The 115,343-nt window shown below is 37.7% G+C and carries 101 protein-coding genes and 1 CRISPR repeat array (1 of these 102 only partly in view); of the genes, 68 read left to right on the top strand and 33 right to left on the bottom strand.

Translation table 11 applies throughout. The annotated features are described in order from the left end of the window. The 11 genes from wbaP to E7A03_RS06055 form a co-directional block, all read right to left on the bottom strand. Positions 1 to 1,091, bottom strand: partial view of an undecaprenyl-phosphate galactose phosphotransferase WbaP gene (gene wbaP, locus E7A03_RS06105; protein WP_316073854.1) — the 5' portion only. Its footprint begins 349 nt before the window's first position; the window shows 1,091 of its 1,440 coding nt (coding positions 1–1,091); its start codon is at positions 1,089 to 1,091; its stop codon lies off the left edge, out of view. A 245-nt stretch (positions 1,092 to 1,336) separates the two neighbouring features. Continuing rightward, the gene (locus tag E7A03_RS06100; protein ID WP_058948361.1) at positions 1,337 to 2,530 is read right to left on the bottom strand and encodes an O-antigen ligase family protein; all 1,194 of its coding nucleotides are present in this window, start codon (positions 2,528 to 2,530) and stop codon (positions 1,337 to 1,339) included. A gap of 64 nt (positions 2,531 to 2,594) precedes the next feature. Further along, positions 2,595 to 3,536 (bottom strand): VirK/YbjX family protein, encoded by a 942-nt coding sequence (locus tag E7A03_RS06095; RefSeq protein ID WP_058948360.1) that lies wholly within the window; start codon positions 3,534 to 3,536, stop codon positions 2,595 to 2,597. A gap of 4 nt (positions 3,537 to 3,540) precedes the next feature. Next, positions 3,541 to 4,605 (bottom strand): glycosyltransferase family 4 protein, encoded by a 1,065-nt coding sequence (locus E7A03_RS06090; RefSeq protein ID WP_004692926.1) that lies wholly within the window; start codon positions 4,603 to 4,605, stop codon positions 3,541 to 3,543. Between the two features lie 70 nt (positions 4,606 to 4,675). Continuing rightward, positions 4,676 to 6,700: an LTA synthase family protein gene (locus E7A03_RS06085; protein ID WP_058948358.1), complete on the bottom strand. Its 2,025-nt coding sequence runs from the start codon at positions 6,698 to 6,700 to the stop codon at positions 4,676 to 4,678. A gap of 66 nt (positions 6,701 to 6,766) precedes the next feature. Continuing rightward, positions 6,767 to 7,522 carry a glycosyltransferase family 2 protein gene (locus E7A03_RS06080; RefSeq protein ID WP_058948357.1) on the bottom strand — a complete coding sequence of 252 codons (756 nt, stop codon included), beginning with the start codon at positions 7,520 to 7,522 and terminating at the stop codon, positions 6,767 to 6,769. A 58-nt stretch (positions 7,523 to 7,580) separates the two neighbouring features. Next, positions 7,581 to 8,576, bottom strand: a complete 996-nt coding sequence (locus E7A03_RS06075; protein ID WP_058948356.1) for a glycosyltransferase family 2 protein — start codon at positions 8,574 to 8,576, stop codon at positions 7,581 to 7,583. Positions 8,577 to 8,589: 13 nt separating this feature from the next. Then, complete coding sequence (locus E7A03_RS06070; RefSeq protein ID WP_227037178.1) at positions 8,590 to 10,251, bottom strand: PIG-L family deacetylase; 1,662 nt, start codon at positions 10,249 to 10,251, stop codon at positions 8,590 to 8,592. A 44-nt stretch (positions 10,252 to 10,295) separates the two neighbouring features. Continuing rightward, a complete protein-coding gene (locus tag E7A03_RS06065; RefSeq protein WP_316073853.1) occupies positions 10,296 to 12,329 on the bottom strand; it encodes an LTA synthase family protein in 2,034 nt (677 codons plus the stop codon). A 336-nt stretch (positions 12,330 to 12,665) separates the two neighbouring features. Next, entirely contained in the window at positions 12,666 to 13,844 is a 1,179-nt protein-coding gene (locus E7A03_RS06060; RefSeq protein WP_287510050.1) for a transcriptional regulator, read from the bottom strand. 304 nt (positions 13,845 to 14,148) lie between these two features. Next, the gene (locus E7A03_RS06055) at positions 14,149 to 14,748 is read right to left on the bottom strand and encodes a class I SAM-dependent methyltransferase (RefSeq protein ID WP_187002416.1); all 600 of its coding nucleotides are present in this window, start codon (positions 14,746 to 14,748) and stop codon (positions 14,149 to 14,151) included. Between the two features lie 254 nt (positions 14,749 to 15,002). Between E7A03_RS06055 and E7A03_RS06050 the strand changes: the two genes are divergently transcribed. From E7A03_RS06050 to E7A03_RS06040, 3 genes are all read left to right on the top strand, one after another. Continuing rightward, positions 15,003 to 16,358 (top strand): hemolysin family protein, encoded by a 1,356-nt coding sequence (locus E7A03_RS06050; protein WP_287510096.1) that lies wholly within the window; start codon positions 15,003 to 15,005, stop codon positions 16,356 to 16,358. Between the two features lie 420 nt (positions 16,359 to 16,778). Further along, positions 16,779 to 17,843, top strand: coding sequence for an efflux RND transporter periplasmic adaptor subunit (locus E7A03_RS06045; protein WP_287510094.1), 1,065 nt, complete (start codon positions 16,779 to 16,781; stop codon positions 17,841 to 17,843). Then, positions 17,840 to 20,902 carry an efflux RND transporter permease subunit gene (locus E7A03_RS06040; protein WP_287510092.1) on the top strand — a complete coding sequence of 1,021 codons (3,063 nt, stop codon included), beginning with the start codon at positions 17,840 to 17,842 and terminating at the stop codon, positions 20,900 to 20,902. Before E7A03_RS06045 ends, E7A03_RS06040 begins: the two co-directional genes overlap by 4 nt. A 237-nt stretch (positions 20,903 to 21,139) precedes the next feature. On the opposite strand, the gene E7A03_RS06035 is transcribed toward E7A03_RS06040, so the two are convergent. The 9 genes from E7A03_RS06035 to dnaA form a co-directional block, all read right to left on the bottom strand. After that, positions 21,140 to 21,457 carry a YbjQ family protein gene (locus E7A03_RS06035; protein ID WP_004692937.1) on the bottom strand — a complete coding sequence of 106 codons (318 nt, stop codon included), beginning with the start codon at positions 21,455 to 21,457 and terminating at the stop codon, positions 21,140 to 21,142. A gap of 206 nt (positions 21,458 to 21,663) precedes the next feature. Further along, the gene (locus E7A03_RS06030) at positions 21,664 to 23,145 is read right to left on the bottom strand and encodes an amino acid permease (RefSeq protein WP_287510091.1); all 1,482 of its coding nucleotides are present in this window, start codon (positions 23,143 to 23,145) and stop codon (positions 21,664 to 21,666) included. 10 nt (positions 23,146 to 23,155) lie between these two features. Beyond that, positions 23,156 to 25,057: a DNA topoisomerase (ATP-hydrolyzing) subunit B gene (gyrB, locus tag E7A03_RS06025; protein WP_004698069.1), complete on the bottom strand. Its 1,902-nt coding sequence runs from the start codon at positions 25,055 to 25,057 to the stop codon at positions 23,156 to 23,158. 77 nt (positions 25,058 to 25,134) lie between these two features. Further along, positions 25,135 to 25,383 carry a DUF370 domain-containing protein gene (locus E7A03_RS06020; RefSeq protein ID WP_287510089.1) on the bottom strand — a complete coding sequence of 83 codons (249 nt, stop codon included), beginning with the start codon at positions 25,381 to 25,383 and terminating at the stop codon, positions 25,135 to 25,137. Positions 25,384 to 25,396: 13 nt separating this feature from the next. Beyond that, positions 25,397 to 26,299 (bottom strand): DciA family protein, encoded by a 903-nt coding sequence (locus tag E7A03_RS06015; protein ID WP_120055221.1) that lies wholly within the window; start codon positions 26,297 to 26,299, stop codon positions 25,397 to 25,399. Further along, on the bottom strand, positions 26,286 to 27,386 hold the full coding sequence (gene recF, locus E7A03_RS06010) for a DNA replication/repair protein RecF (protein WP_156697386.1): 1,101 nt from the start codon (positions 27,384 to 27,386) through the stop codon (positions 26,286 to 26,288). The genes E7A03_RS06015 and recF overlap by 14 nt, the downstream gene beginning before the upstream one ends. A 3-nt stretch (positions 27,387 to 27,389) precedes the next feature. Next, on the bottom strand, positions 27,390 to 27,623 hold the full coding sequence (locus E7A03_RS06005; RefSeq protein ID WP_004692943.1) for an RNA-binding S4 domain-containing protein: 234 nt from the start codon (positions 27,621 to 27,623) through the stop codon (positions 27,390 to 27,392). A 24-nt stretch (positions 27,624 to 27,647) separates the two neighbouring features. Further along, entirely contained in the window at positions 27,648 to 28,760 is a 1,113-nt protein-coding gene (gene dnaN / locus E7A03_RS06000) for a DNA polymerase III subunit beta (RefSeq protein WP_004698016.1), read from the bottom strand. Positions 28,761 to 29,168: 408 nt separating this feature from the next. After that, positions 29,169 to 30,743, bottom strand: coding sequence for a chromosomal replication initiator protein DnaA (gene dnaA / locus E7A03_RS05995; protein WP_316073852.1), 1,575 nt, complete (start codon positions 30,741 to 30,743; stop codon positions 29,169 to 29,171). Between the two features lie 1,655 nt (positions 30,744 to 32,398). On the opposite strand from dnaA, the gene rpmH reads away from it, so the two are divergent. The 8 genes from rpmH (at position 32,399) to rsmG (ending at position 39,396) form a co-directional block, all read left to right on the top strand. Next, a complete protein-coding gene (gene rpmH / locus E7A03_RS05990) occupies positions 32,399 to 32,533 on the top strand; it encodes a 50S ribosomal protein L34 (protein ID WP_004692946.1) in 135 nt (44 codons plus the stop codon). A gap of 79 nt (positions 32,534 to 32,612) precedes the next feature. Beyond that, on the top strand, positions 32,613 to 32,972 hold the full coding sequence (gene rnpA / locus E7A03_RS05985; protein WP_004692947.1) for a ribonuclease P protein component: 360 nt from the start codon (positions 32,613 to 32,615) through the stop codon (positions 32,970 to 32,972). 48 nt (positions 32,973 to 33,020) lie between these two features. Further along, positions 33,021 to 33,242 carry a membrane protein insertion efficiency factor YidD gene (yidD, locus tag E7A03_RS05980; protein WP_012865047.1) on the top strand — a complete coding sequence of 74 codons (222 nt, stop codon included), beginning with the start codon at positions 33,021 to 33,023 and terminating at the stop codon, positions 33,240 to 33,242. Between the two features lie 168 nt (positions 33,243 to 33,410). Beyond that, complete coding sequence (locus E7A03_RS05975; RefSeq protein WP_004692948.1) at positions 33,411 to 34,076, top strand: YidC/Oxa1 family membrane protein insertase; 666 nt, start codon at positions 33,411 to 33,413, stop codon at positions 34,074 to 34,076. A gap of 9 nt (positions 34,077 to 34,085) precedes the next feature. Continuing rightward, the gene (gene jag / locus E7A03_RS05970) at positions 34,086 to 34,883 is read left to right on the top strand and encodes an RNA-binding cell elongation regulator Jag/EloR (RefSeq protein WP_120055213.1); all 798 of its coding nucleotides are present in this window, start codon (positions 34,086 to 34,088) and stop codon (positions 34,881 to 34,883) included. A 189-nt stretch (positions 34,884 to 35,072) separates the two neighbouring features. Then, positions 35,073 to 36,458, top strand: a complete 1,386-nt coding sequence (gene mnmE / locus E7A03_RS05965; RefSeq protein WP_316073850.1) for a tRNA uridine-5-carboxymethylaminomethyl(34) synthesis GTPase MnmE — start codon at positions 35,073 to 35,075, stop codon at positions 36,456 to 36,458. A gap of 189 nt (positions 36,459 to 36,647) precedes the next feature. Then, entirely contained in the window at positions 36,648 to 38,519 is a 1,872-nt protein-coding gene (gene mnmG, locus E7A03_RS05960) for a tRNA uridine-5-carboxymethylaminomethyl(34) synthesis enzyme MnmG (RefSeq protein WP_316073849.1), read from the top strand. 124 nt (positions 38,520 to 38,643) lie between these two features. Continuing rightward, positions 38,644 to 39,396, top strand: a complete 753-nt coding sequence (rsmG, locus tag E7A03_RS05955; RefSeq protein WP_316073848.1) for a 16S rRNA (guanine(527)-N(7))-methyltransferase RsmG — start codon at positions 38,644 to 38,646, stop codon at positions 39,394 to 39,396. Between the two features lie 298 nt (positions 39,397 to 39,694). On the opposite strand, the gene E7A03_RS05950 is transcribed toward rsmG, so the two are convergent. Genes E7A03_RS05950 through E7A03_RS05940 form a run of 3 tightly spaced genes read right to left on the bottom strand, consistent with a single transcriptional unit; the run spans position 39,695 to position 43,824 of the window. Next, the gene (locus E7A03_RS05950) at positions 39,695 to 40,552 is read right to left on the bottom strand and encodes a methylenetetrahydrofolate reductase (RefSeq protein WP_287529252.1); all 858 of its coding nucleotides are present in this window, start codon (positions 40,550 to 40,552) and stop codon (positions 39,695 to 39,697) included. A 21-nt stretch (positions 40,553 to 40,573) separates the two neighbouring features. Then, positions 40,574 to 43,009 carry a homocysteine S-methyltransferase family protein gene (locus E7A03_RS05945; RefSeq protein WP_316073846.1) on the bottom strand — a complete coding sequence of 812 codons (2,436 nt, stop codon included), beginning with the start codon at positions 43,007 to 43,009 and terminating at the stop codon, positions 40,574 to 40,576. 47 nt (positions 43,010 to 43,056) lie between these two features. Further along, positions 43,057 to 43,824, bottom strand: a complete 768-nt coding sequence (locus E7A03_RS05940; RefSeq protein WP_004698043.1) for a hypothetical protein — start codon at positions 43,822 to 43,824, stop codon at positions 43,057 to 43,059. Between the two features lie 922 nt (positions 43,825 to 44,746). On the opposite strand from E7A03_RS05940, the gene E7A03_RS05935 reads away from it, so the two are divergent. The 10 genes from E7A03_RS05935 to E7A03_RS05890 all read left to right on the top strand — a co-directional run bounded on the left by E7A03_RS05935 (position 44,747) and on the right by E7A03_RS05890 (position 53,691). After that, the gene (locus E7A03_RS05935; protein WP_004698040.1) at positions 44,747 to 45,517 is read left to right on the top strand and encodes a ParA family protein; all 771 of its coding nucleotides are present in this window, start codon (positions 44,747 to 44,749) and stop codon (positions 45,515 to 45,517) included. A gap of 179 nt (positions 45,518 to 45,696) precedes the next feature. Beyond that, on the top strand, positions 45,697 to 46,626 hold the full coding sequence (locus E7A03_RS05930; RefSeq protein WP_287529214.1) for a ParB/RepB/Spo0J family partition protein: 930 nt from the start codon (positions 45,697 to 45,699) through the stop codon (positions 46,624 to 46,626). Positions 46,627 to 46,950: 324 nt separating this feature from the next. After that, positions 46,951 to 48,216 (top strand): [FeFe] hydrogenase H-cluster maturation GTPase HydF, encoded by a 1,266-nt coding sequence (gene hydF, locus E7A03_RS05925; RefSeq protein WP_316073845.1) that lies wholly within the window; start codon positions 46,951 to 46,953, stop codon positions 48,214 to 48,216. A 178-nt stretch (positions 48,217 to 48,394) separates the two neighbouring features. After that, positions 48,395 to 48,916: a DUF4446 family protein gene (locus E7A03_RS05920; RefSeq protein WP_316073844.1), complete on the top strand. Its 522-nt coding sequence runs from the start codon at positions 48,395 to 48,397 to the stop codon at positions 48,914 to 48,916. 9 nt (positions 48,917 to 48,925) lie between these two features. Beyond that, complete coding sequence (locus E7A03_RS05915; RefSeq protein ID WP_287510008.1) at positions 48,926 to 49,882, top strand: M23 family metallopeptidase; 957 nt, start codon at positions 48,926 to 48,928, stop codon at positions 49,880 to 49,882. Between the two features lie 172 nt (positions 49,883 to 50,054). After that, complete coding sequence (locus E7A03_RS05910; protein ID WP_004694402.1) at positions 50,055 to 50,633, top strand: cob(I)yrinic acid a,c-diamide adenosyltransferase; 579 nt, start codon at positions 50,055 to 50,057, stop codon at positions 50,631 to 50,633. Between the two features lie 29 nt (positions 50,634 to 50,662). Next, a complete protein-coding gene (locus E7A03_RS05905) occupies positions 50,663 to 51,796 on the top strand; it encodes a hypothetical protein (protein ID WP_118091172.1) in 1,134 nt (377 codons plus the stop codon). 148 nt (positions 51,797 to 51,944) lie between these two features. Then, on the top strand, positions 51,945 to 52,322 hold the full coding sequence (locus E7A03_RS05900; RefSeq protein WP_004694406.1) for a GerW family sporulation protein: 378 nt from the start codon (positions 51,945 to 51,947) through the stop codon (positions 52,320 to 52,322). A 280-nt stretch (positions 52,323 to 52,602) separates the two neighbouring features. Continuing rightward, positions 52,603 to 53,061 carry an OmpH family outer membrane protein gene (locus E7A03_RS05895; protein WP_101928901.1) on the top strand — a complete coding sequence of 153 codons (459 nt, stop codon included), beginning with the start codon at positions 52,603 to 52,605 and terminating at the stop codon, positions 53,059 to 53,061. A gap of 108 nt (positions 53,062 to 53,169) precedes the next feature. Next, positions 53,170 to 53,691, top strand: coding sequence for a nitroreductase family protein (locus E7A03_RS05890; protein ID WP_101928900.1), 522 nt, complete (start codon positions 53,170 to 53,172; stop codon positions 53,689 to 53,691). Positions 53,692 to 53,854: 163 nt separating this feature from the next. Here the strand turns inward: E7A03_RS05890 and E7A03_RS05885 are convergent, their stop codons facing one another. The 3 genes from E7A03_RS05885 to E7A03_RS05875 all read right to left on the bottom strand — a co-directional run bounded on the left by E7A03_RS05885 (position 53,855) and on the right by E7A03_RS05875 (position 55,827). Continuing rightward, complete coding sequence (locus E7A03_RS05885; RefSeq protein WP_004694414.1) at positions 53,855 to 54,142, bottom strand: cupin domain-containing protein; 288 nt, start codon at positions 54,140 to 54,142, stop codon at positions 53,855 to 53,857. 61 nt (positions 54,143 to 54,203) lie between these two features. Further along, complete coding sequence (locus tag E7A03_RS05880) at positions 54,204 to 54,869, bottom strand: hypothetical protein (protein WP_101928899.1); 666 nt, start codon at positions 54,867 to 54,869, stop codon at positions 54,204 to 54,206. Between the two features lies 1 nt (position 54,870). Next, on the bottom strand, positions 54,871 to 55,827 hold the full coding sequence (locus E7A03_RS05875; protein ID WP_004694418.1) for a DUF1858 domain-containing protein: 957 nt from the start codon (positions 55,825 to 55,827) through the stop codon (positions 54,871 to 54,873). 394 nt (positions 55,828 to 56,221) lie between these two features. On the opposite strand from E7A03_RS05875, the gene sfsA reads away from it, so the two are divergent. From sfsA to E7A03_RS05855, 4 genes are all read left to right on the top strand, one after another. Then, entirely contained in the window at positions 56,222 to 57,481 is a 1,260-nt protein-coding gene (sfsA, locus tag E7A03_RS05870) for a DNA/RNA nuclease SfsA (protein WP_316073843.1), read from the top strand. 370 nt (positions 57,482 to 57,851) lie between these two features. Then, positions 57,852 to 58,658: a hypothetical protein gene (locus tag E7A03_RS05865; RefSeq protein WP_316073841.1), complete on the top strand. Its 807-nt coding sequence runs from the start codon at positions 57,852 to 57,854 to the stop codon at positions 58,656 to 58,658. Between the two features lie 153 nt (positions 58,659 to 58,811). Then, positions 58,812 to 61,280 carry a DNA gyrase subunit A gene (gene gyrA, locus E7A03_RS05860; RefSeq protein ID WP_316073840.1) on the top strand — a complete coding sequence of 823 codons (2,469 nt, stop codon included), beginning with the start codon at positions 58,812 to 58,814 and terminating at the stop codon, positions 61,278 to 61,280. Between the two features lie 78 nt (positions 61,281 to 61,358). Then, entirely contained in the window at positions 61,359 to 61,730 is a 372-nt protein-coding gene (locus tag E7A03_RS05855) for a hypothetical protein (protein WP_316073839.1), read from the top strand. A gap of 448 nt (positions 61,731 to 62,178) precedes the next feature. Here the strand turns inward: E7A03_RS05855 and E7A03_RS05850 are convergent, their stop codons facing one another. After that, positions 62,179 to 63,534 carry an MFS transporter gene (locus E7A03_RS05850; protein WP_024060921.1) on the bottom strand — a complete coding sequence of 452 codons (1,356 nt, stop codon included), beginning with the start codon at positions 63,532 to 63,534 and terminating at the stop codon, positions 62,179 to 62,181. Between the two features lie 102 nt (positions 63,535 to 63,636). Between E7A03_RS05850 and E7A03_RS05845 the strand changes: the two genes are divergently transcribed. From E7A03_RS05845 to E7A03_RS05765, 17 genes are all read left to right on the top strand, one after another. Beyond that, complete coding sequence (locus tag E7A03_RS05845) at positions 63,637 to 64,734, top strand: ArsR/SmtB family transcription factor (RefSeq protein ID WP_004694435.1); 1,098 nt, start codon at positions 63,637 to 63,639, stop codon at positions 64,732 to 64,734. Positions 64,735 to 64,846: 112 nt separating this feature from the next. Further along, the gene (locus E7A03_RS05840; protein ID WP_004694437.1) at positions 64,847 to 65,221 is read left to right on the top strand and encodes a hypothetical protein; all 375 of its coding nucleotides are present in this window, start codon (positions 64,847 to 64,849) and stop codon (positions 65,219 to 65,221) included. 450 nt (positions 65,222 to 65,671) lie between these two features. Next, positions 65,672 to 67,102, top strand: a complete 1,431-nt coding sequence (locus tag E7A03_RS05835) for a [FeFe] hydrogenase, group A (protein WP_316073838.1) — start codon at positions 65,672 to 65,674, stop codon at positions 67,100 to 67,102. 488 nt (positions 67,103 to 67,590) lie between these two features. After that, complete coding sequence (locus E7A03_RS05830; RefSeq protein WP_105087290.1) at positions 67,591 to 68,739, top strand: glycoside hydrolase family 3 N-terminal domain-containing protein; 1,149 nt, start codon at positions 67,591 to 67,593, stop codon at positions 68,737 to 68,739. Positions 68,740 to 69,210: 471 nt separating this feature from the next. Further along, the gene (locus E7A03_RS05825) at positions 69,211 to 70,275 is read left to right on the top strand and encodes an AAA family ATPase (RefSeq protein WP_221741136.1); all 1,065 of its coding nucleotides are present in this window, start codon (positions 69,211 to 69,213) and stop codon (positions 70,273 to 70,275) included. A 290-nt stretch (positions 70,276 to 70,565) separates the two neighbouring features. Continuing rightward, complete coding sequence (locus E7A03_RS05820) at positions 70,566 to 71,432, top strand: sigma-70 family RNA polymerase sigma factor (protein WP_287506676.1); 867 nt, start codon at positions 70,566 to 70,568, stop codon at positions 71,430 to 71,432. A gap of 319 nt (positions 71,433 to 71,751) precedes the next feature. Then, on the top strand, positions 71,752 to 72,360 hold the full coding sequence (locus tag E7A03_RS05815; protein WP_287506674.1) for a hypothetical protein: 609 nt from the start codon (positions 71,752 to 71,754) through the stop codon (positions 72,358 to 72,360). A 369-nt stretch (positions 72,361 to 72,729) separates the two neighbouring features. Next, complete coding sequence (locus tag E7A03_RS05810) at positions 72,730 to 74,694, top strand: hypothetical protein (RefSeq protein WP_287506672.1); 1,965 nt, start codon at positions 72,730 to 72,732, stop codon at positions 74,692 to 74,694. Beyond that, complete coding sequence (locus E7A03_RS05805) at positions 74,681 to 75,610, top strand: hypothetical protein (protein ID WP_287506670.1); 930 nt, start codon at positions 74,681 to 74,683, stop codon at positions 75,608 to 75,610. The genes E7A03_RS05810 and E7A03_RS05805 overlap by 14 nt, the downstream gene beginning before the upstream one ends. Before the next feature lie 10 nt (positions 75,611 to 75,620). After that, on the top strand, positions 75,621 to 76,334 hold the full coding sequence (locus E7A03_RS05800) for a DUF6339 family protein (RefSeq protein WP_287506668.1): 714 nt from the start codon (positions 75,621 to 75,623) through the stop codon (positions 76,332 to 76,334). A 40-nt stretch (positions 76,335 to 76,374) separates the two neighbouring features. Beyond that, a complete protein-coding gene (locus tag E7A03_RS05795) occupies positions 76,375 to 76,737 on the top strand; it encodes a hypothetical protein (RefSeq protein ID WP_287506666.1) in 363 nt (120 codons plus the stop codon). 97 nt (positions 76,738 to 76,834) lie between these two features. Continuing rightward, entirely contained in the window at positions 76,835 to 77,671 is an 837-nt protein-coding gene (locus tag E7A03_RS05790) for a DNA adenine methylase (RefSeq protein ID WP_287506664.1), read from the top strand. Next, positions 77,664 to 78,986, top strand: coding sequence for a type II restriction enzyme (locus E7A03_RS05785; RefSeq protein ID WP_287506662.1), 1,323 nt, complete (start codon positions 77,664 to 77,666; stop codon positions 78,984 to 78,986). Before E7A03_RS05790 ends, E7A03_RS05785 begins: the two co-directional genes overlap by 8 nt. Positions 78,987 to 79,025: 39 nt before the next feature. Then, on the top strand, positions 79,026 to 79,211 hold the full coding sequence (locus E7A03_RS05780) for a hypothetical protein (RefSeq protein WP_156697358.1): 186 nt from the start codon (positions 79,026 to 79,028) through the stop codon (positions 79,209 to 79,211). A 409-nt stretch (positions 79,212 to 79,620) separates the two neighbouring features. Beyond that, positions 79,621 to 80,253 (top strand): amidophosphoribosyltransferase, encoded by a 633-nt coding sequence (locus tag E7A03_RS05775; protein ID WP_156697357.1) that lies wholly within the window; start codon positions 79,621 to 79,623, stop codon positions 80,251 to 80,253. A gap of 27 nt (positions 80,254 to 80,280) precedes the next feature. Continuing rightward, positions 80,281 to 81,234 (top strand): DNA-processing protein DprA, encoded by a 954-nt coding sequence (locus E7A03_RS05770; RefSeq protein WP_287506659.1) that lies wholly within the window; start codon positions 80,281 to 80,283, stop codon positions 81,232 to 81,234. A gap of 20 nt (positions 81,235 to 81,254) precedes the next feature. After that, on the top strand, positions 81,255 to 81,773 hold the full coding sequence (locus tag E7A03_RS05765) for a hydrolase (protein ID WP_287506657.1): 519 nt from the start codon (positions 81,255 to 81,257) through the stop codon (positions 81,771 to 81,773). 57 nt (positions 81,774 to 81,830) lie between these two features. Here the strand turns inward: E7A03_RS05765 and E7A03_RS05760 are convergent, their stop codons facing one another. The 3 genes from E7A03_RS05760 to E7A03_RS05750 all read right to left on the bottom strand — a co-directional run bounded on the left by E7A03_RS05760 (position 81,831) and on the right by E7A03_RS05750 (position 85,465). Further along, positions 81,831 to 81,995: a hypothetical protein gene (locus tag E7A03_RS05760; protein ID WP_287506655.1), complete on the bottom strand. Its 165-nt coding sequence runs from the start codon at positions 81,993 to 81,995 to the stop codon at positions 81,831 to 81,833. 5 nt (positions 81,996 to 82,000) lie between these two features. After that, positions 82,001 to 83,305, bottom strand: coding sequence for a cytosine permease (locus E7A03_RS05755; RefSeq protein ID WP_287506653.1), 1,305 nt, complete (start codon positions 83,303 to 83,305; stop codon positions 82,001 to 82,003). A gap of 741 nt (positions 83,306 to 84,046) precedes the next feature. Next, a complete protein-coding gene (locus E7A03_RS05750; protein ID WP_058948314.1) occupies positions 84,047 to 85,465 on the bottom strand; it encodes a sodium:solute symporter family protein in 1,419 nt (472 codons plus the stop codon). Between the two features lie 273 nt (positions 85,466 to 85,738). Between E7A03_RS05750 and E7A03_RS05745 the strand changes: the two genes are divergently transcribed. The 11 genes from E7A03_RS05745 to E7A03_RS05695 all read left to right on the top strand — a co-directional run bounded on the left by E7A03_RS05745 (position 85,739) and on the right by E7A03_RS05695 (position 100,562). Continuing rightward, complete coding sequence (locus tag E7A03_RS05745; protein WP_287506651.1) at positions 85,739 to 86,311, top strand: hypothetical protein; 573 nt, start codon at positions 85,739 to 85,741, stop codon at positions 86,309 to 86,311. An 8-nt stretch (positions 86,312 to 86,319) separates the two neighbouring features. After that, the gene (locus tag E7A03_RS05740) at positions 86,320 to 86,889 is read left to right on the top strand and encodes a hypothetical protein (protein ID WP_004698206.1); all 570 of its coding nucleotides are present in this window, start codon (positions 86,320 to 86,322) and stop codon (positions 86,887 to 86,889) included. 32 nt (positions 86,890 to 86,921) lie between these two features. Continuing rightward, positions 86,922 to 87,335 (top strand): hypothetical protein, encoded by a 414-nt coding sequence (locus E7A03_RS05735; RefSeq protein ID WP_278604542.1) that lies wholly within the window; start codon positions 86,922 to 86,924, stop codon positions 87,333 to 87,335. A gap of 650 nt (positions 87,336 to 87,985) precedes the next feature. Then, complete coding sequence (locus E7A03_RS05730) at positions 87,986 to 89,206, top strand: hypothetical protein (RefSeq protein WP_038125637.1); 1,221 nt, start codon at positions 87,986 to 87,988, stop codon at positions 89,204 to 89,206. 35 nt (positions 89,207 to 89,241) lie between these two features. After that, positions 89,242 to 89,817: a hypothetical protein gene (locus E7A03_RS05725; RefSeq protein WP_004694483.1), complete on the top strand. Its 576-nt coding sequence runs from the start codon at positions 89,242 to 89,244 to the stop codon at positions 89,815 to 89,817. A 419-nt stretch (positions 89,818 to 90,236) separates the two neighbouring features. Next, positions 90,237 to 94,433, top strand: a complete 4,197-nt coding sequence (gene cas9, locus E7A03_RS05720) for a type II CRISPR RNA-guided endonuclease Cas9 (RefSeq protein WP_316073833.1) — start codon at positions 90,237 to 90,239, stop codon at positions 94,431 to 94,433. A 28-nt stretch (positions 94,434 to 94,461) separates the two neighbouring features. Continuing rightward, the gene (cas1, locus tag E7A03_RS05715) at positions 94,462 to 95,337 is read left to right on the top strand and encodes a type II CRISPR-associated endonuclease Cas1 (RefSeq protein ID WP_195213381.1); all 876 of its coding nucleotides are present in this window, start codon (positions 94,462 to 94,464) and stop codon (positions 95,335 to 95,337) included. Next, positions 95,327 to 95,647 (top strand): CRISPR-associated endonuclease Cas2, encoded by a 321-nt coding sequence (cas2, locus tag E7A03_RS05710; RefSeq protein WP_071587105.1) that lies wholly within the window; start codon positions 95,327 to 95,329, stop codon positions 95,645 to 95,647. Before cas1 ends, cas2 begins: the two co-directional genes overlap by 11 nt. Then, complete coding sequence (gene csn2 / locus E7A03_RS05705; protein ID WP_128114205.1) at positions 95,644 to 96,318, top strand: type II-A CRISPR-associated protein Csn2; 675 nt, start codon at positions 95,644 to 95,646, stop codon at positions 96,316 to 96,318. The genes cas2 and csn2 overlap by 4 nt, the downstream gene beginning before the upstream one ends. 64 nt (positions 96,319 to 96,382) lie before the next feature. Continuing rightward, positions 96,383 to 97,673: a CRISPR direct-repeat array (repeat unit 36 nt; unit sequence GTTTGAGAGTAGTGTAATTCTGTAAACCTCTAAAAC). A gap of 632 nt (positions 97,674 to 98,305) precedes the next feature. Beyond that, positions 98,306 to 99,565 (top strand): hypothetical protein, encoded by a 1,260-nt coding sequence (locus E7A03_RS05700; RefSeq protein WP_316073831.1) that lies wholly within the window; start codon positions 98,306 to 98,308, stop codon positions 99,563 to 99,565. A 460-nt stretch (positions 99,566 to 100,025) separates the two neighbouring features. After that, positions 100,026 to 100,562, top strand: coding sequence for a flavin reductase (locus E7A03_RS05695; protein ID WP_316073830.1), 537 nt, complete (start codon positions 100,026 to 100,028; stop codon positions 100,560 to 100,562). Between the two features lie 206 nt (positions 100,563 to 100,768). On the opposite strand, the gene E7A03_RS05690 is transcribed toward E7A03_RS05695, so the two are convergent. Continuing rightward, positions 100,769 to 102,100, bottom strand: coding sequence for a hypothetical protein (locus E7A03_RS05690; RefSeq protein WP_316073829.1), 1,332 nt, complete (start codon positions 102,098 to 102,100; stop codon positions 100,769 to 100,771). A 243-nt stretch (positions 102,101 to 102,343) separates the two neighbouring features. On the opposite strand from E7A03_RS05690, the gene E7A03_RS05685 reads away from it, so the two are divergent. The 8 genes from E7A03_RS05685 to E7A03_RS05650 all read left to right on the top strand — a co-directional run bounded on the left by E7A03_RS05685 (position 102,344) and on the right by E7A03_RS05650 (position 108,212). Further along, on the top strand, positions 102,344 to 102,922 hold the full coding sequence (locus E7A03_RS05685; protein WP_316073828.1) for a TonB-dependent receptor: 579 nt from the start codon (positions 102,344 to 102,346) through the stop codon (positions 102,920 to 102,922). A gap of 377 nt (positions 102,923 to 103,299) precedes the next feature. Then, positions 103,300 to 103,743 (top strand): hypothetical protein, encoded by a 444-nt coding sequence (locus E7A03_RS05680; RefSeq protein ID WP_316073867.1) that lies wholly within the window; start codon positions 103,300 to 103,302, stop codon positions 103,741 to 103,743. Then, positions 103,743 to 104,342, top strand: a complete 600-nt coding sequence (locus E7A03_RS05675) for a DNA-3-methyladenine glycosylase I (protein ID WP_316073826.1) — start codon at positions 103,743 to 103,745, stop codon at positions 104,340 to 104,342. Before E7A03_RS05680 ends, E7A03_RS05675 begins: the two co-directional genes overlap by 1 nt. 451 nt (positions 104,343 to 104,793) lie before the next feature. Continuing rightward, positions 104,794 to 105,510: a DUF554 domain-containing protein gene (locus tag E7A03_RS05670; protein WP_008602003.1), complete on the top strand. Its 717-nt coding sequence runs from the start codon at positions 104,794 to 104,796 to the stop codon at positions 105,508 to 105,510. Positions 105,511 to 105,866: 356 nt separating this feature from the next. Further along, positions 105,867 to 106,151: a type II toxin-antitoxin system RelE/ParE family toxin gene (locus E7A03_RS05665; protein ID WP_004694505.1), complete on the top strand. Its 285-nt coding sequence runs from the start codon at positions 105,867 to 105,869 to the stop codon at positions 106,149 to 106,151. Between the two features lie 16 nt (positions 106,152 to 106,167). After that, complete coding sequence (locus tag E7A03_RS05660; RefSeq protein WP_004694508.1) at positions 106,168 to 106,488, top strand: HigA family addiction module antitoxin; 321 nt, start codon at positions 106,168 to 106,170, stop codon at positions 106,486 to 106,488. Positions 106,489 to 106,574: 86 nt separating this feature from the next. Further along, positions 106,575 to 106,928: a Spx/MgsR family RNA polymerase-binding regulatory protein gene (locus tag E7A03_RS05655; RefSeq protein WP_004698187.1), complete on the top strand. Its 354-nt coding sequence runs from the start codon at positions 106,575 to 106,577 to the stop codon at positions 106,926 to 106,928. A gap of 510 nt (positions 106,929 to 107,438) precedes the next feature. Further along, positions 107,439 to 108,212 carry a hypothetical protein gene (locus tag E7A03_RS05650; protein ID WP_278457848.1) on the top strand — a complete coding sequence of 258 codons (774 nt, stop codon included), beginning with the start codon at positions 107,439 to 107,441 and terminating at the stop codon, positions 108,210 to 108,212. A 108-nt stretch (positions 108,213 to 108,320) separates the two neighbouring features. On the opposite strand, the gene pgtP is transcribed toward E7A03_RS05650, so the two are convergent. Then, on the bottom strand, positions 108,321 to 109,643 hold the full coding sequence (gene pgtP, locus E7A03_RS05645) for a phosphoglycerate transporter protein PgtP (RefSeq protein ID WP_012864979.1): 1,323 nt from the start codon (positions 109,641 to 109,643) through the stop codon (positions 108,321 to 108,323). A 315-nt stretch (positions 109,644 to 109,958) separates the two neighbouring features. Here pgtP and E7A03_RS05640 point away from each other — a divergent pair, with 315 nt between their 5' ends. Together E7A03_RS05640 and E7A03_RS05635 are read left to right on the top strand one after the other, a co-directional pair. Further along, entirely contained in the window at positions 109,959 to 110,216 is a 258-nt protein-coding gene (locus tag E7A03_RS05640; RefSeq protein ID WP_038125646.1) for a P-type ATPase actuator domain-containing protein, read from the top strand. Next, a complete protein-coding gene (locus E7A03_RS05635; RefSeq protein ID WP_287520750.1) occupies positions 110,161 to 110,772 on the top strand; it encodes an HAD-IC family P-type ATPase in 612 nt (203 codons plus the stop codon). The genes E7A03_RS05640 and E7A03_RS05635 overlap by 56 nt, the downstream gene beginning before the upstream one ends. 184 nt (positions 110,773 to 110,956) lie before the next feature. Here the strand turns inward: E7A03_RS05635 and E7A03_RS05630 are convergent, their stop codons facing one another. Then, positions 110,957 to 111,547: a nitroreductase gene (locus E7A03_RS05630; RefSeq protein WP_155085781.1), complete on the bottom strand. Its 591-nt coding sequence runs from the start codon at positions 111,545 to 111,547 to the stop codon at positions 110,957 to 110,959. Between the two features lie 376 nt (positions 111,548 to 111,923). On the opposite strand from E7A03_RS05630, the gene E7A03_RS05625 reads away from it, so the two are divergent. The 5 genes from E7A03_RS05625 (at position 111,924) to E7A03_RS05605 (ending at position 115,068) form a co-directional block, all read left to right on the top strand. Continuing rightward, positions 111,924 to 112,442 carry a MarR family winged helix-turn-helix transcriptional regulator gene (locus tag E7A03_RS05625; protein ID WP_058948301.1) on the top strand — a complete coding sequence of 173 codons (519 nt, stop codon included), beginning with the start codon at positions 111,924 to 111,926 and terminating at the stop codon, positions 112,440 to 112,442. Between the two features lie 154 nt (positions 112,443 to 112,596). Continuing rightward, complete coding sequence (locus tag E7A03_RS05620) at positions 112,597 to 112,995, top strand: hypothetical protein (RefSeq protein ID WP_012864976.1); 399 nt, start codon at positions 112,597 to 112,599, stop codon at positions 112,993 to 112,995. A gap of 89 nt (positions 112,996 to 113,084) precedes the next feature. Next, positions 113,085 to 113,855: a carboxymuconolactone decarboxylase family protein gene (locus E7A03_RS05615; RefSeq protein ID WP_123138210.1), complete on the top strand. Its 771-nt coding sequence runs from the start codon at positions 113,085 to 113,087 to the stop codon at positions 113,853 to 113,855. A gap of 9 nt (positions 113,856 to 113,864) precedes the next feature. Further along, entirely contained in the window at positions 113,865 to 114,491 is a 627-nt protein-coding gene (locus E7A03_RS05610; protein ID WP_004698228.1) for a site-2 protease family protein, read from the top strand. Positions 114,492 to 114,834: 343 nt separating this feature from the next. Beyond that, complete coding sequence (locus E7A03_RS05605; protein ID WP_024061575.1) at positions 114,835 to 115,068, top strand: (2Fe-2S)-binding protein; 234 nt, start codon at positions 114,835 to 114,837, stop codon at positions 115,066 to 115,068. Positions 115,069 to 115,343: the final 275 nt, after the last annotated feature.

The raw sequence follows: 115,343 nt of genomic DNA, 5'->3' as shown, positions 1-115,343 counted from the left end.
AAATCTCGTTCCCATTCTTCACGAGCAGCAGGATTATCCTTTAAATATTGCTCCAAAGCCTCTTGCGCATTTGGTACCATAGATCGGAATTTGTAACAAGAAAATGATTTCCCACCCTGTCCAACACGTTTATGACCAAATACGATAGGTCCTGGAGAATCTAAGTAAATCAATATAGCAATGATACCGAGAATTGGTAAAATCAAAATACCACCACATACGGTAGCTACAATGTCAAAAATACGTTTGAAAACACGGTTAGACTTGCGTGCTAGGTTATTTTGTACACGCAATATGACGGCTTGTTCTTCCATCATGCCACGTGCTGTAATATTACTGGCTGGTAAACCGAATAATTCAGGTACAAAGGCCACACGTTTTACTAATACTTGTAATTGATTAATCAAGGATACTAATCTTTTAGACTCAAGTCCGGGCGCACAAATCAGTACTGTTTGAACCCCTGTATCTTTAATAACGCTTTCTACATCTTTAAAGGCCCCAAGACATGGGTATTCTTTGGCGATGGATGATGATTTAGGATTATCATCTACATAACCAATAATCTTATAGGTAGTAATCGGCATGCGATCTAAAGACCTCTTTACAAGTTCCGCAGTCTTCCCCGCCCCAACGAGAAGGATTGGAATTGTTAAATATCCTGCTTTTGAAAGTATTTTTCCTACAATAAAACGCTCACTAAAGATAAATACGAGCATACATATGTAAGCAAAGGCAACAAATAAACGAGACACATCATTAATTACATGTCCCGTGTACATTAGAACAATCGATACGACAACTCCTATGGTAATGCTGCGAAATAAATTTTTCATCGTATCCCAATAAGGTGTTACCACAGAATAAGCATTATTAAGCAACAATATAGTTAAAAATACAATAGGCACAATACCATATACGTAAATTTCTTCTACCTTAAAATTTGAACTTACCGGTAAAATTGATAAGTTTAAACGCAAATAATAGGCTGCTAATGTCCCCAAAACAATAGCAATATAATCTGCTATAAGCACTATAAGCTTACTAATAAATAACTTTTTATTATTGTTATTACAGATAGAACTATTCATACTAATACCCCAAATTATAAAAAAAGATTGTTTTCTCAATATATTTTCAAGAAAACAACCTCTCTATCATACGAATACAATGTACCAATATTTACATATATTGTATCATATTTAAATATGTAAAACTATAAAAACATAGATTTCACCTATCTTTTATATAGTTCTTTGTTTTTTATGCCTATTTAAATTATACTTTATTGTCTATTAAATAGTAGTCAATTACGTTCTAAAAGACTATATCATTCTCAATTATCTCGCAATTGAAGCATTATCCCCATAACAATCCAAAACATTCGAATACCAGATGAGTTACCCCAAGTATAATCAACAGATCCAAATAAAAATAAATAACTAATAAAACCAACAATAATTGATAAATCATAAGGATTTGCAGACATAATATAATTTTTTACTGATTTATAGATTGTAAAAATTGAGAATCCTAAGAAACCAATAAGTCCTAATATGCCAGATTCAGAAGCTATTTGTAACATATTATTATGAGAATGTCCTAAATTTTGCATTTCCTGCTTTAATTGATATTGTTCTGCATACTTTTTTCCCCATAAGCCAGGACCAACACCTATAATGGGATGATCCAAAATCATTTGCTTATCGGCTTTCCATACATAGATACGGCCTAAATTTGAACCATCACTAGTTATATTAAAAGTACTTTCTAAACGCTCCATATAAGATTGATTACTAGTAAATGCATATCCTATGCCTACAACAGTCACAAATAATACTAATATATAGCGAATATTAACAAAGCAATAGCGCAATGTAATCAGTACGCCGTTAATTCCATTAAATAACCAGGAACCTCGGCTTTGGTTTCCCCACATTCCCAATAACATACCAAACAAAGAAAATACAGCTGATATTCTTACATACGAAGGAAATCTTTTATCATAGGCAACAATTAAAGCTAATGGAAAAGCTAATGTTAACAACATAGCTAGTCCCATCATAGAGCCATGAATAACGCCACCTGCGCGACCTCCTGGACCTACATTATATCCTAGTAAATATTGTACAAAGGCAGATAAAGCATCAATGCCCATATATACAAAAAATACTGATAATATGGTGTATAATTTGCGAGAACTTTTAATACATAACAGGATTGGTACGATGATTAATACCTTCCAAACCCAAATATTAAAGAAATATTTGGTCGTCACTAGTATATCATCGCTTATAAATGCTGATGGCAATACACACAGCAACATCACTAAATAAGCCCATCCATATTGGCGTATCGATTGTGGTACAGAGATTTCATGTCGTCTATACCAACAAGTTATTAAGGTCATCAAAATAATGAGACCATACATCAAATTCCCAAAAGCCATAGATGACCGTGTCATACATATCATAATCGAAATGAGTATCGTTAGTACCATTTCCGCATTGTTAAGTATCCAAGATTTCATACTAACTCCCTTATCCCTTATTCATATTATTTAATAATCAAGCATTGTTACTGTTTACATATACTTATTTTATTAAATGTTTCATATGGTCTTGAATTTCTTGCTCATATTGATCGAGTAAATCATAGCGTTTACGATATTGACTACGTTTTTGTGACTTAATTTCCTCGATTGGTTTTCGGTATTCCTCCAATGGAATTTTGAAAAACCGTTCATCGCTGCATACTACACCACCAGATTCCTCCCATAATGAATCTAGCTCTGCAACTTTAGCACGATGACCGCGAACTAAATGTGTATTAGCATAGAAACCTTCATCAGATACAGCATAGATAGATTCTACCTTACAAATGACTGCTATATGACGCAAGAGGAACATAATAAAGTTTTTTGGTCGATAACCAAACATTTTCTTAGTAACTGTTTTAGCATTATCAAGACCATCTTTATAACCTTGAACAGTGCCTATCCACATGGCAGGCTCCCCATTAAAGCCTTTCCCAAAACGGAAGTTAGCATGATATACACCTTGTTTGCCCAATGTTAGTAACAATGTCAAAAAACCTTCTTTTCGTTGCCCAGGTCCATAATATAAACGGGCCACCATATCAAGCTCTTCCGATTCCCATATGATAAAACCACGCTTCATACGACTTACGTCATCATAAATATTATCTGGATCTACAGAGTACATTTCACGAATTGCTTCATCTGTAAATACAGCTTTCAAATAATCAAAATGATTAATAATAGCCTCTAATCGTTCCTGTGGTGTCGAATTTTTAAACAAAAAATATCTTGTCATTAACTCATATAAACCAACTTGACGGTCTAATAGTACTGAATCAGGTGTGTAGCTTGCAAAATAATTCTCTAAGTCCTCTATTTCTCGTTTATTGCGGATAGAGCGCATTGTATGAAGGAAAGTACGTCGTGTCTCCCTCCAACTACGTTTGCCATATATTTTTCGGCCTTTCCTCCATTGATTTTGTATATACTGTAACACCTTATCACCTCAAATTACAAACTATCTTATCTATGGAATCCACCATCTTGTCGATGGTAAAAGTAGACTTCACACGTGTATATCCATGTTCAATTATAGATTTTCGAACTCCATCATTCTCCATTAAGCCTTGAATAGCCTCTATAATAGATTCACTATTAACCGTATCTATGAGAATACCAGATTTTCCATTCTCAATAATCTCTGCTTGCGCCCCTGATGTACTTGTTATAACGGGCACCTTGCAATACATAGCTTCACATAATACGAGACCAAAAGCTTCCTGCACCTTAGAGGGTGCTACTAAACAATGAATAGATCGATACCATCGATTCATATCCTTTTGAAAGCCCATGTACTGCACATATTCTTCCATCTGATGCTGCTTGATATACTGATTCATTTGTTCGATATCAGCAGACTTACCGTCTCCACATATAACTAAACGAACCTCATCAATTTTATTATGAATCACTCTAACCGCATCTAAAAGATCAAAGATTCCTTTATTTTCAATGATTCGACCTGCATAACCAACGATAAATGGCTTATTTGGAATATTATCATCAGAAACATCAGAAAAACGACGTGTATTAACGCCATTGTAAACAAGATGGTATTTATCAATTATGTTTGGAATGACTTGTGCATCGTAAACCTTTTTAGACACACATATAAAAGCATCTACCTGTGATTGAATCCACTGATGGTACATATCTGTTTTAGCTTTTATTACATTATGCTTATAAAAAATGAGTTTAGCACCCGTTAAACGCTTTAAAGCCAAGCATAATAAAATATATTTTCCTGAGTGACATTGAATAACTGTGATTCCCTTCTCTTTTATATGTTTTACAATAGATAAAAGAGAAGTAAATCCTTTATAGGAATAAAGATTAGCTGTTAAAACCTCTGCTACTTGCTCAAATCTTTCTTGCAATTCATGATTTGAAACATCAATCAAAACAAAAGAAGGTATCTGCCGTCTATGTAGTTCATCGCACATATCATATACGTATTGCTCTCCGCCGCCCCAAACTTTGGCGCCTACTACGTTCAGTATCGACATAGATACCCTCCTTCAAATATATACTGTAGTTAACTATATATAGTTAATCATATATGAAATTATTTTTCATCTATTTTTTAGAAAACAATATCTTTTCATGATTAATGAACCACATAGTCAATAATGTCCAATCACGAGCATCATTCCCATGATTATTAATAGGACGAATTGGCTCAACCGGTTTATAGGATGGTATATTGCTTTCACCATAATCCATACGAACATCGCCCATCATATGAGGCGTAATCCATTGATACGGTGTAACTAATGTATCTGGCTGTTCATCAAACAAGGACGGTACGATGGAGTAATATTCAAAACCCTTTGGTGCAATAGCTTCAATAATGGTAGGCATGAGACTCATATGCGTGCCAATTGGCGCTGTAATCGTGTCTTTAGTGAAAGCAGGATGTTGCAACAATCCTACGGTACAGAATGTGTCGCGCAAGGTATAGTCTCGTTGAATTAAGGATGTATTATTCAAAAAGCCAAATAGATTAGAGTGGTCACCAGTGACAACGAATAAACTATCTGGAAAGGCCTTTTTCATAGCATTAATAAAGTTAAAAATAGCCTTATCACTATAGCGATAAGTAGCCAATTCCTTATTGCGTTTCTTATTGGATTTTAAATCATCTCCAAGGTTTGGCATGACCTGTTTAGGATCATAATCTAATAAGGAATCCTCCATTTTATAAGGACCATGATTGGATGTAGTATAAATAAAATGGAATGTAGGATGTTCTAAGGATTTGATTTCCTCTTCGATATGTTCTAAAAATACATGGTCATAAACGCCTACCCAAGTCTTAGGTGCATCGGGGCCGCAAAAAACAGAAGCGCTTTCCACTTGATCAAAGCCTTGCGCCTTACCAAAGTGATTAAAGTTGCCGTACGATGCATTGCCACCATACCAGTAAATCGTATCATAGCCTAAATTCTTCATTTGAGATGCCAAAGAAGTCGGCAATGGTTCATGCCAGAAGGCTTCCCGTTCATTGATTTCCATACCCGCATCATAAACACCGGATAACAGACTCACAATGGATGGGCGAGACACATTACCAGCAGGCAAGAAATTAGGTACTTGCGCCGTATGAGGATTATCTTTAAAATCCCATAAGCCAGGGCATATATTGAGATCCTTGTAAGGTTCATCAAGAGACCACTGAGGGATACTTTCACCAACAATAAAGAAAATATGCTGTGGTTTATCAATACGAGGACCTGATGCAACGCGCTTGAATGCATGAAGTGGTGTATTCAAATCCTGCCAAGAATCTTTATATTCCTTAGGAACAATACGGTGAATCGCGTCATCAATGTCCTCAGCAGATGCCGTATATTCATCACGAAGTGGATGTTTTAGCACTGTTTCTATGGCACATAGATCTGGCACCGTTGCACGAGCAAAGAATATATCCTCTTTTATCACTGTAGGAATCGTATCCCACTCAGGTTTATCATCATGAGATAATGTTCCACCATAGCGGAACCAATAAAATCCCAAAACAGAGATAGCCACAAGCCCTATATTCCAAACTATAGTAGGCCAAGTTCCTTCAATAGTTGGATATGGTATAGATGGCAATGATAAAAAGAAATTTCCTATGTACCAGGATATAAATGTAATAGGAATTAATCCTAAGATGACAAGCATTCCTCGATCTTGATTAAAGAATACATCAATTAAATTATGTTTTTCTGCATGATTTCCATAATGAACCATATAGTTGTACGTATCATGGAAATGCTTGTAGAAAATCATTTTTCCTGCAAAGGCTGCATATAATACGCAGGAATAAATGGTTAATCCTACCAATCGTACAGCATCTTCTATTTGATGATACCTATCAAATAATAATGCAGGGAGCGTCACCAATACTAAGGGTAGTAAGAATACATAAGCATCAAAATCCATGCCCCACCAGAAGCCGTAACGCAATGAACCCAATACAGATTTCCAGCGTCCCTTCCATGTGGGGTAAGGATTATACACAATCATGAATATGATTCGAAAGATGGTACTCAATATAGGGGCCCAAAGCATTAGTTTTATATTTTGTTGTAGGGATAGAAAAAATTGTTCACTCATTTATGCTTCCATATCTACATCAAGAACAATACTTCCCCATAGCAATTTACTATACTAAATCACTTATTATAATTGCCCATTAGATTTATTTAAATAATATAATTTCACATATTTCGTCATGGTGTACATCATATGGTAAATAGATAATAGAAAGCCTATTTTTCCATCTAATATGCCACCTTGCAAAATATATATCTTAAAAAATGCCCATGTTGGACGCAATAAAATATCCCCTAAAAAACTACAAGACTTCCCTTGTGCCTTGTATTTGTTAGCTGCTGCTGTCGTATACTTATTAAACTTCTCAAAGAATTGATGCCAGTTATCATACGTATAGTGATATAATTTTCCCTCTAATGTAGCTTGTGGATAGGGACTGATAAAAACTTCATGAACAGCACCTTCTACAGTTGCTCCCTCTCGAGGCATCAATCGTAACACCTTATCAGGTCTTACCACACCATGAGTTGCCTGATTATGATGGAATAGATTATATCTATGTAACCAATAAGCCTTCGGTTCACCTTGGATAGCTCGTTGAATAGACTTTGCTAACTCTTGTGATACGCGCTCATCAGAGTCGACAAATAGAATCCATTCACTCTGGGCTTGTGAAATACCAAAGCGTCGTTGTTGTGACCAATCTCCATTTAAAGGATGCGGTATAACCTTTGCACCCAGTTCAGTAGCAAGTGATACGGTTTGATCTGTACTACCATCATCGATAACTAAAATTTCATCAGCAAATTGAATACTCTTAATACAATCTACAATATGTTGTTCTTCATTGCGGGCTAAGATAATAGCCGTAATTGTTGACATAAGTTGCCTCAATATTCATATAATTTCAATCCGGATATAAAATTAATTACTTATCCAATTATAAAGATTTCTTGATTCGTTCTAATCCAAACATCATATGACCATACAGTTTTGAGATAAATGGAGCATGGAGTGCACCGTATAATAACACTTGATATTTGGAACCAATGGAAGGCATATCAGAAGACCGTTCCTCTTGTTTTAAATACTCTAGCATATGCTCTATCTGTTTTTCTTGTAATTCTGGTTTTGCTAAGTTAAAACCAATTCCCCCAACAGCACTGCGAATAGCTCTATGACGACAGTATCGCACAAAGTCTGTCATACCTAGTTCCTCAGCTAATGGTTGACGATATAAATATGAACAAAATAACCCATATTTGCTCTTTGCACTCCAATTACTTGTAATCGAATTTTCATTATCACAATTATAAAAGTAAAGGGATTTTTGTAAATAATATACAGATGAAAGATTTTTAAAGACCAACGGCATAATCATAAGGTCCTCAAAATCTGTATTTTCTTTTAATCGAATTTCTTTCCACGCATTTGCTTTAAAAAATTTATTACATAAATAATTTGGAATTTTATCCTCAATCAATGCTGTGTATGCACTTTTAATATCTATGAAATAACGTTCATCCATATGTCGTGGACTTATCTTGCCATTTTCTACAACAGCGATATCAAAAACAACTACATCTACTTGTTTCTCATTAATTGTTGATAAGCAATCTTCTATCATAGTCGGTGCTACGTAATCATCACCATCTACAAAGGCAATGTATTCCCCTTTTACGATAGCAAGTCCATCATTTCGCGTCTTACTAACACCCATATTACGCTCATGATGAATAACAGTAATTCTATCATCTTTTGCTGCATAGTCATCACAAATTTGTCCACTATTATCTGGTGAACTATCTTCAATCAATATGATTTGTAAATTACTATATGTTTGATTTTGTAAACTTTCGATACACTTACCAATATATTCTTCTGCTTTGTACACAGGAATAACTATAGATACTAAAGGTCTATATTGATTTTCCATAATTAACTCCCTCTTATTTATAAGCTTTTTCCGCTTTATATCCCTTTTTATATTTTGATTTTACTTGTAAATAATCTAATTTATCTTGTAATTGATTACACTTCAAAGCAAACCAATCTTTAAAGGTACCTTTACGAATAGTGCCTTCACAAAATACAGAACCATCAATAGACTCTAGCCGCAATTGTAATGGCTTAGTTGTTAACTCCCGTTCAATCAAAATCTGTAATACAGATTCATCGATATATTTATCATTGATAAGCCATCTATATGTATTTTTTTGTTCTGATTCTCTATATGTAAGCATATCTTTTCTAATGCCTTCAATATAAGACGTAATCATAGGGATTTTTTCACCTGGATACACCACCCAATTATACATAAAATGATTATCTGCTAATATATGACAATAATCATACTTATCATTAATAGCACTATACAATTCTATTTCAGATAACCCCAAACATTGTTTATCAATATATATATCAATCCACTCTAAGAATAATGGTTTATCAAAAATATAAGATATACCCTGCCCTATATGAATAATTTCATCTAGTTGCACATGTTTACCAGCACTAGTTTCAATACGAATAGAGCATAATTCATGAGACTTATGTACACTACCAAATAACTGAATTACCTGTATCTGAGTAATTTTTGTAAAAGAAATATGAACCTTACGTTCTGTATCATCTACTGATGGCATCCACATATAGTTATTTGCATCATATACATTAGATTTGACATCTACAGTGTTAAAACGTAAAAAGTCATTGAGATAGTTAGCATTCCCAGATGAAACTGTTATATCTGCATGTAAAGCTATATTATCGGTTCTTCTTTTCCAAAATACTTGATCGCCATTAATAAGTCGAGAACCACGTTTATACCCTTGTTGACTCACATGAGACGCCATAGCCTTAAAAATAGGATTTTGTATTAATTTCTTTTCTCGACATGCTTGAGGAACCGAAATTCTTAGACGATGTATCCAAGATAAAGTTGGATTCCCTGTACTAAATTCATCAGTTGGTAATGCTTTTTTATTTATTACAGTAGATAATAGGTGATTATTATAGTAATCATCTATCGTTTCATAGCCTGTAGCATAAGCAAAGCCTTTTAAAAGTTGAGGTCTAAACTCAGTATATTTTATAATCCATTCCATTGCACTTTCAACTGTAAATGTACATAATCTATGGTCTACATGAGTATCATAATCCGTTGCTATAATTGTATCTGGTTTAAAATGTAAAATTGCATCAATCACAGATTCTACAATACCATTCCAAGAATATGGTTTGGGCTTAGACATTACTAAACTAGCAAAATCAGCTCCATATGTTTGATTATGATTAGCATGACTCGTAATAATTGCCGATTTATTATAAATGATTTCATGACCAATAAAATCGCCAAATCCTAAGAAAATAATATTCTCTTGAGGTAATCCAATTTCTTTAGCCATTTGATATGTCTCATTACATCGCACATCAAAAGTATATTCATAATCACCATTTGTAAGAAAAACTACATATACCTCTAGCCCTTCTTGTATCGCCCCATATATAGTGGCACCAGCCATATTAATCTCATCATCTTCGTGAGGAACAATAAACATAACTGAATGACCATGAAAGAATTTTTCATAAGAAAAACTAGATGTATTCATAAATAGAAAAACTCCCAATTACTAATTCTATATATTATTTACAATTACTGTATAACATCCCCATGTTTAATACGCCATGCCGCAAGTTCGCGCATGTTTTTAATCATATCTCCATAGGATTGAGGCATACTCGCACTTTGTTCTAACACTTTGCCATTTTTATCGAGATATAGTCTATGATTAAATACAAATTCCTCTTGTGTAAACAAGCTTGGTACCATCGCTTCATAGGTTTGACCAGGTCGGCCTACCAATTCCGCTAAGGTTGGAATGATTTGAATGCTCATGCCGAACGCATTAGGTGCAAGCCAATCTTTATAAATTCCACGACCATAAAAAATAATAGGAATAGTAGATGCCACATTAGGGCCTACTTCACGAGCAAAGTTAAAGCGTTCGCTATGGTCACCTGTAATGACGAAGAGTGCAGAAGGATCTGCTATTTCTTCGCGAGCGATAAAATCACCCATTACGTGGTCTGCGTACCAAATATGGCCCATTTCGTTCAATTGCTTATCGTTTTCTTCGATAGAATCTGGCAAATGCCCTTTTACCTTATTCACATCGTAGCCTTCCTTAGCCACATTGATGCTATACGGCGGATGATTAGAGGTGGTCATAATCACATTGAAGATTTTTTCTCCTCTATGCTGATCCATGTAGGCAGAAATAGCTTTAAACAAGTCTTTATCGCCTACGCCCCAAGCGTTGCCGTCTTCGCTTGGCATTTCGGAGGCATCGTGGAATTCATCAAAACCTTGAGATAAAACAAAGTTTTTAACATTTTGCCATGTGCTAAAGCCACCATACCAGAATACAGTCTTATAGCCTAGCTTTTTCATAACAGGACCAATGCCTAAACCATAAGGCTCTTTAAAACTTTCACCTTCATAGTTAGGATATAACCCTGTATCAGGCATACCCGTCAACAAACCATTGATGGCCGGCATGGTGCCCGTGCCTTGGGCGAGGGCTAGCTGCGTGCTCATCGCTTGAGGACTAGAAGCGTATTTACGACCTTGCTCAACGAGGTACGCCCCAGGCTCGTTATATTCAGCGAGGAACGGCCACAAGCCATAGGATTCTCCAAGAACGAGGTTTATGGACTGCGGTTGATCCGCTAATCGTTGTGTCGTAATGGTTCTCGTGAAAGAACCGTCAAAATTTGTACCGTTAAACTTACCACCAACGGCAGTGATTTTTTCATTTAACTCTTGAGGCGTTAAGTTAATAACCTCAAGCTCAGCCGTCCGTTTCGCAATGCTTTTAACACGATAGAGAGCCTGCACATCATCGAGGATATTTTCGTTTAACAGATTGGAACTAAGACGAGCCGCACTTTCCCAGTTGATGGAGTTCGTATAGCTGAAAGCACCGCCAAATCTAAAGAATAGACCTAGTACGCCGATAACAATAGTCAGCCCAATGCCCGTCATCCATTGTGTTTTCTTTGTCTTAGGATACCAAGTAGTACAAAGTCGTTGATTATCTGCAGAATCAATATTTTTTAAATCATCAGCATCATCACCATTCCTTAGATTATCAGCGTAGTCACTATATTTCTTCGTGTTCCACGCTAAAAAACGAACTAGGAACCAGCAAAGAGCTGCGCTCAATACAACGGCCCCAATGATGTACATGAGGGCATTATATTCGTTGATTGCTGTATTTACAATGGCGCCGATATCATCGTTTTTACCATTGATGAGCATCGCATTGTAAGAGGAGTTAAAGATTTTATAAAACGGAATACGTCCCAAAAATAGGAATGTCAACAATACAGTCGCAATGGAGTAGAGGACCTGTTTAATGCGCAAAGACGGCCATTTTGGTGCAAAGGTATGCACCAACGTACCCCCTAAAAAGCCCAGTAAACACAAAGAACCGACGGTCTTGAGACTCAATCTAAAGCCTAGCCATAAGGACGTGAGGATATTCTCCATCGTCACAGAAGCTAGTTGTGATTGAAATACTGCAAGAAACACGATTCTAAATGCAGTCAACAAAGCAGAGAAAAAGATAAATACCTTAATCTCTGTTCGTATGCCTTCAAATAATCGCTGCCATCGGTTCATCATTAACCCCTAACTGTTGTATCCTATAACTCTAATTATTAACCTAACTAGTATGTTAGAAAAATAACTATATTGTTACATGCATAACAAAACTACATAACTATACTGCCTAAATGATTAATAAAATATCATAAACTACATATATATGGTACACATATTCTACGTAATATTCTAGTAATTACATAACTATCAATTATCTTGGATATTTCTTACATTTAGGGCCTTTACATCGTTTGCATTTACCGCATCCACGGTCGATAGTCTCAGCACCTGCTGATTTTTTCGCACTAGCACTCTCCTTGACCATCTTTTCAGAGGTCTTACTATTCCATACGGAAACTATCGATTCTGCTTTTTTGCGGATTCATCTTTTTTGGATTTTTGATCCTTTTTCTTGTCTTTCTTCTTATCTTTTTTCTTGAAAGTATCCGCTAAGAAGACTGTTTTTAACTTATCGTTTAAGATTTTAAGCTTCTTTTCAGCCTTGTCTTTCTTTTTCTTTAACTTTTCTTCGGCTTTATAAAGCTTATCTTCTTTATGCTTCTTGTGTTTTTTATCTTTCTTATCTTCTTTAGACTTCTTATCTTTCTTAGATTTCTTATCTTCCTTGGATTTTTTGTCTTCTTTGAATTTCTTATCCTCTTTAGCTTTTTTGTCTTCCTTGGATTTTTTATCGTCCTTAGATTTCTTGTCCTCAGAACCGTTAATACGCGCCCATTCATCGTCAACGCGTTTTAATTTCTTTTTAAGAAGCTTTTCCATCTTCTTATTTGTTTTATCGGACTCTAAACCGGCTTTACCAAATAACAAAGCATTCACCGCCGTGTATGGATCGATAGACGACATATCCTCATCATCCACTTTAGCTTCCTCTGATTTCTTATCTTTCGAAAATTCATCAAGACCATCTACATTTAACTCTTCATTTTCATCTAAATGATGAATTGCTAAGCTTTCAACGCCTTCTAATGGTTTTACATCAAGGTGCTCAATCGCAGTATCTTCAAAATCTGTTATTTCCTTATTGGAACTTTCACCAAAACCAGTAAAGAGGCCGCCTATAGATTTTAATTCATTCAATTTAATATGATTCATGCCCACCGTAGAATCATGATGCACAGGAACATCAGATAATTGTACCTGTTCCATAGCATATGCATCATCATTGTGACTCGCACCCTTGCCAAGTCCAGATGTATTAGAAATAACGATATCTTCCTTATCATCACCTAGCACATCGCCAAATAAATCTTCTTCTAAAGATTCGTAAGAATGCAATAAGGTCATACGTTTTTGAACATCTTCAATTTGATTCCACAAATCAACGAGAGAAGATGTATAGTACACCCGTTCCTTTACCTCTAAATACGCTTGGTAAACGATAGATAATTCGGTCTCATTAAGGCCTTCCTCTGCACCAATTTCTTCAATCATTTGTTGAATCTGTTGATCTCGGTCATATCGTTTAATTAAAGCTTTACGAATGCGTTCAATCAACATTGTATCGATGAGTTCCATATGCACCTCCTGTATTCAATACACTCAGTCCTATCCGCTACATTAGCGTATACGAATCAATGTATAGAACCATAAAAATGAATTGATTTTATAATCTCTAATATATTATTATAGCAGAATTTATCTGCTTTTTCCTTAATAATATGTGTAAAAGTTCCTTAAAAATAGAATAAAACCTCAATTTGAATACGTTCCAAATAGTATGCATTTCATACTACTAAAACACTATTCAAACTGAGGTTATTTAATTAACTGTTACATCAAAATATATCAAATTGTTACATAAAGGTCTTAAATTACTGCACTAAAACAAGTTAACTGAATAGACGAGAATTCGTTCTTTTGCATCGCTTGCTTCAAAGAGATCACTACAATCAATAGGTTCCTCTTGTTCCAAGCGCACATGGTTATTTAAAAAGTTCTCCACCTCTTCATTAACATAGTAGAAAAATAACTTAATCTCCCGAGGATTATGATATAGCGAATCAAAGATATTTCCTAGTACCCGCTTAATCGTATGGAGTGCAAAGGGATTAAAGAAAAAACATCGATCAGCCTGCTCAGGTAACTCGTAGAGAGCCGCATCACCGTGTACAAAAGACACGCGATGGCGCGCTGCTGGACTTTCACCATTAATCAAAGCCTTTTCATATAGCCGTTCATCATATTCGATGCCTATAGAATGACAGCCCGTTTGGTAAGCCATGAAAATACTCACTCGGCCCTTGCCACTACCATAATCGATGAGCGTATTTTTCTTGCGAATATGACCACTATTTGCTAAACGCTCCAACACGCAATAATCCGTCGGCTCGTACGGATGATGCTCCGTATCGGAACGACTATCATCGCGACCAGAGGTTTTAATTTGTAATACACTTTCCCACTCTTGCTCTGTTGCCATCTATATAATCCTATTATGAAGCCTAAATTATATGACCTAATACTGATATTAATCTTAATTTCTATACATACTATACCCTTATTAGGGTACTATTTACTAGTCCAGTAACACCTATAGTATATAACAAAAGCATCCACATCGGGTGCTTTTGTTATATGAAACACTTATTAATGTCGATATGGTATACTAGGAGTAATATTTCTATTATTCTCATGTGCAGAATTATATGTCATTAAAAAGGAGTATCTACTTACATGGACAGTGATCTGACCTTAGATTTTATAATTATCATCGTATTAATCATCGCGAATGGTTTATTCTCTATGACGGAGTTAGCCATCGTGAATGCGAAAAAACGTAAGCTTGAAGAATTAGCTGAAGCAGGCAATGAACGCGCGAAAAAGGCCTTTGAATTGGCAGAGAACCCAAATGATATGTTCTCCACGATTCAAATTGGCATTACCCTCGTTGGTATTTTAACTGGTTTATATTCTGGTGCCACCTTTTCTGGTCCTTTAGAAGAAATATTAACTGCTAATATTCCAAGCATTGAACCGTACGCAGCCTCAGTGAGCTCCTTCCTCATCGTTGCGATCATCACTTATTTATCCCTCGTTATAGGGGAGCTCGTGCCAAAACGATTAGCCTTAAATAGCCCTGAGGGCATCGCTGTGGTGGTAGCAAAACCGATTTATTGGCTTTCTGTAGCCCTAAAACCAATCGTTAGCTTCCTCGGCATTTCCACAGAATTCCTCTTAAAAATATTAGGCGTTACTGTAAAAGAAGAAGCCCCTGTTACAGAATCTGAAATTAATAAAATGCTTACCGAAGGCGTTGCCATGGGTGCTTACGAAGAGGAAGAACCTATCCTCGTAGAAAATATCTTCCATCTTGCAGATATGAACGCAGGTGATATAATGACGCCTCGTACACAGCTCAAATGGATTGATCTTAACGGTACGGAAGATGAAATCATGGAGGTTCTCAAGAATGCCAACCATTACCGCATTCCTGTAGGTACCGATTCCTTGGATGAATTAAAGGGTCTCATTACCGTATCCGACGTATTAGTTCAAATTATGCAACGTCCTAGTGAAAGTTCTATTCACGATATCATCAAAGCTTGTTTGAAAGAACCTGTTCTCGTTCCTGAATCCATTTCACTCATGAAATTATTGAACGTTCTACGTACAGAAGGCGTTCATGAAGCAATTATCCTCGACGAATATGGTGGTTTTACTGGTCTTGTCACCTTGCATGATATCATGGAGGAAATTGTAGGCCTTATGCCTTCCGGTGAGGAAGAACTCAAGGAAGAAGAAAACAAAATCATCGAACGCGATGGTGCATGGCTCGTAGATGGCCTTCTCAACGTAGACGAATTTAAAGAATTCTTTCACATCGATCAAGAATTACCAGGCGAAGAAGACGATTTGTACAAAACTATGGGCGGTCTCTTAAACGTCCTCTTCGGCCGCATTCCAAAAGAATTAGACAAGGCAAAATGGGATGGCTATACCTTTGAAGTCATCGATATGGATCATACTCGTATTGATAAAATTCTTGTAACCTATGAAGAACCAATTATAGAACAAGAAGAAGAAAAATAAAGTTCAAACTATACATAAACAAAAGCTGACAAAAGCTAAAGAAGTGAGTTCTCTTCCTATGAACTGTACCCCAAAAAGTGGACATATTTTTGGATACAGCTCAATCAATAGAGGACTCACTTTTTTGATACATTTTTGTATCCATAAAATAAGTAATACATATACTATCAAAATATATAGATTACTTTAAAAAATTATCACCAATTATATGCATTAATTATATAATTCTTTTATTTTCTGCATAAAGGCTAGAACTTTCAACATAAATATAGTATTATTAAATTGTATAAAATATATAATAAAATCTAATATAGAAATAATAGCTATCCTAAAATAGGTTCAATAAAATATAAAGTCCTATGATCACTTTATATAGTGTATTTCATAGGACTTATATATGGTAATAAAAGGAGAGATTCTATGAATCAACGAATCATAGCAACCATAGGCGCCCTATTAATAGGGACCGCCGTCATAAGTGGTTGTGGATCAGAAAAGCCCCCTGAAGATACAAGTCTCAAGGTGCGCACCATCACTATAGGTGAAGAGTCTGGAACTACTGATGCTGGCTATGCAGGCACCATTCATAATAAAATAGAAACAAATTTAGCCTTTCAAATTGGAGGGCGTGTCATCAACAAATTTGTAAATGTTGGTGATGTAGTACAAGCAGGCCAAGTCATTGCTCAAATCAATGGTTCAGACACATCAGCTCAGGTGCAAAATGCTGAAGGTGCTGTAAAAGCTGCTCAATCGGCCTACGAATTGGCAGAAACCAACGCTAAACGATACCGCGAGCTCTATGCACAACAAGCAATTAGTAAATTGCAATTAGACCAAGCTGAAAACCAATTGAATGCCACATCTGCTCAATTACAACAAGCACAAGCAAGTCTTAATTTGAGCAGCAATCAAAATAGCTATACTAATTTAACGGCCCCTGATACAGGTATTATTACAGCTTTCAATATTGAAGCAGGACAAGTCGTAGCAGCCGGTCAAAGCATTGGTACCTTAGCGGCCGGTCACGACCCAGAAGCAGTCATTGCCCTTCCTGAACAAGAATTGAGTAAAATTCATGTAGGAAGCCCTGCTACTATTACCTTCTGGGCTCTACCTAATGTAACCGTGCAAGGTGTAGTACGTGAAATTTCACCAGTTCCTGACCCTGTAGCCAGAACGTATACCGTAAAAATTACCTTACAAAATGCGCCTAAAGAGGTACAACTAGGTATGACGGTCAATGCTAATCTATCTACTACAGATAGTACCAATATTTCTATTCCATTGACGGCTCTTGTGAAAGACTCTAACGGTAATAATGCGGTCTATATCATCCGCGATAAGAAGGCTCATCTCGTACCTATCAAGACTGGTGAATTCGGTAAGAACTCCGTCATCGTCACATCTGGTTTAGCTAAGGGTGACATTATCATCACCGCAGGCACCCAACAGTTACAAGAAGGGACGGCGGTTAGTCAATGAAACAATTTAACTTAGCCGAATGGGCTCTTAAACACAAGTCCATTATCTACTACTTCATGGCTGTGCTCCTCACCTTCGGTATCTTTTCATTCACCCATATGGGACGCATGGAAGATCCTGATTTTACGATGCGCACCATGGTGGTCGGTGTTGCTTGGCCGGGGGCTTCTCCACAAGAAATGTCGGATCAGGTAACGGACAAACTAGAAGAAAAACTACGCGACCTTCCTGGTGTAGATTATACAAAATCTTTCACGGATGGCAGCAAATCCGTTATTTATATCAATCTAAGAGAGGATTTGCCATCCGATAAGATTCGTCCCGCTTGGGAAGAAGCGCGGAATATGATCAACGACGAATGGAAATCATTGCCTGCAGGCGTTCAAGGACCGACCATCAACGACAGGTTTGACGATGTATATGGCATTATCTATGCCATTAGTGGTGATGAATTTTCTTATGAAGAAAAGCGTCAACAAGCAGAAGACTTAAAACGTCAGCTTTTATCTGTTCCTAATGTTAAAAAAATCAGCCTCATTGGGGTTCAACAACAAACCCTCAATGTAACCATAAACAAGGATAAACTCGCATCCTATAAAGTCAGTACACAACAGCTGTTAACAGCGCTTAAACAACAAAGTATGATGGTTCCAGCTGGTGTGATTACAACGGATACAAACAATGTATATCTTCGTGTCAACGGTCTATTCGATAGCCCTCAAGCGGTGCGAGATATGCCAATCCGCATCAATAACCAAACGTTGCGACTCGGTGACATGGCCGATGTAACCATGACCTACCAAGACCCTAGTAGTCCTCAGTTCTACTACGAAGGCAAGCCGGCTATAGGTATTGCTATCTCCATGGATGCAGGTGGAAATAATATAGAATTTGGTGAAGCCATCGATAAAAAGCTAGCAGAATTGAATAAAACGATTCCTGCCGGCCTCGAACTCAAGCAAGTATCGAATCAGCCCCATATCGTTAAGGAATCTATTGGCGATTTCTCTCAATCCTTATTTGAAGCCATCGCCATCGTATTGCTCGTAAGCTTTGCATCCCTTGGTTTACGAACAGGTGTTGTGGTAGCCCTTACCATTCCAGTCGTTGTGTCTACGACGTTCATCTTGATGTATGAAAGCGGCATTTATCTACATAAGGTTAGCTTAGGTGCCTTAATTCTAGCTTTAGGCCTCCTCGTAGACGATGCCATCATCGTTGTAGAAATGATGAGTGTTAAGCTCGAAGAAGGGTGGGGCCACTTTAAATCGGCTACCTTTGCTTATCAATCTACAGCATTCCCTATGCTATCTGGTACGCTCATTACCTGTGCAGGCTTCTTGCCATTAGCATTGGCACAAGGTATGGTAGCAGAGTTTACAAAATCTTTATCCATTGTTGTCTTTATGGCACTCATCCTATCTTGGTTCGCCTCTGTTCTCGTCAGCCCTGTATTGGGTTATAAAATCATTGAAAACAAGGCTCCAAAGCCGGAATCGGAATGGACTAAACGAGACCGTATCATGCACAAGCTCAATGTGACCTTCTATGATAAGTTTGAAAAACTATTACATTGGGCACTAGGACATCACAAGGTAGTCTTATTAGCTACTCTAGGTGCCTTCGTTTTATCCTTGCTTTCACTACCGTTGATTAAACAGGAATTTTTCCCATCATCAACGCGTAATGAAATTATTGTATCCATGCAATTCCCTCAAAGTTCGTCCATCGAGTATACTGCTAACCAAGCAAAAATCATTGATGAACATTTGCAAGGTGACGAACGTATTTCAACCTTTACCTCGTACATTGGACAAGGTTCTCCGCGTTTCGTTCTCACCTTAGAGCCAGAATTGCAACGAGATAATTTCTTACAATATGTGATCGTCACAAAATCCTTAGAGGATCGGGATAAACTATATGGTGAATTAACATCTTATTTAAATGAAGAATTTCCTTCAGCTCTCGTAAATGCTCAATTTATACAAATTGGCCCACCATCTAAATATCCAGTTATGCTTCGCATTGCTGGCCCTGATCAAAAAGTGGTAAAAGAAATTGCCAACCAAGTAAAAGCAAAAATGCAAGACGATAAAGACTTACAAAATATCGCCTTTGACTGGCCAGATACAGAACCTGTAGCCAATATTCACATCGATCCAAACAAGGCACGTTTACTCGGCATCGATAGCTATGCTGTATCCTTGCACTTGCAAAGTCTATTGTCTGGTACTAAATCTGGTGAATACTATGAAGGGAACCAAACCATTCCTGTTACCTTCCGTTTAGGTGACAACGAGCAACATAACTTAAGTGCTCTTTCATCCTTGCCAATTCAAACAGGAAATGGATCCTATGTACCACTAAGCCAAATTGCAACCATTACCATGACACAAGAGGATGGTATTATTTGGCATCGCAATATGATGCCAACCATTAGTGTGCATGCCAATGTAAAAGCAGGTATATTGGGTAATGCGAAAACGAAAGAGATTTACAAATCCTTACAAGACATTCGCGATTCCTTGCCTACAGGCTATTCTATTGACCTAGACGGCGCCGCTGAAAAGAGCGAAACAGCCGTTCAAAAGCTATTAACACCAATGCCAATTATGCTCTTTGTAATCATGACAATCCTCATGTTCCAATTAAAGCGTATCGCCCTCATGATAATGGCTCTACTCACGGCTCCATTGGGACTAATCGGTGTTGTATTAGCACTCAATATTACGAGAACGCCGTTAGGCTTTATGGCTATTCTAGGGATCATCGCCCTCTCAGGTATGATCATCCGTAACTCCATTATCTTGTTAGACCAAATCGAAATTCACAAGGCAGAAGGACAAGAACCTCGTGAAGCGATTATCAACTCCGCTACACTTCGTTTCCGCCCTATCATGCTCACCGCTATCGCAGCGATTTTAGGCATGATTCCTCTCATGGGATCTGTATTCTGGAGTCCATTAGCCATCGCCTTCAGCGGCGGCTTACTAGTGGCGACGGTTCTAACACTCATCGTATTACCAGTCATGTATGCAAGCTGGTATAAGGTAAAATAAAAAAGCAGTAATTATTTCTGCTTTTTTATTATCTATAAGATATATAGATAAACCACAATACAAAAAACCTCCTATAAAAGTTTCTAATACTTTTTATAGGGGGTTTTTTAATAAATATCATATAAAAAAACAGCAGGGCTTTCCCCTGCTGCTTTTTTAGTCACAATAATACATTACGACTTACTTATTTCCCTTAGGATTATATTAATAATTATATCTGACTTAGTCTATTATTTATTAAACTACAACGGCTGTACCATTGCATGTAATCATAAGCATGCCATTTTGTGCACCTACTGTGCTGTATTGGAAGGATACACCAATAATAGCATTAGCACCCAATTTAGAAGCTCGTTGAGACATTTCGTCGAGAGCTGCTTTGCGCGCATTCATCAAAGAATCTTCATAGCTGCCACTACGACCACCAACAATGTCTCGAATGCCAGACATGAAATCTTTCACAAAGTTACGGCCTTCTACTACTTCACCAAATACAATACCTTTGTACTCTTGTACAGGTTTATTTTCAATATGCATAGTTGTTGTAATAATCATAATTGTATCCTTTCTAATTGACTACAATATATTTTGATTTATTATAACAAGACTTTTAGAGAAAAACAATTATAAATATAGCTTTCACATAAAACAATTACATATTATACATCAAAAAAATACATATTACATATCGTAAAAATACATATCATAAATAAGAAAAAGACCTGCTCACTACTTTCATAATGAACAGGTCTAATTTTATGTTATCTATCGAAGTCACGATCAAGGTTAACTTCTTTCAACGGCACAACTTTAGTTTTGTTGATGTATTTGTAACCAAGGTAAACTGCGAAGAAGATTGGTAAGCCAATGTAGGCAACGGATACGCCGTACCAGTCGATGGTATCACCTGTGAAAGCAGAGTAGTTTTGACCACAGATGATGATGATGCAAAGAATGAACGCCAAGATTGGGCCAACTGGGAATAACCACGCTTTGTATGGCAATTCACTAAGATCTCTGCCTTGTGCAATGAATGCACGGCGGAAACGATAGTGAGATACTGCAATACCAACCCATGCGATGAAACCACATAAACCAGAGATATTAACAATCCATGTATAAGCTGTACCTTCACCGATAAAGCTTGTTAGGAATGCAAATAAACCGATTGCTGTCGTTAAGATTAACGCAGGTACTGGAACGCCACGTTTATTTAACTTAGCAAAAATTTGAGGTGCTTGACCTTCCTTAGCGAGTGCGTACAGCATACGCGTAGAAGAGTACAGACCAGAGTTACCAGCACTCAATACAGCCGTTAAGATGATAGCATTGATAAAGCTAGCAGCAAAGGCAAAACCAAAGCGGTCAAATACGAGTGTAAATGGAGAAATAGATACGTTCTCTACACTAGAGTTCAACAGATTTGGATCTGTGTACGGAATCAAGAAACCGATAACCGTGAAAGCACCGATATAGAATAATAGAATACGCCAGAAGATTGTATTAATCGCTTTTGGCACATTCTTTTCAGGGTCTTCCGCTTCACCAGCGGCTACACCGATCAATTCAGTACCTTGGAAGGAGAATCCTGCCACCATAAAGATAGCAAGAATAGATTCCCAGCCACCTACAAATGGAGCCTCTCCTACAGTCCAGTTTGCAAATCCTGGAGATGTACCACCGATACCAAAGATGAGCATAAAGCCACAGAATAGAAATACGAATACTGTAATAACTTTGATGCTAGAGAACACATATTCACTTTCACCAAAGGAACGAGTAGATAAATAGTTCAAGCCAAATAAAATGAGCAAAAACAGAGCAGACCATACGATGGCAGGTACATCAGGAAACCAATATTTCATGATCAGCGCCCCTGCTAATACTTCAGCAGCCAAGGTAATAGCCCAGTTAAACCAGTAATTCCAACCTAAGGCAAAACCAAAAGCAGGATCTACATAGCGTTTTGCATAAGTCCCGAAGGAACCTGGAATTGGCAAGTATGTAGCCATTTCCCCAAGAGATGTCATGAGGAAATAAACCATGATACCAATGAGGCCATAAGCTACAAGAGCACCACCAGGGCCAGCTGTACTTACCACTTCACCACCAGCAACGAATAAACCTGTACCGATAGCACCACCTAAAGCAATCATATTCATATGACGCGCCTTTAGGGACCGTTTTAGATGTTGATCTTTGTTAGACGTAAACTCTACGTTACTATTATGATTTTCAGACATGGGTCACCTCTTACAAATCTAGATTACGCACGTATTTTGCGTTATCTTCAATAAATTTACGACGAGGCTCTACCTTATCACCCATGAGAACCGTAAAGATTTTGTCAGCTTCGATAGAATCTTCTAAACTAACTTGTAGAATCGTACGATTATCAGGATTCATTGTAGTTTCCCATAATTGTTCAGGGTTCATTTCACCTAAACCTTTGTAACGTTGGATTGTAGTACCATCACGGCCTACTTCATCAAGTTTAGCAGTCAACTCTGCATCAGAGTATACATACCAGTGAGATTTACCCTTCTTAATTTGATACAAAGGTGGTTGAGCAATATAGATATGACCTTCCTCTACCAATGGTTTCATATAGCGGTAGAAGAATGTTAATAACAATGTACGGATGTGAGCGCCGTCAACGTCCGCATCTGTCATGATGATAATCTTGTTATAACGGGATTTTGTAATATCGAATTCATCGCCAATACCTGTACCAAAAGCGGTAATCATGGAGCGAATTTCGTTATTAGCCAAAATCTTATCGAGGCGTGCTTTTTCTACGTTAAGAATTTTACCACGCAATGGCAAAATTGCTTGGTAACGACGATCGCGACCTTGTTTTGCAGAACCACCCGCAGAATCACCTTCCACAAGATAAATTTCAGTCATAGATGTATCTTTTTCGGAGCAGTCCGCCAATTTACCAGGAAGGCTAGATACTTCCAACGCATTTTTACGGCGTGTTAAGTCGCGGGCTTTACGAGCAGCCTCACGAGCACGGCTTGCCATCGTTGCTTTTTCGATGATCTTCTTCGCATCTTGAGGATGTTCTTCGAAGAATGTTTTAAGACCTTCTGTAACGATAACGTCTGTAATACCTTTAACTTCGCTATTGCCAAGTTTAGTTTTTGTTTGGCCTTCAAATTGAGGTTCCAACACTTTTACAGATACGACAGCTGTCAAACCTTCACGTACGTCTTCACCGGAAAGATTAGACTCACTTTCCTTGATCAAACCAGATTTACGGCCATAATCGTTGAGGGTACGAGTCAAGGCAGCACGGAAACCAGATAGATGTGTACCACCGTCAATCGTATTGATGTTATTTACGAAGGACAACAAGTTTTCACTATAGCTATCGTTATATTGCAATGCTACATCTACCACAACATCGTCTTTAGTATTTTCAATATTGATAACAGTTGGGTTAATTGCTTCTTTATTTTCGTTCAAGAAGGTAATGAAAGAAACCAAACCACCTTCATAGTGGAAGCTTTCAACACGAGGTTCCTCTAAGCGCAAATCGCTTAATGTAATGCGAAGGCCTTTGTTAAGGAATGCCAATTCTTGTAAACGCATTTTCAATGTATCAAAGCTAAATACGGTAGTTTCAAAGATTTCTGCATCTGGCTTAAAAATAACTGTAGTACCAGTGCCTTCAGCCTTGCCGATTTCGTGCAACTCGGAAGTTTTATGACCACGAGCAAAGGAAATCTCTTGAACAATACCATTTTGAGATACTTGAACCTTAGTCCATTCACTCAATGCATTAACTACGGAAATACCTACGCCATGAAGACCACCAGATACCTTGTAGCCACCACCGCCGAATTTACCACCGGCATGCAATTTCGTTAATACTAGCTCTACCGCAGACATACCAGATTCATGCATCCCTGTTGGAATACCACGACCATCATCGACAACGGTAACACTGTTATCTGGATTGATGGATACTTCGATATGTGTAGCATAACCAGCAAGCGCTTCGTCCACAGAGTTATCTACAACTTCGTATACGAGGTGATGCAAACCACGAGCAGACGTACTACCAATATACATCCCTGGGCGTTTACGCACCGCGTCTAGACCCTCAAGAACCTGAATATTCTGAGCGCCATAATTTTGTTCAGGCATGAAACAAACTCCTCCTAACAATCTATCATACTGCACTTGATTGAAATAAAGTAACAAAACATGTACAGGATTAAACTTTATCTCTTTATTATACTATAAAACTCATCAATCCGTCTCATTAAAGTCTTAATACTGATACCAGATCCATACACACAATGATCAGTGACCACATAGGTCTTGATTTGCTCCTCTGGCACCATGGCGATATATTCTAGCGTTTCATAGTGATGAATAGGACTTTTATGGGACTTTCCGCCCTTGGCATGCACCATCGTAATAATGGATTCTATGGGTACGGAAATAGTATCCCCAATATGAACGTACATAAGAATGCTCCCTCTACTTTTCTAATGTCCCATTAAGGGCATCGATTTTGCGCTGTTCTTCTTCAGCGAGGAATTTTGATCGATATTTATTACACAAATTAATAACGTGCTGATCCGTCAACTCATCAGGCTTTTTGTGGGTGATGAGCATGGCCACCATAAACATATGACGGCGATTGATAGATCCTTTATAAATCTTATCAAGGTAAAAGTATATGGATTCCCGCATCGCTTCTGCAAAGTCTGAAAAACTACACTGTATAAATTGCTGACAGTCGCTGTATTTAAAGTACGGATACTTTCTAATAACCGCCTTAATCTCCTTTATATGAGCCCGATGCAATTCATATTCACAGGTTGGACAGATTTCCTTTTTAGATTTCATATGCATGCCACATCGTTTACAACGATGGTATCCATGCTGCTCTAAATAGATTTCTCTCTTACGAGCCGTAATCTGTACTTTCCTGAAAGCAGCTTTTAATACTTCGTTATCCGTTTGTTTCAACGATGTATCGATAGCGTCTACGTCTTCTTTTGAAAGCACGATATCTGCAAAGTTAATACGTTTTGTAATAATTTGTTCATCAGGAATCGTGAGAGACGTATTAGTTTCTACTTTCACATAGCTCTGACGTTTCATGATGAAGCGAATATCGGTGATTACCTCTTGGCGGTAATACTTGTTGATAGCCTCGATGATACGACGTTTTTGCATCTGTAATTCCTGCATCCACATGGAATTATCTGCACTGATAACCATATTTGGAGGCTTGATGGACACAATTTTTGTATGATCCGCGATGACATCACCTACTACATCACGCCACTTGTGAACAAGGGTATTTAATTTATATTGTTCCAGTAAATTCAGTTCTGCTAAGGCCTTTGGTAAACAAAGATCAAGGCTGTCCATACTGAACCTGTCCCCCTTCACAAGAAATAAATTGAACGGATTTCAAATCTTTAAAATCGTGAATATCTGTAGTGGTAATAAATGTTTGAATTCGTTTATGAATAAACTGCAATAAATTCGTTCGTCTCGACTCATCAAGTTCGCTCAATACATCATCCAAGAGAAGAACTGGATATTCTCCTACCTCTGACTTGATAAATTCAAGCTCACTCAACTTTAAGGACAATACAGCGGTTCGTTGCTGACCTTGGGATCCAAATTTCTTTAAATCCATAGCATCGGAAAAAAATCGTAAATCATCGCGATGAGGGCCAACGCTAGTACTCAATCGATGACGATCCTGCGGCAACGCTGCTTTAATGCGTTCGTAAAAGCCTTCCTTTGTATATTCCAATGCACCATTGTCCATATACGGCTGTTCATAACCAATGGTTAAATTCTCAAGGCCACCTGTCAATTTACGATTCATCAAATCAATGAGCAAATTAATTTTTTTTAAGCTTTCTAATCGTTTCTTTACGATAAAGCTCGCCATATCTGCTAGCTGCAAATCCCATTCTTCAAGAGGAATATTATTCTTTCCTCTATATTCTTTTAGAACTGCATTTCGTTGCTGTAACAACCGATTATACTGCATCAATTGATGATAGTAAATAGCACTGGTCTGAGATATTTCCATATCGAGAAAACGCCTACGTCCAGACGGAGTTCCCTTGATGAGCTGTAAGTCTTCAGGACAGAAGATAACTGTATTTAATGTACCAATCAGTTCTTTTTGAGATATTTTTGTGTCGTTTAATCGAATATCCTTAGGACCTTGACGGAATAATTTAATATTTACCTTTTGAGGCGTATCCTTTTTCTCGAACTTTACCACAATGCCAGCTTCTTCAGCATTGAACATGAGCATATCTGACGTATCATTCGTACGATGGCTTTTACCAATCGTACCAACATAAATCGATTCGAGGATATTCGTCTTACCAGCCCCATTAGTGCCATATAGAACAATAATCTCAGGATTAAACTGTATCTGTACATCCTTATAATTACGAAACTGAAATAACTGCAGTGAGTCAATTCTCACCGATTATGCCTCCTCTTGTGTAATCACGAGGTCTACATCGAGACCTTCACAAGAAATCACATCACCAACGCGGCATTTCTTGCGTTTTTCCGTTACAACCTGACCATTCAAGGTAAGGATGCCTTCATCGATGAAAGATTTTATTTGACCACCTGTTTCAATGATGCCTTCTAACTTCAACAACTGATCAATTTGAATGTACTCCGTATGAATGGGTACCTGCTGTTGCTCTTTCATAACGTTCTCCTAAAGTGATAAAGGTCAAGCATTTGTGCGAACTGGTGTTACTACGTATGTATAGTTCGGATTATTGTCTTGGCGAATGACAACAGGACCATTTTGTTTTAAGAACAAGTGAATATTATCGCCTGTGCTGTGACGCAAGATGTCAGAGATGTAGCGACCATTGAAGGAGATTGTGAAAGGTGTACCTTTAAATTCAACAGCTACGTCTTCTTTTGCCATACCGATTTCAGTATTTTGAGTAGACAATGTGACATTGCTTTCAGACCAATCATAACGAATTACATTATAGCTGATGTCTTTAGCCAACAAGGATACGCGATCAACAGCACCAGCAAATTCGCGGCGATCAATTACAGCGCTAGAATCGAATTGAGAAGGAATTACCTTTTCATATTCAGGGTATGTACCTTCGATTAAGCGAGAAATAATATAAATAGATTCAAAATTGAATACGATTTGTGTGCGATTCCAAATAATATTGATCATAGCTGGATTATCTGTTGGTAATAAACGAGATACTTCAGCTAACGTTTTTGTTGGAATGATAGCACGCATTGGAGTCGTTGCTGGTTCATCGATGGTAATTTTTTTAACAGCCATACGGTGTGTATCGGTAGCAACCATAGTCACTTCGTTTTCTTTGATTTCAAGAAGAGCACCGGTAAATACAGGACGATCTTCATCAGTAGCAGCTGCATAATTTGTTAAATCGATGAGTTCTTTCATAGCAAAGCTATCGATGTTTACATGATCTTGGTCGTGAATTTGTTCCACCAAGGAAAAATCATCTGGGTGTAATGTAACAAGATTAAATTCAGAAGATCCAGATGTGATAGTCAAAGAATTTCCGTCTTCTGGTTTGTAAAGTTCAATAGTATCGCCAGGCAATTTGCGAATTAATTCTTGGAAATAGCGGGAACCTACCACTAAAGTACCAGGTTCTTTAATGTCTCCATCGATGGTTAAGCGAATGCCGAGTTCAAAGTCGTTACCTTGCAATTCTACTTGACCATTTTTTGTAGTCATGTAAATAGCGCCTGGTAAGTTGGAACTTGTTTTATTTTGAGATACCTTTTGCAATACGTTAATTGCTTTTTGGAGATTTGCTTTTGGAAATGTAATATGCATATGTTACTCCTTTTTGAAAGTTTTATATTAATTTGTATAATTGGATTTTATTATTAATTACTATATTATTTCTAATATATATGTTGTTTGTGATTACGATTTATATATATTGTAGAAGCATTAATAATTACTTGTTTTGTTTGTAATATTCTATGTTTGCTATTGTAGATGCTATATATATATTCTACGATAGATCTGTTTCTACTATTTTTCTAATTGTTTCTTAGTTTTAGTAGTAGTAATAGTAGGGGTCTGTTTATATGTGTAAAAGTGAATCGGCGCCAATAATTGTGTGAATTATGAGCTGTGCATAACTATGTTAATAGTTTGTACCCACTTATCCACATATTCACACCAAAGTACGAGTTTTGTGATATCCACAAAGTTATTCACTATATATCCACAGAGTTATCCACAGGTTGTTAATTTCTGTTTAATTTCGGCAACCATTCGTTTAGTTTCTTCGTTTTTTTCAATTTCCTTCGTTATTTTATCGTACGCATGGAGAATTGTCGTATGATCACGAGAGAAAGCTGCTGCGATTTGTGGATAGCTTTCATTGATCATATCGCGGCATAGATACATGGCGATTTGTCGTGGAAATGCGAATTGGGCTTTTCGTTTCTTGCCAAGTAGGTCTTGCTTTTTAATATTGAAATAGGAACTTACAAAATTTTGGATGCTTTCAATATTAACTATATTTACCTCTTCTGTATGAACGAGACCCGCCAAGGCGTGTTTTGTGTATTCTAGGTCAATAGATTCTAGACGTTGATCGATGGACGCTGTACCGATGAGTTTGGTGAAAGCACCTTGCAACACACGGACGTTTTCGCTAAATTGCAATGCTACGTAGTTAATAGAATCATTATCGATGCGAATAATGCGGTTCTTTTTATATTCACGTTCGAGCAGTGATCTGAAGATGGCGATGCGCGTTTCTAAATCAGGATTTTCCATTGTGGCAATGTAGCCAGCTTGGAAACGAGAGCGAAGACGATCTTCGAACTGCTCCATATCGTTTGGCATCGTATCAGAGGTAAGCACGATTTGTTTGTTGTTATTTAATAGTTCATTAAATGTATTAAATAGCTCAGTTTTCGTACTTTCACGGCTTTCAAGGAACTGAATATCGTCAATCATGAGAACATCGATATTGCGGAATGTATTGCGGAATAATTTACCTTGGTTGCGCTGCAATGTTTCGACGAAAATATTCATAAAGTTTTCGCTCGTAATGGACATGACCTTCATATGTGGATGATTTTCCTTGATAGCATTGCCAATGGCATGCATCAAGTGTGTTTTTCCGAGGCCAGATGGACCGTAGATAAAGAGCGGATTGTAGTCGCCGCCTGGAAATTCAGCTACATTTTGAGCAGCTCCAAAAGGAATGCGGTTGGCATTGCCCGTTACGTAGTTATCAAAACGGTACGCCGGATTGAGATTAGATAATGACAAGTCTACAGGAACATTATCAGACTGCAATGTTGGCATTGTTTCTGTCGGTTTCTTTGGTGTCGCTATCATTGGTTCGTCTGGAATATCCACAGGCGCTGGCGCGCGGTCGATATAGACAGGATCTTGATAGACTGGTGTGTAAAACTCCTCTTGATGAGCCTTTTCCTCTACTATAGGTGGTAAAGGCATTGGCGGTGCTACAACTGACGTATCGATGAGACTTTCATCAACGAAATTAGTATCTATACTCTCTTGATTAAAATCGAATAACACCATATCTCGATGGGAACCGATGACCGTGGTAATCGCATCTTGTAAAGCCTTGCTAATCTGCGGCTGCTGGTCGATTAAGTTTTTTACAAATGTTTGCATGACCCCAATATGGATCGAATGACTTTCGAGAGACATGGGAATCAACGATGACGTGACGCGCAAATACAATGCATCAGGTAAATGTTGCATATTCTTTTTCGCCTCAAGCAATATATGTTCCCATATATTATTTAAATCAAATGATTGCATGACGTGCCTCTTGTGAATAACTATTACAATAAATGTGTATAACTTTAGGAATAATGTGCATAACCATTGTAAAAGCTGTGGAAAAACATATTATTCCTGTGAATAACTTGTGTACAACCTGTGAATAAGTAAAAATATAAGTCTATTCCAACCAGATAAATACTGACTTTTTAGTTTTTATAGGATAAAAGAGAAAAAATGTGGATAACCTCGAAAGTTATCCATCAAAAACCTATAAAAATATATAATTTTTGCTAATTTCAGTTATGATTGTACCAAAAAATAAGTAATTTGTCATTCAATCTGTGGATAACTTTTATAAACTGTTTATAATGTATATTTTAAAATTCCTTGGGTATATCTATTACTTTTTGGATAGGAAGTGAAACTACTTTTATCGCTCCATACGACGCGTAAGTCACTCAAAAAGTAGTTTCACTTCCCCTCCTCCAACCATATAATTTTATAATTTCTATACACACAACTGGAAAAGTAATAGATATACCTTTTAGCAATCTACATTAGATCTGTTTATAAAACGTTATCAACACAACTTAAATGAAAATCGGGGAGAGAAGTCAGAGGAAATTAATAGTATCAATTGTCCCCCTTTCCTATCAAGAGGTTAAAAGGTAATATTTGTTAAATCTTAGATCCGTATTCTGAAAGACTTTTAGATTTCCTATAAAAACTGATACTACTTTTTATACTGGTGGTAGGTGTATTAGTAATCATTAGAGTGTGTTAGGAGCAGGAATAGATGTGGATTTTTGACCGACTTACGATGAGTATGGAGGGAGAAAACCACATCTATTCCTCCCCTCTCTTCAAATAGAGATAAAAACATAAATTTGCCAAAGTATAAAAAAATTTGAATTGTGAGTTCTTGTATGTTGATAAATTGATGTTACGTTTACATCGTGTAGTGGTGTTGAGGATGACATTAGGGTTGTCTTAGGGAGGGAATATAGGGTCCTTTTGAGCGACTTTACGATGAGTATGGAGCGATGAAGGAGCCCTATATTCCTCCCCCTGGAAACGTAACATCAATTATTCCTATTTCCTCTCTCCTCAAGAGGTTAAAAGGTAAGATTTGTTAAATCTTAGATCTGTATTCTGAAAGACTTTTAGATTTCCTATAAAAACTGATACTACTTTTTATACTGGTGGTAGGTGTATGAGTAGTCATTAGAGTGTGTTAGGAGCAGGAATAGATATGGATTTTTGACCGACTTACGATGAGTATGGAGGGAGAAAACCACATCTATTCCTCCCCTCTCTTCAACTAGAGATTAAAATGTAAATTTGTCTAATATAAAAAAATTAAGGTTGTGAGTTCTTGTATGCTGATATTGATGTTACGTTTACATCGTGCAGTGGTGTTGAAGGTGAAATTAGGGTTGCCTTAGGAGGGAATATAGGGTCCTTTTGAGCGACTTTACGATGAGTATGGAGCGATGAAGGAGCCCTATATTCCTCCCCCTGGAAACGTAACATCAATTACAGGATAAAATGTGTAGTAGAATTATTTTCAGAAATACAAGAACTCACAGCAGAACCCCTTTATTATATTGACAAATTTACGTTTTACCTCTATAATTACCCTGTTATGGTATAAGTAAAACAATACAGAATGACGAGGAGGTGTTTTACTAATGAAACGTACTTACCAACCAAATACTCTTTGGAGAAAACGTACCCATGGTTTCCGTGAACGCATGAAAACTATTGGTGGCCGTCTCGTTTTGAAAAGAAGACGTGCAAAAGGCAGAAAACGCTTATCTGCATAATATAATAGCTGTTAGGCAGGAGAAAAAACTTGGCGCTGCTGCCAAGTTTTTCTATTCTTAGGACTTAAGGACAATGCATATGGATTATTGCCTTGATAAAGCAAGACGACTGACGCACAATAATGAATATCGCCTTGTGTATAAGCACGGAAAATACGAAGTAGGCCGTATGTGTGTACTGTATCGTATGCCCGTGGCAAAGCAACCTACGCGCATTGGTTTTGTAACAGGCAAAAAGGTTGGTTGTGCAGTGGAGCGCAACCGAGCTAGACGCCTGATGAAAGAGGTATATCGCCTCAATCAGCACGCCATTCGCGAAGGGTATCATATCGTAATTGTTGGACGTGGCCCTCTGAAAAACGCTACCTATGAAAAAGCGGAAAAGGAGATTTTGTATCTCTTGCGAAAAAGCAAATTATTGATACAAAATGATAAATAGGACCACAAGTTAGAGGCTTTGGTCCTTTTTGTGTATATGGAGGTTTCCATGAAACGCTGTATAACCATGCTTTTACGACTTTTAATTAGGTTTTATCAGCTCGCCATATCTCCCTTAAAACCTGGATGTTGCCGTTATTATCCGACATGTTCCACATATACTCTGCAGGCCATCGAAAAATATGGTCCTTTGAAAGGTAGCTGGATGGGTTTAAAACGCATTCTTCGCTGTCATCCTTTCCATAAGGGTGGCTACGATCCAGTTCCCTAATCCACGTGGGATTAGGCTGGATGCGTTCTGTGAAAGTTACTTTCATAAAAACCATCGAGCACAGTTTTGGAAATACCTGAGCATCTGTATGGATGAAATTTAGACCATACCATAACGATATATAGATGCGCAAAGGACGATTTGGGACTGTATGAAAAAGGAGAAACAATGGACTTTTTAAGTGGTATTTTCCAACCTATCGTTGATTTAATGAGCACATTGGTAACTTATGCGTTCCAATTGACTCAAATGATAGGTTATCCAAGCTACGGTGTGGCTATTATCCTTTTAACAATCGTTATTAAAGCGATTTTGGCACCACTTACTGTTAAGCAAATCAAATCCATGAAGGCTATGCAAGAATTGCAGCCTCGCATGAAACAATTGCAAGATAAATACAAAAACGATCCTGCAAAACTGCAAGCGGAAATGGGTGCATTGTATAAAGAAATGGGCGTTAACCCATTGGCTGGTTGCTTGCCATTGTTGGTACAAATGCCATTCTTGATCGCGATTTACTGGGCTTTGAAAGATTACCCATACGATCCAAACTTTGTACAATTCTTGTGGTTGCCTAGCCTTGGCGATCCAGATCCAATGTACATCTTACCTATTTTGAGTGCATTATCCACATGGGTTATGTCTCGTCAAACTAGTAATGGTGCGACTGGTGCAGCTGCGCAACAACAAAAGATTATGACAATCTTTATGCCTTTATTCATTGGTTACATTTCTTTGAGCTTCCCATCTGGTCTCGTTATCTACTGGGTAGTTTCTAACGTATTCCAATTGATTCAACAGCATTTCATTTACAAAAATTTGAACGCTAAGTAGGAGGCAATTATGGAATTTATCGATGTATCTGCTAAAACCATTGAAGATGCCATTGCTAAAGGTGTAGCTCAATTAGCCGCTGAAGGTCAAGAATTGGTAGAAACTAAAGTCTTAGAACAACCTTCTAGTGGATTTTTAGGCATTGGTCGTAAACCAGCAGTTGTTCGCTTATTCTTCACTGCTTTGGCTCAATCTGCTACTGCAAAAGAAGTAGCTAACGCAGAAGAACAATCTGTAGCTATTGCTTCCGAACCAGTGGCAACAAGCGAAACAGAAGTACAAGATACAGCAGTTGAAACTTCTGAAAATACTATAACGGAAAAATCTTCTAAAAAAGAACTTTCAAAAGAAGATCAACAAGAAATTGCTGAAAAAGGTAAACAATTCCTCGATGATATGTTTACACAAATGGGCCTCACTGTGGTTATCGAAAAGATGATGACGAAAGATAAAATCACATTCCAAGTACACGGCGAAGAGCTAGGTATTTTGATCGGCAAACATGGTCAAACCTTGGATGCTATTCAATACTTAACAAATCTCGTGGCTCACAAGGATGTATCTGGCCATTGCCATATCGTGGTAGATGTGGAAAACTATCGTTCTCGCCGAGAAGAAACATTGGTAAATCTCGCGAAACGCTTGGCTTCTAAGGTGAAACGCAACCGTCAAAAGGTTTCCTTAGAACCGATGAATGCTTTTGAACGTAAAATCATTCATACTGCCCTTCAAGGAGATAAAAACGTTGTTACCAACAGTGAAGGGGATGAACCATTCCGTCACGTTGTGATTTCGTACAAAAAATAAAATATAGTGGTGCAGCTTTCAAGTAGCTAGGATTTTCCGTTACTTGAGGGCTGTTCCCTTTATTCTTTAGGTTATGGTGAAAGCTAACCTAAGTTAATCTTCGCATGCAAAGATTAGTTTAGTTTAACTTTCACAGGCGAAGAACATATACAAAAACAAATACTAGATAATCGAAATACGGAGATATGTATGTATATAGATGATACAATAGCGGCCATTGCGACACCGCCCGGCATCGGTGGGGTTGGTATTATTCGGGTCAGCGGCAAGGATAGTTTTCCTATTGTAAATAGCCTGTTCAAGAGCACTGGCACCGTTCCTTTGATGGACCGCCAAAATAGAACGATACAATATGGGACCATTGTGGACCCAGCGACGAACAAGACCATCGACGAGGTACTTGTACTATTAATGAAAGGGCCTCATTCCTACACGGCGGAAGATGTGGTAGAAATTCAGTGTCACGGCGGTATTGTGCCGATTCGACAAATCTTGAAATTGCTCGTAAATCACGATGTGCGCATGGCTGATGCCGGTGAATTTACGAAGCGTGCCTTTATGAACGGACGTATCGACCTCACGCAAGCGGAGGCGATCATTGATATTATTGAAGCAAAAACAGAGGACTCCCTCTCCCTCGCTGTGGCTCAGCTAGATGGAACTGTTTCATCCTTTGTAAAAGATGTGCGAGAACAGCTCATCGCCATGATTGCTCATTTAGAGGTAACCATCGACTATCCTGAGGAGGATATCGAAGACGTAACGAGCCAAGAGGTTCGCGAACAGTTGCAGCCTATTTTGAAAGCTATGGATGAACTCTTGTCCACAGCAAACACAGGTCGCCTCATTCGGGACGGTATTACAACGGTTATCGTAGGCCGTCCAAATGCAGGTAAATCGAGCCTTATGAATGCTCTCTTGCGCGAAAATCGCGCTATCGTAACGGATATTCCGGGGACGACACGCGATAGTATTGAAGAATATATGACCGTAGAAGGCATTTCCTTGCGCCTCATCGATACAGCAGGTATTCGCGACACACAAGATACGGTGGAAGCCCTCGGTGTTGAGCGTGCTCGCGATTATATTAACAAAGCAGACATCGTGCTCTGCGTTATTGACGGATCTACTCCGTTAAATCCTGAAGAAATCGAAATTTTGACCTCTGTGAGCGGTTTAAACACCATCGTACTCCTTAATAAGTCCGACGTGGCACAAGTCGTTACAGATGAAAATATTAAAGAACATGGGAATTTTACAGCTATTGAACGCATTAGTGCCAAAGAAGGGGAAGGCTCTGCAGTTCTCTCTAAATGGGTACAAGAACTCGTCTATGGCGGTCGTGTAAAACAAGACAACAGCGCCATGATTAGTAACGTGCGCCACATTAGCCTCATGGAACAAGCAAAGGCACAAGTCGAACAAGCCCTCTCCTCCATCGACATGGGCATGCCAGTAGACTTTGTAGCTACCGATCTGCGCAGTGCCTGGGAACTACTAGGCGACATCACAGGCGATACAATCCGAGAATCCATGATCGACGAACTATTCAGTCGTTTTTGTCTAGGGAAATAAAGTAGGGCTTGAGGGAGCAGAGGAGCGTTAGCGACGATGAAACCCAAGCTTCACTTTGGTCGGAGCGTACAATTTTCCGTAGGAAAATGCCCAGCGAGCGACCTGGACACTGGGCTATTCGGCCTCGTAGTTTGAATAAAATATACTTTCACAATAAGATAAGTAACAAATATAAGGAATTTAATTGATATGTACACAGTAGATAATTATGATGTCATCGTCATCGGTGGCGGTCATGCTGGTTGTGAGGCAGCTCTCGCCACTGCTCGCATGGGTCATCGCACGTTGATGGCGACCATCAGTTTAGATAATATTGCGCTTATGCCGTGCAACCCTGCCGTGGGTGGTCCTGGTAAAAGCCATCTTGTTTACGAAGTTGACGCATTAGGCGGTCAAATGGGTATTAATGCGGATGCTACGGCTATCCAAATGCGTATGCTCAATATGGGTAAGGGACCTGCCGTTCATTCTTTGCGCTGTCAATCCGACAAGATTAAATATCAACATTTGATGAAACAAACATTGGAGAATACAGATAATCTCAATGTTAAGCAAATCATGGTGACTGAGCTTAAGGTTGAGGATGGCAAGGTAACAGGCATCGTTACAGAGCTTGGTGAATTTTATGGCGCTAAGGCGATAATTCTTTGTACGGGTACCTATTTGAAAGGTAAAATCCTCATCGGCGATATCGATTATGTGGGCGGTCCAAATGGCCAACGCGTAGCGGAACATTTCTCTCAATCCTTGCTCGATAATGGTATTGAATTGATGCGCTTTAAGACGGGTACACCAGCACGTGTAGATAAACGTACTTTAAACCTCGATAATATGGTAGTTCAAGAAGGCGATGCACATCATCACGCATTTTCTTTTATGGATGAATGGATTAACCGTAATGAAGATGTATGCTGGTTGACGTATACTAACAAGGAAACGCACGAAATCATTCATAGCAATATTCACCGCGCTCCTATGTATAGTGGCAAAATCGAAGGCGTAGGCCCTCGTTACTGCCCTTCCATCGAAGATAAAGTAGTGCGCTTTGCTGATAAAGAACGCCATCAATTATTCGTAGAACCAGAAGGTACGGGTACAAATGAAATGTATGTACAAGGTATGAGTACATCTCTTCCAATGGATGTACAATATGCGTTCTTGCGTACCATCCCAGGCCTTGAGAATGTTGAAATTATGCGCCCTGCCTATGCTATTGAATACGATTGCTTGAATCCAACACAATTAACACCAGCCCTTCAAGTGAAACATATTGAAGGTCTCTACTCTGCGGGTCAAGCCAATGGTACATCTGGCTATGAAGAAGCGGCTGCACAAGGTCTTATGGCTGGTATTAACGCAGCATTGTGGCTTGAAGGTAAAGAACCGTTCATCCTTGCTCGCTCTGAAGCGTACATCGGTGTTCTCATCGATGATCTTGTAACAAAAGGTACAAATGAACCGTACCGCATGATGACAAGCCGCAGTGAATATCGCTTATTGCTTCGTCAAGATAATGCAGACATGCGTCTTACGGAAAAAGGCCGTGAAATCAGTCTTGTAAAAGATGATCGTTGGGCTAAATTTACAGCTAAAAAAGCTGCTATCGAGGAAGCAATGGACATGTTACGAAATACACCTGTCAATCCATCCAAGGAAACACAAGCTTTGCTTGAAAGTCTAGGTACAGCACCTATTAAAACAGGTATTCATGCTTATGATTTAGTAAAACGTAATGAACTCTCTTACGCCATCGTAGCCGATGCATTTGGTTTGAAACGCTATACACCTGATGTAGAGGAAGCTGTCGACATTTCTATTACTTACGAAGGGTACATTAAGAAGCAAATGGAGCAAGTCGATAAGGTTCGTAAACTAGAAGAAAAAATTCTTCCAAAAGAATGGGATTATGCACAAATCAAGGGTATTTCCCTTGAAGCTCAACAAAAGCTCAACAAAATTCGTCCTCACTCCATCGGCCAAGCAAGCCGTATCTCTGGCGTATCACCTGCGGACGTATCTGTTCTGTTGATCCAACTCGAACAATACAACAGAAGTAAATAAAAATAGCATGTAAAAACATGCATTTTATATGAACTTTTTAGAAGATATTTCTTACAGATTTTAAAAGATATTTCCTACAAATCTTATTGTCATATACATATTAGACAATTCATTAGGAGTACTTATGAAAGAAAAATACGATGTGCCTATAGCACCTCAGTCTGAATTTGTTTCGTACATGATGGAGCAAATGAGCCGTTTTGGCTTGCCTTGTACGGAAGAGCAAGCCAAAGACTTTTACATGTATTATGCGCATATGATTGAAACAAATAAATATCTCAATTTAACGGGTATCACAGACATGAAAGAGGTCGTGGTTAAGCATATGATTGACTCCCTCTCCTGTTATGATTCTGAAATTATCAAATCTGGCATGACGATTATCGATGTTGGTACCGGTGCAGGTTTCCCTGGTATTCCATTGGCTATCTATGACCGTAGCCTCAAGGTTACCCTGTTTGATTCTTTGAAAAAGCGGCTTACCTTTTTGGAATCGGTTATAGATAAACTAAAACTGACGAACTGTACTACCTTACACGGACGTGCGGAGGATTTGAGTCACCAAGATTATCGTGAAAGCTTTGATATTGCTACGAGCCGTGCCGTGGCACGCTTGCCGATTCTTTTAGAATGGACTGTGCCATACGTAAAAGAAGGTGGCTACGTCGTTGCTCTAAAAGGCGCTATATACGAAGAAGAAGTTAAAGAATCTAATAAAGCCCTTAGCACACTAAAAGCTACTATCGAAGAAGTAAGAACCGTTGCATTACCAACCTTAGAGGATAAACGAGCAATCGTGTATATAAAGAAAATTGGAAAAACACCAAAACAATATCCACGAAAACCAAAAGAAATCAAAGACAAACCGTTAGTATAGCAGTTAATGATTTAGGCGTAGAAACTAATATAAATAAACTAAATGCTACATTGCTACATAAAGGAAAAGAGGATGCAAATCTTAGATCTGCATCCTCTTTTCCTTTATGTAGTAACGAATCAGTTCGTATTCTCTTCCCCACCCTATTCTATTAAATGATATCGTTTACAACAGAATTATATATTTTGTTCACTATATGAGGCGGAGATAAAGATACATATAACACCTTTCCCTAAGAACGACTTAGTTCACTATGGAGGTCGTGGGAAAGGTGTTATATGTTAATCTCAGAATGACTTTATACGTGATCAATAATATATAATGTTGTATCGATATCATTTAAAGGCATAATATGTACGCCTGCTGCCATTTTCTTGATTTGTTCAAGTGTTTCGATTGCAATTTCTGTACCCGCTTCTTTACCACCTTTTTCCATGCGGTCCAAGATTTCTTGAGTAAGATTGATTCCAGGCACTTTTTCATGGAGGTATGTAGCCATTTTAAAGCTTTTAAGTGGAATCAAACCTAGCATGATAGGTACATCGAATTTAGACATCTTATCAATGTAGCGTTTTGCCTGTTCTAAATCGTAAATTGGTTGTGTTTGTACAAAGTGAGCGCCATTTTGAATTTTAGCAGCTAATTTTTGGCGTTCAATCTCTAAATCTGGAGCACCAGGATTACCAGTGGCACCGATGTAGAAGTTTGTAGGTGCGTCTAGGTCATTACCTGCAAGGTCTTTGCCTGCATTTAATGTCTTAGCGATGTTGAGTAGTCCCATACAGTCGACTTCAAATACGGATTGTGCAAATGGATGGTCCCCATTATCTGGTTTATCACCAGTGAGTGTTAAAATATTATGCACGCCCAAAGCTGCTGCACCGAGTAATTCAGATTGCAATCCGATAATATTACGGTCGCGGCATGTAAGGTGGAAAATAGTTTCAATTTCTTTGTTATGTTGTAATAAATAAGAAAGAGAAATTGGGCTCATGCGCATTTTGGACATAGGGCTATCAGCGATGTTGATAGCATCCACCTTCCCTTTCAAACGGGCTGCTTGTTCGAAGGTCTTTTCTGCAGAACTGCTTTTAGGAGGATCCAATTCAACAGTAATGGTGAACTGCCCTTGTTGATGTTTTTCTCTTAATGTCATCATGTACCTCGTTACTATACATTATTTTTCTAGTGTTTCAAAGAAATCGTTAGCATGGTTAACAGCAGCGATGCCGTCCTTAGCGTAGATATCCGCGCCTGCTTGGTCTGCGTAGTCTTGAGATACTACGGCGCCACCAACCATGACCTTAGTTTTAAGGCCTGCTGCACGGATAGCAGCGATAGTATTGTCGATTTGTGGCATGGTTGTCGTCATCAAGGAACAGATGCCAACGAGGGCAGCTTTGTTATCTTTAATAGCTTGTACGATAACTTCTGGGTCAACGTCCTTACCAAGGTCGACGATTTTGTAACCATTGTTTTCGAGCAATGCTGCTACGATATTTTTACCTAAATCATGAATGTCGCCTTTAACTGTAGCTACGACAACGGTGCCTTTATCTAAGCTTTCACTAGCAGGAATAATTTCTTTAATGGTGTTGAAAGCAGCCTGCATTGTTTCAGCAGCAAGCATTACTTGTGGTAAGAATAACTTACCAGAACCAAACTTATCCCCCACTACGTTCATCGCTTCAGATAAGCCTTTTTTCGTAAGATCTAATGGATCGATACCATCTGCTAAGGCTTTTTTTACAAGATCAATGATAGCTTCTTTTTCGCCTTGTTCTACACATGCGCGAATATTGGCTAAAGGATCATTACTATCGAAGGATTTTTTATCTGGCCCTTTAGGAGCAGAGTTACCAGGAGCGGTAGTTTCGTCTTCATAGCCGTATTTTTTAATAAATTCAGCAGAACCTGGGTCCCAGCCTAGTAAGGTAGTACTGGATACAAATGCTTTTTTTGCTGGATAATTGAGTGGATTCATAATCGGTGTTGTTAAGCCACATGCGAGGGCCATTGTTAAGAATTGGCCGTTCAAATAAGGACGTTGAGGCATACCGAAGGAGATATTGGACAAGCCCATTACTGTTGGGAAGCCAAATTTCTCTTTATATAACTGTAGCGTACGCAATGTTTGGCGTGCACTATCTTCCCCACTAGCAAGTGTTAATACTAATGGATCGAGTAATAAATCATGTGGTTGAAGACCATAACCGTAAGCGCGATTTACGATACTTTCAGCTAAAGCAACGCGATCTTCTGCTTTTTCAGGTAAGTCACCACTACAGATTGGCAAGCAAAGCAATGCTGCACCATACCGTTTAGCTAAAGGCATTACGTGCGTAATAGACTCCTCCTCCCCATTTACAGAGTTGATGAGGGCACGACCTGGATAGTTTTTAAGAGCTATTTCCATAGCTACTGGGTCTAATGTGTCAATGGATAATGGTGTTTCTACGAGCATGGATAACTCGAAAATGGCACGTTCCATTAAGGGCGATTGATCCATGCCAGCTACGCCCATGTTTACATCGAGGATATCTGCACCTGCCTCTACTTGGTCTAAGGCATCTCGTTTTACACGAATGAAAGAACCATCGCGCAATTCTTGAGCAAGGACTTTACGGCCAGTTGGATTAATACGTTCGCCAATGATAAGTGGTTTTGTATGATGGCCTAACTCTAAAAGTTTAGTACGGCTTGTAATAATTGTTTTAGGTGCAATGTGGGCGCGTTCTTTTGGCGTATGAGCTTTCACAGCATCGGAAATAGATTGAATATGAGCTGGTGTTGTACCACAGCAGCCGCCAACATAGCTTGCACCAGCATCAACAATTGGAAGCATCAAAGGCCCCATCTCTTCAGCTGAAAGTGGGAATACAGTTTGTTTATTTATTAATTGAGGCATACCGGCATTTGGCTGACAGCTTATTGGTAAATTTGTAACGCTTGCAATCTCTTCGATAAGTGGTGTAATTTGTTCAGGTCCAAGGGAACAGTTGATACCAATGATATCAGCCCCTATAGCTTCTACGATAGTAGTTGCTACTGCTGGTGGTGTACCTGTAATAGTACGACCGTCTTCACTAAAAGAAAATTGACAGATGATTTGTACATCATCTTTTGTCTTCCCTGCTGCTTCACGAGCATCTAAAGAGGCTAATAAAGCGGCACGCATTTCCTGTACGTCGATGATAGTTTCAATGATAATAAAATCAACGCCACCTTCGATTAATGCTTCGGCTTGTTCACGATATGTATCATAAATGGAGTCAAAGCTCATATTGCCTAATGGTTGTAAAAAACGACCTGTAGGTCCCATAGAACCTGCTACACGAGCAGTTGGTTTAGTCTCTGCAATGGCTTCTTTTGCTACCTTCACAGCTGCAATATTGATTTCTCTTACGCGATCCTGTAAATCATAATCTTCTAATTTAAGACCACAAGCACCGAATGTATTGGTAGTGATTACATCACTGCCATGTTGTAAGTATTGAGCATGAATATCCTTTACTACTTCTGGTCTTTCAATATTAAATAGCTCTGGACAATAGCCTTCTTCTAAGCCTGCCGCTTGAAGCATTGTGCCCATAGCACCGTCAAATATATACATAAACATCTTCCTTTAACATCCTAAATTACAATGTTTCACGTGAAACACTATTGTATTGGTTGCCCCTTCATGGCAATACCAGAAATGTCGGCAGTAGTTTTACTACCTTCCTCTTCTCCCCCATCTTGGGTGTTGACTGTTGCTTTCTCTGGTAATTTTCGAGATGCACAGTTTTGTTGTGAACAAGATGTACAGCCTCGTTTAGTTTTAATATCTTCGTTTGCTGGCATTAAACCGATGATAGCCGTTACAGACTTACGTGGAAATAATAAATAGTTCTCTGTTACTTGTAAGCCAATCATCTCTGTTTTGATGATTTTAGCTAATTGTGGTTGGATTTCTAGTGGCCAGTTGCCATAACCAGGGCTAAAACGCCAAGTTGGCTTATAGCCTTGTTTTTTAGCAATTGTATTGATTACTTCGTTTACCTGATCAGCTACCTGTTCTACAGCAGTTGTGGCTGCTGCATCAAGTAATAAGCCTACCGTATAGTTACCTTGTTTAAATAACTGTTCACTACGAATTTCTACATCTTCTCCAACTGTTACGCCTAATACGTATACTTTAGTAGATTTTTCTAGATGCTTTTCGATGATAGACCCTTCAATTTTAAGTGGTGGATTGCTTAAAATTGTTTTTGTTTCTGCATCGTAATCATATTCTTGATATACACCCCTAGGTGTAGCCAATAATTGGATTTCCTTACATGCTTCGTCAACATAGTTTTGTGGGAAATCCTCAGCGTGACGAAGTCCTGCGTATCGTTTTACTTCTGCTTTGTCGATGGCAGGAAGCATTCCGTTATAGATGGGCATAGAAACGCCTCCTCTTCAAAATAAAAAGCTCTGCGTATCCGTAGAGCGTGTGCTTACTGTTATCAATTGTATATATAGATCTTATAAAGTGATTTTTCTAGACTCTTAAGATTATCAATCTAATTACTATCTAACTAATAGTATATAGATATGAATAATACCTGTCAAAGTATATGGGGCCTGTATTCTCATATAATTTAGTAGTATATAGGTATAGTTTAAAGTTATATCAAAATGATTTTTGTTCATAAAAGTTATTGATGATGAAGGTTTTATATGTTTAATGTTAACCATAATGTTTCACGTGAAACAATTTATTAAATATAATCTAATAATTTGTTATGAGTATATAAGTATATTAATATTAGTTCATTACATTTCGTATATTATTGTTATATATAATGTTACCGATCAAAAGTTGATTACTTTATACCTTTCGCTAATGGTGTTGTTCTATAAATAAAAAAGATGATATAAAATAATTTTGTGTATATTTGTCTATTGGTATAGATTTATATTAATATGATAATTTTTTACTGTAAAATTTTTTATTAATTTTATAACTTAATTTTTGCGTTAGATTTTAATCCTTAAATGTTTCACGTGAAACATTTAATCGTAAAACTTATAAAACATTTGATGTAATTTTTCTTATTTTGTGTTGTACTATATAGTAAAGGAATAAATTGCTATGTTTCACGTGAAACAATAAAAAATAAGTGTTGTAATTATATTAATGAAGTTATTTACCTATAAGTTTATGTGCGTAATATAAATGTAAGTGGGAAAAATGTAGTAGATAAATAAAATAATATAGTAGATAAAAAATTAATGAGAATTTGATTTATAAATACCGTAATTAGCATTGTTTTATGTTATAATGGAAAAGAAATATTTTGAACGAAGATGTGAGGTGAATTAAGTGGGCAAAGTTATAGCTATTACTAATCAAAAAGGCGGTGTTGGTAAAACTACAACATCAGTAAATTTGAGTGCTTGTTTAGCTGATGCAGGTAAAAAAGTATTACTGGTTGATTTGGATCCACAAGGTAATGCTAGTTCTGGGTTAGGTATTGAAAAGGATGATTTAGAACTCTGTGTGCATGATGTTCTAATTGATGGAGAACCAATTGCTGATATTGTACAACCTACAATGCTTGAAAACCTATTTGTGGCGCCTGCAACAATTCAACTAGCTGGTGCTGAAGTAGAACTAGTTTCCGTTGTTTCACGTGAAACAATGTTGAAAAAAGCATTAGCGTCAGTACGAGATACATATGATTTTATCGTCATTGACTGTCCACCATCTCTCGGGTTATTAACATTAAATGCCTTCACTGCTGCTGATAGTGTATTGATTCCGATTCAAAGTGAATTTTACGCATTGGAAGGGGTTAGTCAATTAGTTAAAACGATAACAATTGTACAACAAACATCAAATAAGGATCTTGAAATTGAAGGTGTGCTATTGACTATGTTTGATGGCCGCACAAATTTATCTATTCAAGTAGCCGATGAAGTAAAAAAATTCTTTGGCAATAAAGTATATAAAACAATTATTCCTCGTAATGTACGTTTAAGTGAGGCGCCTAGTTATGGGGAGCCAATCATTGTATATGATCCAAAATCCAAAGGTGCTGATGTATATACGAAATTAGCTAAAGAGGTAATTAAAGCATCTAAAACTAAATAAGCACTAAAGATAAATAAGTACTAAAGCTCAATAAACACAAAAGCGAAGTAAGTACCTAAAGGTAATAAGTATCTGTTATATGTATGTATCTAATGCTAAGAATATTAGTTTTTGGTGGTTTACGTGATTTACATATTTTAAATTTGTAAATATTTGTAAGGCCGAGAGAGGTTAGTTGTATGCCAAGAGAAATTAAAAGCAAAAAAAGCAAAGCGTCTGGATTGGGAAAGGGCCTTGAGAATTTAATGAAGGTTGACTCTGTAGAGTCTGTATTGCCTGATAAGGAGATACATGAACTGCCAATTTCTGAGCTAGTTCCAAATGTAGATCAACCACGTAAAAGTTTTGATGAAGATAGTCTAGCTACATTGGCTGAATCAATCAAGAATCTTGGTATTTTCCAACCGATTGTAGTTCGTAAACAAAAGAATAAATATCAAATTGTGGCTGGTGAGCGCCGTTATCGTGCTGCTATGATTGCTGGATTGAAAACAGTACCAGTTATTGTTAAAAAATATAATACCGAAGAAATGACAGAGGTTGCTCTTGTAGAGAACCTACAACGAGAAGGATTAGATCCTATTGAAGAAGCATTGGCTTATCAAGGATTGATGGATACTTATAAGCAAACGCAAGAAATGATTTCCGCTCGTCTTGGCCGTAGCCGTTCATATATTGCTAATATGGTTCGTCTTTTAAAATTATGTGATTCTGTACAAAAGGATCTTATCGAAGGTGATTTAACGGTTGGTCAAGCTCGTCCATTATTAGCGTTAAGAAGCGCAGCTCAACAAATGGAAGCAGCTGAACGTATTAAAGAGGGCGAGCTAAGCGCTAGACAAGCAGAGGCCCTTGTTAAGTCTATGCAAAATAAATCGTCTAAAGCAAAGGCTAGTAAACCTCAAAATACGGCAGAGGTTCGTGCCCTAATGGACCGTTTAAAACTAAGCTTAGGGTCCCCTGTGAATATTAAATTCCGTGCAGGCAAAAAAGTACAAGGAAAAATTGAAATTGCTTTCTCCTCTGAAGCTGAATTAGAAAGACTTATTGCATATATGGATGGGCAAGATCAAATAGAAGATGCGGAAACAATAGAGTTTAGAGTATAATTGGCTAGCAAAAGCAAAAGCAAAAGCAAAAGCAAAAGCAAAAGCAAAAGTATAAACATAAGCAATAATAATAGTAATAGCAATAGCCGTAATACTAACAATAATAGTAACGATAATAATAACAACAATAACAATAATAACAGCTATAGCAATTGTAATAGTCGTAATAATAACAATCTGCAGTAAAAGTGTAGTCTACGGGCTGCGCTTTTACTGTATTCTAAAGAGATTATAATAAATAATATGATAAGTTATTAGATAATTTATCAGAAGCTTTATAATATATTTGTAATATATGTGAAGGTTAAGTAACAAGGATAGGTTATGGAACAAACACCTAAGGCAAACCGCATACATATTGGCTTTTTTGGCCGTTGTAATGCCGGTAAGTCTACATTGATCAACATGTTAACTGATCAGCCTGTATCGTTAGTATCCGATGTGGCAGGGACTACAACAGATCCTGTAAGCAAAGCTATGGAAATCTTACCACTTGGCCCTGTGGTGATTACTGATACTGCTGGTATAGATGATACAACTGAATTAGGTGCATTGCGCATGGAGAAAACAGAAGAGGTCGTGAAAAAGATTAACTTGGCTGTTTATGTGCTTCGCACCGATGAAGAGCCAACCTCAGACGATATGCACTGGTTAGGTCTTTTGAAACAAAATAATGTACCTGTTGCACTTTTTATTAATGAGATTAATGCGGTGCCAAACAATTTAACGGAGTCTAAAGCTAGTATAGGCAGAGATATACTGGGAGAGCGTTATATAGCGGATTATATGGGTTTATCTGATTTGGTTACTGTCATTGGTTCTGCTGACTTCACATCTGATGCGAAACGATTAGAGTTGCTTGATCTACTCGGTGGGCTAACAGCACTTGATGTAGAAGGGGAGCAAACTCTTTTACAAGGTTTAGTTGAAGAGGGGGATACAATTATTCTTGTATGTCCTATCGATAGTGCTGCACCAAAGGGGCGACTTATTTTGCCACAAGTGCAGACTATCCGAGAAATTCTCGATCACAAAGGCTTAGCCTTAGTCTGTCAAACAGAAGAATTACCGGCTATGATTCACTCTCTTAAGAACCCACCTAAAATGGTAATCTGTGACTCCCAAGCATTTGATCGGGTTGATGAGTTGACCCCCGATTCGATTCCATTGACGTCCTTTTCTATTTTGATGGCACGGTTCAAGGGGAAATTACAGGATTTAGTAACTGGTGTTAAGGCTATTAAAAATTTAAAAGCTGGCTCCAAGGTGCTCATCAGTGAAGGTTGTACTCATCGTCGTCAATGTGATGATATTGGGACTGTAAAAATACCTAATCTTTTAAAGAAGCAAGGTCATACAGATTTACAGCTAGAATTCACTAGTGGGGGAGCATTCCCAAAGGATGTATCTCAGTATGATTTGATTATCCACTGTGGAGCTTGTATGCTCACACGCCGTGAGGTGTTGCGACGTATTGAATGTGCTGTTGTACAAGGTACGCCCATCGTAAATTACGGTGTACTCATAGCATCCCTACATGGTATACTAGAACGAGCAATAAGCCCATTTGTTGACGAACTAGAGGGCTAAAACATAGCATTGTAATATGTATCTGATCCATACATACTTGTTATATAAATTATTACATAGGTATCGTTTATCTATATTAGATATATTAAATTAAATTGCATGCAGTCATTTAACTTTCACAATAGAAGTGGTATAATTAACTGTTGGAGTTTTGATGATTGTATAGGAAGGAAAATACATGTTCGAATCGATTCAACCGTGGATAGGCATGGTTACCATCGTTCTTGTTATAGTGTTATTCGTATATTGTGTAATCTTACACATCCGTTTAGGTAGCTTGAAAAAGAAATACGATTTCTTTATGCAAGGGGAGCATGGTGCGAGCCTAGAACGTAAATTATCTGTAGAGGTTAGTGAAATTCGCGATGCTGCGAAGGGCCTTGAGTCCTTGTTATCCGAGCAAGTGACAATCCGCAATATTCAGAGCAATACGTTACAAAAAATTGGTTTTATTAAGTATAATGCCTTTGAAAATATCGGGAATGATTTGTCCTTTGCTCTTACCTTGCTAGATGGCAACAATAATGGCATCTGTATCTCCAGTATTTACGGTCGTAATGAATCTCGTATTTTTAGTAAACCTATTGTGAAAGGTAAAAGTTTAGTAAGTCTTTCACAAGAGGAATTAGAAAGTTTGAACGAAGCGTTGGGTGAGCGTACCAATGAGGAAGCGTTGACGAGCGCTATCGTTTCGAAATAAGGAAGTTTTATGTTGAAAATACCGGCATTCATTTCAAACAAAGTTGAAAGAAATGGTGACAACTGCATATTGACATTAACTACCAAGCAAGCGAAACTCGTTGCCATTATTGGTTCCGTAGTATTGGTCTTGGCATTGGTACTCGGTATTTGGGGCATCGTGCGCCAAGCTGAGATTGTGCAATTACGTCAACAAACGCAATTGCAATCGGAACAGTTGAAATTGTTACAACAAAAAACAGAAGTTCTGGATAAGAAAATTCAAAACTTAAATCAAATTAGTGAAGAGAATAAGCAAATGCTGAAGGGCGCTGAATCTGGCACACCAGCTCAAGGTGGCGGGGATGGTAGCGACCCAAAGCAGGAAGCCGCTGATAATAGCGAAGTACAGACGTTAACAGCGGCACAATTATCGGCTCGACTGTCCAAAATGGATAAGGAAGCACAAAAATTGCTTGTTAGCTTCTATACGATGCGCAACATCCTTCGCGATGGTGGTGCACAAGATCTGATGGCATTGCAATCCATTAACTTTTCCGCTGGTTCTGGTGGTGCTGTGAACAGTACGACACCTAGTATTTGGCCAAGTAAGGGCGTTATTACATCTCCATTTGGTAGCCGTGTTGATCCAGTTACGGGTGCTATTGGTGCATTCCATGAAGGTATCGATATTGCCGATGACTATGGTTCCCAAATCGTAGCTACTGCGGCAGGGGTGGTAACCTTTGCAGGGTATACAAGCGGCGGTTATGGTAACCTCGTTGAAATCGATCATGGCAATGGATTTGTTACCCGTTATGGCCATAATAGTGCCGTATTGGTAACAGTAGGGATGAGCGTGAAACAAGGTCAAACCATAGCTTTGATGGGTAGTACTGGTAAAAGTACGGGTGCCCACGTTCACTACGAGGTACGCCTCAACAATACACCTGTAGATCCTATGATTTTCTTACCAATTAGCAATTAGATACGCAAAATCAATTGTGATACACGTAAATCAAATACTATATACTCAAAATTAAATACAATACATATGAAAAGAACTTGTTATGCGTGCACATGCGCTTATAGCAAGTTCTTTTTCTTTCTTTTTGTATATATATATTGTAAAATAAAAGTATATGAATGGAGGTATATCTATGAAGGCCTATGTACAAGTTTATACCGGTGAAGGCAAGGGCAAAACGACTGCCGCAATTGGCCTAGCTATTCGTGCCATCGGCGCTGGCAAGAAAGTCCTCTTCTTACAATTTATGAAATCTAAAGTATATAGTGAACATACTATTTTACCTACCTTAACAAATTTAACGTTAGAAACTGTGGGCAAGCCATTCTTTATCATCAAAGAAGGGATGAAGAGTAAGGATGAACTTGCTAAATGGGGTGATGAAGTCGTTGTCTTTGAGTCTGGTAATCCTCCGAAGGATTATGTAGCTCTCATTGAAAAAGGCTATGAACGTGCACTGGCTGCGATTAGCAGTGGTGAGTACGATCTCGTTGTACTTGATGAGTACAATATGGCTCTCTTCTTTGAACTCATTACATGGGATAAAACTAAAGCTTTACTCGATGCTCGTCATCCAGAAACGGAACTCGTATTTACGGGCCGTGGGGCCCCTCAAGAATTAATTGATGAGGCAGATCTCGTAACGGAGATGAAAGAGATTAAACATTACTACCTACAAGGTGTAATGGCTCGAAAAGGTATTGAAAACTAATCATAGGAACACCTAAGGAGGTGATGTGGTTGAGTACAGTGGCTATTGTGGTCCTCGTTATTGTGGCCATTATTGTAGCACTCATCTTGACTATCCTACTGGCACCAATCACATATAGCATCGAAATTGATGGACGGACGCCATATCGTGGTGAGTTGCGCATCAAATGGCTGTGGCGCGTATTTTCACTCCACTTAGCGTACATTCAAAATAAACCATTTTTTAAGGAATTATACGTTTTAGGTGTACTTAAGATCGGTCCTGTGAAAGATTATGAACAATGGCTTGAAAATCGTGTAGATGAAGAATATCAAAAGGTAATGGACGATGATGGCGACATGGCAGAAGCCTTTGCAAAGGCTATGCAAGGAGGCGGACAAGGTCCAACTACAAGCTCCAGCGGCACAAGCTTTGATGACTTGAAGAGCGCCCAAGGCTCCAATACAATCTTTGATGATGAAGAATCACCAGGGGCGGGAATCTCACCTAGGGCAAAGGAGCGCATTGAGCGACCTGATGCGGTTTCTAAGGATATGGATGCACAAGCTCGTGCTGATCGGTATGACTCGATTCAACAAGATCCAACGGCTCACATTCAAGATGATGATGAAGTAGTAAGTCGTGTTACTTTTAATAGTGACGGATCTATCAAGGAAAAGGTATTTACGAAGGTAAATGATATTAAAACGACTGTGAAACAACGTTTTGGAAAGCCTGATCCTAATGATCCGGTAGCATCATTCAAGTCTGAAATTCCTACATTCTGGTTCATGAAACACTTGAGAAATACAGAGTTGTGGCGTCAGATATTCCTTGTGTCGAAACGATGCTATAACCACTCTAAACCACGTGATATGGTTATAGAGGGCCGATTTGGTATTGGCGATCCGTATCGGATGGGGCTTATTGCATCTATGTTGTATAGCATTTGGCCTGAGCAAGCAGAGTCTATTGAGATAGATTATGTGAACTGGGTAGCTGAAGGCAGTGGTTATATCAAAGGTCGTATGATTCTTGCCGTATTGGCGTGGTATGGTACTAGATTTTTGGTATCTAAACCTATGCGTTCCCTATTGGGTGAAAGTGCTCGTGTCTTCTGGGTTAAACGGAAGGAAGCAAAGCAACTAGAAAAGCTAAAAGCCGCACAAGGCCAAACAGCGTAAGGATATATTAAGTCAAATTAAGTAAATGAGCTGTATACGATAATCTATTACATGTCAAAACTATATAGGCAATATAAAGGTTACTTATATGTAATATAATAATTGAACATACAGCTACGATACTTTCACAAAAAGCGGAGGTACTGTGATGGAGAACAGTAATGTAAAAGAGAATTTGGAAGTCCTATTTGAGAAGTTTAAAAATATGATTAAAGTGGAAACTGTAGTTGGTGAAGCTGTGCAAATCGGCGATACCACGCTCGTTCCATTCGTTGACGTAACCTTTGGTTTTGGTACTGGTACAAACCACTGCACAGCCAATAAAAACCAAGAATCTGGCGGCGGTGGCGGCGGTGCCAAAATGGAACCAAGTGCAATCCTTGTTATTAAAGGTGACCGCATCGAATTGTTCAACATTAAGGGCAACCCTTACAGCAGCAGCTTTGATCGTCTTATCGGGTTGGTGCCTGATCTTGTATCTAAATTGAAATCCGATAAATACATCTATTTAAATGATGAACAATAATTCAGTGAATAATAAACCATTATTTGATGATAAATTATAAATAATTGGTGAAAGCCGAAATGCCCACATGTGTGTTCTGAATATGTCTGTATCGACTGCTTTAAGGGTCTCAGAGTATGCTTGTGGGTATTATTTTAAGTTCTCATAACTTTCATAAGTAGTTCATAGGTCTTTATTATGCTATTTATCATAGTCTTGTGAAAGTTAGCAAGATTTGTTATAGTAAAAATAGTACACTATTGGATTGTATAGTGACACTTTTAATCGAGGAGGATTTCAGATGAAATTATCTAAAAAATTGACTACCTTAGCTATCGTTGGTGCTATGTCTGCTACTGCTGCAGTAGCAAGTGCTGCTAACATTGGCTTAGTAAATATGAGCCAAGTAGTAAATAGCTACCCTGGCTATGGTGCATTAGATATGAAAATGCAACAAGTAGACGCTCAATACCGTCCACAAATTGAAAAAAAAGTACAAGAAATTGAAAAGATTAAAGACTCTGCACAAGCAGAAGCAGAATTCAACAAAACTGTAGCTCCATTGCTTCAAAAAGAAAACGAAGAAATCAATAAAATTGCTCAACCTATGATGCAAGCAATTCATAACACTGTTGAAGCTATCCGTGTTGAAAAACAAATGGACGTAATATTGGATGATCCATACACAATTCGTGCTGCTGACGCAAACAGCAAAATCGAAAACATTACTAACGAAGTAATTAGCCGTCTTAAAAAATAATAAGTACAAAACCCCCTAACTGAGTAATCAGATAGGGGGTAGTTTATTGTATGGGATACTTACTGTTTAAAATATATTTTGATAAATCCAATAAAGGAGTGAGATTTAATGAAAGAATTTAAAGCATTAGCCACAGAGCGGTATTCGGTTCGAAAATTCGATACTCGACCAGTGGAGCAAGAGAAGGTAGATATTTTGTTAGAAGTAGCTAGATTAGCACCTACGGCTCATAACTACCAGCCGCAAAGACTGCTTGTATTAAATTCTGAAGAGAGCTTAAACAAACTAAAAGACTGCACAAATGGTCACTTTAATGCACCGTTGGCAATCATTGTTTGTTACGATAATACGGTGAGCTGGAAGCGAGAATACGATGATGCAGATATGGGGGTTGTAGATGCTAGCATTGTGGGATCCCACATTATGTTTACCGTAGCCGATATCGGTTTAGGTACAACGTGGATTGCTCATTTTGATCCTACTAAAGTACGCAAGGCATATAACTTGCCTGATAATATCATCCCTGTAGCCATCTTCCCCATTGGTTACCCTCATCCAGACTGTGTTCCTGCACCAGGCCATACGAAACGCTTTGATGTGAGTGAATTTACGACCTATAATTCCTTTTAAAAGAATGTTTTTTAGACTATGTATTACTCTATAAGTATTTAATAACTATGGATATAACTGAACTATTGAACAGTTCTATAAAACTTAATAACTATATGATTTCTTTTTAATACATAGTTCATATAAAAAGGACAGTTGTTTGTATCAACTGTCCTTTGGTATTTTATTCTGGTTTGTGAATGAGGTTTACAACGAATTCGCTGTCTTCTACGAGTGTAGCTTGGATATAGTTGTCGCCGTTGAATTCCAATACTTGGCCTGGTACGAGTACATGTTCTTCAGTTTCATTAAGGAACACTTGTACTTTACCCTTTACAACTGTAAAAATGACATTAGCTTCAGGATGGTTATGTTTTTCCACCTTTTCACCAGCTTTGCCGCCTTTTTTTACGATTACATAGTTAGGGCCTTGGAATAATAAACCTAATTCTTGATTAACTGTGCCTGCCATAATGGACCTCCTAATGTTAGCTTTTTATGTTTTGAAAGCTTACGCTAATACTCAATTTATATTATTTTTTACGGATTGTATATAAACGTGTGCCGTTTTCTTTTGTCGTTACAAGTTCAAAGGCTGGATCGATAGCTTTTACAAAGGCCTCGAACCATGTTTGGTAAGCTAATGCCATAAACTTAGGGTCAACGCCCGCTGTACGCCAGTAGCCTGCTTGTAATCTGTGGTCGCCAACCCAGGTAAATTCTTCTGGGCTTTCAGAAACCACTTGGTCACCACCATCGCAAGGCATGCCATTTACGTAGAAGTTTTGTAACGCATTGTAAATCGCTGGTGCAGTGTGTTCTTCAAGGTTATCTTGAGCCACAACGCCACATGCTTGGCCTTGTACTGCAAAGGCATCTAGAATAGCGGTTACTACGTGTACTGCTTCATCGCCGGAATTTGTGTCGAGCATATCTTTGATGAAAGCTGCTTCACGAACGGAAGCAATGTTGATTTGGTTGGCTAACCAGCCGTGAATATTGCCATGGTCGATGATGTTTTCCAAGGGAATGCTTGGATTAATTGGCTCACCGTATGTATCTACGGAGATGGAGTGTAGTTCCTCCGCCAAATCATCAACAACTTTAGAAGTTTTTTCTAAAATCAAATTTTCACGCTCAACGAGCAATTGAATTTTGCGATATAACCAGTAATGGATGTGACCTAAGAATGCGGACATATTAAGCTCCTTTTCGTGCTGTTTCTAATTTCTCTACTAAATCGTATACATTAAAACCGTGGATTTCTGCGGCTTGCCATAATGGCTCAGCTGTTGCAGATGGGCAACCTAGGCAACCCATACCAATACCTTGTAATACAGGTACAACATGTGGATAGGTTTCAACGATGTCGCGAATGATTGTGTCTGGAGTGATAGGGGAACCTGCTTCGAGACGTGGTGCTTCTACTTCAGGATCGTTACCTTGACCAGGCAAGAACACAGCTGGTTCTTCGGACTTGCTTTCAGCTGGAGCACCTTCAAGGTCGCCCAATACAGCTGCTTTGAAAGCCTCTAAACCAATGCGGTCGATGAATTCGCCCATGCGTTCGATTTGTGCGTTTTCTTTATAGTATGCGATGATTCGATCAACTAATGCAAGAGCTTCTTTTTCTGTTTTAACTTCTGCGATGAGGTCGCCGATGCGAGGATGCGCACCGCCGCTACCGCCAGCGTATACATTCCAACCATCTACAGTACCGATAACGCCCACATCTTTCATGCGGCTTTCAGTACAAGAGTTTGGACAACCGGACACACCGATTTTCATTTTACTTGGCATTTCAAGAGATAAATATTTGCGTTCGATTTGCATGCCAAGGTGTACGCTGTCTTGTTTAGCGCGTTTACAGAAGGTAGTACCTGGGCAGATTTTTACGCTGCGCACGCGGTTGGACACAGTGTATGCTGGCTCCATGCCAAGCATTTCCCATGCTTTATCTACGTCTTCTGCTTTCAAATTCGTAATCATAATGCGTTGGCTGCCAGTTAATTTGAGAACAGCGCCGAACTCATTCGCTACGTCGATATATTTTTGTAATTGATCTGGTTGAATGAAACCTGCAGGAACGCGAGGTGTAATTGCATAACGGCGTTGACCGTTTTTTATGCGTTGTAAATTTGCTGCAATTTGTGCCATATTAAATCCTTTCTCGAGCCCTCTCTGCGGAGAATAGTGGCTAAAACTACTTAGTTAATCTATAAAACTCTTTATATATTAATTATTTACGCCCTAGGGTTTTGTGAAAGCTTCGCACATATATACGGACAAGTGGGATGAGATCAACTAGGCGATGCCTCATCAAAACCCGGCGTAATGATCAGTATGGGTATTTAGAATACTGACCCGACGCTCTTAGTATAAACCATTTTAACAAACAATAATGTAACTCAAGCTACAAAAATAGAACTTTTTTAATATTAATTATTGATTGTTTACTAACTATCATTATATACGATACTGTTTACAGATGAAACCCAAGGTTACATATCGTATAATAGACATATAGAGTGTTCTTGATGTAGGAGAAACGATGAAAGTCCTTTACGATACTATTTTAAAAGCAACATACATAGGTCGCCCGAATCGTTTTGTGGTGACTTTAGATTTGAATGGTGAAAGTGTACTCGCTCATTTGCCAAATCCTGGTCGCATGTGGGAGCTCTTGTTTACGGGGGTAACGATGTACATCGTGCCTCACGACAAGCCGGATGCGAAGACGAAATACCGTGTGGTAGGTATCGAGCGCGATGGCGTTGTTATCATGCTCGATACAAACTACAGCAATGATGTAGCGCAACATTTGATTGAAAATAAATGTATCCCTGGTTGGGAGGAGTGGCGCGTAGTGAGACGGGAGTATACGGTTAAACTACACGGCACATCATCTCGCTTTGACTTGCTCCTCACCAATGATAAGGGGGATGAGTTTTTACTAGAGGTTAAATCCTGTACCTTGTTCTCCAAGACGGGAGCCATGTTCCCTGATGCTATTACAGAGCGAGGCCGCAAGCATTTATTGCATCTGAAAGAATTACAAAACGAAGGCTATCACACGGGTGTTCTATTCCTCGTACAATGGGACCAAGCGCAGTGGTTCTTGCCAGATTATCATACGGATTTGGAATTTGCCAAAACCTTTAAAGAGGTGGCACCTTCATTAGATTGGAAAGCTGTGGCTGTGGCGTGGGATGAGACTTTCACCATGCCTACGGTGACACATGAATGTTCCTATCCTAGTGGTATCCTCGACACAGAGGCTCATGATAGTGGCGTGTATGTGATGGTCATGCACCTCGATCACGATCTAGATCTCGAAATCGGTTCTAAAGGGATGATGCATTTCAAACCTGGTTACTATATGTATGTTGGTTCCGCGAAGGCAAATTTAACGAAACGCATTGAACGTCATAAACGAAAACGGAAGAAAATGCATTGGCATCTAGATTACTTCCGCGGTTACTGTGAAATGATAGCGGGCTTGCCGATTCGTACTAGTGGGAGGCCGCAGGCTATGACAATTTCTGCTCAGGAACGGCGTGAAGGTAAACTCTCTGATGATTCGGCTGCTCGTGAAAGCGCAGATGTAGATTTAACCAAAATTGACGTAGAATGTGCTCTCGCTGATGCGGTGCGGGCTATTGCGGAATGGAATGTACCGAACTTTGGGTGCAGCGACTGTGAGTGCAACAGCCATCTATTCGGAATGAGCGAAAATCCGATACACAATAAAAAATTTATGAATGCGATAGAAGATTTTCGTATGAATAAATTGGATGCGCTAGTTAAGTGATTGTTGTTAATGACGAATAACCGAAAATAGTATGGATGGGGCCCGAATACAAATATGCTAGATTGTTAAAAAAGGGATTCCCTTATCTCTTCGCTCCAAAGCGAGCTAAGTCGCTCATCAATAAGGGAATCCCTTTTTTATAACGTTATATGTGAATTCGTCCCATCCATACCTATGTTTTCTATTAACTAGTTGCCTCGACCATTAACAACAAAAGCCCTTTTCCTTTCGCATGGGGCGAGGCCCCTGATTGGGAAAAGGCAGTGAAGTAGAGTATCAACAATCAGCTGATTTTATCAATAATTGTGGCTACATATTTGATAGAATTATTTGATACACATGGAATATTTGGAGAGAGGGGTGGTTGTGTATGCCTTTGTTTGTTAGGTTTGTGTTGTTGGTTTTGGTGTGTGTTTGTAGTGTTGTATTGAGTGGTTGTTCTTTCATTTGGACGACGGAGAATGGTGATCCTGCTACACCAGAGGATATCAAGTCTAGCGTGGAGAAGGAGTTTTCGGTTGTGCATCCGAATCTTGTTCTTCAGTCATCTGTGGTGGAGAAGGAGAAGCCATTCCAGCGAAATGTGTATGTGTTTTATGATGAAAGTAATGGTATTTCTTTTACTACAAATTCTGTAGTCAAGTGGCCAACATTGCCGGCCCCTGGTGGCGAGCGAAAAAATGATGCGGATTTTGCGTATTCACAAGCGTATTTAGTTCATTTGAATGGTTCGTTAGTGGAACGTGCTAAGCAGTATGGCATGCGGATGGCGACGCACGAGGAAGCCTTGGAGCTAGCTAAGTCTAAAGCGACACGTGTAGCAGGTACTAATAAGATATCTCTATTCACATATGATGAGATTATCTTTGTAGACGAATCTGTAAAGGGTGGAGATATTCTAACCTTTATGAAATCTATATATAGCCTGTATAAACCGCAAGACAACCCAGCGTTATTGCACCCTCGTTCTGATAGAAGCGTAGGCTTTTATTATCTACCAAAAGGAGAAGCGTACAAAACAAAAGCTAAGTATTTGATCGCCTTTCGATTTATGGCAAAAAATGATTGGAAAGAAACCATGCTAACAGGTATTGGTAGTACTGGTAACGACACTTCGGCTGTAGAACGAGACTTTGTTAACATTTTAGATCATATGATACAACATGCGGTGCATTAACTTTGAGAGCTATAGTAATATACATTGAAAAATGATAGCTCGATATAACCGATATTTAGTATGTAAATAGACATAAAAGATAGCGTTAAACCCTTAAAAATGCTATAATTATATGATGAATTAGTATCAGTGTTAGTAAAATGAGGTGAGATTGTGGCAGACCAACAATGGTCCCACGGGAATATTCATCCCGTTCAGATTGATAAAGAAATGAAGAATGCGTACATCGATTATGCAATGTCCGTAATCGTTATGCGTGCGCTTCCAGATGTGCGCGATGGCTTGAAACCAGTACATCGTCGTATTTTGTATGCGATGCACGAAACAGGCATGACGCCAAATAAACCGTACAAGAAATCCGCTCGTATCGTCGGTGACGTACTCGGTAAGTATCATCCACATGGTGATAGCTCCGTTTACGATGCGACGGTTCGTTTGGCGCAAGATTTCAATACGCGCTACCTCTTGGTAGACGGTCACGGTAACTTTGGCTCCATCGATGGCGATAGTGCCGCTGCGATGCGTTATACCGAAGTACGTATGGCAAAGATTACAACGGAAATGCTTGCCGATATCGACAAGGAAACTGTTGATTTCATGCCGAACTATGATGAAAGCTTGCAAGAACCAACTGTATTGCCAGCGAAGATTCCTAATCTTCTCATCAATGGTTCCAGCGGTATCGCCGTAGGGATGGCGACAAATATTCCACCACATAACCTCAACGAGGTATGTAATGGTCTAGCGATGCTCATCGACAATCCGGATGTGACGGTAGATGAATTGATGACTGCTATTAAAGGTCCAGACTTTCCGACTGGTGCACTCATTTTGGGCCGAGAAGGCATCAAAAAAGCGTACTCCACAGGTCGTGGTAGCGTTAAAATGCGTGCTCGTGCGACCATTGAAGAGATGTCCAAGGGCAAGCATAAAATCGTAGTGACTGAGATTCCGTACCAAGTGAATAAGGCTCGCGTTATCGAAACAATTGCGAACTTGAGCCGTGACAAGGTTATTGATGGCATCACAGCACTTCGTGATGAATCTGACCGTCAAGGTATGCGCATCGTTATCGAATTGCGGGCTGATGTGCAACCAGACATCGTACTTAACAAATTATATAAACACACTCAACTTCAAGAAACATTCGGCGTGATTATGCTAGCCCTTGTGGACGGTCATCCTCGCGTATTGAATTTGAAAGAAGTATTGGGTTACTACTTAGATCATCGTCTAGATGTTATCGTACGTCGCACTCAATTCGAGCTTAACAAAGCCGAAGCGCGTGCTCATATCTTGGAAGGCTTGTTGATTGCCCTCGACCACATCGATGAAGTAATCGCTACCATCCGCAGTTCCCAAACTGACGAAATTGCACGCAATGCATTAATGCAAAAATTCGGACTTTCAGAAAAACAAGCGGTAGCCATCCTCGACATGCGTTTACGCCGTTTAACAGGCTTGGAACGCGAGAAAATCGAAGAGGAATACAAGGAATTATTGGCATTGATTGAAGATTTGAAAGCTATCTTGACTAGCGAAGCGCGTCAACGTCAAATTATCAAAGACGAACTCGATGATATGAAGAAGAAATACGGCGACCCTCGTCGTTCTGAAATCACCATCGATACGTCTGACCTTGATGTAGAAGACCTCATTGCTGACGAAGAAATGGTTATTACCTTGACTAAACAAGGCTATATCAAACGCATGAACGCGAACGTATATCGCAACCAACATAAAGGCGGCGCTGGTGTTATCGGCATGAAGACGAAGGAAGATGATTATGTAACGCAAATTATGCATGTGCGGACCCATAATACATTGTTATTCTTCACATCTGCAGGCCGTGCATATCGCCTCAAGGCGTACGAAGTGCCGGAAGCAGGCTCCCGCAACTCTCGCGGTACCGCTATGGTTAACGTATTGCCACTGGCGGTAGGCGAATCTGTTACGACTATGATCGACCTTGAACGTGTTCATGAAGATGTAAATTTATTCATGGTCACTGAGTTTGGCGTTGTAAAACGCACGGCTATTGAAGAATATCGTAATATCCGTCGTTCTGGCCTCAATGCGATTAACCTCGACGAAGGCGATCGTTTGATTTCCGTTAATGTAACGACTGGCAACCAAGACATCTTGATTGGCACTAAGTTGGGGATCGCTATTCGCTTCAGCGAACATGATGTGCGCCTCATGAAACGGGCGGCTCACGGCGTGCGCGGCATTAAACTCAATGCAGGCGACGTAGTTGTAGGTGCTGGTGTTCTTAATACTGATGAAAGTGAAGCACAAGTGTTTACTATCTCTGAAGAAGGTTTTGGTAAACGCAATGATGCGGAAGCTTACACATTGCAAAAACGTGGTGGTAAAGGCTCTAAGAACTTCAAGATTACGAACAAAACTGGTGATGTAGTAGCCGTAGAGGTTGTTCATAACGATGACGAAGTTATGCTTATTTCTGAGCAAGGCAAAATCATCCGCTTTAATATGAATGACATTGCTGTGAAGAAGGGCAAGGCTATCTCTGGTGTGAAAACACAAAATCTCGACGAAGGTGATAAGGTAGCTAGTATTGCTGTTATTCCAGGCGCTGAAATCGAAGAAGAAGTAGAATAATATAAAACACTATATAACTATTAAGTAACCATGGGCGACCATCTTAGATGGTCGCCTCTAGTGTTGAGGAGTTTAAAAATGAAAAAATGGTTAGCTGCTATGTTTGCAGCAGGGGTTTTCTTTGTAGGTGGCTTTAGTCAAGCTAGTGCTGCTGACTGGTACTATATCGATGCTGATGCTGACGATGCGGCATGGTTTATTGACAACTCTTCTGTATATAAAACAGATGATGCGGCTACAGTACTTGTTAAAATTAACAATGTTGAAGGTTTTACATATATCTACACAGTACGGATCGATCGCAAAGAAAAAACATGGACAGAACTTGATACAACAGTATATAGCAATGCTGGTATAGCATTGTTATCTAGTAAAGAAGCACAAAAACCTACGAAAATTGAACCGGATACCATGGGGGCGGAAGTTATGCAGGCCCTATGGGGTAAATAATCCAACAATTTAATAGAAGCTGATATTCGCTCTGTCTATTTAGATACTCAGAACGTATAAGTAGCCCCGAACTATCCTGAAAGCCTCCATAGTGACCTAAGTCGGTTTCAGAATAGTTCGGGGCTTTCTATATTATTAGTACTCTTACAGGGCGAATATCCGCTTTCAAATCCGTTGGATTATTTAATCCCATAAGGGGCCTTGCTAGACTTCCTAGGGAGAAAAAGTGACCTAAGTCGTTTTCAGAGTAGTTCGAGGTTTTCTATATCATTAGTACTTTTACAGGGCGAATATCCATATTCAATCGTGTCAGATTCATTTTTTCATACAGAGAGAATATTCCAAGGTGAGTGTGTTTTTGTTTTAGGTAGGTATGTTATTGAATAGATATGACAAAGAGGCTGTAATTAAAACTTAGTTTTAATTACAGCCTCTGGATTAGATTGTATTAACTATTATGATGGGAAAATTTAAATACTTCTTTTAAACTTATAATAACCAGAATTAGTGTAATTCCCCATCCAATTCGAGTTGCTAATAATAAATCATTTGACCAGATATTTAAGCAAGTTGCACCAATAGCTGAACCGATTGAAATCGCAACATTTTGCAGCATTCGTTGCAAAGCTCCTGTACTTCCTTGGATTTCCATAGGACTGGCTTGCATAATACTGGCAATATTAGCAGGTTGAAAGTATCCTCCACCAATACCGTAGATGAATAATCCTAATGTTAAGAGTTGATAAGGCCAGTTAGGATTGATCAGTAAGAGAAAAATCAAGGATATGATAATAATACTTAGACCAATATGGCTAAATAGCTTATTTTTATTGCCGTTATTGATTTTACTGGATATTCTTGAAAAAAGCACCAGCCCTGTAGGAGCTCCTAGAACAAGAAATCCAGTTTGCCCCACTTCTAGATGATATGATTGTTCAAAAATGAAGGGGGGAAGTAAAAAGATCATTGCAGAGGCAAAGCCAAAAGTAACTGTTTGAAAAAGGTAAGAGATTACTTGAGGATTATTTTTTAATCCTTTGATATCGATAAGTGCGTGTTTGTTATTAAGTTCCACATAGTAAAATATAATTCCGAGCAACAAGCTAGATAGTATCAGGATTATACCAACTACAAATAGATGTGATTTGTTTAATAAAGATAATCCTAATAAGAGAGAAACTAACATGAGAGTGTTTATAGTAATTCCAAGCATATCTAATTGTCGGTTGTTGTTTTTTTCGGAGAGTTTATTGAGAAGGAAATTATTACATGCAATTCCAAAAATTACAAAAGGAATATTTATCAAAAAAATAAGTTGCCAGAAACTTAACGAAAGTATGATCCCGCCTAAAGAGGGCCCTAGAATAGGGCCTAAACCAATCATAATTCCGAGGATACCAATAGAGCTATTTTTACGTTTTTCAGAAACTAAAGTTGTAATTAGTGCGGCAGAAGTAGCTTGTAAAGCAGCCGCTCCTATGCCTTGAAAAATTCGTCCAATAATTAATAAACTGATATTGTTAATTAAGCCACAAAATAAAGAACTTAGACCAAAAAGCACGAATCCTAAATACGAAATTTTTAATTTTCCAAATTTATCGCTTAATACGCCTAAAGGTAGGATAGAGATAGCTAAAGCTAAAGTATAACCGGTTATTGTGAAGGCTGCAATATCAGTTGAAGTTTGAAATTGTTCTTTTAAAAAGGGTAATGCTATATTGATAATTCCTGTATCGAGAGTGGATAATAACATTCCCATACCTGCAACAATTGTTATGAGTAAATCTTGCAATTGTTTATTCATAAAGATTTCTCCTTTTCTTTAAAACTATTAAGTATAATATAATAAGTCTAAAGTCTATAATCAAACGATTCAAAAAATATCGAATCGTTTAGGAGGATGTTTATGTCTATTACAATTCGGTTTAGCGATTATGCTTTGGAAACAAATGAAACGTTAATACAAAGAATACAATTTGTGTATTCCCCTTTAAATGAACTTTTTAGAAGTTTACATGTGCTTTTAAATCCGCGCCATCATGGAACTAATATTGATTGGGTGATTGAGATACAAGATAAACTTACTGAAGAATTTTATGAGAATCTTCATTATTTCCAACTTTTTTATGAACTGGGGGTCTCTCCTATTTTACTTTGTAATTTTCGTTATCATATGACAACGATTGAAGAGGAAATACAAAATTTAAAGAAATTTCTGGTTAATTATCCGACTATTCAATTAATTGAGTATTTGGAGAGAATAATAGATGATAGAGAAAATGCCTTTATTCCAACATTAGCAAAAGGACTAGAGTGGAAAGATTTTTCTTTAAATGAAAATGATCAATTGCTTAAAGATTTGAAGCGAAATGCTACAAGTGTTTATAGGAGACTTTTTTCTTTTATTGATTGGTATAGAAAATCAATTTTTGATGATACTTGGAAAGAAAAATCAATTGAGCAAAAGCTTTTAATTGAAATACAAAAGCAATCTTCATTTTTGAGGGAAAAAGGTTTTATAGAGATGTTTAATCATTTACAAATTGATCGAATCCATTGGGAAAAAGGAGCTTTAGCTATTATTAAACCTTTTAATCAAGAGGTTTATTTAAAGGACAGTGACTCTATTATGTTGTTACCAAGTTATTTTATTTGGCCGCATCTGTTTGTTGAATCTTTTAATCAAGGAATTGCTATTACTTATGATATTGCGGAGCAACCAAGTTATTATAACTCCACACCGGAGGGATTAGTTACTATTTTTAAAGCCTTGAGCGATTCAGTGCGGTTGCAAATTATGAATTATGTTTTGGAAAAACCAAGTACGACACAGTCTTTAGCGCAAATTTTATTAATGACTGAATCAAGCGTATCGAGACACTTACAAATTTTAAAAGACGCAAAGTTATTGAAAGCAAGAAAAGTGAAGAAGTTTGTTCTATATGAACCGACAGAGTTAGTTACTCAACTTATGCCGAATTTCTATCGCTTCTTTCGAAATTAAGAGAAGATGAATTACCATGTTGTGGGTTGATAGAGATAGTTTTCATATAACATTTAGTTTTCCCTTATATACTAGTTTGTATATTTTTGTATTTTCTTTGAGAGGTATTAATATGAAAAAAACATTGGCAGCTGTTTTGGCAGCAGGTGCATTATTAATCGGCGGTATTGGTAGTGTTGATGCGGCTAATTGGTATACAGTAGGCACTGATAGCAATGGTGTTACTTGGTCTATCGACAATGATTCCGTTAAAAAAGATGATAAAAAAGCGGTAATGGATATTAAAGCGATGGACTATGAAGGTTACCATTACATTGTGACTGAAGAGTTCAATCATAAAAAACGGGAAGTTAAGGATCTTAAGGTGACTCTTTATAACCCACAAGGTTATGTTGTGAAAGAGGAACAAGTTAATAAAAATAGCCGTAAAGTTGAGCCAGGTACGCCTGCGTACGCTGTATTCCAACTTATTTGGGGCGGTAAATAATTGAATCCTACAGACGAGTACACTGTTGATTAGTTTAGGATTGTCTAGATTGAATGATTTTGTAAAAGCTTCACTGGCGCACGTTCTTTAGAAGAACGTGCGTTTTTTATGTATAATATAATTTTGTTTTAGCTCTTATAGTATTAACAATTAAGCCATTAGTTTTTATAGTGCTAATAAGTAAGTCACTTATTAAGGCACTTATTAAGGCACGTTAGTTAATGCCCTTAAGATAGGTGAATTATTCATTTTTTCATGATAAAATGTGATTTATAGTACACTTTTTCAGAGGTTTTGTGCAAAAGTGTAACAATTCTACATAGTATAAACTTTCACCATAGCGTATACTATAGGTAAGATGCAGAAGTATGGCTTGGGCGCAGTGCTCCGTAGTTTAGCATATTTCGCCCCAATAGGTTTGGTAGTTATAGTTTGTTAGAGGAGGTCCTCATGTCTCAATACGAATTTATCGATAAACGCGTGCCGATTGCACTCGACAATCCATCCATTTATCACGACATTTCCAAGTGTAAAAACTGTACGTTATGCCGTCGCGCTTGTGCGGATGTAATGAGCGTACTTGATTACTACGACCTTGATGCAAACGGCGATGTGCCTGTATGTATCCATTGCGGTCAATGTGCGGCAGCATGCCCATTCGACTCCATGCATGCTAAATCCGAGCTTGAAAAGGTAAAAGCAGCCCTTGCTGATCCTGAAAAAATCGTCGTTATCCAAACGGCTCCTGCTGTTCGTGTATCCATCGGTGAAGGCTTTGGCTATGAACCAGGTACATTCTTGGAAGGCAAAATGGTTGGTGCCTTGCGTAAACTTGGTGCAGACTATGTAGTAGATACTAACTTTGGTGCGGACTTAACCATTATGGAGGAAGCATCCGAGCTTGTGGAACGCCTTAAAAATGGCGGTCAAATTCCTCAGTTTACAAGCTGTTGCCCAGCGTGGGTGCGCTTTGCGGAAATCTATTTCCCTGAATTGATTCCTAACTTGTCTTCCACACGTTCTTGTATCGCTATGGAAGCGGCTATGATTAAAACGTACTTTGCAGAGAAAAAAGGCATTGATCCTCGTAAGATCGTATCCATATCTGTAAACCCTTGTACGGCTAAAAAAGCAGAAACGAAACGGGAAGAAGAAAATGCAGCGGCTCGTTACCACAATGACGAATCCCTTGGCATGGACACAGATATTTCCATCACAACTCGTGAATTCATCCGTTGGATTCAAGAGGAACATATTGACTTCAACACAGTAGAAGAATCTCAATTTGATGACTTAATCGGCATGGAAACTGGCGCATCCATCATCTTCGGTAACACAGGTGGTGTTATGGAAGCGGCGATGCGTACGGCTTACAAGCTCATCACTGATAAAGAGCCACCTCCATACGCGTTGACTCACCTTGAAGACGTTCGCGGTATGGAAGGCGTAAAAGAGGCAACTGTTCAATTGGGTGATGACGTAATATTGTCCGTTGCCGTTGTTCACGGTGGTAAAAATACACGTGACTTCTTGAATGCATTGAAAGAAAACGGTAAACACTACGACTTCATCGAAGTTATGGCGTGCCCAGGCGGTTGTATTGGTGGCGGTGGCCAACCGCGCACTAAATTGCCGCAAGCGGTGAAAACTAAAGAAGCTCGTATCGGCGGTCTTTACGAAGCTGACGAAAACTACAAATGGGTTGCGTCCTATGAAAATGAAGAAATCCAAACATTGTACAAAGATTTCTTAGGCGAACCATTGGGCCATAAGGCACACGAACTTTTACACACACACTACACAGACCGCAGCGCGGTTCTTGGTACTCGTAAAGACGTAACACCTGAAACATGCCCAACATCCCCTAAATTCAAAGGCTAATGATAGCCGATTGCTTAAATATGGTGCAGGTTAGTATTGACGATGTGCTAGTAAAGAAAGAAAAATTTAAAGGTTAATAATAGTCGATTACTTAAACAGTAGGCTGTTATAAAGTAATCAAATGCTTATACACTCATAGTAGCGTTTGCTATTTAGGGTACAACAACATAAAATAGAAAATCCTACGGGTCATGAGTGACTTGATACTCACGTAGCCTTTTGTTACAGTGCGGTCACTTTTTAAACGATTCGTAGGATTTTTTATATAATTATTCAAAATTCACATATTTTTACTGTATAACTTTATTATAATAATTCAGTATAAAAAAATTATTTTATTATGAGGAAAAGATGAATCATTTAGTGTATAATATAAAAATATACTGTACGGATCAAGAGGGGACTTATGGGTGTTGCATTGGGAGAGCAACATAGAAAGCCCATAATATTCATAATATTGCGTAAGCATTAAGGAGCTTTTAGGAGAGATGAACCAGTTTTTTCGGCGGGTCCTGAGTGGCCTTGCCTTACTAGTTGCTGTCGTTGGTACAACTGGATGCCAACATGAGAGTCAGGCAGAACAAGAAACGGTACGAACCGTATCGTACCGTGCCGTCCTGGAGTCCAACAAACCTGTGTCTGAAAAGGTGGACACTTGGATTGCGGCCATGTCCCAAGAGGATAAGGTAGGGCAGCTGATGATGATCAGCCTTCATGGTAGTACGATAGGACAATCCCAAAAGGATGTGATCCGAAAATACCGTGTCAGTGGCGTTATGCTAACGAATGAAAATCTTATTAATAAGAACCAAGTGAAAACTTTCACCAGCGATATTATGCAAACGGCGATAACCTCTAGCATGGTGACACCCTATATTGCGGTGCATCGTGATCGCATATTGCATGGGAATGAAAGTTTCTTGCGGTTGCCGAAGCCCAATCGATGGGGGCAATTGCCTATGGATCGTATCATTAATTTGGCCACGCGATCTGCTATTGAAATGCGGGATATGGGCTTTAACTTGGTTATTGGGCCTAATGCTAACCTAGGTGTTCCTAATATGTCCTATACATCGGACCCCACGTGGGCAGGCCATATAAATCTTGCCATGGTGGAGCGTTACCAAATTAATCATATGTGGTCCGCTTATAACTACTTTCCGGCAGTGACCTTAGGGGATGCGTCCTTTGGCTCAGCTAATGAGGCAAAAGCATATCTCAGCAATAATGATGTAGCCGTCTTTAAACGGCTCATTGCACAGACGACGGCGAATAGCTATATGCTTGTGATGAGCCATATCCAGATTCCCGCCATCGATAATGAACACTTGGCGAGTTCCTCTAAGCCGATTATTGATGGTTGGCTTCGCAAGGAGCTTGGTTATAAAGGTATCGTTATGACGGACCGTATCGATGTGGGTGCGTTGCAATCCAATCAAAAGATAGGCGATTACGCTGTGGCTTCCATTTTGGCGGGCAGTGACCTCATTCTTGTTGATGCGGATACGATTCATATCGATGAAGTCCATCGTGCGCTGACGCAAGCGGTGGCGGATGGAACGATTACGACCGAGCGGCTTAACGAATCGGTTAAGCGCATCTTATTGATGAAAATGCAAACGCAAATGGATCCATAAGATATTTAGGAATATTAGATTTTGTAATTAGGAATTTACGAATTAGATATTTACAAGTTAGATATTTACTATTAAGAAACTTAGTATAAGAAAATTCGGTAACAATTTAATATACTTTATATGCAAATGACGTGCTATACCTCTCAGGTAGCACGTCATTTTTAAAATATATAGATTAAATTATACATATTAAACTATATAGATTAAAATCTATAGTTTAATATGTATAGCTTATAATGTATAACTTATATAACCACGCCTTATAGGATATGTTGATATCAAATGTATATGAAAATAAAGTAATCATAAGGCCTTTTATGATGATAAGGCAACATGTATCGCATAAAAGCTCTGATTTGATGCGTAAAAAAATTAACATAATAAAAAGCTATGTTAACTATATGAAAAAAAGTTTAATAATGATTTAAAATTATGATATAATAATTTCCGTAAATAGTTGGAGGTGAGTATATGAATTTTGTGGGACGTGCTGAAATTATAGAGCGTATCCAGTCCCGAATTGCAATGGGCCAAATGAGTTTATGTGTTGTATATGGTCCTCATCGCAGTGGTAAATCCTATGTGGCTTCGCAACTTGTACGCCGTCATAAGGCGATATATTTGGCGGGGCGCATGGCCAATGAATCAGTCCATGTGGCTGATATAAATAGAGCTCTTGAGGCACGTTTTGTTCCTGCTAATGCTCAAGATACATTCGAGCCTGTAGAGAGTTTGCAGCAGGCTTTTGTGAGACTTTTTGAAAGCAGTGTGAAAACACCTCAGACTGTGGTGATTGACGATTATCCATCCTTGGTGGAAGCAGTTCCTCAGTTTCCCATTCACTTGCGCGATTTATTAGATACCTATAAAGATACGAGTCGTTTGAACATCATATTGATGGCTAATGGTCTGGAACAGCTCGATGGCCGCATCATTGGCGATCGCAGCCTTATCGGTCCTTTCGTGTCCGAATATCTTGAGGTGAAACCATTTTCCTTAGTTGATATGAAATCCTTGGGTCTTCACTATGCAAAGGATGATTTGCGCACCGTCTTTGCCGTAACCGGTGGGTTACCTGCCTATGTGCAATACTTTGATAATGGTGAAAGCATCGATACGAATATTATTAACTTGTTCTTCTCAGTAACGGGAGCTCTCTTTGAAGAAACACAATATATCTTGCATCGAGATATGAAGAATATAACCGGTGCCAATGCCATTTTAACGGGCCTTGCTAGCTTGGAAAGACCGTATTACGTGGAGCTTTTACAAGAAAGCCAAATTAAAAGCGGTACCTTTACATCCCGTTTGAATGATCTCATGTCGATGGGACTTGTAGGCCGCATTCAAGCAAGTAGCCGTGGGAACGCAAAGTACGCGGATTACCATTTCACGAACAGTATGTTCCATTTCTGGTATCGCTATGTATATAAATACTGGGGCGATATCGTGCGCGGTTATGGCGCTGATGTATATTATAATCATGTAAAACCGCAGCTAAAGGACTTTGTCCAAGCCGCGTGTATTGCGATTTAATCAGACAATTTCAGATTGAATACTACTACCTAAAGATTGAATACTATTACCCAATGATAGTATATTTCCTCTTATAATGACACCACATTGCGTATGTGGTGTCATTTTTAGTAATAATATATTTTCAGCAATTACCCTTTGAATCGCATACGTATGGTGTACTGTGGATGGAAACTAAGACTCAAATATAACAGAATATAGGGAAATTCCAAGGAATTGCCAATTTGTCAAAACACTCTTTCCGCGGTATTGTGTACATAAGCGCTATGCCATGGCAGGAAAGGGGATTTATGTTATACACAAACGAAGAACCTTTAGTACAAAAAACATGTATTAAAACTGCAAACTTACAACATGACAATTATCAGTCAGAAATGTTAGAAACACAGGCATTACCATCTCATTCTTTACTATCGAAAGCTAATGAGTCTAGGGAAAGTATTCCAGAGGAATTGAAATTACAGACCCTCGTCTGTGGTCATCAAGTTTTATCGTCCTTGTCGGACAAGAGCCTCGTGTCCATCTGTCAAAAGCCGAATATGCGGATTCAGACGGTAGGATATCAGCCGTGGTCCGCTGATGAGCTTCGTCATGATGCGGCACAAATCGAGCTTTGTCGCAGGTATCGACCGCTCATCTTGCACTATACGAATCGCATGGGAAACCGTGAGTTCCGCGAGGACGTAGAGAGCTATCTTTGGGCCATCCTCATAGAATCGATTTATAGCTTTGATTTGAATGGGACCGTACCGTTCCCAGGCTTTGTGAAAGCTGGCATTATGTATGGTTACATGCGGTACTGGAAGCGTGAGAGATTGCGTTATCGCCGTGAAATACACATCCCAGATCGCACCACCGATGATGGAGAAGTCGCTTTTGGCATGGATATCTTCGCATCTGGCGAGAATGTGGCGGATATGGTGATGAGTGCCGATGAAGAGCATAGGCTTCGTGCGCGCCTCGTATGGGCCTTAGGTAGATTGTCTCCTGATCAACGAGACCTACTGCGCCGTGTCTACGGTGAGTGCCAAAGCTTGGTATCGGTTAGTGAAGAACTGAACTGTAGTCGCCAAGCCATCCAACGGCGCCACGAACGAGCCATTCGGAAGCTGCGCAGGTATTTGAGTACGGACTTTAAGGACGTGCGTGTACATTAGTTATTATAATTTAATTTCTTATTTATATCCTATATATTGCATATTTCTTTTAATCTCGATTAACGAATATACATAAAATATGCAATTCTCAATTTAAATGAGAAAATAATGACACATCAAAGTATATATAACTTTTACAAGATCATAAAGTCATTAAATATACGTAAATTTCTATAGTTTTGTATATATATTTACAAATTATACAGGCTGATATACAATTAAGTCAGCAGCAGATTAAAGCATGCTAATCTGCTTTCACAGAACACGTGTTCATTGTATTGTTGAAAGGAATGTTCCTGATTAGATTGGAGAGGATTCCATGGCAATAGATGATAAACTAACAGATTTGATGGCCGCTCGGCTATCTAAGGGAGAAGATTTGGATTTGATCTATACGAATCCAAAGAATCACATTGTTTGTTTTATTCCTACCTATCAACCTAGTGGTGGAGACAGTACGAAGTGTTATTTTGTGGATGGACGGGAAGAAATGGTCCATCTGCCGATGCGCACAATCACGCGAGAGCTAGCGATGCAGGAAGGGCTGAGACCCAATTACATCATGACTAGCGACGGTCGACGCAGTAGCTATACCGCGCCTAAGACCTATGGTCCGCATCTAACCTTTGCTCATATTAAATGTCGCCGCCCTATCGGCAAGGACGTGGTGTACGGCCTCTTTAACGTGGCTATACCTTATGAATATATCGTTACGGAAGGTCCAGAACTCGATACGAGCTATATTCATGTGGCGGACTTTGCACCCATCTTGGTGTACCAATCCCCGCGTCATGTCAAACACAAACTGAACGAAGCGATGCTAGAACACTGCAACTACGTGCGAAAAATGCTAGCCCGCATCAAACTCAGCCAAAACCCTCAAGTCGTGGCCGAACTATTTATCGCCTGGAGAGACCTAACGAGATAATTCGTTGGACGGTGAAAGTAGAATAAAACGAGGGGAGAGAAAGGAGGGAGGAAATAGGGAGAAAAATATAATACGGAAGAAGTAAGGTAATTAGAGGTACATAATGTGCCTCAAATAGTTAAATATATTCTTAGAAGAACCACCCCTGATAGGGGTGGTTCTATTTTGTCTATATTATATTTTGTAGCTTAATATATTCATTTATAAAATATTAATTTTTAAAGAAATATTATATAAATCTTATATTTATAAGATATAATCATAAAAGATGAAAAATTCATGATATATTAATGAATTGCCGATTCCGTGTAAGTATAATACGATTACATCTGAAGTTATACCGTGTATATGTAAAGGGGTATTTTGATTATGTGTTTACAATGGCGTTTTCCTGATAACGGTAATGGTATGGAGTATGGCTTAGAGACGGGCGATATTGATATTTTTAAAAAGGATCCAATTGGCTCATTGGCGCGGGAGATATGTCAAAACTCTATTGATGCTAATAGAGGTATTCATCCTACGCGTATAGAGTTTAGCACTTTTGATGTTGCTCGTAATGATATTCCTGGTATTGATGAATTATCTGAGCAAATTGAAGCTTGTTACCAATATCGTAAAGACGATAAAAAGGAAGGTGCTGCTATTCAGGCAATACACTCTATGATTAATTTGTCGATTATTCCATGTCTTCGTATTAGTGACTTTAATACCACTGGATTAATAGGTGTCTCTACATTTGAACGTGGCGTACCTTTTTATAACCTAACTAAAACATCAGGTACTAGTTTTAAAGGTGCTGGTAGTGGTGGCTCAAAGGGGATTGGTAAGGCTGCAGCCTTTGTTGCAAGTGGAACAAGAACAGTATTCTATTCTACTTATACACAACGAGAAGAGAAGGGTTATATAGGTATTTCAAAGTTACGCTCTGTACCAATTGATGCAGATGGCTATAAAATGTCTGTTGCAGAAGGATACTATGGATGCAAAGAAGATAGTTTCCCATGTGTAGATAGTGAATTATGCCTTGATCCTAATTTTACTCGAGCATATGGTGACTATGGTACCGATTTATATTTAATTGGTTTTGGACATAGAGCAAATTGGAAGTCTGATTTAATGTTTAAACTATTAGATAGTTTTATGGTTGCTTTTGTTAAAGGATTATTAGAAATTACTGTTGATAACATTACATTAAGTAAAGATACAATTAAAAAAATTATTTATGACACTACTTCTTTCCCAGGTAAAGATGTTAGTAGTTTAAAGTCTATAATGGCACAATATGAGCTTTTAACATCTGTAGATAATGTTACTCATATTGAAAAAATAGTAAAAGGTTATGGACCTATTAATGTTTTGGTAAAAAGCTACTCTCAAGGTGAAAGTCATAGAGCTACAGGGACTTGTGATATTATCCGATATCCATATATGAAAATTACTAGCCATGGTGTAGGTCGTTTAATACCATATTCAGCTATGTGCATTATTGAAAATGGTGATTTAAATGAAGCTCTGCGCCGTATGGAGAATGCTGAGCATACAGCCTGGTCGTGGGAGCGTTTAGAAGGTGAGGAAGCACAATCTAATGCAAAATCTACACTTAGTAGATTAAAAAAACTTATCTCTAGAGCGATTACTGAAGCGTTAAAAACAGAAGTGGGCGATAAAACAGATATAGCTGGGGCTGGGGCTTACTTACCTAGCGTAGAGGATTCAGAACCTTTAGATGGAGAGGAGTTAGGTGGCGATTCGAAAGAATTTACTCATATTGGTAAGATTAGACAGAATCAAGCTGATCATAAACGTGTTGAACTAGAAAATGATAAAGACGATAAAATGGATCGTAGTGTGACTACTCCTGTATCGGGAGATGATAGTGAAAATGATGCAGAGATTTCTAATCCCGAAGGCGATCCAGGTTCAACTGGTGTTCACGTTGGGGGCGGTACATCTGTAGATGCAGGTCATCCTACTAATACAAATAATACTGGCATAGATGAATCATCTCCTAAAAAGGGATATACTCGAAAGCTGTTAGGCGGTATTCGCTCTAGAAATATGTATGATAAATCTCGGGAAAAATTCTTACTTACATTCGTATCAAATTGCAATGAAACGAATTGTGATATCGTTATCAAGGAGATTGGTGAGTCATCTGATACTTACGAAGTTGATATTATATCAGCTGAAATTAACGGTGAATCTTGTACTATAAAAGATGGCGTAATAAAAGGAATCAGTTTAGAATCCGGTAAGAAATATACGGTTTCTTATAATGTGAGTAAAGGGAGTAGATTTGCAACAGGGGTAGAGTTTTATGCAAATAGGTAATCGATTATTTCCATATCCAGTGGTAAATAGAAATAAGGCATTATCTGACTTTAAAGATAATGCTTGTTATAAACTTGCTTTTAGTGATCCTGACTATCCGATTAAAGATGATAGACATGATTTAGTTTTACAAGATATCTATGTTAAATTAGTTGATGACACTTTGACTACTTATGTGGAAAATGATTTATTACAGCCTATGCTAGTAGTTGAATCTCCAGAAAGCGTTTTTCGTCAGACTTATAAGCTTTCTTTAGTACCACAAACCATATTTATACCTTTAAATAGCTTAAGTGGTAAGGTTACTATTTCATCATATTTATATGCGACACAAAATATAGCGGATTATAGAAGCTTAAACTTCATTGAGGATTTTGAGGGTATAGATTTTGATTTAAATCAATATGATATTGTAGGTGTTGATGATGGCTTCTCAATTAATATTGAACATAATGATTTAGCTGATAACGTAGCAGAATCTATTTTCGAGGTTATACGAGGAAAAGTTACCCAAAAATATTTACAATATGAAGCATCTAAAGGTGAGTCAAAAATATATATCTATTTACCGTCAGATCGATTCGAAGAATATTCAAATGTTAAACATAGTCGATATTTTATGAACATATTTATGGGCTTAATTGTTACTCCTGTATTAGTAGATATCTTTAATAATATTAAAGAAGAATTTAGAGGCTATACAGATATTACAGACGTAATTGAATCGTATCCATGGTTTAAGTCTGTTGTACGTGCCTATAATGCAGTTGAAAAAAATAAATTGACGATGGAAATATTTACTGGTTGTGGGACGCTAGAGTTTGCACAAACTATATTTAATAATATGAATATCAATGCGATTCAAGACGCAACAAATATGATTCTTAAGGACGGTGAGATAGATGGGGAAGATTAATATTGGTTACATGACTGAAGCCGCATATAAAGAGCTAAAAGAAAATATTGAGACTTATAAAGATTGCTTTATTGAAAATCCTAACAATTCTCCTTGGGTGGACTCACTTGCAGAGGGAAAAGCATTTCAAGCTAAAGCCTATCAAATTGATGATTTTGTTTTAGAGATGCCAGCATCAGCAACCGATATTGCTACAATTACACGAAATTCGATTTTGTTATATGAAAAGCTTAAGCATTTACCACGGTATATATTGAGTAATAAATATTTTTGGTTATGGTTTATGTTCAAACGATGTTATAGTGTAGCACTTGTAATGATGGAGAAAAAAGAAGTTTCATCATTTAACAATCAATGGTTATTAGGTGGTCGAAGGGGATTATTCTTTGGAATCATCTCTCGTTGTTATTATCGCGTAGCTCTAACGGTTGATGAAGATCATAATGTAGATAGATATTATCTAACAAAGTTTACATTTGAAAGTCCTTCTAGATTTAGAGAGCTTACATGGCGAACTTTTTCTAGCGAAAAACATATTGTAATGGGATTTATGAGAGCTGTTTATGACACTGTAAAATCTGGGAAAGAAAGATCATCTTGTTATGATGATTTGGCTAAAGACGTTTCTCGTCTAGGTAGTGTTAAAATTCTAGATGTGATGACAGAAGATGACATTTATCATTATGTATTTGATAAGTATCAAGAATACTTAAGAGTTAGCTAATTAATTTTAGTTACACTAAAGCAAAGCGAGGCGATATTAGATGTTGATTAATATTGATACGGGGAAATTAATTACTAGGATTCCACATAAAAAAAGTTTTGAAGCTTGGCGAAAACAGATTAGTAATGAAGATTATCAAGCCGTAGTTGATGAGTTAAATAAAAGAATTGATGAAAATCCTGAAGTGCATACTGCAGGGTGGATACCTGGACATGACTGGACAGAGACTGTGTTTTATCCTATTTATTTAGCATGTAAAAAAGATACGACTTCGGCCGCACTTTTCTTCGGAATTATCGTTTTTATAGTATTTATGGACCGACCAGAACAATGGTCATTAGGTCGTTATCAGGTTAATGATAAAGATATTGCTAGTATGACATATTTTAGAATCGGTCGGTAATTAATCATAGACGTTGCAAATTATTCTTACAAATTAATAGATTTCTCCTACTCATATAGGTTACAATAATATGAGTATTTAGAAAGGGGTTGCATGTATGAGTAAGATTGATTTAGCATCACCTGTGGTGAAATGGGTTGGTGGTAAGCGTCAATTATTAGAACGTTTAATGCCGTTGTTCCCAGAGACATACACTAGCTATTGCGAGCCATTTATTGGTGGTGGTGCTGTATTATTTGCACTGCAACCAGAGAACGTAATTATCAATGATATTAATAGCGAGTTGATCGGGGTTTATCAAGCTATTAAAGATAATGTAGATGCATTGATTAAAAGGTTGGAGCAGTTTGAGAACACAAAAGAGTGCTTTTATGATGTTCGAGGTTGGGACCGTAATGCAGTGGTTTATAATGAGTTAACTGATATTGATAAGGCTGCGCGTATTATATTTTTGAATAAAACTTGCTATAACGGATTATATCGTGTAAATAGTGCTGGTGAGTTCAATACACCTTTTGGACGCTATAAAAAACCTAATATTGTTAATGAAAGTACACTTCGTGCTGTCAATAAATACTTTAATACGGCTAATGTGACTATATTGAATACGAGCTATTCTGAAGCGGTTCAAGGTTTGCCAGAAAATAGTTTTGTTTATTTGGATCCTCCATATGATCCAATATCTGTAACAGCCAGTTTTACTGGTTATAATGCGGGAGGATTTAGTCGAGAAGATCAAATTGCTTTACGTGATTGCTGTCGGAATCTTGATGCGGCTGGTATTAAATTTATGCTTTCAAACTCTGCAACAGAATTTATACAAGATATTTATAGTGATTTTAATATTACTATTGTTCCTGCAAAACGTGCTATTAATTCCGTAGGTTCAAAACGCGGCTGTGTAGATGAGGTTATTGTAAGAAACTATGAGTAAGGCGGTAAAAGCTAGAAAAGTAGATATTACTTGGGATAATTTGAATACTAAATATAATATAGTTGAATCTGTTAATAAATATGGTTATTATAAGATTTCTGCTGATGAAATTAAAGAGTTTTATGAGCCACGTTTAGCAGTTAAATTTGATCATTATGATGAGCGGCCAAAATTATTTCTTGAACATGATTTGACGATTTTACCTATTACTAGGGGTGATTATTATATATCTCGTATAAAAGCCTATCATAAGTTTGAATTTATAGACTCTGATATAACGTATTTAACTCCGCCTGAATATATTAAGAGTCTTGATGTACACTCTATAAATAGTGAAAGCAAAGCGTTAAATATGGCCTATATATCAGGTATATTAGGCGATTTTTTAGAGGATGAGAAGTTATTACCTACTGTTGCAGGGCGTATGAGTTCTGAAAACTTTAGTTTTTATGCAAGTTTATATAATGATGATGTGGCTATCAGTTCATTTATAAATGTAGAAAATTCTCAGATTGAAATTGATGCAGCTTTTGAAGGTATTCGTAGCTTGGCTTTTATGGAAGCTAAGCGTGATTTATCAGATAATTTTTTGATTCGTCAATTATATTACCCATTCCGCACTTGGCAACGTAAAATGGGGGATAAACCTGTTCGTCCAGTATTTTTAATTTATTCTAATAGTATTTTTTATTTATATGAATATAAATTTACTGATCTACAGAACTATAATTCTTTAGAATTAGTTAAGCACAAACGTTATTGCTTAGAAAATACACATATCTCGAGAAGGGATGTGAAGATGATAATGGATATAGTGCGATTTAATCGAGAACCATTAGTACCATTTCCACAGGCGGATTCATTTGAACGTGTAATTAATATTTGTGAATTGTTATATATTAATGATATGGAAAAAGACTCCATAACTGATGAATATTCCTTTGATACACGTCAATCTTCTTATTATTTAGATGCAGCAAGATACTTAGGTTTTGTAGAACGAAGTATAGATGAAGATGGACATCGTTCTTATTGTTTAACTAAATTAGGGTATGAATTGTTTTCTATGCCTTATAAACAACGACAGCTAAAGTTGATAGAAAGGATTTTATCTTTTAAAGTCTTTTATCTAGCGTATAAAGCGTATTGTGATAATGAAGAGATGCCGTCTAAAGAAGAAATTATTACTATTATTTTGCAGTCTGGTGTTGTAGATCCTAAAACTAAACTACCATATAGCAAATCCACTAATAAAAGAAGAGCAGGAACAGTGACTTCTTGGATTAACTGGATTATTAGTACTATTAATAATTAAAAATATGTTATTACTTATATTAATTGAGAGGTGATATATATGTGTAATAATGAACGACCTATAATTCAATCGCATGGATTTGATGGTAGTGAACCTACTCGAATCTGCCCACATTGTCATATTGAAAAGCCTATTAGTGATTTTGGCTATCGACAAATGTCTAGTGGTGGACAGGTTAGAAATCAATCTTGGTGTAAAGCTTGTCGATCTAATTCTAATAGATGAAATTTTAGTATAAGGATAATAATAAAAAGTCCGTCTAGTATTAGAACTTTGTATTCTAATACTAGACGGACTTTTTATTAGGCAAGTAAATAATATGCTTATATAAATAAGATTATATGAAAATATACATGCTTGTATTAAAGTTTAAGCTGGATATTATGACTCATAATTATAGTTAATGGCGATATTTTGAATTATGAAGATAAGATGATAAAATAAGAATATATATTAATGTGAGAGTATAAAAGTATTACATCTATAAATAGACGTGATGAATGTTTTTACAAAAGTAGCGATTAATGTATTTTGAATTATATCATATAGCTACTTATATCCTTTAGTGTTAACGATAATAAAGTTGTTTGTATTTAGGCATTTTTTTATTTGGTTTATATACATGGAGGTTTTTATGGAACGTTTCACGATTAGAAAAAATGATTACTTGTCTGAGCATACGCTTGTTTATTATCATCAACCATATCTTCATTATCAAGAACCAGGCAATCCAGATTTTTTGAATGTTTTGAAAAATTTAATTAATGATGAGGGTCAAAGGCGTATTGATGCTGCTCGGCAGGAAGTGTATGATATAGTACATAAGGATTTACCTGCTATTATGGAGGAGCGTCAATTAGATGAAGCAGTGATTGTGGTAGTACCTCGATCTAAGGTATTTACACGACCATCCCAATTAGGTTTTAGATTAACAATTCAAGATTGTGTGCGGATGCTTCGTGCTAATGGTTATCCTAATATGATAGATGGAACAGAATGTATTAAGCGACATACAGAAACGAAAACAACCCATTTACGTAAATTTTTACGAGGATACTTTAATAATGGACCTGAACCATATAAAGGAATAACAAAGGCTACCTGTCATATTAATGCTGATATGGTACGAGATAAAGTTGTCATTTTAGTTGATGATATTTATACTCCAAAAGTAAATGTTGATGAGGATTGCGCTCAGGCGTTACTAGATGCGGGAGCTAAAAGAGTTATACTATATGTTATCGGACGTACACAACATAATAATTAATATGTTGATTTATAAAGAGGTAAGACTGTGAATATTAGTGATATAGCACTTAAAATATGGGCAGCCCAAATAGTAGGTACTATACCTTCAAGAGCACAATTTCATAAACTATATAACTCCGAGTCTAACTTTCTTAGTGCCATAAAGGATGATATTCAAGTAATTGATATGGTGAATCAGTTAACTAAAGAGATAGAGACTAATACTGCTCTTGATGGAGTAATATGTATATTTGATCAAGATTTTCCTCTTATCAATCCAACTGTTAAGGCGAAAGGTGATAGACCTTATTTGTTGTTTTATAAGGGCGATATATCTCTGTTACATCATTTGAATAATAATGTTGCTGTTATTGGACATACAAGCCCTAGTGAAAATATTCAAAAACGAGAGCGAAAGATTGTTTCACAGCTTGTAAAGGAAGAGCAAGTTATTGTTAGTGGTCTTGCTAAAGGTTGTGATGTAATTGCTCATGAAGAATGTATGCGACTAGCTGGTAAAACAATTGCTATATTACCATCACCTATAAATGAAGTTTTACCTAAAGAACATACAAAACAAGCAAAACAGATTGTAGAGACTGGTGGGTTACTTATAAGTGAATATTATACATCACCTAGTAATCCTAGATTTGAGATGACTAAGCGCTATATCGAGAGGGATCGTTTACAAGCTATGTTTGCAAAGGTTGTTATCCTAATTGCAAGCTATGCTGTAAAAAAGGGTGATAGCGGTGCTAGACATGCTATGAATAAAGCATTGAAATACAAACATCAAGCTTGTGTTATGTATGATGAAAAGCAAGATAGTCATGTTGATGAAATGGAATTAAATAAACAGTTTGTTGAGGCGGGTAGTGTAAAAGTGTTAGCAAAAGCTGCTCGAAAGAATCCTGTTTTCATCACCATTGATGAAATAGCAAAATATAGAATTAGCACTTTAGAAAGAGTGACTAGTACAAAGCAAGATAATTTATTCTAATATTATATTAGGAGGAATCCTTGTTTCATATACTCGATATAGATAATACATTATTCTTTACTAATGATTTAAATAATAAAGCATACATATTTGCTTTATCCTTGTTGGGGTTGAAAGCATTAGCACCTTGTAAAAGAATCACAAGAACGGTTGTTGCGTCATGGTATCCATCTCTGACGAATGCAGAAATGATTGATATTGTACAGATGAAACAAACATATGTAAGTGAGAATTTGCATCTTATCAGTATTAATGAAGAATTATATCAGCTTTTGCAAGAAGTAAACGCAAATATGGTCGGGCTTTGGACTGCTGCAGATCCGAGTAGAATTGAAAAAATTTTAGACTATAATAATATTACAGATTATAAACATATTCGTTTTAGCGATAAAAGCCAAGATGACATATGTCTTGGTATTCAAGAGTTTTGTCAGATATTTAACTGTGAAAAGAATGAGTTATGCTTTTACGAGGATGATAGAAATGTAATCATATATTTACAGTTACAGGGTGTTAAAGTTAAAGAAGTTGTTGTATAGTTAAGAGCTCTACCTCAATTGAGGTAGAGCTCTTTATTTTATCTAAGTTTTATTTCTTTAGGGCTGCCATTTCGAATATCCAAATCCCATCATAATAATGCTCACCACGAGCATGCCGTTACCAATGGTAATGGCGCTTTCACTTGTGGCTAGACAGGTAATAAAGGATCCGATGGCCATAATGATTGTGCCTAGTATAGCAGATAGTTTATGAATTGCCATGATAATCACCCTTTGCTTTCACTAACAACATTAGGTTTAACAATATACGTAATGACTGCGTACAGTAGGGCTCCGATTACAATCCCGTTCAGCGAAGCCAGTCCGAATGGAATGAATTTCACGCACACTAATGCAACGGCCCATGTAATCCATGGAACTAGATTCCATTTTTTGAAAGTCGCTTTGTTGTAATCGATATATTTTCCGCGATGAACTAGGTAAAAGTCCGCTAGGATAATACCGCATAGAGGCGGAACGATGATGCCTAGTGTACTTAAGAATACAAAGAGAGAGTCGATTTTATATGGTTGTGTCATTGTTGCTAATGTAGAGATTGCAATGAGCACGGCTAGCATAATATTTCTGTTTAGTTTGAAAGAATTTGCTAGGTTCAATGATGTTGAATACAGGTTCGCACCATTTGTTGTAAAAATGTTTGTAGTCAACAATAGTAAGCTTGGGAACACGAGGCCAAAGCTTAGTAGTACATTGATTAAGTCACCATCATTCATAGCAACGCCTGCGATAGCGCCGCAGCTAATCATCAACGTATTGCCGCCCAATAGACCGATTGTGCTCGCTGTAATAACATCTTTCTTGCTTTTACCATAACGCATAATATCGGCGATACATGTGGCAGTGGATAGAATCCATGTACCGATAACGATGGTAATGCCTGACAGTAAATCGATAGGTTGTAATGGCACATAGTTAAATAGTTCTTGCCAGCCACCGATCGTTTGAACGGAGCGAGCCGCTGTACCTAGTGAAAGGAATACGATAGATGGAATCGCAATATAGCCGAATACGGCAAGTGATTTAATACCGAGAACTGCAAAGATACCCATGATAACGGCGCTGAGCATCATAGCAATGACTTCGCCTGTGTAGGAGAGGTTGAATACTTGAGCAATAAAATGTCCATATAAAGCCGCTTGAATAGTGTACCAACCTAGATTGACGATAGGTACGAAGAGAGAGGCAATTCTAGATCCTTCCTGACCGAAGCTGTATCGCGTCAAAAGGGCAAAGGTAAGGCCTGTTTTATAGGCGATTACACTCACTAGACCTGCGATGATACATAAGAAAATATTCCCTAGAATCATGGCTAATAGTAATTCGTTGAAAGTCAGCCCCGCAGCTAACCCGCCACCAGCCATCATACTGGTTACAAGAAAAACGAACCCAGTCCAAACGATGGTGAGAGAAAAGCAGGACTTCCTTGCCCCTAACGGGACTGGCTCCCTAGAATACTCATTATCTGTGTTTGTATCAACTGGTTTTACAAACTCTAATTTCTCCTTACTCATACATCTATACTCCTTTACGTAATAAAAAAAGCTACCATGATGCGTTTTAAGATTTATATAAGCATGGTAGTAAAGACCTATTATGTAGTGTAAATATAGTGGATTTCTCTAATAAAGGATACATATTTAATTTGTCATAAACGAATGGTATTTGTCTTCATTAAAACATACGGGAAATGAATATTCAATATGTATACTATGCATATTAAGCAATGTTGAGAACGATAGATTCTTTAGTGTTAATATTGTAAAAGCAAATAGATATTGTGACTATAATATAGTAAGAAGGTATGAGTAGATGTTACTCCTATGAGATCCTAGTTATAAATAGGCACGTTCTCAAGAGTATAGTATATATACTGATGAGAACGTGCCTTTGCTGCATTACTGGATGTGGTTATTGCTTTTGGGGTATTAATAGCGCTTATTTGTCTCACAAAAGACAAATAGCCCTCCGTTGCCTAGTGTAACTAGATAACTGAAAGGCCATTTCTCAATGTTTTTGTGTAACTAGAGATGAGCCTGACGTTACGACTCGTCAGACTATCTTCTTATATTATAGTAAGGTTATTATATATCGTCAAATTATGATGAATGTGTGTATGGTACGTGGTTTGTTGATGGTATTGTAAAATAAGAAAAACTCCTATTGGCTTTCACCGATAGGAGTTTTTGGTTTTATAATTGTAATTTTATAGTACTTTTAGGCCTATTATTAAGTCACAGATTATAACAAACTAATTATATTTCTTTTACATCATCAGGTATAGCCGGAGGAGCGGGTGGTTTACCCATAGATCTTTCAATGAACACCACAGCCACAAAGACGATGAGGCTGACGATGGAACCAAAGATGATGGACATGATGCCATATGGGTTGCCAACGAATTCCCAGTACACGCCTGCGATGGAGCCGAGCACGATGGACCAAATGCCAGCGCCAGCTGTTGCATTTTTCCAAGTAAGGCCAAGTAGGAATGCGGCGAATGGGCCAGCGGATCTCATTGTGAAAGCAAATACGAGCATCGGAATGATGGCTTTGCTTACGAGGGAGATTATGATAGCGATGATACCGAGGAATAGCACACATAGACGGCTATATCTAGTGAGCTGATCATCGGTGAGGCTTTTACCAAAATGATGTTCCACAATATCCTTGGTAAATACAGTTGCGGCGCCTAATAGGTCGCCTGCGCCTGATGAAAGTGTGGCCGATACGACAGCGGCCATAACGAAGCCCGCCATTACTGGAGGCATGAGGTTAAGTGCTACCGTTGCCACTGCATTGTTGGCTTCAATTCCGGGGAATTCAGCTAATGCTACAAGGCCTAATACGGCAGGAACAAAGGCGAATAGAGCCATAATAATCCCGCAAATGATAGAACCGAGAACGGCCGTTCTTTCATTTTTCGCTGCAAAGTACCGTTGAACTGACTCTTGCCCTGTGGAGAATGTCATGAAGTACATGATGACAAGGCCGATGATGGTTTTCCAACCCACCTTTGTAAAGCCTAGCTGTTCAGGTGGCAATTTTGTCACTACCGATTCCCAGCCACCTACATTGTGCAACACAAACGGCACCGCGAGGGAGAAGCCCCCAACGAGAACGAAGAAATGGATAACGTCTGTCATCGTTACGCTCCACATACCGCCGGACATGGTGTAAATTACGAGTACCGCACCGCAGATGAGGATGGCGAGCTCTGTTGAAAGTCCGGTGAGAACGCTAATAATGGTTGCAGTTGCTGTAATCTGTACGCCTGCTAGTGTAATTGTTGCCAGCATGGACAGAATGGAAGTAATGAGATGACTGGACGCGCCGAAGCGACGGCCGATGATCTCCGGTACAGTTGTTGCCATGGCACGCCGTAAAAGCGGTGCGATGAAAGCAACGAGAATAACACCAATCCCTGCAGATACGACGTACCAACCTGCAGATAAGCCCCACGAACCATACGCTTTCGCTGCTACACCTACGGTGCTCCCACCACCGATTTCTGTAGCCGCTAATGTGCCTGCCGTCATAAGAACCCCAATACGACGACCTGCGAGTAGATAGTCAGTACTATCTTTTACACGAATATGACAATACACGCCGACTAATAAATTCAGTAATAAATAGGCGCAAACAATAACCCAAATAATAGTCAGAGAATCCATATGACACCTCCAAAAATTTACACTATCTAGAGATTCATACTAAATCACCCTTACTACTTGCGGTGCATATATCAAGTATAGTTTAATTATCCATAAAAACTGGGGAAAATACAAAGAGGAGTTTCTTGGAACGTTGGAGAATGTATATATATTAGGAACTAAAATATAAAATTATTAATCATAGGCACAGCCTTATTTACATAGTATACTTATGCTAATAAGACTGTGCTTATTTTATTGAGAGACAAGATTCATTTTTTGAGAGAGGTTTTTATGATTCAACGTATTTTGATGCTAGCTCTTGTGTTGCTGGCTTTCACCATGCCTACAGAGGCAATTACATTTCAGGAGCTGAAGACGTCACCACAGTTTAAGCTTGTTTATTCTCAGTCGATGAATGGGCCCATAGAGAGTGGTGGCTTGTATATCTATTTAAACACTTATTCGATTGAGGCCCTACGCTATGCACCGCCACAGTATTCCTTGCGCGGGACTTACTATATTGTGATGGATACGTCTTATCAATCTATCATCAATGAGAGACAGCTCACCGTGGATTATGATACTAACTATTCGTTAGCGACACTTATTCATTCGTCTCGTATCATGAATCCGAGCCCGTCTATGCTGGCTTTGATTGAGGCTAGTGAAAGTAAGTCTGGTTTAGCTATGACAGGGGTAGATGTAGCGAGATATACATTTGATGGGGCGACAAAGCCAATGCATTATGTAAACGATACGCGTAAGGTCCCACTTAACCGTAATAATACTATTATATATGATATAGCGGATGCTATGTTTGTATCTGTATATCAGCAGCATTTTGATGATATTGTGGCCCAATGAGGTGGATGATGAAACGCATATATTTACTTTCACTATGGTTACTAAGCTGCCTCGTGTTGCCAATGCAAATCCAAGCCGTATCACAAGCTGACTTATTAAACGCAGAACGATTTGAACACATCGATTCGAGTGCTGACTCTGGAAGAGGAGATGGAAAATATTTGGATCTTTCATCTGTTAAGTCTGTAACGGCGCCGAATGGCCATCGTCGTATTGAAGCCGTCATTTATGTTTCCATGCCTGCTGCGAATATGATTCAAGGACTTTCAGTACAATACGATTACCAAATGGATCGTTCTTTGCGCCATTTGATTAATGATCATGATAGAAGTTTAAAACAAGGTGATAAGACCCCATATATCTCTATTTGGCGTGCAAAGCAAGGAAGTTCAGGAATTACAGGGACCGTTAATGATGGCGGTACCTATTACAATAATGGACAAATTCGCCAACAACGTATATATGCAGAAAATCTAAAAGCTATGATTCTACCTGCTGAATTTGGTGATGAAAAATATAAATTGCCTAATTTGATCTATAAAAAGATCTTTGGACTATCTTATGATGATGAGTTGTAATATTTATGTATGGCACTAGAGTGGTTAAAACAGTGAATAAACATAGATTAAAGATAAAACTTGTTTTTGGACTCCTAATAAAGCTTGTGCTTTTACTTATTTGGGGAATCTCTATTTGGGCTTTCTATACATTGCTCTATGATCGATATGTATTAGAAGCATATCCATTAAGGGATTATTTGCCAGTATTGATATTTACCTTTGGGAATATTTGGGTTTTACCGTGGCTTATTTTGTGGCATGAGAAACTATATCCAGCGTTTGATAAACCAAAAATTTATTATAGAGTGAAAGCTTGGTACTTTTCTTTGAAAGACCAATCTTTAGTGGGGACATTTATCTTTTATAGTATAGATTTTGTTATAAAGCTAGGGATATTAATGTATGGCACTATTATTGTTTTAGCTATTGTTATTTTTGTGTTTCTTACCTGGCTCCGATTCTGATTATTATTGGACTGATATTTCATTAGCTTTTGAAAGCTCCTAAATACGCATATTAGATTTCTGATATATTTTTAACTTATTTACATAATGTAAAAGCCAAGCTATTCATAGTTAGGAATAACTTGGCTTTTATTAGTTTATTCGTATATTTATATAATATAATGCTTATTGTATCGCATATTAGTTCGTTCTATAATAGACTTAGGATAGTTAGGCGAGGTTGGGCCTCTCTTCGTTTTTGAAGGGAGGGTTGCTTATGAGTGGTTATAAAATCATTATGATTATCCTTGGGATTTTATCAGTCATGATATCCTTTGGAGCACTTGTGGCGCTTATTTGTCTAGAAATAGCAAAATAGCCCTTCGTTTCTTCGGAAATTAGATAAAACGAAAAGGCCATTTCTACATGTTATTTGTTTGTGAGATGAGCCTGACGTCACTACTCGTCTGACTATCTACTTATATTATAGGGATAAAGGGATATATCGTCAAATGGAGATAAACCTTATATATACCAATTATAGATATATCATACATATACTAAATTATAAAATTATTAATAATAGGCACAGCCTTGTTTACATAGTATACTTATGCTAATAAGGTTGTGCTTATTTATGTTGTAATGTGAGAGAAAAAAGAGAGGGTTTTATGTTACGTAAAAGTTTGATTATCATGGCTGTACTAGCTGCTTTCACCATGAATGTAAGCGCTGTACAGATAGAAGTGCCAGCAGGACAGCCACCTATACCAGGGGCAGATGCGAATATCCCTGCCAATGCCTATGAAAACTATCGGGCCGGTAGCTTGAGCAATGTAGGAGCTAGTGATGTTATAAAATTACATTCTGAATCTAAAAAACGCATGGACATGTATGTAACTGACTGGGGACTAACACGAGATGAAGTCAATCAGATAGCAAGCGATTCGGAGAAGTTGATGGACTTACTTGTTAATGAGTCTGCAGTTGTGTTGTTGCATGATGAGCGTAATAACATTCGGGCATCTGTTCCTGGACTACTATTAGCAAGTAAGTATTACCCAAAACGCAGTGATGGTGAACGTTTATCTATTGTAAGAGAGAATTCCATATTTTTTGCGATTGGTACAAAACAGAATTATGATGATGCATTAGGCAAATTAAAATCAGAGCGAAAAGGGGAGTTTACATATCCGGGTATCACACATGGTAAATGGGCTATTGAAACTGAGTCTTTCGGTGAGAATACGCCTGCTATGGTTGCTGTAGTTGGTTTATTTAATCAACCGAATCAAGAATATATGGTAGGTCTTAGCTACAAAAATCAGCCTGTTACCGGCAAGCTCGAGCACGTTATGAGTAATTATGTAATTCCGTCGATTCGATCGTTAGATGACATGGATCATTATAGTGAAAGTATTCAATGGGATAATTTCACATATCGTATTCCTAAAGGGCTCAAACTAATAGCACAGAAATCGTTAAAGGACTCTGCCGAAATGAGAGACTATCGTGGATCAGGTATCCGACTTATTGTAGCTAAGAAACCTGTAAAAGTAGATGATAAATATATCTATTCATTTATTGACGAGATTTCGGAAATAAAGCCAGAAAGTCAAATCATAGGTGATGCACCTATTCAATCAGCATCTGTTTGGAATAATGGCGTTCCTAGTCTTTTAGTAGATAACTATCAACCAGGAAAAACGTCTTTAATGCATCGATTCTTACGTGATGACAAGAATGTATATATAATGAGCTTAGTTTATATTGATGGGGCTACGCCATATTCTCATATTCAGCTGCGTAATACGGTAGAATACTCTGATTTTGCAAATGTTGAGACACTGCGGAATAAAGTAATCCGTATGCAAAGTAAAGATAAAATGTAATTCAGTTGTTTATAAGATCGTTCAGGAGAGAGAACATGAAAAGAAAATACATGATTACGGGGCTTGTTATCGGCCTGCAATTGGTAAGTGGTTATAGTTATGTGACAGATGCAAGTTGGTTGAGCAAAACGTGGGATCGCCTTGAAACAAATGCAGCGAAACAGTCTTACGATTGGCCGAAAGCTGAGCAGTATACTCATTATGCGGGAGGACAACTTGTAGGTGCTAACTTACCAGACGAGGATATGATGGTTCTTGGTGTTTCATTAGGTAATACCTTTGATAGTGTGAAAGCAAGTTTGGGGCAGCCTACTAAAGAAACTAGTAGAGGACTCACCTATGGTGGTGTTACCTTTGGGAGTTTTAAAATGGATGGTGTAGAGTCAGTTGTTACCTATATGATGATCGAGAATCGTGATGCCACAACACATAGAGGCATTGCCGTAGGCGACTCCATGCGAAAAGTCCTTAATGTATACGGTAGACCTGATTTAGTAGACTCTAATAATCGATGGTTTTATGGGAAATATCGCTATCGTACGGATATGATGCATGGCATACAATTTGAACAAAAAGGCGATAAAGTAAGTAAAATTATGATTTATAGATAATTATATTAGAATAAAAGAGACGAAAAAGCCGAGCTACGTTAAATTTTGAGTAGCTCGGCTTTACTTATAAACATAACTATTTATTAACTTTTATGTACTCGATTATGAGTATAATTATAAGATTTATGAAAAACATATGAATTAATTTATTGTTTTATGCTAAAATGAAGTTAATTATACGGTGTTTGGCGACTTATAGATTATATATCACGTTTAAATAGTAAATTTTGGCAATAAAAAACTCAATTCCGAAGAATTGAGAGTAGGTGCCCTACGTCGGGCAGCCCGAAGGCATTGTAAATTAATTTGTATTTGAACTCGTAATGTAATTCTGTAAACCTCCAAAACTAGTTGGATTAATTATAGTATAGTTAAGCATTTGATGAATGTCAATTATTAATTTCCAAAGGAGAGGACTTATGGAAACGCAAGCATCGAACCAACTTATTTCAAGTCATTTGAAAGGATATCCAATTAAAGATTATTTTGTGGGGTTAGATATTGGTACAAGCTCAGTGGGCTGGGCAGTAACCAATAAGGCCTATGAGTTGCTGAAATTTCGATCTCATAAAATGTGGGGAAGTCGTTTGTTTGATGAGGGAGAATCCGCTGTAGCACGTCGTGGATTCCGGTCCATGCGTCGTCGTTTGGAACGTCGTAAATTACGCTTAAAACTATTAGAAGAATTGTTTGCTGATGCTATGGCACAGGTGGATTCTACATTCTTCATGCGTCTTCGTGAAAGTAAGTACCACTATGAGGATAAAACGACCGGTCATAGTTCTAAACATATTTTGTTTATCGATAAAAACTATACTGATCAAGATTATTATAAAGCGTATCCTACTATTTATCATTTGCGTGCAGAGTTAATGAAAGATGGTACTGATGATATTCGTAAGTTATTCTTGGCAGTACATCATATTTTAAAATACCGTGGTAATTTTCTCTATGAAGGGGCTTCATTTGATTCAAATGCTTCAACGCTTGATGATGTGCTTAAACAAGCTTTAGAAAATATTACATTTAATTGCTTTGATTGTAATTCTGCTATTAGCTCTATAGGGCAAATCCTTATGGAGGCTGGAAAAACAAAATCTGATAAAGCCAAAGCCATAGAACATTTGGTTGATACATATATAGCTACTGATACAGTAGATACTTCTAGTAAAACTCAAAAAGATCAAGTCAAAGAAGATAAAAAAAGACTTAAAGCATTTGCAAATTTAGTATTAGGTTTAAATGCTAGTCTTATAGACTTGTTCGGCTCTGTAGAAGAGTTAGAAGAAGACCTTAAAAAGCTTCAAATAGCAGGAGACACATATGACGATAAACGAGATGAGCTAGCTAAAGCTTGGAGTGATGAGATTTATATTATTGATGATTGTAAATCTGTATATGATGCTATTATACTCCTGTCCATTAAAGAACCCGGTCTTACTATTTCTGAATCTAAGGTAAAAGCTTTCAACAAGCATAAAGATGATTTAGCTATATTGAAATCTTTATTAAAGGCTGATAGAAGCATTTATAATGAGATGTTTAAGGCTGATGAAAAAGGTTTACACAATTATGTACACTATATTAAACAAGGTCGTAAAGAGGAAACAAGTTGTAATCGCGAAGAGTTTTATAAGTACACTAAGAAGGTCGTAGAGGGACTACCAGACTCTAAGGATAAAGAATATATTCTTAGTGAAATTGAATTACAAACGTTATTGCCATTACAGCGGATTAAAGATAATGGTGTTATTCCATATCAATTACATTTGGAAGAGCTTAAAACTATTCTTGATACATGTAAATCTAAATTCCCATTCTTAAATGTAGTGGCAGATGGTTATTCTGTAGCAGATAAACTCATTAAAATGCTAGAGTTTCGCATTCCGTATTACGTAGGGCCTTTAAATACTCATCATAATGTAGATAACGGTGGTTTTGCTTGGGCGGTTCGTAAAGCGTCTGGACGAGTAACTCCGTGGAATTTTGATGATAAAATTGATCGGGAGAAATCAGCAGCAGCTTTTATCAAAAACCTTACTAATAAATGCACCTACCTTTTGGGTGAGGATGTGCTGCCCAAATCATCACTTTTGTATAGTAAGTTTATGTTGCTTAACGAACTTAATAATGTACGTATTGATGGTAAACCATTAGAGACAAAGGTAAAAGCGCATCTTATTAAGGCCGTATTTAAGCAAGACCATAAAAAAATGACCAAAAATCGGATAGAGCAGTTTTTAAAAGATAATGGTTATATTTCAAAAACTCATAAACATGAGATTACAGGTCTTGATGGAGAAATTAAAAATGATTTAGCCTCTTATCGTGATATGGTTCGTATTCTTGGGACTAATTTTGATGTATCTATGGCTGAAGACATTATTGCGGATATAACTATCTTTGGTGAAAGTAAGAAAATGTTGCGAGAAACATTGCGTAATAAATTTTCTTCGCGCCTTGATGATGAAGCTATCAAAAAATTGTCAAAATTAAGATATCGAGATTGGGGCCGTCTTTCTAAGAAATTACTAAATGGTATCGATGGTTGTGATAAGATTGGAGACGGTACTTCTGTAACCATTATAGAAGCAATGCGTGATTTTAGCTATAACTTAATGGAACTATTAGGCGATAAATTTTCCTTTATGGAACGTATTCAAGAAATAAATGCTAAATTAACAGAAGATCAAATCGTGAACCCTCATGATATTATCGATGATTTAGCGCTTTCACCTGCTGTTAAACGTGCGGTATGGCAAGCATTGCGCATCGTTGATGAGGTTGTACATATTAAAAAAGCTTTACCGGCTCGTATCTTTGTAGAAGTAACACGGTCAAATAAAGCGGAGAAAAAGAAAAAAGATTCCCGCCAAAAACGATTATCAGATTTATATGCAGCGATAAAAAAAGATGATGCATTATTAAGCGGACTTACGAACGAAGAGTTTGGAGGGCTAAAATCAGGACTAGCTAAATATGATGATGCGGCTTTAAGAAGTAAAAAGCTTTATTTATACTACACTCAAATGGGACGCTGTGCTTATACTGGTGAAGTTATAGATTTAAGTCAGTTAAATACAGATAACTATGATATTGATCATATTTATCCTCGTAGCCTTACCAAGGATGATAGTTTTGATAACTTAGTGTTATGTAAACGAACTGCAAATGCTCAGAAATCAGATACATATCCAATTAGTAAAGAAATTCAAAAGGCACAAAAGGCATTCTGGATATTCTTAAAGCAACAAGGTCTTATTAGTGAACGGAAATATGAGCGCCTTACTCGCATTACACCACTTACAGCTGATGATTTAAGTGGCTTTATTGCTCGTCAACTAGTAGAAACTAATCAATCTGTTAAGGCTGCCACAACATTACTGCGTCGTCTTTACCCAGGTGTTGATGTAGTCTTTGTAAAGGCTGAAAATGTAACAGACTTCCGTCATGATAATAACTTTATCAAAGTTCGCTCATTGAATCATCACCATCATGCTAAAGATGCTTATTTAAATATTGTTGTTGGTAATGTATATCATGAAAGATTTACTCGTAACTTCCGTGCATTCTTTAAAAAGAATGGAGCTAATCGTACATATAACTTAGCGAAGATGTTCAATTATGATGTAAATTGCACAAATGCTAAAGATGGAAAAGCTTGGGATGTAAAAACAAGCATGGATACTGTTAAGAAAATGATGGACAGCAACGATGTTCGAGTGACGAAACGTTTATTAGAACAAACTGGTGCATTAGCTGATGCAACTATATATAAAGCTACTGTTGCAGGGAAAGCTAAAGATGGTGCTTATATAGGGATGAAAACCAAGTCTAGTGTATTTGCAGATGTTTCTAAGTATGGTGGCATGACAAAAATTAAGAATGCCTATTCTATTATTGTTCAATATACAGGTAAAAAAGGCGAAGTGATTAAGGAAATCGTGCCATTGCCAATCTATTTAACAAATCGAAATACAACTGATCAAGATTTAATTAATTATGTAGCATCTATTATTCCACAAGCAAAAGACATTTCTATCATTTATGGAAAACTGTGCATTAATCAATTAGTTAAGGTTAATGGATTCTATTATTATTTGGGTGGGAAAACTAATAGTAAATTCTGTATTGATAATGCGATTCAAGTCATTGTTTCAAATGAATGGATTCCATACCTCAAAGTGCTTGAGAAGTTTAATAATATGAGAAAAGATAATAAGGATTTGAAGGCAAATGTTGTATCAACAAGAGCTCTTGATAATAAGCATACGATAGAGGTTAGAATCGTAGAAGAGAAAAATATAGAGTTCTTTGATTACTTGGTAAGTAAACTTAAAATGCCTATATATCAAAAGATGAAAGGGAATAAAGCAGCTGAATTATCAGAAAAGGGATATGGTTTATTTAAAAAAATGTCTTTAGAAGAACAGAGTATTCATTTGATAGAGCTTTTAAACTTATTAACAAATCAAAAAACTACTTTTGAAGTTAAGCCTTTAGGAATAACAGCATCTAGATCAACTGTGGGGAGTAAAATAAGTAATCAAGATGAATTTAAAGTTATCAATGAATCCATTACAGGATTATATTCTAATGAAGTAACTATAGTTTAAAACGAATGTGTTAGTATTAGGGGTTATTATGAGTTGGCGTACGGTAGTCATAAGTAGTCGTTCTAAGTTAGATTTTAAAATGAATTACATGATTATTCGCAAAGACTTTGAGACGACTAAGGTATATATTGATGAAATATATATGCTGATTGTTGAATCTACGGCGGTGAGTCTCACCGCCGTACTACTAAACGAGTTGATTAAGAAAAAGGTGGCTATTGTGTTTTGTGATGAGAAACGGAATCCAGCCAGTGAGCTTCTTCCGTTACATGGTAGTCACAATAGTAGTAAACGATGTTTTGAACAGGCTGAATGGTCTAAAGAGTTGAAAGCTTCTATATGGACAGAAATTGTACGACGTAAGATTATGAATCAAGCAGAGCTATTACAGCATCAGGAGTTAGTTGAAGCAGATTTACTATACCAATATCTTGATGAGTTGACTCTAAATGATGAAACTCAACGTGAGGGGCATGCTGCAAAAGTATATTTTAATGCTTTGTTTGGAAAATCATTTTCTCGCGAACAGGATAATGCTATTAATGCAGCACTGAATTATGGATATGCGATATTGCTTTCTGTGGTAAATCGAGAGATTTTATCGTTAGGTTATATTACTCAGCTAGGTCTTAATCATTGTAATCAATTTAATCCGTATAATTTAGGTTCTGATTTGATGGAACCGTTGAGAGGCTTTGTTGATGCGGTTGTTATCAAGTCGATACCTACAGAATTCAATCGAGATGTTAAATTGTCACTTATAGAATTACTATCTGAAGATGTAAAAATTAATGATACTATTCAGACATTTAGTGCTGCTATTCGCATTTACTGTAAAAGTGTATTTGATGCATTGCGGAATCAAGATGCTTCAGAGATTAGGTTTATAGAATATGAGCTATAGATTTATGAGAATACTAGTGATGTTTGATCTACCGACGTCGACTTCGGTAGATAGAAAAGAATATAGGAATTTTAGAAAGTATTTAATTGTATCAGGATTCCTCATGTTACAAGAATCTGTGTACTCAAAATTAGTTCTTAATACAACTAGTGCCAACATTATAATGGACCATGTACGTAAAAATAAGCCACCTAGTGGTAGCTTGTTTATGTTAACTGTTACAGAAAAACAGTTTTCAAGAATGGAGATTGTAGTAGGAGATAAGCAAAGTGAGGTTATAGACTCAACGGAGAGGGTGCTTATGATATGAAATTGATGTATCAAGATTCTACGTTAGACTTTGAAGTATCTAGTGATAAGGTAACGGTTATATCATTTGAGAATTGTAAAGTATTTCGACGTATGGTCACAGAGCTTGATATACAATGCGATGGAGGGGAAGGCCCCTGGATTTTAAATGATAATAATAAGGCGTTCAATTTAGATAAATATGGACATATAATACTTAATCCATTATATGTAGATATAAATAGTAAAGCCTTATTAACCAAATTACAAAATCAATTATCTAAAGAAGCCTTGTTGATGACAGAAGAGGTGGCAGATATTGTAAATCGTCTTCATGCTTTTTATTATTCTTTAGAATTTGGATATCCTTTATCAATCCAACATAAACTTGAAATTGGTACTGCTGAACTTATTAAGTTAGGTAGCTTTAACTTTGAGTTTAATCGTACAGGGGATATTATGGATTTCATGTCCTACATAGAAGTGGTTGATACATTATTATCTCCCATGGTATATATTATGGTAAATCTAGATTTAGTTTTAAATGATGATGAGATTAATGCATTTTATCACAACATGTTGAGTAGACAATTACGATTAGTTTGTTTAACGACAGGATCTTTTGTTAAAGAAAATCTTGATAAAAGTCTTATTAATGGGTATATTTTAGATAATGATTTTTGTGTTATTTAAGGAGTATACAGAATTACACCTGGTGGTAGCCCGAGTTACTCTTGAGCCTCAAATTTAATTTGGGGTTTGAGAGTAGTGTAATTCTGTAAACCTCTAAAACTTTCACTTGGTCCCAGTTGGCAATTAAGCCGTTTGAGAGTAGTGTAATTCTGTAAACCTCTAAAACCTCTTTGACCTGCTCAGTGCATTTCTTCTTGTTTGAGAGTAGTGTAATTCTGTAAACCTCTAAAACTATAACATGAGTAAGGGCAAACAAATTACAGTTTGAGAGTAGTGTAATTCTGTAAACCTCTAAAACGGGAGCGACGATGAACATACTTGATAAGGTGTTTGAGAGTAGTGTAATTCTGTAAACCTCTAAAACGTCTACGCCCGGACGGTAATTCGATAAACAGTTTGAGAGTAGTGTAATTCTGTAAACCTCTAAAACGTCAAAGGTGAGCTTACAGTATCTGCTATGGTTTGAGAGTAGTGCAATTCTGTAAACCTCTAAAACACTCAAATCAAACAGGAAGAAGCTCGTATTGTTTGAGAGTAGTGCAATTCTGTAAACCTCTAAAACTCGCCTTTAGACAATGTAAGCATGGTATCTGTTTGAGAGTAGTGCAATTCTGTAAACCTCTAAAACACAATCAAGTCCAGCAGCTTCGAACTTGTTGTTTGAGAGTAGTGCAATTCTGTAAACCTCTAAAACGTGCACCATATTTCGGAATATACGTATAATGTTTGAGAGTAGTGCAATTCTGTAAACCTCTAAAACTGCTGATATTGAACATGATTGTGTGGGCCCAGTTTGAGAGTAGTGCAATTCTGTAAACCTCTAAAACCGATTATCTCCGAGTTGCACGGCTTGCAACGTTTGAGAGTAGTGCAATTCTGTAAACCTCTAAAACTATCGTATCTGGAAACAATTAAAATCTCGCGTTTGAGAGTAGTGCAATTCTGTAAACCTCTAAAACAAAGTATGTAACTTTACTGTAAAATGTACAGTTTGAGAGTAGTGTAATTCTGTAAACCTCTAAAACCAAAACTGTGTCTAATGAATTAAACCGTAAGTTTGAGAGTAGTGTAATTCTGTAAACCTCTAAAACTATAAAAAATGCTGTTGATACTATAAAGCGGTTTGAGAGTAGTGTAATTCTGTAAACCTCTAAAACATATTCAAGCGATAAACAACGAGATGAGTCGTTTGAGAGTAGTGTAATTCTATAAACCTCTAAAACGCCATACTGCACATTTACGTATGCGGGCCAGTTTGAGAGTAGTGTAATTCTATAAACCTCTAAAACGAAAGAGTTAGAGATAGAGAAAGAGTTAGAGTTTGAGAGTAGTGTAATTCTGTAAACCTCTAAAACGAGTAAATTAGATCCTTCTTTAAAGATTTTGTTTGAGAGTAATGTAATTAGAATTTAGTAGATTATAAATTTGTGAAACGACATAAAAAGCCGAGCTACCTTGTTTTAGTAGCTCGGCTTTATTTGTTAATTTATATATTTATATAATATGATGCTTATTGTATCGTATATTAGTTCGTCCTATAATAGACTTAGGATAGTTAGACGAGGTTGGGACTCTCTTCGTTTTTGAAGGGAGGGATAAGTCTATGAGTGATTATGAAGTAATCATGCTCCTGTTACAAGTAATGGCTATTGTTATTGCTTTTGGGGCTTTAATAGCACTTATTTGCCTTACAAGAAGCAAATAGCCCTCCGTTGCCTAGTGTAACTAGATAACTGAAAGGCCATTTCCTAATGTTTTAATGATTTAGAGATGAGCCTGACGGCACTACTCGTCTGACTATCTACCTATATTATAGGGATAAAGATTTATATCGTCAAATTGAGATAAACCTTATAAATATCAATATAGGTAAATCTTATATACTAAATTATAAAATTATTAATCATAGGCACAGACTTATTTGCATAGTATACTTATGCTAATAAGTCTGTGCTTATTTATTTTATAAAAATTGAGAGAGGGTACTATGTTACGTAAAAGTGTAATTATGATGGCACTAGCAACTGCTTTCACCATAAATGTAAGTGCTGTACAGATCGAAGTGCCAGCCGGACAGCCACCTATGCCTGGGGCGGATGCGAGTATTCCTGCTAATGCGTATGAAGATTATCGACATATTAATAAGGTGGCGGAGCAAGAGGTAGAGTCATATATTCAATTTGTAGAATCGAAGTCTGTAAATCCGGCATCGAAACTGGATAAGTTATATCGAGAACGGTCTGGTTTTGTTAAGGCTTCGGAGCTTGCAGATTATTCGCAGTCTACAGTTGTGTTGCTTCATGAAGGGGATAAGAATATCAGATTATCCGTACCAAATGTTAGCTTACGTGGGGATGTTGTAGAGTCTCCATCCGGAAAACAAGGGCCCTTGTTTGCTGTTCGAAGTCTTAGTGCGTTTTTAGTTGTCGGTCCACCGCATGCTAAAGAGCTTAATAAATATTCTGAAAGTAAAGGAAAATATATGTATCCAGGATTACGGAACACATCTTGGAAGCTCATGTCAAATAATGCCCATGTAATGTATACGGAATTTACACCAAATGATACAAATACATCTTATGGCATTACCTATGGCGGTTGGGTAAATACAGAGGATCCATATCAAGATAAAGCGCCTGAAGTGGTGATGAGTAATTATATTATTCCATCTATCGAATCATTATCTGGATTAGATGCTTATACTAATGTTGAGCATTGGGGTAATTTTAACTATCGTATTCCTAAAACGGCTAAGCTCATCAGTGAAACTGTGGAAGACGAGACATATGATGTAAGAACCTATGAGGATACAGGATTTAAAATGCGGGTAATACGTAGCTTAATCAAGAAAGAAAAGCCAGATGTAACGATTATTAAGATTCCAACATTATATTTTTTACATAAATATAATGATTTAGACACACCTACACAGTATGCAGTAGTATGGAATAATGGGATTGCAGGCTCTTTAGTTGATTCCCATAAGCCTAATAGTGAATCCTATCTCCGTCATGTTGTGAGAGATTCTGTATACGTTTACAGTTATCGTATTAATTATGATAAAAGTAAAACATCTTATACACATAAACAACTGAGAGATATGATCGAATATGTGGGCTTTGATGATGCGGCAAGATTACGAAAAGAGCCACAATGGCGAGAAGAAGGGTCTTATAAGGAGAAACTTGAAGAGAGCCCAGTATTTATACCGTGGTATATGGAATGGATTAATATATTAACTCAATAAGAAATGTAGTTTTAAAGTTTTTATGGTGTAAGCGATTACCGCCAGCTTTTAATTCATAGAATTAGCTCGGCTTTTATTACTGTATTCATATATTTGTATAATATAATGCTTATTGTATCGCATATTAGTTCGCTATATAATAATCATAGGATAGTTAGACGAGGTTGGGCCTCTCTTCGTCATCGAAGGGAGGGATAAGCCTATGAGTGATTATGAAATAATCATGCTCTTATTACAGGTGATAACTGTGGTTATTGCTTTTGGAGCTTTAATAGCGCTTATTTGTCTCACAAAAGACAAATAGCCCTTCGTTATCTTAGATGATTCGATAACTGAAAGGCCATTTCTCAAGCTTTTTTGTTTTCAGAGATGAGCCTGACGGTACGACTCGTCTGACTATCTACCTATATTATAGGGGTAAAGATTTATATCGTCAAATTGAGATAAACTGGAGGTCCTTATGAAACCATTTGAAACAAAGGATTATAAAGCTTTTACTATGTTTGAGAATCGTTGGGCTCTTGTTACGGCTGGAACGCTTGATAATTTTAATACGTGTACGGTTAGTTGGGGTAGTATGGGCAATATATGGGGCCCTAATGGTGGCGATATATCCACGGTGACAGTGTACATTCATCCAGCGCGTTATACTCAAGAGTTTATGGCGAAATATGATACCTTTACAGTTAGCTTTTTCCCTGAGAGTTATCGCAAGGCTCTTGGTTATTTAGGTTCTCATTCTGGCCGCGACGAAAATAAGGTGGCAAATTCTGGCCTAACGCCAGTTGCGGCAAGCGATGGGGTAACTTTCAAAGAAGCAGAGTTAACTTTTGTATGTAAAAAGCTATATGAACACCAATTCGATGAAGCCTATTTGGCAGAAAAGGTAAAAGATTATTACGCATCTAATCCTGCTGTATATACACAAGCTGGGCATGATCGTTGGAAACCACATTATATGTACATTGGCGAAGTAGTTGATGCCATAGAGGGCTAGTCTGTCCACATAACAAATGAAGACATACATACAATTCTTTGGGATACCGTGAATGCTGTATCTTAACTAAGTATATTTTAGTTTTCTAGTACTAAAAAAGTCGAGCTTCTATCGTTTAGTTGCTCGACTTTTGTTAGTTAATTCATATATTTGTACAATATAATGCTTATGAAAGCTATTTTTATAATGGTGCTGATATAGATCGTCTATGCTTCTGGAAATAGGACATGTTCTTGCATTTTAAAACTAGGATTATTGGTAGAATCAAAGAACTCAATCATATTTCGTAATTTTTGAACTTCCTCAGCATTTAAAAAACTTGGATAAAAGATGGTATAGGTAAAGCTATAGATCCCATCATAGGAGCTAAAGGTTAGGATATAATCATCTTTATGGGGTTTATAGATGTGTGTGGATAGTCCAGGAATATTATTATTCCATATAACGGCATAATTAATATAATCTGATGTTGGGTGGTAATAGTAAATATCCCAGAACGTATTTAAATCAGCTTTAAAATTGTAATGACCGTTTATAACAAGTTCATGCGCATATGGGTTTTTAGCAATATTGTCAGTAGAAACAAAGAATATTATATCTCCTTTTTTGTAGTATCTAATATCTTGGTGTTCAGAGCCCTTACTTTCACCTTCGTATATGGCGTCTTTTGGTACGCGGTATTGTATACCATTTAAGCTTTCTATGCGTGAATATTGATTTAATTCATTTAGGTTTTGTACAGAGGGAAGCACATAATTAGCCAATAATTTATCTGTAGGAACCTTGTTCAGGACGGGGTTGTTATCATAATAGATAAACCCTGCGTGATATAAGGGATGACGCATGTTATAGCCCTTAAATTTAAAATTGATTGTGTCGATGGTGAGCGTTGTTTTTTTACCGTTTTTAAAGTGTGGCATCTTCATGCTATCCCAAGTGCTGTAGGTAACAGTAGGATATGAAAATACAGTACCCTTTATATCAGAAATGTGTTTTGCCGGATTGTGTTTTGCCTTGTCTTGAAAGAAATTACGGACGTCTTTATCTGTTAGCTTTTCATAAGCTATTTTTGTATTACGCCAGTCGTAGTCTTTAAAATCTGCGTAGTCAACTTCTAAATTGAGATTACCATTATCGGTAAAAACTCGATAGTCCTCAATGGTTCGACTTGGATTTTTGTAACGTCCTATATGATAATCACTTTTTATGCCTGCTACAGGGAATGAAAGCCGAATTTGGTTGTAATTATCGTGAATGGATATGACTGTATTATGGTAATGTTGACCGCGATATATAGAGGCAGCTTTAGCATACTCAATTTCTTTTTTACTAATACCCTTAGCCTTGTCAGTTGCTTTTAATGTTTCTACATAGTTTGCTACATCCTTTTCAATATCAGGGTTTGTGGCTTGGTAGTTTACGTAGGCATCCTTTGGGATCTTCGAATCTGCACCAGGAATATTAACATCGATAGCTCCTACTGGTGATAATATAGTGCTTATCATGAAAGCACCCGCTAATAATGGTAGTTTTGTCATGGTGGTATCTCCCGTTTACAAGTGGTATTGTAGTAATCCATAGGTTATGTCATTAAGTATAATTATATAACTAAATGAATATATTTTTAAGTGACATGGAGTGTGTTTTGCTTATATGCTACTACTTCCTGTAGGACATGAGAGCTTTTTATAGATATTGTAGTGTTAGGTTTTGATTTCAGTGTGATTATGTTAATATTAGGTCGATAGGTCATTTATAGATTGAGAGACTAGGAGAGAAACATGAAAACAAAATTTATTGCAATTAGTTTAGGTGTGGCTTTATTATTAGCTAGCAATGTGAGTTCAGTTGCCGATGCTAGTTGGTTAAGTAAAGCTATGGAGCGGTTGGAAACGAGCAATGCTAAGCTTTCACCAGCTTGGCCCAAAGCGGAGCAATATCGTCATTATCGGCCAGGGCAAGCCATTGGAGCCCCTTTGCCTGATGAAGATATGAGAATTGCCGGCGTTTCACTAGGTACGTCCTTTGATGCGGTAAAAGCTAGTCTAGGTCAGCCGACGAGCGAGAAACGTGATGAGCTCACTTATGGGGGCATCAAATTTGGACATTCTTTGATGCAAGATAGTCGTCCTATCGTATGGTATATGACTGTCAGCAATCGTGATGCCGTGACTGCCCGTGGCATTGCTGTTGGCGATTCCTTGAAAAAAGTGATGGATATCTATGGCCGTCCTGATTTTATAGACTTTAATAATCGATGGTTCTATGGATATCTACGCTATAACAGTGACAATATTGTAGGTATATTTTTTGAGCACAATGGCAGCAAGGTGACGAAAATTATTATTAGTGACAACTAAACTGCTTTTATTAGTGAAAGTCTTAATACATATATGCAGCCCTTTATCTGTTAAAATGGATAAAGGGCTTTTTAGAATGATAAAATAAAGAGGAATGGCTTATATAGTGACTCCTTTTGTTGATTAGTACTATAAATAGTGTAAATTGATAAAATTTTTATAAAATATAATCCCACAAGAATTGTAAAATCTGATATAATATTAGTATGAAAATCGACGTATGTAAGGACTAAAAAATGGTGTATATGAAGTGATTTTCTAGCCTAGAAAATCACTATATTTTTAGTGTTCAGTCGATATAATCGGAATGTTGTATATATGAAATGACTACGCAAATGCGTAGTTTTTATTATTTTTTGTTTGGTGTAGGTAGTCCCATGAGTGTAGTTAAGCCCTTATTATGGCTATTAGAACCGTATATCGTATACAAAGCCTATTTGTGGGGTGCCCGTTTCATGGCACAACCCTTCACGTGGGAAGGCGAATTAGATTGGTTTGCTTTTATGCTAACCCTATTGCTCGTCATTGATGTGGTGGCGTTGCCCTTAGTGATCTTCTATTGCCCTGGTTTGAATCCTGGGGTACGTGTTCCAGACTGGATTCGCCGTTTAGGAACTCCTATTTACGTCGTCCATAATTGGCTTGATAGTAAGGTGGGTGGCGACACATCTACGCCGATTGTATGGCTTCGTAAAGCCTTGCATTCCTTGCTTTTATTCATTTATTATTTGGTGCCATTTTATGTGGGTGGTCATCTCGTAATGGGCCTCGTAGTAGCGCTCATGTATGACGTCCTCGTATGGGCGCATGGAGGTGTGTGATGACGACTTGTGAATGGCCGACGACGCCTTTATATCAGGATTACCACGATTACGAGTGGGGCCGACCAATTCATGATGACCAACATCAATTTGAACATCTTTGTCTTGAAAGTCTCCAATGTGGCCTCAGTTGGCTTACGGTTTTAAATAAACGAGACATCATTCGAGAATGCTTTGATCATTTTGATATTGATGCGGTGGCTGCTTATGGTGAAAGCGACATTGAACGCATCATGCAGACGGAGGGGATGCTTAAGCATCGTCCTAAAATTGAAGCCATTATTAATAATGCTGCTGCCTTTAAACGTATTCAATCTGAATTTGGTTCGTTCTGCAACTATATTTGGGGTTTCACAAATCATAAAACGATTATTTATGAAAACCATCCCGAAGGTCATTTTCCTACAAAGAATGGTCTATCTACGCGGATAAGCAAAGATCTAAAGAAGAGGGGCTTTAAGTTTGTAGGTCCTGTTACGATTTATTCGCATCTACAAGCTAGTGGCCTCATCAATGATCACGGTAAAGACTGCCCTTGCTTTGAGGAGATTAATAAAACAGCAGATATCGTACGGTTACCTGTAGACGATGAAGCGTAAGGGCGATAAGTATAAATTAGTTAACAATAGTTTTTATGCATACTTGTGTTTACATAATTGAATTTGTTGTTATGTGGAATTGGGTGTACACTAAAGTCGATGAGGCGATAGCGACTCATCTCATGTCGGCCCGCTTTATATATAAACACATATACTCTCTCTCTCCTAAGCGGGTCTATCATTAGTTCTCTCTCAACGCTATAAACTATACAGAGCCTCTACCCTTATTGGGTAGAGGCTTTTTGCTATATATAATGTTATAAAAGGAGCCATACTGTATTAGGAAAACCTATAGCAGCATTAATCAGGCTATATGTATGGTCCTAAAAAAACTTTAATTAATCCAATTTCAACTATATATTTTATGCCATATAAATTGATTTATTTCGATATGATTGCTATACTGAAGTAAATTGATAGTGTTACTTTCACAATTAAAGAAGGGAAATATATGATTGGTTTGGGAACGGCCATTAATGTTGGCCTCATTATAGCTGGCAGCCTATGTGGCCTCGCGTTTGGTCGCTTTATGAAAGAAAATTTAAAGCAGACGCTCATGATTGTGAGCGGTATTATCGTGCTTCTCCTCGGTATGAGCGGGGCCATGCAGTATATGCTCGTCATTGTCAATGGATCTTTACAGACAACGGGCCCGCTGTTGATGATTATTAGCATGGTCGTAGGTGCCGTTATTGGCGAAATTATCGACCTTAATCATTGGATTACTGTGTTTGGTGACTGGGTGAAAGCTCGCACTGGCAACGCTGGGGATCCAAAGTTTACACATGCTTTTATCACCGCATCTTTGACGTTTACCGTAGGTGCTATGGGCGTACTTGGTTCCATTCAAGATGGCCTTACTGGAAATTATCAGACATTACTTTTAAAAGGCATCCTTGACGGCATCATCGTTATGGTTATGGTGTCCTCTATGGGGAAAGGGGCGCTGTTCTCCTTTATTCCTGTAGGTATTACGCAATGGCTCATCACGGCAATGGCACATATTGCAGCGCCGTTGATGACACCTAGTGCCATCGATAACCTATCCTACGTTGGATCTATTCTGATTTTCTGCGTTGGTATCGACCTCATCTGGCCTGGTAAAGTACGTATTGCAAACCTTTTGCCAGCCATCTTCGTGGCAATGGGGCTTACATTTTTGCTATAACTAGCATTATAAATAATACATAGATTTTTATAAGAGACCTATATTCTCTCAACCTTTAATATGTATTTTATACATGATACGGTCGAGGATGTAGGTCTTTTTACTTTTTAAAATTAATTTAGTTGAAGTGGGAATTAATGACAGTTTTAATTCAATTATGACGATAGGGTAAATTGATTACATTCCGAAATAGGTGGCCAATAGAGTCATCTCAAGTGTAGGATTTAGATGATGTTTTATAGAATCTCTTTATTAAAATTATTTGTAGAATAATTTTAATTCTATGTATAGTTATTCATCAAGTATATGTTATTGAATTATACCTGTTTAACAGGTATAATTGAAAGAGAGATTCTATGATTATCGGATTTAAGGATAAGGAAACAGAAAAAGTTTACTATCAAAGCTTTTCTAAACGCTTTTCTCCGTTTATACAAAGGTTAGCTCTTCGTAAATTACTATTGTTAGATAATGCTGAATCATTACAAGATTTACGTTGGCCACCAGGTAATCGCTTGGAGTTGTTGCAAGGAGATCGATTTGGTCAGTATAGTTTGCGGATTAATGGTCAATATAGACTGTGTTTTAAAGTGAAAGATAGTAGTAGTTTTTATGATGTAGAAATTGTAGATTATCATTAATAGAGAGGAAATTAATATGGAAAAGTTTATTCCTACACCTACCATTAGTGAAATATTAAAAGAAGAGTTTATGGATCCATTAGGACTATCTGCATATCGATTGGCTAAGGATATACATGTGCCTGTTTCACGGATTCAAGAAATATTGAATGGTACACGATCTATTTCAGCAGATACATCGTTGCGTTTAGCGAAATACTTTGGTGTTTCGGAAGGGTATTTCTTGCGTTTACAGATGGATGTTGATTTGCGTACAGCAAAACTTAGTGAGGGGATGGATGAAGTATTATCCTCTATTACACATTGTGCTTCATTAGAACCCGTAGACTGTCAATAAGAGATTGATAGTTTTCGATGTGTTTGGTACAATTATCTTAAATTAGTAAGTTGTTACAACATTGAATATTGATATAAGGAGAACCTATGTTATTCGTTGAATATCCTAAATGCACAACATGCAAAAAAGCAAAGAAATTCTTAGATGATCACAAAATTAAGTACACAGATCGTGACATCAAGTCCGAAAATCCTACAGCAGAGGAAATCGCTGCTTGGTATCCACAATCTGGCAAGGATTTGAAAGCATTCTTTAATACTTCTGGTATGATTTACCGTGAACAACAATTAAAGGATAAATTGCCGAACCTTAGTGAAGAAGAAAAACTAGCTTTATTAGCATCTAATGGCATGCTTGTAAAACGTCCTATCTTGGTTCTTGAAGACAAAGTACTCGTTGGATTTAAAGAAGCAGAATGGATTGAGGCGTTGAAGCTCTAATTTCATATTGTATTGGGTTGGAACGGACCTATCTCTAAAAGCCTCCATAGCGAGCTAAGTCGTTTTTAGAGATAGGTCCGTTCCTTTTTTATACAATTTATGAAATTAGAGCAACAACTGGGGGGGCTCTGGGGAGGATAAGTCATTTTTAGAGATAGGGGCTTTTCCTTTTATATGAAATTAGGATCTTCAACTAGTGCCTATTAAAAGGAGCTCCATAGCGAGCTAAGTCGTTTTTAGGGACCTGTTCTTTCTACGTTTTAATAAAGAAATTAGAGCTCACAACTAGGACCTTTTAACGGCTAAGCCATTTTTAAAGATAGGGGTTTTCATTTATTAAAAAATTTGATTTGTATATTTCTTTTATGTTTTGTATAATGATTACACCATAGAGATACCCCTATAGGTATTTTAGGCGTTAGCAATATAAGTGTTAATAGTATTAATTATAGAAGTAAAAGGTATTTTCGGATTAAGTAAGGCCGGTATTTCATTTATAGAGAGGTCTATATGAAGTTTTTACAGTCTTTATCAGCGCAGGTGTCTCTGCGTACGCAGGGGGCTATTTTGGCACTCGGCTTGTTATTTATCATATTAGATGCGCTTACGGAGCCTATGAACCCAGCTATTGATTTGGCGTGGGTAACGGTCATCATTTGTGGCTTGCCATTGCTCATCAATAGCGTGCAAAGTATTTTGGATCATTTAGAGATTCACGCTAATTTTCTTATCGTGATAGCCATGGTGGCGCTCATTGCGATTGGAGATTATCATACGGCGGCTTATGTAGGTCTCATCGTACATGGTGGCTTTTTCTTAGAGCAGCTTATTACGGGCGACGTACACTATACATTGGATGATGACATGTTGCCGACCATGCCTACACAGCTTGTAGCCTTGCGTCAGGGCATCAACAATTATTCATCCGTCATTGTTGTGGCCGTCATGTTACTTTCCATGGGTTCCTATGCATTGACACAGAACTTTATGCATACCATTACATTGCTAGTTATCCTTTGCCCATGCTCTTTGGAACTCATTCTTGTAGCACTCATGATGGGGTCCCTTGTAGATGAAAACTCTCCGACGGCGGGGCTTTCAAAAGAGGCGAAACAATGCCATTTGGGCCTACTCATCGTGTCCATTTTGTTCCACGTTGCTATTATCGTTGCTGGCGTGTTGGGATCCATCAATCCTGTAACAGCCGCTGCATTGCACGGCTTGGCGCGACTCGGTCTCGTGTATAATTTGAAAGTATTAAACGGTTCCTTGTGCGTCGCATAAATAATAAAACTCCCCTAGTAATCATAAGTATTACTAGGGGAGTTTTGTATATACAACATTGAGTTGTACAGTACGTATTTATACATTACGTATTATACAATACATATTCTATTGTTGTCCTTTGTCTCCAAGTGTAAGGAGTAGGAATACGATGGATAGGATACATGCACCAACGAGGGCAATGAAACCACCATCCCAACCGTAGAGGTCAACCATGAGACCCATGAAAGCACCAGCACCGGCAGAACCGATGAGGTAACCAAGAAGGCCTGTAAGGCCAGTAGCTCCACCTGTTGCTACGCGTGGCACCATATCTGCTGCTTGAAGGCCAATCATCATAACAGGACCGTAGATGAGGAAGCCGATAGCGATGAGTGCTAAGTTATCGATGAGAATATTGCCTGCAGGGTTAAACCAGTACACGAGAATCGCCAAGATAACGAATAGCATGAAGCAAATTGTAGCTGGAGCACGACGGCCGCGGAATACGCGGTCACTCAAGTAACCACTTACGAGCATGCCTGGAATACCAGCCCATTCGTATAAGAAGTAAGCCCAACGGGAACCTTCTTTTGTGAAGCCTTTCACAGCGGTTAAATAGGTCGGTGCCCAGCTAACTACGCCGTAACGGATGAAGTATACAAAAATGTTTGCAATCGCAAGATACCATAAGTATTTATTATGCAAAATATATTTGTAGAAGATTTCTTTGAAAGTACTTTTTTCTTCATTTGCTGTATGTGTATGAACTACTTCATGTTTGTATTCTTCGATAGGCGGTAAGCCACAAGATTGAGGCGTATCTTTCAACAATACAAAGGTAATAATCGCTAACACGATAGAGATAAGGGCAGGGAAGAAAAAGATACTATGCCATGTACCGAATAGGTAGATGCCAAGCGTAGCAAGAGGAGCGATAATGCCGCCACCTAGGTTGTGGGACACGTTCCACCAAGACCACCAAGCACCGCGTTCGGAACGGGAGAACCAAGTTACCATGTTTTTCGCATATGGAGGGTAGCCCATACCTTGGAACCAACCGTTTAATAAGGCAAGAACACACATGATAGGAATACTGCTCATAACACCTGGTAAGGTGCCGAATAATAACATAACTAAAGCACTAAGCAATAGACCTACTGTGGAGAAGTATTTTGGGTTAGAGCGGTCAGACGCATTACCCATAACAAATTTACTTACGCCGTAAGCTACGGATAAGATGGTCATAACTATACCAAGATCCGCTTTGGTGTAGCCGTACTCAGCAATCATGTACGGAACAGCTAAACTAAAGTTTTGACGGATCAAATAGAATGTAGCATAACCAATAAATGTACCTGCAAAGACTTCGCGACGAAGACGTTTGTAGGTGGAATCGATTTGCGCCTCAGGTAAACGTTCAATATGAGGAGCAGGAGAGAAAATCGACATCGTTACACATCCTTTCTACAACATGTCATTTGTAATAATACCATGTAGGGTATGTAGTCGACTATACTTAATTTTCTATTATAATAAATAGTTATTAGAAAATTGAATTATAGATAGTATTGATTAGGGTGAAATAGTATTGAATAGGTTGAAAATCATCAAAATATCTTCTATGTAAAAATTATTAGATTTGCAAATACATATATGAATAACTGTTCATGCATTTGCGTAATGAGGCTATGCATGAATAATATAATCTTATTGAATTCGCATTTTTCCTGTACTTTTGAGTGTATATGAATAATTGTACATATTTTGTTATTGACACAAGGTAATGCGAAAATCGTTAGCTTGGCTGACCGTTGGGCCACATGGATTGTAGTGATTGCGTTATTGGCCGCGGTTGGCACCTATGTGGTAACTGGAGAAATCATTCGTGCCGTAACCATCCTCGTTGTGTTCTGTCCTTGTGCTCTCGTATTGGCAACGCCGGCAGCGATTATGGCAGCTATTTCTAATGCGAGCCAACACGGTTTCCTCGTGCGCCGTAGTAGAGTCCTTAAACGAACTTGATGTGATGCCTGTTCTTTTAACAGGTGACCATGTGGCAACAGCAAAAACGATTGGTAAACGATTGAACGTATCCAATGTGATTGCAGACTGTTTGCCAGAAGACAAAATGGATACAGTGGCTCAATTACAACAAGACGGCAATATTGTAGCCATGGTTGGCGATGGTGTAAACGATGCACCAGCCCTTAAAAAATCCGATGTAGGTATCGCCATGGGCGGTGTTGGTAGCGATATCGCGGTAGAGGCAGCAGATATCGTTCTTGTAAACGATAATGTAAAGGAAATTCCTCACTTAGTGGCATTATCTAAACGCATGATGACTACTATTAAAATTAATCTTTCTTTCTCCTTGCTTTTGAATTTCGTAGCTATCATCTTGGCTATGATTGGTACATTATCCCCAGTTTGGGGCGCCCTTGTTCATAACGGAGGGAGCCTTCTCGTAGTTGCAAACTCTGCATTACTATTGCGTTGGGCTTACAAATCTAACCACGTAGTAGATGATGATCATTCCGTTCTTGTGAAAGCAGCGCGTAAACGCGTGTTTGAGGCTTAATAGTAGTTTATTATACATATAAGTATGGAGTGTGCATCGATTTGATTACCAAATCGGTGAGCGTTAAAAAATAATATAGTCAATAAAAAGAGCTATCTATTCCTAACGAAACTCAAATAGAGTTGTAGGATAGATAGCACTTTTGTTTCACTTATAGTATGAAATCAATGGTTTCTAGTGTTGATTAATCAATATATGTTACAGGATAGCTTTTTGCTTCGATTTCACGGCGGTTAAGACCATTTGGTAAATCTGGGTAGCCGATAGCGAGGCTAGCGTAGACTTTTTCGTCTTCGCTAAGACCTAGTTCGCGCATTTTGGCTTGGATGCGTTCATTATCTTGAAGATGACGGATTTGGTTAACCCAGCAACTGCCAAGGTCGAGTTCATTGCAAGCAAGCATCATATTTTGCATAGCACAAGATACATCAGCAAAGTTATTAGCATAGTTTGCTTTACTAGCTAATACGATGAGCACAGGTGCATTATAGTGGAATACAAATTTGCCTTCGGCGGACATCTTAATGATATTCACCATGTAAGGTAAAGTATTTTCTGTAATCGGCATTTTGCCGTATTCTTCTTGAATGAGTGTTACTAGTTCTTGAAGCACATCTTGGTTTGTAATGACCATGAAATGTGTTAATTGTGTATTACCGCCGGATGGAGCGCGGCGACCAGCGTCGAGTACTTGGTCAATAAGTTCTCGAGATACTTGATCTGCTTTAAATTTACGTGTACTATGACGAGTTTTGATGCACTCTAAGGTGTTCATATAGGCCTCCTATTATAAGTTAGCTTTGATATAGAATTTCTTTTATTATACTACAAGGAAGGACCTAGTAGGGGGCGTATTTTTACTAAGTCATTTATTAGGAGACGGTCCTGCAACGAAAAAAGATTTCATTGAAAACAGAAGTTATAACTTTCTAATTTGATATCAAATAGACTTATAAATAAAGTAACAATTTTATGGTATGATTTTTACCCATAAATTCTATAGAAGTGCCTAATTCTTAACGAATAAGAAAATAAATATTAATTGACAAATTTAAAAATATCTGTTCAAAGTAGGCTTTTTGCGTTGACTGTTTACCGTAAAATTGTGTACAATTAATTAGTAGATAATTGTGTGCATATGGAGGTAGAATATGGCAGAAATTGGTGTACTCGAAGGGTACAAACATAAAGAAGATGTTCCTGATTCAGAATATTTAAGATTGGAAAATCAATTGAGCTTTCCACTTTATGTAGTGGCGAAGGAAATTGTTAATGCATATCGTAATCACTTAGATCCTTTAAATTTGACATATACTCAATACATCGTAATGATGGCATTGTGGCAATATGGTGATTTATCAGTTAAGGAATTGGGCCAAGTATTGCGCCTTGATTCCGGTACATTAACACCGCTTTTAAAGAAATTAGAAGCCAAAGCATTCTTGAAACGCAAACGCAGTCGTCAAGATGAACGCGTAGTTATGGTAACTCTTACTGATACGGGCAAAGCATTACGTGATGTAGCGGTTCATATACCACGCCGCTTGGCTGAAGCATCAGGTCCTATATTTGACGTAGAAGAAACACGTCAATTGCGTATGTTGCTTAATAAATTGCTAGAAGCAATCGATAACGCAAATGCAAAAACAGCAGAGAACATGAAGGGCTAATTTGATACAACCTCATATGCATATATTCTGTAACCTTGGAAATCTAAAAATTTTATTAAAAATGTGATATACTATATATATAGCGTATTGTATTCAAGTCATGTGAGAGTATGACTGATTCGTGATTTGCCTTCGTGGCACAAAGGAGAGCATTATGAATAAAAATTTATTAGGTGCATTTGTATTAGCAGGTACATTATTAGTAGGTGGTGTTGCAAATGCAGCAAACTGGAATGGGTTAGCTAACTACCCAGAGGTTCCAAATAGTGCAAATGGTACAGAAACGTATTTCTTTGATAAAGCATCTGAGTTTAAAGGTATCGATAGCAGCCGTAACCATGTATTTGGTATTAATGTGATTAACATGCATAATAACCAATACGGGGAAGCTACATTGTTCAAATATCTTGTTCATCCAAGCTTACATACTGTATATCGTTACGCTCCAGATGGTCAAGTTTACCAAATTCAACCTGGAACAAATGAGTTCAATATGTTCATGGCTGCTTGGAAAGAAGTATACGGCACAACTTTCGAATTCCCAGCGTTATAATCTGATGGCCTGTGCCGTAATAATTACATAACTATTGCTGGTGAAAGCTCCTTTTGGGCTTTCACCAGTGTTGTTTATGGAGGTTTTTTATGTCTAAATCTGAATTTGCTCAAGCCTATACGGAGCGTATGTTTCCTGATATTGCAGCCCCAGCAGGTTATATTGATCCAGAGTTTGAAGTTTTGTTTGATAATTTTGCCTTTGATGAAGTCATCACCGAAGAAGGCCGTAATGTACCGGCAAAGGATCGCTTCTTAGCCATTCTTGCTACATTAGTAGGCGCCTCCGCTGTTGATGAATATGCATTAATGCTACCGGCAGCATTAAACTTTGGTCTTATTCCTGATGAAGTGGTAGAGCTCATTTATCAAGCGGTGCCCTATCTTGGCATCGGACGTGTGCGCCCATTCTTTAAGGTGACCAATAAGATTTTTGACTATCGAGGAGAGGCTATTGTTGATCCCTCTCGCAGCACAATCACTGGAGAGTCCCGTCTTGAAAAAGGCGTAGAAAAACAAGTAGAAATCTTTGGCGAGTCTATGCGTAATTTTTACCAAGAAGGGCCAGAAGATATTCGTCACATCAACAAATGGCTTGCCAATATGTTCGGCGATTACTATACGCGTAAAGGCCTTAGCGTGGCTCATCGTGAAATGATTACTTTCTGCTTCCTTGCGGCTCAAGGCGGCTGTGAAGCTCAACTCAAGGCTCATGTAGAAGGTAATTTGAATGTAGGGAACAGCAAACAATATTTGATTAACATCGCATCCCAATGCGTGCCGTATATCGGCTATCCTCGTACCTTAAATGCTCTTCGTTGCATTCAAGAAGGCTACACCGCATGGGAAGCTAAACAATAAAGGAGTTCTATGTTTGATTTAAATCCGGTTCAGATATTAGCAAGTATTCCTGCTATTATGATCGTTTTTTCTATCTTTGGGTATGCAGAGGCAAAGGTAGCAACTTGGTTTGGTGATCCAACGCCACGTCTGGCGGGACGCCTCACATTGTCACCAATGGCACACCTTGATCTAATTGGTACCATCTGTATTATTCTTGTTGGCTTTGGTTGGGCAAAACCTATGTCAATTAATCCGTCTTACTTTAAAGATCCACGACGTGATATAAGCTTGCTTGCTTTTGCAGGGCCTGTGGCAGGTCTTATAGCAGGCTTTATATTCACCTTTATATATATGCTCCTTGGAAAATTAGGCCTCATGGAGTCCCAAGGTCTTGCCATGGTTATGCAATATATTATTTTATATAGTATTGGCTTATCAATCTTCTGTTTGATTCCGTTCCCACCATTGCCTGGTTTTAATATTATCTTGCCGTGGTTGCCTACAGAGTGGCAGATGAGATATTACCAATTAGGGATGCTTAATTTATTATTCTTTATCATCCTTATTAACACACCCATTATTTCCATGGTTATTCGTCCATTACAACAAACGATATTTAAAATCTACTTTGCCATTATTGGGCTCATACTATAATTATATTTTGTGAAAGTTTCTACCATAAAGATAATATCTTTATGGTAGTTTTTTTATAGTTTATAGATAGATTTAGCTTATCTTTACATATAATGTATTTGTAAATTTTTTTCGTTTTTTATAGTAGCAGGTTAACTTTTGACTGTTCTTTAGATTTTATATTAAAAACTATCGATATAGTTCCTCGATTGTGTTATAATGAGTACGGAAATCGTAAATTTTCGATATAGCAATATTATAGTGTTTTATTAGATACTATTGATATAGTAAATCGATACACTAAATCGATATACTAAATTGATACTGTATATAGATATTCAAGTGAATAGAAGAGGAATTACATATGAATTTTGAAGAAAATCAAGTGCCAGAGGCGATTCTGGACAAGCTTACAAAGGTGTGCACATGCCGTAGTATTACGCGCAAAACGATTAAAGAAGCTATTTTAAATGGTGCTCATACATTTCCACAAGTAAAAGAAGTAACTCGTGCTGGTACGGGCGCTTGCGGTGGTAAAGGCTGTGGGCCTCGCATCGTAAAGTTGTTAGCTGAAATGAAAGAACAAGGCAAAATTTAAATTAAAACATCCAAAATATGAAATGTAAATTACGAAATTTCAAATTACAAAGTCAAAGCTAAGAACTATAAGCAATATAATATAAATTTAAAAGTTGAATCTATAAGCTGTAAATAGTAAACTTCAAAGATTAGATTAAATACATAAAGATTGTTGCTTAATCCCGCTATCGGACGTATCCGCAGGGGTTGGGTAACAATCTTTTTGTGTTGTTGGGGTGGTCTTTATTTTTTGATATACTATACATAATACTTTTTAGAGATTTTGGAGGTATA

The organism is Veillonella parvula (genome assembly GCF_032472435.1).
Taxonomy (GTDB): domain Bacteria; phylum Bacillota; class Negativicutes; order Veillonellales; family Veillonellaceae; genus Veillonella; species Veillonella parvula_N.
The sequence above is the reverse complement of the archived record's forward strand: the minus strand, read 5'-3'. Positions and strand labels throughout refer to the sequence as shown.

Bases quoted from the DNA above. Each gene is read 5' to 3' on its own strand.
- E7A03_RS06100 (WP_058948361.1), bottom strand. From the start codon at position 2,530: ATGAAATCTTGGATACTTAACAATGCGGAAATGGTACTAACGATACTC.
- E7A03_RS06090 (WP_004692926.1), bottom strand. From the start codon at position 4,605: ATGTCGATACTGAACGTAGTAGGCGCCAAAGTTTGGGGCGGCGGAGAG.
- E7A03_RS06085 (WP_058948358.1), bottom strand. From the start codon at position 6,700: ATGAGTGAACAATTTTTTCTATCCCTACAACAAAATATAAAACTAATG.
- E7A03_RS06080 (WP_058948357.1), bottom strand. From the start codon at position 7,522: ATGTCAACAATTACGGCTATTATCTTAGCCCGCAATGAAGAACAACAT.
- E7A03_RS06075 (WP_058948356.1), bottom strand. From the start codon at position 8,576: ATGGAAAATCAATATAGACCTTTAGTATCTATAGTTATTCCTGTGTAC.
- E7A03_RS06070 (WP_227037178.1), bottom strand. From the start codon at position 10,251: ATGAATACATCTAGTTTTTCTTATGAAAAATTCTTTCATGGTCATTCA.
- E7A03_RS06065 (WP_316073853.1), bottom strand. From the start codon at position 12,329: ATGATGAACCGATGGCAGCGATTATTTGAAGGCATACGAACAGAGATT.
- E7A03_RS06060 (WP_287510050.1), bottom strand. From the start codon at position 13,844: ATGGAACTCATCGATACAATGTTGATTGAACGCATTCGTAAAGCTTTA.
- E7A03_RS06055 (WP_187002416.1), bottom strand. From the start codon at position 14,748: ATGGCAACAGAGCAAGAGTGGGAAAGTGTATTACAAATTAAAACCTCT.
- E7A03_RS06050 (WP_287510096.1), top strand. From the start codon at position 15,003: ATGGACAGTGATCTGACCTTAGATTTTATAATTATCATCGTATTAATC.
- E7A03_RS06045 (WP_287510094.1), top strand. From the start codon at position 16,779: ATGAATCAACGAATCATAGCAACCATAGGCGCCCTATTAATAGGGACC.
- E7A03_RS06040 (WP_287510092.1), top strand. From the start codon at position 17,840: ATGAAACAATTTAACTTAGCCGAATGGGCTCTTAAACACAAGTCCATT.
- E7A03_RS06035 (WP_004692937.1), bottom strand. From the start codon at position 21,457: ATGATTATTACAACAACTATGCATATTGAAAATAAACCTGTACAAGAG.
- E7A03_RS06030 (WP_287510091.1), bottom strand. From the start codon at position 23,145: ATGTCTGAAAATCATAATAGTAACGTAGAGTTTACGTCTAACAAAGAT.
- gyrB (WP_004698069.1), bottom strand. From the start codon at position 25,057: ATGCCTGAACAAAATTATGGCGCTCAGAATATTCAGGTTCTTGAGGGT.
- E7A03_RS06020 (WP_287510089.1), bottom strand. From the start codon at position 25,383: ATGTACGTTCATATTGGGGATACTATTTCCGTACCCATAGAATCCATT.
- E7A03_RS06015 (WP_120055221.1), bottom strand. From the start codon at position 26,299: ATGGACAGCCTTGATCTTTGTTTACCAAAGGCCTTAGCAGAACTGAAT.
- E7A03_RS06005 (WP_004692943.1), bottom strand. From the start codon at position 27,623: ATGAAAGAGCAACAGCAGGTACCCATTCATACGGAGTACATTCAAATT.
- dnaN (WP_004698016.1), bottom strand. From the start codon at position 28,760: ATGCATATTACATTTCCAAAAGCAAATCTCCAAAAAGCAATTAACGTA.
- dnaA (WP_316073852.1), bottom strand. From the start codon at position 30,743: ATGCAATCATTTGATTTAAATAATATATGGGAACATATATTGCTTGAG.
- rpmH (WP_004692946.1), top strand. From the start codon at position 32,399: ATGAAACGTACTTACCAACCAAATACTCTTTGGAGAAAACGTACCCAT.
- rnpA (WP_004692947.1), top strand. From the start codon at position 32,613: ATGGATTATTGCCTTGATAAAGCAAGACGACTGACGCACAATAATGAA.
- yidD (WP_012865047.1), top strand. From the start codon at position 33,021: ATGAAACGCTGTATAACCATGCTTTTACGACTTTTAATTAGGTTTTAT.
- E7A03_RS05975 (WP_004692948.1), top strand. From the start codon at position 33,411: ATGGACTTTTTAAGTGGTATTTTCCAACCTATCGTTGATTTAATGAGC.
- jag (WP_120055213.1), top strand. From the start codon at position 34,086: ATGGAATTTATCGATGTATCTGCTAAAACCATTGAAGATGCCATTGCT.
- mnmE (WP_316073850.1), top strand. From the start codon at position 35,073: ATGTATATAGATGATACAATAGCGGCCATTGCGACACCGCCCGGCATC.
- mnmG (WP_316073849.1), top strand. From the start codon at position 36,648: ATGTACACAGTAGATAATTATGATGTCATCGTCATCGGTGGCGGTCAT.
- rsmG (WP_316073848.1), top strand. From the start codon at position 38,644: ATGAAAGAAAAATACGATGTGCCTATAGCACCTCAGTCTGAATTTGTT.
- E7A03_RS05950 (WP_287529252.1), bottom strand. From the start codon at position 40,552: ATGACATTAAGAGAAAAACATCAACAAGGGCAGTTCACCATTACTGTT.
- E7A03_RS05945 (WP_316073846.1), bottom strand. From the start codon at position 43,009: ATGTATATATTTGACGGTGCTATGGGCACAATGCTTCAAGCGGCAGGC.
- E7A03_RS05940 (WP_004698043.1), bottom strand. From the start codon at position 43,824: ATGCCCATCTATAACGGAATGCTTCCTGCCATCGACAAAGCAGAAGTA.
- E7A03_RS05930 (WP_287529214.1), top strand. From the start codon at position 45,697: ATGCCAAGAGAAATTAAAAGCAAAAAAAGCAAAGCGTCTGGATTGGGA.
- hydF (WP_316073845.1), top strand. From the start codon at position 46,951: ATGGAACAAACACCTAAGGCAAACCGCATACATATTGGCTTTTTTGGC.
- E7A03_RS05920 (WP_316073844.1), top strand. From the start codon at position 48,395: ATGTTCGAATCGATTCAACCGTGGATAGGCATGGTTACCATCGTTCTT.
- E7A03_RS05915 (WP_287510008.1), top strand. From the start codon at position 48,926: ATGTTGAAAATACCGGCATTCATTTCAAACAAAGTTGAAAGAAATGGT.
- E7A03_RS05910 (WP_004694402.1), top strand. From the start codon at position 50,055: ATGAAGGCCTATGTACAAGTTTATACCGGTGAAGGCAAGGGCAAAACG.
- E7A03_RS05900 (WP_004694406.1), top strand. From the start codon at position 51,945: ATGGAGAACAGTAATGTAAAAGAGAATTTGGAAGTCCTATTTGAGAAG.
- E7A03_RS05895 (WP_101928901.1), top strand. From the start codon at position 52,603: ATGAAATTATCTAAAAAATTGACTACCTTAGCTATCGTTGGTGCTATG.
- E7A03_RS05890 (WP_101928900.1), top strand. From the start codon at position 53,170: ATGAAAGAATTTAAAGCATTAGCCACAGAGCGGTATTCGGTTCGAAAA.
- E7A03_RS05885 (WP_004694414.1), bottom strand. From the start codon at position 54,142: ATGGCAGGCACAGTTAATCAAGAATTAGGTTTATTATTCCAAGGCCCT.
- E7A03_RS05880 (WP_101928899.1), bottom strand. From the start codon at position 54,869: ATGTCCGCATTCTTAGGTCACATCCATTACTGGTTATATCGCAAAATT.
- E7A03_RS05875 (WP_004694418.1), bottom strand. From the start codon at position 55,827: ATGGCACAAATTGCAGCAAATTTACAACGCATAAAAAACGGTCAACGC.
- sfsA (WP_316073843.1), top strand. From the start codon at position 56,222: ATGAAAGTCCTTTACGATACTATTTTAAAAGCAACATACATAGGTCGC.
- E7A03_RS05865 (WP_316073841.1), top strand. From the start codon at position 57,852: ATGCCTTTGTTTGTTAGGTTTGTGTTGTTGGTTTTGGTGTGTGTTTGT.
- E7A03_RS05855 (WP_316073839.1), top strand. From the start codon at position 61,359: ATGAAAAAATGGTTAGCTGCTATGTTTGCAGCAGGGGTTTTCTTTGTA.
- E7A03_RS05850 (WP_024060921.1), bottom strand. From the start codon at position 63,534: ATGAATAAACAATTGCAAGATTTACTCATAACAATTGTTGCAGGTATG.
- E7A03_RS05845 (WP_004694435.1), top strand. From the start codon at position 63,637: ATGTCTATTACAATTCGGTTTAGCGATTATGCTTTGGAAACAAATGAA.
- E7A03_RS05840 (WP_004694437.1), top strand. From the start codon at position 64,847: ATGAAAAAAACATTGGCAGCTGTTTTGGCAGCAGGTGCATTATTAATC.
- E7A03_RS05835 (WP_316073838.1), top strand. From the start codon at position 65,672: ATGTCTCAATACGAATTTATCGATAAACGCGTGCCGATTGCACTCGAC.
- E7A03_RS05830 (WP_105087290.1), top strand. From the start codon at position 67,591: ATGAACCAGTTTTTTCGGCGGGTCCTGAGTGGCCTTGCCTTACTAGTT.
- E7A03_RS05825 (WP_221741136.1), top strand. From the start codon at position 69,211: ATGAATTTTGTGGGACGTGCTGAAATTATAGAGCGTATCCAGTCCCGA.
- E7A03_RS05820 (WP_287506676.1), top strand. From the start codon at position 70,566: ATGTTATACACAAACGAAGAACCTTTAGTACAAAAAACATGTATTAAA.
- E7A03_RS05815 (WP_287506674.1), top strand. From the start codon at position 71,752: ATGGCAATAGATGATAAACTAACAGATTTGATGGCCGCTCGGCTATCT.
- E7A03_RS05810 (WP_287506672.1), top strand. From the start codon at position 72,730: ATGTGTTTACAATGGCGTTTTCCTGATAACGGTAATGGTATGGAGTAT.
- E7A03_RS05805 (WP_287506670.1), top strand. From the start codon at position 74,681: ATGCAAATAGGTAATCGATTATTTCCATATCCAGTGGTAAATAGAAAT.
- E7A03_RS05800 (WP_287506668.1), top strand. From the start codon at position 75,621: ATGACTGAAGCCGCATATAAAGAGCTAAAAGAAAATATTGAGACTTAT.
- E7A03_RS05795 (WP_287506666.1), top strand. From the start codon at position 76,375: ATGTTGATTAATATTGATACGGGGAAATTAATTACTAGGATTCCACAT.
- E7A03_RS05790 (WP_287506664.1), top strand. From the start codon at position 76,835: ATGAGTAAGATTGATTTAGCATCACCTGTGGTGAAATGGGTTGGTGGT.
- E7A03_RS05785 (WP_287506662.1), top strand. From the start codon at position 77,664: ATGAGTAAGGCGGTAAAAGCTAGAAAAGTAGATATTACTTGGGATAAT.
- E7A03_RS05780 (WP_156697358.1), top strand. From the start codon at position 79,026: ATGTGTAATAATGAACGACCTATAATTCAATCGCATGGATTTGATGGT.
- E7A03_RS05775 (WP_156697357.1), top strand. From the start codon at position 79,621: ATGGAACGTTTCACGATTAGAAAAAATGATTACTTGTCTGAGCATACG.
- E7A03_RS05760 (WP_287506655.1), bottom strand. From the start codon at position 81,995: ATGGCAATTCATAAACTATCTGCTATACTAGGCACAATCATTATGGCC.
- E7A03_RS05755 (WP_287506653.1), bottom strand. From the start codon at position 83,305: ATGAGTAAGGAGAAATTAGAGTTTGTAAAACCAGTTGATACAAACACA.
- E7A03_RS05750 (WP_058948314.1), bottom strand. From the start codon at position 85,465: ATGGATTCTCTGACTATTATTTGGGTTATTGTTTGCGCCTATTTATTA.
- E7A03_RS05745 (WP_287506651.1), top strand. From the start codon at position 85,739: ATGATTCAACGTATTTTGATGCTAGCTCTTGTGTTGCTGGCTTTCACC.
- E7A03_RS05740 (WP_004698206.1), top strand. From the start codon at position 86,320: ATGAAACGCATATATTTACTTTCACTATGGTTACTAAGCTGCCTCGTG.
- E7A03_RS05730 (WP_038125637.1), top strand. From the start codon at position 87,986: ATGTTACGTAAAAGTTTGATTATCATGGCTGTACTAGCTGCTTTCACC.
- E7A03_RS05725 (WP_004694483.1), top strand. From the start codon at position 89,242: ATGAAAAGAAAATACATGATTACGGGGCTTGTTATCGGCCTGCAATTG.
- cas9 (WP_316073833.1), top strand. From the start codon at position 90,237: ATGGAAACGCAAGCATCGAACCAACTTATTTCAAGTCATTTGAAAGGA.
- cas1 (WP_195213381.1), top strand. From the start codon at position 94,462: ATGAGTTGGCGTACGGTAGTCATAAGTAGTCGTTCTAAGTTAGATTTT.
- cas2 (WP_071587105.1), top strand. From the start codon at position 95,327: ATGAGCTATAGATTTATGAGAATACTAGTGATGTTTGATCTACCGACG.
- csn2 (WP_128114205.1), top strand. From the start codon at position 95,644: ATGAAATTGATGTATCAAGATTCTACGTTAGACTTTGAAGTATCTAGT.
- E7A03_RS05700 (WP_316073831.1), top strand. From the start codon at position 98,306: ATGTTACGTAAAAGTGTAATTATGATGGCACTAGCAACTGCTTTCACC.
- E7A03_RS05695 (WP_316073830.1), top strand. From the start codon at position 100,026: ATGAAACCATTTGAAACAAAGGATTATAAAGCTTTTACTATGTTTGAG.
- E7A03_RS05690 (WP_316073829.1), bottom strand. From the start codon at position 102,100: ATGACAAAACTACCATTATTAGCGGGTGCTTTCATGATAAGCACTATA.
- E7A03_RS05685 (WP_316073828.1), top strand. From the start codon at position 102,344: ATGAAAACAAAATTTATTGCAATTAGTTTAGGTGTGGCTTTATTATTA.
- E7A03_RS05680 (WP_316073867.1), top strand. From the start codon at position 103,300: ATGAGTGTAGTTAAGCCCTTATTATGGCTATTAGAACCGTATATCGTA.
- E7A03_RS05675 (WP_316073826.1), top strand. From the start codon at position 103,743: ATGACGACTTGTGAATGGCCGACGACGCCTTTATATCAGGATTACCAC.
- E7A03_RS05670 (WP_008602003.1), top strand. From the start codon at position 104,794: ATGATTGGTTTGGGAACGGCCATTAATGTTGGCCTCATTATAGCTGGC.
- E7A03_RS05665 (WP_004694505.1), top strand. From the start codon at position 105,867: ATGATTATCGGATTTAAGGATAAGGAAACAGAAAAAGTTTACTATCAA.
- E7A03_RS05660 (WP_004694508.1), top strand. From the start codon at position 106,168: ATGGAAAAGTTTATTCCTACACCTACCATTAGTGAAATATTAAAAGAA.
- E7A03_RS05655 (WP_004698187.1), top strand. From the start codon at position 106,575: ATGTTATTCGTTGAATATCCTAAATGCACAACATGCAAAAAAGCAAAG.
- E7A03_RS05650 (WP_278457848.1), top strand. From the start codon at position 107,439: ATGAAGTTTTTACAGTCTTTATCAGCGCAGGTGTCTCTGCGTACGCAG.
- pgtP (WP_012864979.1), bottom strand. From the start codon at position 109,643: ATGTCGATTTTCTCTCCTGCTCCTCATATTGAACGTTTACCTGAGGCG.
- E7A03_RS05635 (WP_287520750.1), top strand. From the start codon at position 110,161: ATGCGAGCCAACACGGTTTCCTCGTGCGCCGTAGTAGAGTCCTTAAAC.
- E7A03_RS05630 (WP_155085781.1), bottom strand. From the start codon at position 111,547: ATGAACACCTTAGAGTGCATCAAAACTCGTCATAGTACACGTAAATTT.
- E7A03_RS05625 (WP_058948301.1), top strand. From the start codon at position 111,924: ATGGCAGAAATTGGTGTACTCGAAGGGTACAAACATAAAGAAGATGTT.
- E7A03_RS05620 (WP_012864976.1), top strand. From the start codon at position 112,597: ATGAATAAAAATTTATTAGGTGCATTTGTATTAGCAGGTACATTATTA.
- E7A03_RS05615 (WP_123138210.1), top strand. From the start codon at position 113,085: ATGTCTAAATCTGAATTTGCTCAAGCCTATACGGAGCGTATGTTTCCT.
- E7A03_RS05610 (WP_004698228.1), top strand. From the start codon at position 113,865: ATGTTTGATTTAAATCCGGTTCAGATATTAGCAAGTATTCCTGCTATT.
- E7A03_RS05605 (WP_024061575.1), top strand. From the start codon at position 114,835: ATGAATTTTGAAGAAAATCAAGTGCCAGAGGCGATTCTGGACAAGCTT.